Below are 96,237 nucleotides of genomic sequence, written 5' to 3'. Positions count from 1 at the left end.
CGACTCTATTCCTTATGGAGTTCCCTCTTCACGATAAAGAAGGAACTTAAATTAAAGTAGTTAAATCGATAAAAATCGATTATTTAGCGTTACGAGCTTCAATAACAGCTTGTGCAACGTTGTTTGGTGCTTCATTGTACTTCAGGAACTCCATAGAGTATGAAGCACGACCTTGTGTCTGGGAACGCAGGTCAGTAGCATAACCGAACATTTCAGACAATGGTACTTGTGCGCGAACGATTTTACCAGTAGGTAGATCGTCCATGCCTTCAATAATACCACGGCGGCGGTTAAGGTCACCAATTACATCGCCCATGTAGTCTTCTGGTGTTTCCACCTCAACTTTCATGATTGGCTCAAGCAGAACGGGTTTAGCTCTTTTGAAGCCATCTTTAAATGCCAGCGATGCTGCCAATTTAAATGCCAATTCAGAGGAGTCAACATCATGGTATGAACCGTAATGTAGGCGAACACCCAATTTAACAACAGGATAACCCGCTAATGGGCCTGATTTCAGTTGTTCTTGGATACCTTTGTCAACCGCAGGGATATATTCCGTAGGAATTACACCACCTTTGATTTCATTGATGAACTCATAGTTCATCTCGACACCGTCTTTGTCTTTTTTGTTCAGTGGGTACATATCAATTAAGACATGACCGAACTGACCACGACCACCAGACTGTTTGGCGTGTTTACCTTCAACATCCTTAACTTCAATCTGGATGGTTTCACGGTAAGCAACCTGAGGTTTACCAACGTTCGCTTCAACTTTAAATTCACGACGCATACGGTCAACCAGAACGTCTAAGTGCAACTCACCCATACCCGCGATGATAGTCTGATTAGTTTCTTCATCACTTGATACGCGGAAAGATGGATCTTCTTGAGCCAAACGGCCTAGAGCAATACCCATTCTTTCTTGGTCAGCTTTTGTTTTTGGTTCAATTGCAACAGAGATTACTGGCTCTGGGAATTCCATACGCTCAAGGATAATAGGTGCATCGATAGCACACAAAGTATCACCTGTCGTTACATCTTTCAGACCGATAGCAGCTGCGATGTCACCAGCGCGAACTTCTTTAATCTCTTCACGCTTGTTAGCATGCATCTGAACGATACGGCCAAAACGCTCTTTTTTAGATTTAACTGGGTTCAGTACGGTATCACCTGAATTAACAACACCGGAGTAAACACGGAAGAATGTCAGGTTACCCACGAACGGGTCAGTTGCAATTTTAAATGCTAGCGCTGAGAACGGCTCATCATCACTTGCATGACGTTCAGCTGGAGTATCTTTACCATCATCCAATATACCGTTAATTGCTGTTACATCGGTAGGTGCTGGTAAGAAATCAACAACTGCATCTAGCATCGCCTGAACACCTTTGTTCTTAAATGCAGAACCACAGGTGACTAGAATAATTTCGCTAGCAAGAACGCGCTGACGTAGAGCTGCTTTGATCTCTGCTTCAGTCAGTTCTTCTCCGCCCAGATATTTCTCCATCAGTTCTTCTGATGCTTCTGCTGCGGATTCAACTAGGTAGTTGTGCCACTCTTCTGACAGTTCTTGCAGATTTGCTGGGATGTCTTCGTATTCGAAAGTAACACCCTGATCTTCATCACTCCACTTGATCGCTTTCATTTTGATCAAGTCAACAACACCAGTGAATGATTCTTCTGCGCCAACTGGAATTTGCAGTGGAACTGGGTTTGCCGCTAAACGTGTTTTCAATTGCTCAACAACACGTAAGTAGTTCGCACCCATACGGTCCATTTTATTAACGAACGCGATACGTGGAACTTTATATTTATTAGCTTGACGCCATACAGTTTCAGACTGCGGCTGAACACCACCGACTGCACAGTAAACCATTACTGCGCCATCAAGAACACGCATTGAACGTTCTACTTCGATAGTGAAGTCAACGTGTCCTGGGGTGTCGATGATATTGATACGGTGTGGCTCATACTGTTTTGCCATGCCAGACCAGAATGCAGTAGTCGCAGCAGATGTGATAGTAATACCACGCTCTTGCTCCTGCTCCATCCAGTCCATTGTTGCAGCACCTTCGTGAGTTTCACCAATTTTATGGTTTACACCTGTATAAAACAGAATACGTTCAGAAGTTGTTGTCTTACCGGCGTCGATGTGAGCACTGATACCGATATTACGATAGCGTGCTATGGGCGTTTGACGGGCCATGTTTTCCTCTCTCGTGGGCGTTCAATTCATCATATAAAGGGCAGCAAATAGCTACCCTGAGATACATCACTAACCTATGGAACTTACCAGCGGTAGTGTGCGAACGCTTTGTTAGCTTCTGCCATACGGTGAACGTCTTCACGTTTCTTAACGGATGAACCTTTGTTCTCAGCTGCATCTGCTAGTTCATTTGCCAGGCGAAGTGCCATTGACTTATCACCGCGTTTACGAGCAGCATCAACGATCCAACGCATTGCTAGAGCATTACGACGAACCGGGCGAACTTCAACAGGAACCTGATAAGTTGAACCACCAACACGGCGAGATTTAACTTCCACAGTCGGACGCACGTTATCAAGTGCTAATTCGAATGCATCAAGCGCAACTTTACCAGAACGCTGAGCCAGAGTCTCAAGTGCGCTATATACGATTGCTTCAGCGGTAGATTTTTTCCCGTCTACCATCAGGATATTTACAAACTTGGCCAGTAATTCTGATCCGAACTTAGGATCTGGAAGAATTTTACGTTGACCTATTACGCGACGACGTGGCATGGATATGACTCCGTTGTTAATTCAGGTTTGTCCAAAACTCTACGAGTTTATTTTGACATTAAGATTAAAAATGTTTGGCCTTACTTAACGGGTATCCATTAAGCCTTAGGCTTTTTAGCGCCGTATTTAGAACGTGCTTGTTTGCGGTCTTTAACACCTGAACAGTCAAGTGCACCGCGAACGGTGTGATAACGCACACCTGGCAAGTCTTTAACACGACCACCACGGATAAGAATTACGGAGTGTTCCTGCAAGTTGTGGCCTTCACCACCAATGTAGGAAGAAACTTCATAACCGTTAGTTAAACGGACACGGCATACTTTACGTAATGCTGAGTTAGGTTTTTTTGGAGTGGTAGTATATACACGAGTACATACGCCACGTTTTTGCGGGCAAGCTTCCAGTGCTGGAACGTTGCTTTTCACAACTTTCGAGCTACGGGATTTGCGTACCAGCTGGTTAATAGTTGCCATTATTAAAAAAGCTCCTGATTTTTTGCTTCGTAAACACGGATTTCGACCTCGTTCGCCAGAATGACGATACACGAGGACGCGAAATTTTATTGCCGACTGGCTCAGGTGTCAAGAAATATACAACTTTTAGTGCTTTTAAAGCGAAAAATGTTGTTTATGGGCTTCTGTTAGCCGAACAAAACCCTGATAACTGATGAGAGAAACCGCCTCTGAGATTTTATTTTGCAATCCACGGGCAACAACATCGGCTTCCAAGACATAAATCTGAGCACCTGTATTTTGTAATTCATTAAGATATTTTGATTGCTCAATTGCCGCAATCACACCATCTTGAATCAGCAAAACAGCATCTTGATTGGTGATTAAACGCAGTAATGCCGAAAAATCACAATGAAAGGGGGACGTTGCTATAGTATAAAGCATAGGAGGGATCCTACTGAAGATCAATACTTAAATTATGTTGGGAATAGTTCAGAATCTAAGCACAACATCACATGTCGATATTTTATCTCGTATTTGAATTGCGTTTAATAATTGAGGCGAAACAACCCAATCACTTTGCTCACTAATACCTCTTTCGCCTAATGAGTCAGTACAAAGATAAATATTTTCAATGTCATACAATGGTAATATTTTAAATGTCGCAATATAGTCTCTGGCTAAAATTTCACTCGGTTTTTGATTAGCCAATATCTGGCAAACACCATCTGAAATAAAAAACACATAAATTTCGTCGGTCAATGCTGAAGTTGCGAGCAATGCATCTAACCCTTCTCGCCCACTCGAATTTCCATGGGGCATAGAGGTAAAGACAAAAGCGATTTTTTTCACACGTAGCCTTCGATTATACTTAATCTTAAAATTGTATCGTTCTATCTGTCGTCATAACAGCTTCAGCCAAGCTACCAAGCCCACTCATGATAAAACCATCGCATAAATTATTTGTCGATAATGATAATAATTTAGCTTGTTCGGTATCAACTACGCCTCGACGCAATGCGGCAGAAACACAGATATGCATTTCACAACCCGATTGCTTAGCGAGTTGTTGCCACGCTTGGACTAAATTGAATTCATCGGTTGCGGGTGAAGTCAGTTTGTTTGCATTCAAAACACCATCACTATAAAAAAATAATGTTTTTAAGCAATGCCCTTCTTCTACAAGGGCATTAGCAAACTGGTAGGCACTCGTTGCTTGCTGAGTGCCGTACGCGGGTCCTGTGACTAACAAACAGTATGTCAGAGGATTCGAATTATTCATTCTTAAACTGACGAATATACAAGTAAACCGTATGCTTAGAAATATTCAGACGATCTGCAACTTGGTTAATCGCGTCTTTAATGTCGAATATCCCTTTTTCATATAAATTCAAAACAACTTGCTTATTCTTGGCATTATTAGAAACGTTACGATCACCACCCACTTCTTCGATAGTGTATTCCAACGTTTGAGCAACCAGGTCATCCACTGAAGATGCAAAGTTAACATCTGAGGTAATCTCTTGTTTTTCTTCAGGTATAAATGATTTAATAATTTCTGAAAATGGGACATCCAAGTTCATATTGATACATAAAAGACCAATTACACGTTGCTTACGATTACGAATAGCAATTGTCACGGATTTCATCAAGTCGCCACTTTTGGCTTTAGTGAAATACGCTTTGGAGGCATTTGAATCTTCGTCGGCCATATCATGTAGCATTCTTAAGGCCAGATCGGTAATGGGTGAGCCTATTTGACGCCCCGTATGTTGCCCATTGGCTATTTTCACCGCTGAATGGTTTAAATCTTCCAACGAATGCAGAACAATTTCACAATGCTCGCCGATGAGCATAGCAAGGCCATCAACGGCCGCCTCGTAAGATTTTAATATTTCGTGGTCTGTCTCAGTGAAAGGCTGGTTATTTAATATATTGATATCGCTGAGATCATGTGACTGTAAAGAATCTGACATTTTAAACATCATCCTTCTAATGCTAAAAATTCATCAAGTTAACTAATGAGGCATTCATTATTCGACTAATTTGCCTTCATTTCATCGTGCGTAGTCAACAAATGTGATGATAAAAAATAAAATTGAATATATTGAAGTTAAAACTACGGGGCCTCGCCGTCAAGCGAATGAATGCAAGAGAGTATGTTTTATCACAAGTTTTAAACAAATTACGTTTTTTTTATACGATACTTCAATAAACTTCTTAGGAAATTAATCGTTTCTCTGAAATAAGTGTTTCTATTCTAAGTTGTGCTTACCAAGAGTATAAAACAAAAAAACCCAGATAGGCTCTGGGTTTTCGTACTAAGATAAGTTTAATGCGCTTATTTAGCTGCAGGTTTAATATCTAATAATTCAACATCGAATATTAATGTGGAGTTAGCAGGAATACCTGGAACACCATTTTCCCCATAAGCGAGGTCAGCTGGAATGACTAATTGAATTTTTCCACCTTTCTTCACGTTAGCTAAACCTTCAGTCCAACCTTTAATGACTGAATTTAATGGAATAGTTAGCGGTTCGTTACGTGAATATGAGCTATCAAATTCAGTACCATCAATTAATGAGCCTTTATAGTGTACGACAACCGTCTCATCGGCTTTAGGCTTAGCGCCTGTTCCTTCTTTCTCAATTTTATACAGAAGGCCAGATTTAGTTTTAACTACGCCTTTTTCTTTAGCATATTTTTCACGATACTCAGCGCTTTTTTTCTCATTAGCAACTGATTCAGTTTTCATTTTTTTCTCAGCAGCTTCTTTTACTTGACCTTCAAACTGACGAAGTGTTTCTTCAACTTCAGCATCGCTCATTTTGCTTTTGCCGCTAAATGCATCTTGAACACCTGCCAATAATTGGGCTTTGTCCAGATTGATGCCAATGGTTTTTTGCTCTTCTAGCGAGTTTTGCATGTAGCGGCCTAAAGAGGCACCAAGTGCATACGCATTACGTTCTTCTGCATTTTTAAATGCGCTGTTACTTTCCGCTTTGGTTTCTGCGGCCATAACTTGTGGAGCAGCAAAGGTAAATGCTAACGTAGTTGCGAGAAGACTTGCCTTAAACAGTGATTTCATCCTAATCTCCGATGACTTTTATTCGAGTAATTGTGTATTCAATTTTATTGATAGCGTTTTACTATATTAAGAAACCGCTATTCGTTAATAAATAAATATGAGAACTTCTTAGACAACATTAACAAAAAGAGGTTTCAACGCATATCTCTTTAACTAAAACTTATCTATTGATTTGTAATGTTCGGTGATTATGATAGTTTTTTTATGATAAGAAACCATCAGGAGCATCTTAAATGGATTTGTCTTCCTTTTTTGAACAGCGTTTAGAACTTTTAGAAAGCAAAGTTGCTTTCCAAGAATTGACTATCGAGCAACTTAACCAAGTTATTACTGAGCAGCAGATGCAATTGACTCGTATGCAAGAACATTTACGTATTGTGGCGGAAAGGCTGAAATCTTCACAAGATTCACATCTCGCTAGGCCTGAAGAAGAAACTCCACCACCCCATTATTAATAACTGTTTAAATATAGACCAAAATAATGTGGATACAAAAAAGGAAAGCCTAGGCTTTCCTTTTTTCTAAAACGCTAATACTCAGCTTATCGCTAAGAATTAGTGACAGCCGCAGCCGCCTTGTTTCTTGCCGTGACCTTCGCCACCGCCGCAACAACCGCCTTCTGAACCATGGCTATGACCATGTTCATGACCGCCACCGCCACAACAACCACCTTCGTGATCGTGGTCATGGTCGTGACCATCTGCACCATGAACGTGTCCATGTGCGATTTCTTCTTCAGTTGCTTCACGGATTGCCATGACTTCAACATTAAATTTCAGGTTTTGACCTGCTAACATGTGGTTACCGTCAACGATAACTTCATCACCTTCAATACCGGTGATTTCAACAGGTACTGGACCCATGTCAGTATCAGCTAAGAAACGCATACCAACTTCAAGTTCATCAACACCCATAAAAACATCTTTAGGAACACGTTGAACGAGGTTTTCGTCATATTGACCATATGCGTCATCTGAAGCAACTTCAACATCAAAATGATCACCAACTGCGCGGCCATCTAATGCTTTTTCCAAACCAGAAATTAAAGAACCACGACCATGTAGGTAGTCCATTGGCGCACTTGTTGGCGACTCATCAACTAAAACACCGTCTTCTGTTCTTACTTGATAAGCCAAGCTGATTACCAAGTCTTTTGCTACTTTCATGACATCTCCTACGACCCGAGAGGGGAAAATTTTTGCTATATTGTACCGGAAAACAATGGTGCTGTATTGAGAATTGACAAATTTCTCTTACTCTGGTGTAAAAATGCCAATCACTTTCTCTTGTTTTCTCACATGTTCAGTTGCCCCATCATCCGCTTGGCGCTGTTGGTCACCACAATTCACACATTCGACAACATCAATTTTATCTTCCCGCCACATCATTAGTGTATCTTGTGACCGACATTTCGGGCAGGTAGCACCTGCAATAAACCGTTTACGAGTTGAAGCCATTTTTATACCTTTACTGTTCTTTATTCCAGCTATGGGGCTGCCGGTGCTCTCTTTGCATTTCTTTCTCAAAAAGATCATTCAATTCACGGCGCGCCTCTTTAATACGCGAAATTTGCCCGCTATCACTGTTTTCATTTTCTGGGATCACATCTCTTAATACACGCATATCCAGTCGACGAAAGTGTTGCTTCGCACGATAAGCTTTATGGGGATGCATCCCAGTACTAATTAATGCTTTGCTTCCTAACTCTAATGCACTTGAGAATGTTTCACGGCTAAAATCTTTTACGCCACTTTGTAATAGCTCATGGGCTTCAAAACGCCCTTTGGCTCGTGCAATAATATGCAAATTAGGGAAATTTTCTTGGCAAATTCGTACAATTTCCATCACTTCTTCAGGAACATCACTGGTGATCACAATTGCTTTGGCTTTATCTGCCCCTGCCGAACGTAGTAGCTGCAATTCTCTCGCATCACCATAATAAACCGTGTAGCCATAACGTCGCATAGTACTAATTGCACTAACATCTTGTTCAAGCACCGTTATTTTAACTTTATTAGCCATTAACAAACGGCCGACAACTTGCCCCATTCGACCAAAACCGACTAATATCACATGTGGGTCGTTATCTTCCACAAACGGTTTTTCACTTGAAACTGGCTGTTGATTATAACGATAGTTAAGATAGGCATCTATCAACTGCATCACAAGTGGCGTAGTCATCATCGAAAGTGTGACCACCACCAGCAATAAATCCATCTGCATTTCGCTGATGACACTTGCACCGGATGCGGTGGCATAAATAACAAAGGCAAATTCCCCACCTTGACTCAGCACACCGGAAAATTGGGCTCTTGCCCCTCTTCTCAATTTGGCTATCAAACCAAGGCTATAGAGAACCAACGCTTTTACCGCGACAAGTGTCGCCACTGCAATTAATACTTGCGGTAAATAAGACCATAAAATTTGCAGGTTTAATGACATACCGACCGAGATAAAAAACAATCCCAATAGCAAGCCTTTAAAGGGTTCGATATTAATTTCAAGCTCATGGCGAAATTCGGTTTCTGCTAACATCACCCCCGCCATAAAGGTGCCTAAAGCCATGGAAAAACCCAGACTTTCCATTATCAACGCTGACCCTAAGACCACCAACAATGCCGCGGCGGTAAAAATTTCATGCACACCTGATTTTGCCACTAGCCGGAACAACGGACGCAATAAATAGCGTCCCACCACCCATAAACCCGCAAACGCAATTACTTTTAACCCAATTTTATACCAGTCACTACTTCCTGTGTCCCCCGCAAATAAAGGGATCAATGCCATAATTGGGATCACGGCCATATCTTGGAACAACAACACCGAGAACCCAAGTTGCCCACTTTCTTTATTGGACATGCCTTTTTCGTTCATCAGTTGTAATGCCATGGCTGTCGACGACATCGCCATGCCAAGACCACCCACAATCGCCGCCTGCCAAGAGAATTTAGCCAGATAAAGCAACCCTGACATAATTATTGCAGTAACAAGGACTTGAGCAGTACCGATACCAAAAATTGAACGTCTCAGTTCCCAAAGTTTAGACGGTTTAAGTTCTAAGCCGATTAAAAACATGAGAAAAACAACGCCCATCTCAGAGAAATGTAAGATGTCATCAACGTTATGAATAAATCCCAGTACAAATGGGCCTATTACAATACCCGCAAGCAAATAACCCAGTACCGCTCCCAAGCGAATTTTTTGGGCGATAGGTACCATCACCACGCCAGCACAAAGAAAAATAATGACGGATTCAAATAGACCCAACTCTGACATTAAGACTGTCCCTCAGCATTTAGTGGTTGTTCCATCCATTGCCTATAGCCATCAATCATCTGCTGGAAATGTGTGGGTGTTTGTCGACGGGCGGCATAAATAATATTAGGCTCTAACCATTGCATTTCACACATGGTGGCCGTCAGTTCGAATGGACGTAATATTTCAGCCAGCGGGTATTGATTGAGTCCATTATGTTGATAAGCCTCCTGCGTTTCCCCCGTGGTGATCACCGATCGCCAATATTTACCTTTTAATTTTTGATATCCCATCTCGGTAGCAAAGCGGCGGGTTAACACACGGTCGAACCACTCTTTCAATAATGCGGGGCAACTGTAAGTGTACAGCGGATGCTGAAACACAATCACATCATGCAGACAAAGTCGCTTTTGTTCTGCGGTGACATCGATAAAATAATCGGGATAAGTTGCGTATAAATCATGGACTGTTACATGTTCAAGATCATGTATAGCCCTTAGTAGCGCCTTATTGGCGACCGATTCATCAGGATCTGGATGAGCGTAGACCACTAATACTTTCGGTATATTTGACATCTTTCCCTCCTCAAAGGCGTGTCAGACGGATAATTTTCCGTTACCATGCTGCCTGATAAACGTATTTTACGCTCAATATACTTCAGCTATCACTTTATTTGCTGAATTTATATATCCTAAATAATTTAACATATTTTAAACGGTTTCTATGATTGTTTTCTCTTCGCTACAAATTCGCCGAGGTGTACGTGTTCTATTGGACAATGCAACTGCGACTATCAACCCAGGACAAAAAGTCGGGTTAGTTGGTAAAAACGGCTGTGGAAAATCGACATTACTTGCACTGTTAAAAGGTGAGTTACAGGCAGAGGCTGGCTCGGCGACTTTTCCCAGCACATGGTCACTTGCATGGGTTAACCAAGAAACACCGGCTCTTGACGTCCCCGCCCTCGAATATGTGATTGATGGCGATCGTGAATATCGTTTACTTGAACAAAAGCTTCTGCAAGCCAATGAACAAAATGATGGTCATGCTATCGCAACGGTTCATGGGCAACTTGATGCCATCGATGCCTGGACTATCCACTCTCGTGCGTCTAGCCTGCTACATGGTTTGGGCTTCAGCCAAGCACAACTGCAATCCCCAGTGAAATCATTCTCTGGCGGGTGGCGTATGCGTTTGAATCTTGCACAAGCACTGCTTTGCCGCTCAGATTTATTATTACTCGATGAACCGACTAACCACCTTGATTTAGATGCGGTTATTTGGCTCGAAAAATGGCTTAAAAGTTATACCGGCACACTGATTTTGATTTCCCATGATAGGGATTTCCTCGATCCAATTATTGATAAAGTGCTGCATATTGAGCAAGAAAGTATGTTCGAATATACGGGTAACTATTCTTCATTCGAACGCCAACGTGCCACTAAACTGTCACAGCAGCAGTCATTATATGAAAGCCAGCAAGTTAAAGCCGCGCATTTACAAAGCTATATTGACCGTTTTAGAGCCCAAGCGACCAAAGCAAAACAAGCGCAAAGTCGAATAAAAATGCTCGAAAAAATGGAAATGGTCGCTCCAGCTCATGTGGATAACCCATTCCATTTTTCATTCCGTAAGCCTGAAAGTTTACCGAATCCATTATTGAAAATGGAAAAAGTGAGTGCCGGTTATGGTGAAAAAACCATCCTCAATTCGATTAAATTAAATTTAGTCCCCGGTTCACGTATTGGCTTATTAGGCCGAAATGGGGCAGGTAAATCGACACTCATCAAGTTGCTAGCTGGCGATTTACAACCTTTACACGGGGATGTATCCCTAGCAAAAGGCATTAAATTAGGCTATTTCGCTCAGCACCAACTTGAATATTTACACGCTGAAGAGTCACCATTGCAGCACCTTGTTCGGCTAGCGCCACAAGAAACCGAGCAACAGCTTCGCGACTATTTAGGCGGTTTTGGCTTTAAAGGCGACCAAGTCACCGACCCTACAGGCCGCTTTTCGGGCGGGGAAAAAGCTCGTTTAGTTTTAGCTTTAGTGGTGTGGCAACGTCCAAACCTCTTGTTACTCGATGAACCCACTAACCACCTTGATTTAGACATGCGCCAAGCCCTAACCGAAGCTTTAATGGATTTCGAAGGCGCTTTGGTTGTGGTTTCCCATGATAGGCACTTACTGCGTTCAACGACGGATGAGTTTTATCTTGTTCACGGTGGTATGGTCGAGCAATTCGATGGTGATTTAGAAGATTACCAACAGTGGCTCGCCGAGCAAAATAAGCTGGAACTACAACAAGCGCGTGACATTCAAGAAAAGGATCGCCCCGCGAGTGTCTCTACTGTGACGGCACAAGACAGAAAAGATCAAAAACGTCGCGAAGCGGAATTCCGCCAAGCAACCCAGCCTATCCGTAAAAAAATCACCACGTTAGAAAAACAGATGGAGAAGTATTCCGCTTCTCTCGCTGAATTAGAAGCCAAGCTTTCCGACGCCGCTATTTATGAGCAAGATAAAAAAGCTGAGTTGACTGAGTGTTTGAAAAAACAAACTGAGCAAAAATCGGCACTGGAAGAAGTCGAAATGACGTGGATGGAGCTACAAGAGCAGTTGGAACAGATGACAACCGACCTCGATATTAACGTCTAAAATATTCGAATTAACTCGAATCGAAGAGAGCCAGCGAATAACTGGCTCTTTTTATTTGATTACTTCTGCGATTTCACACACATCACATAATACTGCCCATCAATGATTTCGGTACCTTCCGTTTCATGTTCAAAACCGGGGAATTCACTGTCCCAGGCTTGAAGACTACGTAAGTAACCGATATGCGGGCTATTTTTATCACCAAAGCTTTCCCCCGATAGCAACATCGGAATACCCGGCGGATAAGGAATAATCGAGTTTGCCGCTATTCTTCCCGCAAGATTATCTAACGGAACAGCTTCCACACGGTTAGCCACAATCTGTTGATAAGCGGCTCGAGGACTCATTATTACCGGTGGCAAGTGCTCATAAGCTTGATTGAGTTGGCTTCCCGGATTATTTTTCTGCAAATAAGCAAACATTTTATCGCCAAGATCTCGCAACCCTAGCTCCCCATAAACCGCAACGTCTTTTTCTACAACTTCAGGTAATACCTTTTTCAGTGAGGTGTTGTTATCGTAATGGCGTTTGAAAGAAAGTAATGCATTGACCAATGTGCCCCATTTGCCTTTGGTAATCCCCATAGAAAACAGGAACATAATCTGGAAATCGGTGGTTCTTGTTGGCACAATACCGTAATGATTCAACCACGCAGTAACCAGTGCGGCGGGCACTCCGCTATCTAATAAGCGCCCATCACTTCCCATTCCCGGCGATAGAATACTGACTTTAATCGGGTCAAGCATCGCCCAATTTTCAGGGATATCTTTGAACCCATGCCATTTATCTTCAGGATTCATCACCCAACAGCTTTGCTCTTTCATCAATAATTCAACAGGCGCATCTTCAAAGGCATAGCGCTTACCTGTTACCGGATCTTTGACCATTTCCTGATTCCATGGCTTAAAGAACCATTCGTCATCATTGAGAAATTCTTTGTACAGATAACCTAAAGATTGTCGGAAATCGATAGATTCACGGATAACTTCATCGGTTAATGAGCGCCCACTATTGCCATCCATCATATCGGCAGCAATATCATTTGAGGCGCAAATCGCATATAACGGCGAGGTTGTCGCATGCATATGATACGCTTGATTAAACCGATTAAAATCAATCGCGTTGCGCCCATTTCTCACATGAATAAATGAAGCCTGTGAGAGTGCATTTAATAATTTATGTGTAGAATGCGTGGCGAAAATCGTCGGCTCATTGTCGTGTCTAACTTCATCACGCATTGCAAAATGATCATGATAAATAGGATTAAAGCGAGCATAGCCGTACCATGCTTCATCAAAATGAATTCTATCTAACGATTTATCCAGTAAATCCTGCACCTTGCGAGCGTTATAGCAAACACCGTCATAGGTACAATTTGTCACCACACTATAAGCGGGTTGTTGCCCAGCTTTATCCGCGGTCAGTGGGTTTTGTGCAATTTTAGTGGCGATAGATTCTGGGGACATTTCTTGAGGATAAATCGGGCCGATAATGCCATACCGGTTGCGGCTTGGGATCATATAAACGGGTTTAGCCCCCGTTAAAATCAACCCTTGTTCGATAGATTTATGGCAGTTACGGTCAATCACGACGACATCTTCATCTGTCATACAGGCTTGCATAATAGTTCGGTTAGAGCCTGATGTTCCGACGACAACGGAATATGACTGGTCTGCACCAAAAATACGCGCGGCATTTTTTTCGCACTCACCAAATGCCCCTGTATGGTCAAGTAGCGAACCAATTGCAACACGTTCGATACCAATATCAGTACGGAATAAATTTTCACCAAAGAAATCGTGATAAATGCGCCCTGCGGGTGTTTTCGTAAACCCAACACCACCTTGATGCCCCGGCGCTGCCCATGAGTACTCATGCACATCGCTGTATTTCATCAAACTTTTCATCAACGGCGGTAATAACTGGGCACGATAGCGAATAATGGCAGCCAATACTCGGCCCGCAATGAAGTCGGCAGAATCTTCTAAAATCCAAGCAAATTCATCAACTTGTTCCATCATTTTTCGGTCAAAAGCCACCAGCGCTTCTTCCCTATCACTCAATAAAAAAACAGGCACATCTTCCTGCCGGCGATGTAACTGCGTAATTAACTGATGAGCCTGAACTTGTTCGCCTTTATCGGACATATCTCGCCCGTACAATAAGCAATCAATACTGGTATTTGAACGAATGTAAGCAAGTCCATCTTCAAAATCGCGAATAATGACCGTTTCAACATGTTCATCATTCAACTCACTCGCCAGCCTTGCCACTGCATGACTAATAACGGAATCATCATCGGTTAATTCCGTATAAACGATCAGTGCTCTCATCAATAATCCTCTATTTATCGCGGTTATCCTATATTAGTCTTAACGCAGATGAGCCAACTTTGCAAAGTTATCCCCTCTCAATAGTCTACTCATCTAAGCGGTTGATCATCACTCTCGCATTCATCACTAGCGACTTGGCTTTTGCTTCTCGCTTTTGCAGTAATGCCATGAATAACAAGTCCGTTAAGGTATTTTGAGCCGTTCTTGAAGAAATAGAAGAACTACGCCATTCGTTCTCTTCTGCGATACTTTCTAGCACGTAATCAGAAAGTTGCGCTAAAGGTGAATGCCGATCCCGAGTAATCGCAACAATTGTAGCCCCTTGCTTACGACCAATACTCGCTGCGGTTAACATATCTTTACGCTTACCCGAAAATGAAATAACAATCTGCGTATCATTAGAATTTAAGGTTAATGCCGCTGTAATCTGCACATGGTGATCGCTTTCAACTAAGGTTGTAATACCAATTTTTTGTAATTTATAACTTAAATCTTTTGCGGTTAATCCAGAACCGCCAATGCCAACAATTTGTACTCGCTGCGATTTATCAATGGTATTCACTATCTTTTCAAATAATTTAAAATCAATATGCTTTGTCGTTTCAGTAATGGAATAATTTTTTTCCATTGCCAATTTTTGAGCCACCACCATCAAATTATCTTCCTGTGCAATTCGATTGTGCAAAGCAATGTGTGGGTTCGCATCATCGAGTTGCTGACGCCCAATAATCTCGCTCAGCGCCAGCTTAAGCGCAGGGTATCCTTTCACGCCAATTTTTTGACTAAATTTAACAATAGCCGATTGGCTAACATCCAAAACTTCAGCTAACTGTTGTGATGATAAATTCAATACTTTTTCGGGGTTTTCGAGGATAAATTGCGCAATTTTACGCTGGTTTTCAGCTAAGCGTGGCAATAGGCAAGTGATGGCATCAAGTAGTGTCATATAAAACCTTTGGTTATCAAAAAACGTATATTTCGCAAAAATAATAAAATAAATTATTCCTTCAATAATATTCTCATGAATCAAGAATAATCATTAAAATTCAATGCACAATGAAAATTAAAAATCTAAATAATGATAAATTATTCTTCTATACTGACAATTTAGAATAGATAACACCGTGATCTCAATCACACTAAAGGAATAATTAATTCCTTAATATTGCCATATTAATTGATGCAGGAGTAATTTTTTATGACCATTGACTTAAGCAAGATGGTAACCGAAAGCCGTAACCCAGCGAGCATGAATATTGACCAACTTTCCACCCTTGAAATGCTTCAGGTGATCAACAACGAAGATAAACAGGTTCCACTCGCCGTTGAAAAAGCATTGCCTGAAATCGCGCAGCTTGTCGATAAAGTTGCAGAGGCTTTTCTGAATGGGGGACGGCTAATTTATTCAGGTGCAGGGACATCAGGACGCTTAGGTATATTGGATGCTAGTGAATGTCCACCAACTTACGGGACACCTCACGAACAAGTTATTGGCTTGATAGCCGGTGGTCACCAAGCCATCTTTCGCGCGGTCGAAAATGCGGAAGACAGACCTGAGATGGGCGAACAAGACCTAAAAGACATCCAATTTAACAATAAAGATGTTTTAGTGGGTATTGCAGCCAGTGGCAGAACGCCGTATGTACTTGGCGCGCTAGCGTACGCACGTTCTATCGGCGCAGTCACCGCTTCAATTAGCTGTAATCCTAACAGCCCAGTTTCTAATGCGGCAGATATTGCAATTACCCCGGTTGTCGGCGCTGAGGTAGTGACTGGTTCATCACGTATGAAAGCAGGTACAGCACAGAAGCTGGTTCTAAATATGATCACTACTGGCGCGATGATCCGTATTGGTAAAGTCTTTGGTAATTTAATGGTCGACGTAGAAGCCACAAATGCCAAGTTAATTGAAAGACAAACTAAGATTGTTATGGAGGCCACTGAATGTGATAGAGAAACAGCCGAATCTGCACTTTTACAATGTGATAGACACTGTAAGACGGCAATCTTAATGATTTTATCCGGCTTAAATGCGGATGAAGCTCGCCAATTGCTTTCTAATAACAAGGGTTTTATTCGTACTGCACTCAATATTGCGAAATCCACCGCTTAATCAGCGGACATTGACGAGATAAATAGCATGGCTAAAATAACAAAAGAAATGATGCAGCAAATCCTGCAACACGTGGGTGGCAGCAATAATATCAAGCAAGCGGGTAACTGTATGACCCGCTTACGCTTAACATTAAATAACGATCAACTTGTCAATAAAGCCGCAATTAAACAAATTCCCGGCGTACTTGGTGTGATTGAAAGTGATGAACAACTGCAAATCGTTCTAGGCCCCGGTAAAGCGCAGACTGCTTCAGATTTAATGAACCAAATATTAGAAAGTGGAGAAAGTATTGCTCCTAGCGCAGAAACAGCAGATCTCAGTACCCTTGCTTCCTCCAACAAACAACAAATGAAGCAAAAGCAAACCAGCGCAGTTCACCGCTTTTTATCAAAATTTGCGACAATTTTTACACCGCTTATCCCTGGCTTTATCGCCGCAGGCCTATTATTAGGGTTTGCGACACTCGCAACACAAACCTTCTTCCCTACTGGATTACCCAAAAACCCTGAAGAACAAACCTTTGGGGTGCATATGATTTTATATATGTCAGTGTTCAGTAAGGGCTTGTTCAGTTTTCTGAGTATTTTGATCGGTTACAACGCACAAAAAGCCTTTGGTGGTAGCGGGGTTAACGGTGCAATTATAGCCGCGCTATTTGTTTTGGGGTATGACCCTAGCGCAACCAGCGGCGTGTTCTCTGGAATGACCAATTTCTTTGGTTGGGAAATTGACCCTCGCGGCAGCATTATTGGCGTGTTAATCGCGTGTATTTTTGGTGCGTGGGTGGAAAAACAGGTTCGCAAAATTATTCCTGCAAACCTTGATATGATTTTAACCTCAACCATTACATTGCTCCTTGTGGGAGCGGCTGCTTATGTGGTAATCATGCCGCTAGGAAGCTGGCTATTCAGTGGAATGTCATGGTTATTCATGCACTTAAACGGAAATCCATTTGGTACCGCGATTTTAGCCGGCTTATTCTTGATTGCCGTTATGTTCGGTGTTCACCAAGGATTTGTTCCCGTTTACTTTGCATTGGTTGATGCACAAGGCTTCAATTCACTATTCCCAATTTTGGCAATGGCAGGTGCAGGGCAAGTCGGTGCGGCACTCGCCTTATATGTTAAGGCTAAAAAAGACTCTCTGCTACGCAACCAAATTCGCGGGGCAATCATTCCCGGGTTCTTGGGTATCGGAGAGCCATTGATTTACGGTGTGACACTGCCCCGCGTCAAACCGTTTGTCACTGCGTGTTTAGGCGGCTCTGCGGGTGGTTTCTTTATCGGCTTAGTTGCATGGATGGGCTTACCTATCGGCCTTAACACCGTATTTGGGCCATCTGGGTTGGTCGCTATTCCATTGATGACATCGGCTCAAGGTGTCTTTGCAGGCATGTCAGTTTACGTTGGCGGTATCGCAGTCGCCTATACCTGTGGATTTATCTTCACTTATTTCTTTGGCTGTAAAAATGTTGATTTAGATTAGCCTACGAGTGAGAATAATTGTTTGACGCAAAGCAGCTGAAAAGCTGCTTTTTTGTTGCTAATACACATCCAATCTTTTATTTACTCCAACCAAATCAATGGTACGCAAGCTGCAGTTAATAACCCCATCACTAAGTTAAAAATAAACCAAGCTTGGCGGCTGCGTAAAAAGAGGCTGATTAAAGAACCAAAGCCCATCCAAATTAATCCTGCAATTAAATTAACGATAATAAATGCAATACTCATGACAATAATGGATTCAGTGAAAAGCGCACCGGGTAAGCTGAAACTTCCCACCGCGCCTAATCCCATCATCCATGCTTTAGGGTTTAAAAACTGCAATAAACCCCCTTGATACCATGTCACACGTTTTACTGCTTCGCTATTTGTCTTAAGTGGTGCATAATTCGCCGTTGCTGTTTTCCATGCTAACCACAGTAAATACCCACTACCGATCACTTTTAATACAATATGAATAGCGGGATATAGCAATAAAAGCGCAGCAATACCAAATGCAGACAAGTAAAGTATGGATTGCATGCCTAACATAATACCTAGCAATAATCCGATACTGCGACGAAAACCATAGTTCGCTGCACTTGATGTTAGCAACATATTGTTAGGGCCGGGAGTTACTGCTGCAATGAATAGAAACGTAAAAAGAGAAAAAATAAGCCCCAGTGTCATTTATAATCTAATCCTCAATTAAAATTTGCGCACTTGCATCACAAAAAAATAACAGTATGTTATGTGCCTCACAAGAGTTCTAAGAAATTAAATAAGGCTATGTCAGAAAATTTCCGTCCTATTACTTGGGCTAAAAATCCACATCTCCAAACCTTATTGCCAAGGATCTTTCGTCGAACGCCGAAAATCAAACCAACTTGGCAACGACTTGAATTGCCTGATGGCGATTTTATCGACCTCGCTTGGAGTGAAGAACCTGAGCTAGCAAGTCACAAGCCTCGTTTAGTGATTTTTCATGGTTTAGAAGGTAATTTTAAAAGCCCCTATGCTCATGGCATGCTTGAAAGTGCTCAGAAGCAAGGCTGGCTTGGCGTTGTTATGCATTTTCGTGGCTGTAGCGGAGAACCTAACCGACAAAATCGTATTTATCATTCCGGTGAAACCAGTGATGCTCGCTATTTTCTACATTGGCTAAAGCAAACTTGGGGTGATGTACCGACAGCAGCCGTAGGCTACTCCCTCGGGGGAAATATGCTAGCCTGCTATCTGGCTGAAAGTGGTAAGAATGCGGATCTTGATGCTGGCGTGGTGGTATCCGCCCCATTGATGCTTGAGGCTTGTTCCCTACGCATGGAAAAAGGCGTATCGCAGTTCTATCAACGCTATCTATTAAATGGCTTAAAACGTAATGCAACACGTAAATTAGTGCGTTATCCAGGCTCTTTGCCACTGAATTTATTACAGCTCAAACAGCTCAAACGTATTCGCGAATTTGATGATGTCATCACCGCTCGAATTCATGGCTTTGATAACGCCGCAGACTATTATCAAAAATGTAGCGCGTTGCCTAAATTATCGCAAATCACTAAGCCAACACTGATTATTCACGCAAAAGATGACCCATTTATGGCGCCTGAAGTTGTCCCTGATTTAACCCATTTACCTAAAAATGTTGAGTATCAGATGACAGAACACGGTGGACATGTTGGCTTTGTGAGCGGCAGTTTTAGAAAACCTCAAATGTGGCTAGAAACCCGTATTCCTCAATGGTTATCCCCTTACTTAAATGAGCGAAAACAATGATTATTCCATGGCAAGATTTAGCCACTGATACTTTGGAAAGCCTAATTGAGAGCTATGTTTTACGGGAAGGGACAGACTACGGAACCTATGAAAAAAGCTTGCAAGACAAGGTCAATGATGTGAAACGGCAGTTAGTTTCTGGCGAAATTGTGCTAGTCTGGTCTGAATTACATGAATCGGTTAATTTCATGCCAAATAACCAGTTTCGCCCGTAAACCCGCTTCGTTCGCTGTTCATTGAAATAGTGGTCACAAGCGCAACACAGGGAGTCCACTATGTCAAAAAAGCATCCAATTATTGCCGTTACAGGTTCAAGTGGTGCCGGTACAACCTCAACTAGCCAAGCTTTTCGTAAAATATTTCATCAACTCAATATTCGACCCGCCACCCTTGAAGGGGATAGTTTCCATCGCTACACTCGCCCTGAAATGGATATGGCTATCCGCAAAGCCAGAGAACAAGGCCGGCACATTAGCTATTTCGGCCCTGAAGCTAATGACTTTGCTTTATTAGAACAAACCTTAGTTGATTACGCTAAAACCGGCTACGGGAAATCCCGAAAATACCTTCATACCTATGACGAAGCTGTGCCTTATGGCTTACAACCGGGGACATTTACGCCTTGGGAGTCATTATCTGAAAATACCGATGTTTTATTTTATGAGGGATTACACGGCGGAATAGTCACGCCTGAGCATAACGTTGCCCAACACGTCGATCTCCTGGTTGGTGTTGTCCCCATCGTTAACTTGGAATGGATCCAAAAATTAATCCGCGACACCACCGAGCGAGGCCATTCTCGAGAAGCCGTTATGGATTCAGTAGTCCGTTCAATGGGCGATTATATTAATTATATTACACCTCAATTTTCTCGAACTCATATCAATTTCCAGCGTGTTCCTACCGTGGATACCTCGAACCCTTTCTCAGCTAAATCTATCCCCTCACAGGATGAAAGCTTTATCGTGATCCGTTTTAGAGGGCTTTCACAAATCGATTTTCCTTATTTACTTTCCATGCTGAGTGGCTCATTTATTTCTGCAATCAATACGATTGTTGTACCCGGCGGGAAATTAGGGCTGGCGATGGAATTAATCATGACGCCATTAGTTGAGAAACTCATTAAACAAAAACAAGATTAAATCTCTGTGTTGTTAATCACTGATGATGCTTATCTTATTTAACGATAAGCATCATTTTTAAAAAATATTATAATAATTAAATTTATTTTGAATTTTTTATTTCAAAGCTATGCGTTACTTCAACCGCTTTTTCTAACATCAAAGCTACGGAACAATATTTTTCAGCCGAAAGCTGAACGGCACGTTCAACGACTTTTTCCGTTAATTCATTACCTGTTACAATAAAATGTAAATTGATATTCGTAAAATAACGCGGGGCTTCATCACGACGCTGTGAGGTTAATTTTACTTCACAGTCTGTAATATCATTACGTCCTTTTTGCAAAATAGAAACCACGTCAATCGCACTGCACCCACCAGCCGCCATTAATACCATTTCCATTGGGCTGGGCGCCTTATCACCCGCATTACCATCCATCATTATTTGATGGCCTGATGCCGATTCACCTAAAAAAGAGAGCCCTTCGACCCATTTAACTCTTGCTTCCATTTTTATTCCCCTTGAAAAAAAGAACGTTAAAGGCGACATTGTTCCATAGATATAATCAATGTTATATCAGCTTTATTAAGCTGAAGCGATACAGTAAAGACTTTCTGTATTGGATATGCTACAAACAATACTTAGTTGATAGGATTAAGATCAAAACTCAACGATTCAATTGATTATATTATAGTGTCGATATTAACTTGCTAGCGACCTGCTACTGGTATTATTTAAAGTAGATAAGGTAAATTAATATGCTAAGCTAGTGACTTTAAAGCCAGCCTTTGGGGGCATTTTTCCGAATGGCTGCAATAACAAACAGAGGATAACGCTAATGGTTCTCGGCAAGCCACAAACAGACCCTACTCTTGAATGGTTTTTGTCACACTGCCATATTCATAAGTATCCATCCAAGAGCACTCTGATCCATCAGGGTGAGAAAGCAGAGACCCTTTACTATATTGTTAAAGGTTCGGTGGCTGTTCTAATTAAAGATGAAGAAGGCAAAGAAATGATTCTCTCTTACCTAAATCAGGGAGATTTCATTGGTGAACTTGGGTTATTTGAAGAAGGTCAAGAGCGTTCTGCGTGGGTTCGAGCAAAAGTCGCCTGCGAAGTCGCTGAAATTTCTTATAAAAAATTCCGTCAGCTGATTCAGGTTAATCCTGATATCCTTATGCGCCTCTCTGCGCAAATGGCAAGTCGCCTACAAACAACTTCCGAAAAAGTCGGTAATCTCGCATTCCTTGATGTTACCGGACGCATTGCTCAAACACTGCTAAGTTTAGCTAAACAGCCTGATGCAATGACCCACCCAGACGGTATGCAAATCAAAATTACCCGTCAAGAAATTGGCCAGATTGTCGGTTGTTCACGTGAAACCGTAGGCCGTATTTTAAAAATGCTGGAAGATCAAAACCTGATCTCTGCACATGGTAAAACGATTGTCGTTTACGGCACTCGATAATTAACATTTCAGCCTAGCCTCTTTGCTGGGCTTTCATTTAGAAATAGCCTTATGTCAATGATATAAGGCTATTTTTATTCACGACTGTTTATATTATTTTCATACTACTCTCAGCCAAAATCGTTTCTTTATATTTTCCATATTAATTATTGCCCTAAGATAATAGTAATTAAACCATTACTAGGAAATTATTAATTATGCAAATACCAAAGCAAATTGCAGAAAATGTCACGCTAAAATCAAGTTATCCAGGGCACTCGATTAAAAATAATACCGCGACTTATTTTCCATTTAATATAGCTAAGGTTAATTATCATTCACCAAAAATGCCCTTATTAGATCCTGAAAAATTAGCTAAAGCTAAAAAAATATCAGATAGCATTGACCCGAACAAAAAATATCCTCTACCCTCCGATTTTTATATTCAACCCGATCAATTACCCAATAAAAAAACCAATAAATCAATAAGTTCACACCCAATTAAGGAAGAAGGCAAAATGCATGTAAATGATACAAGTAAAAATATAAATTTTCATAGCAAAGACTTCAAATTAAATAGAAGTTCGAGTACATTTTCAAATCTAATATATAATATTAAATCCACATGTGAAAAAACAAAACGATTTATTGGTAACAAAATAAACATGAATAAAGAAGAATGTTTTCACGTTAAATTCAAACAAAAAACGAACAGCAACTCCCCAGAAAATAACCATATTATTACTAATAATATAGAATCTAAAAAACAAAAAAAAGAAGTCATGGTTAATAATGATAAGTTAAATATTCATACTTCTAATCCCGACTTTAATAACGGGTATAACAACCAACTATTAACAGATTATAATAATATGGATTTCGAATGGGATAATGACCTACACTTGGATGCACGCCCTATTGTTTATACTGAGCAGCTTAAAAATTATATAACGCAGCGCTTTGTTGAATTAAGTACTCCTTCTACGCATGAACTTAATAAATTACTCATTGATTCTAATGATATGAAGCCAATAACGCGTCTTCTTGAAGAGATGGAACAATTAAACCAAAAAGAGAATGATTTTTTTTCTAGTCATGAAAGTTTAAATTCCAATTCTTCTGGATACAATTCAGATAACACGAGCGATTCTGGATATTATTCAGAAAATAATACTATTCAAGAATCAATTAATATAGATACCTTAGAATTAGCAAACACATCAAAAAAATTGGATAAATTAAGCTCACAAGATAAGAGCAGGCTCTATGTCAAAAATAAAATTAAGACCACTGATCAACAATTGCCAAAAAGAATAAATATAAAAGTCAAATCGACGAAAAAAACATATGAGTTCAATGGTGAAGTATATCAAACCAAAACGTCAAAATTAAGAGCTCAGCACAATAAAGAAAAATATCAACTGTCAAAAAACAGCATATTACCAACAATAAATCAGACAACGCCTGATACAAAAAAATTAGATGACATGCTCAAAACAGCCGCTATTATGGCTAGTGATGTTGAACAATTTGGACAAAAAATAATGATTGAGGAGTCACATCTATTTAATATTAAAAATAAATTATTGAGTTTAGAAAAATAAACTAAATCTTAATAAAAAATAAAGTTGCAGAGACACTCTGCAACTTTAAAATAAATTATTCACTAAGCAATTTTTTAATCGCAGCTTCTAATTTTGCCATTCCACTCTTAATTTCTTCTTCAGAAATAATCAGTGATGGTGTAAAGCGTAATACATTCATTCCTGCATTCAACATCATCAGTCCTTCAACAGCACAGGCTTGTAGTATATCTTTAGAGCGATTAACTAATTCCCCATTGAGTTCAGCGCCAATTAATAAGCCCTTCCCTCTGATTTCAGAAAATACATTATACTTTTCGTTAATCTTATTTAGATACGATACAAATAATTTATGACGTTTTTCTACACCACTTAATACCTCATCGGTATTGATAATATCGAATGCCGCATTACCTACTGCACAAGCTAGAGGATTCCCACCATAAGTGGTGCCATGAGCGCCAACTTCCATCGTTTCGGCGATCTCTTTCGTGGTTATCATTGCACTGATTGGAAACCCGCCCCCCAACGCTTTAGCTGTAGTTAAAATATCGGGAACCACATCGTAATGCATATAAGAAAATAACTTACCGGTGCGCCCCATACCACTTTGCACTTCATCAAAAATAAGCAACGCATTATTTTCATCACACAATTGGCGAACACCTTGCATAAATTCTGAAGTCGCAGTAGTAATACCGCCTTCACCTTGTACAGGTTCTAATACAACAGCACAGGTATTTTCGTCAATAACCGCTTTTACCGCCGCAAGGTCATTAAATGGCACATGAATAATATCAGCAGGCTTTGGCCCAAAACCATCTGCGTACTTGGCTTGTCCACCAACAGAAACAGTAAATAAAGTACGCCCATGAAATGCCTGCTTAAAGGCAATTATTTTGGTTTTATAAGGGTTATATTTCGTGATGGCATAACGGCGGGCAAGTTTAAATGCGGCTTCATTGGCCTCAGAGCCTGAGTTAACAAAAAAAACACGATCTGCGAATGTCGCATTAATTAATTTTTGCGCCAAGCGTAGCGCTTGTTCATTAGTAAAAATATTACTGACATGCCAAAGTTTTTCACTTTGTTCACGTACCGCAGCAACAAGGCTAGGGTGACAATGCCCTAATGCTAAGACCGCAATTCCTCCCGCAAAATCAATATACTCTTTGCCTTGCTGATCCCAAACACGACTTCCCTCGCCTTTGACTGGAATAAATTCTGCGGGAGAAAAAATAGGCAACATAACTTGGTCAAAAGTCTGCCGATTTACTGCTTGTTGTTCTGTCATACCCCTCACCTGCTCATATTTAATGCTTAAATGAAAATATAAGCATTAAATATGAATAAAAAATCACAAAAGAGCAAGGAATATGGCAAAAATACGCATAGTTATTTTTGTTAATGCAATTAAAAGCTAATATTTCAAGAAATTATTCAGTAGTTCATGCCCTTGTTCACTCAAAATGCTTTCAGGATGAAACTGAACGCCTTCAATAGGTAATGTTTTATGACGGATCCCCATAATTTCATCAACATCACCATTATTCAGTGACCATGCTGAAACATCAAAGGATACAGGAAGAGTTTCTGCCGCAATAACCAGAGAATGGTAGCGTGTAACGGTAAGTGGCCTGTGTAAGCCTTTAAACACACCTTGATGGTTATGGTGAATTGCTGATGTTTTGCCGTGCATGACTTCTCGCGCCTTAACAACAGACGCCCCAAAGGCTTGCCCAATGGCCTGATGACCAAGGCAAATACCCAATATGGGAAGTTTACCCGCAAAATGTTTTATTGCCTCAAGGGAGATCCCCGCCTCATCTGGCGTGCAAGGGCCTGGGGAAATCACAAGATGTGTAGGCGAAAGTAATTCGATCTCTTCGATCGTAATTTCATCATTACGTTTCACCACTACCTCTGCGCCCAATTCACAAAAGTATTGGTACAGGTTGTAAGTAAATGAATCGTAATTATCAATAAGTAGAAGCATAGTAGCCTATCCGACTGATTTTTATCATTATATATTATTTCCCAATGCACAATTTACCGACATTAGCAATCAGAACGATGATTAAAAACCGTAATTTTTTGCAAGGGGCGGCTATCATAGCACAGCCGAAGCAAGAAAATAGCCTATTTAGGTCAACTTACCTTTTTAATCTAATCAGTTTCCATATAAAAATCATGGGATTGTATTTACAACCTCATAACAAATAACGCTTTAGATATATGATTTTAAACGCAGAGGGGGAAGAACAGAGTAAAACAAGAAAAAATCAGGATAAACTTCATGTTTATTTAATCGGTAAGAAAAAAGGCATTAAATAGATAACAAAACGAGTAAACACATTAATGTTTACTCGCTTAATAATTAATTACGGTTTTTTAATTACTTCTGCGGAAATAATTGTAATTGGCTCAACAGGGACATTTTGGTATGGGCCGACATTCTCAGTTTTTACTTTAGAAATTTTATCAGCGACATCCATTCCTTTTACAACCTTACCAAAAACTGCATATCCAAAATCACGTTGCCCATGATCTAAAAAAGCATTATCCGCAATATTAATAAAGAATTGGCTTGTTGCACTGTCTTTATTCGCTGTGCGCGCCATAGAAATAGTTCCACGTAAATTACGTAAACCATTATCGGCTTCATTTTTAATTGGTGCACGAGTTTGTTTTTGCTGTAAATCTTTATTAAACCCGCCGCCTTGTATCATAAAACCAGGGATCACACGGTGAAAAGTTGTCCCATTATAATAACCTTCATTGATATATTGAACGAAATTTTCAGTCGTAACAGGGGCTTTTTTACTATTCAATTCTAATTCGATATCACCCGCGGAGGTGACTAATTTGACGTAAGTTTCACCCGCAGATAATGCAAGAGAAGATGCGCTCATTGCGCAGATAGCCAATAATGGCACAAAAATTCGTTTCAACATTCAAGATCCCTTTCGTTATTACTTAAATAACATATTAATTAATCAATTCTAGAGCGAAGCTTATCAGATTGCTTAAGATTTACCTTTATTTACGCCAAACTCACGGAAAACACAGAATACGTTATAGAATAGACTAATTTCGATAAAACACGCTGTTAATAACATACACCACAGAAAATATGGCGAGTAAAATTAAATGCTTTGTCTGACTGCCCCCTACTCGCTATAATCCCCCAGCCTTTTGAGGCTAACTCAGGGAGAACGACACATGGTCATTAAAAACCATAACTACCACATGGCAAAATTTGTCATTAGCGCACCAGATATCCGTCATCTGCCAAAAGATACGGGGATTGAAGTCGCCTTTGCAGGCCGATCAAATGCTGGAAAATCAAGCGCTTTAAATGCATTAACCCAGCAAAAAGGCTTGGCTCGAACCAGTAAGACGCCAGGAAGAACACAACTAATCAACTTATTTGAAGTTGAAGAAGGCATTCGCCTAGTTGACCTTCCAGGATATGGTTATGCCGAAGTCCCTGAAGAAATGAAACGCAAATGGCAGCATGCTCTAGGCGAATATCTTCAGAAAAGAGAATGTATTAAAGGGCTTGTTGTATTAATGGATATCCGTCATCCACTAAAAGACCTCGATATGCAGATGATTGAATGGTCTGTCGCGATGAGTGTCCCTGTTTTAGTGCTTCTAACTAAAGCAGATAAACTTTCTTCGGGTGCAAGAAAAAAACAGTTACTTGACGTCCGTCAGGCATTAGCGCCATTAGAAGGCGATATTGAAATTGAATATTTCTCGGCGTTGAAAAAAATCGGAGTGGATAAACTTCGTATCAAACTTGATAGCTGGTATAGCACGGCTGTTTGACATTAACCTTGTACGCCGAACGTGGCGTGCAACGGCCAAATTAGCTAATCTACTGAATTTTAGATAAAAAAATGCTCCAGTCAAAAACTTTGACTGGAGCAGCTAATATTCAGCTAAATCCGATTACGTGAAGTAAAAGGTCTGAAAGATAGAACATCTTACCTCTGTACCCTACGGAGACTACTTTACTTTATTTTCTACCCGAAAAAAAGCCTTTTTGTAATTTTTTTTCATTGCTTTCTACGATTCAGCTAGCTAAATATGATTAAAAAACTCAAAAAACGTATTTTTATTACATATTTATGAGATATATATCGCATAAATATGCCGACTTATTAGCGAGTAATAAGCCGGCATATATAATTTTTGTTCAGAAACTATTTTTAACTTTCTTGGCTTTGATTAATAACATCAACTATATCTGTTTTCTTTACAGGCGTTGCATGTCCTGCCATATCCCTAATATTTTTTTGCACAGCAATAGAACCAAATAAGCATAAGAAAAAAGCAATACCATAGAACCCTTTTTCACTCGGTAATAAAGCCGCATTAAATAGCCCTATTGCCATTAATGCAATTGAGGCAAAAAAAGCAAACATACAGGCAAAATAATAAGACTGCGTGGTAGGAATATTATCAAGCTTATCTCTAACTGTTTTTTGAACCGAAATTGAAGAAAATAACCCCAAAAGCAAGATAGCAAAATAATATCCTTTTTCATTCAACTCCATCTCTGAGCGCCATAATCCCGCTAAATAAACGATAATTCCACCAATTACTGCAATCCAAGATATTGCATTGAATGCATTAAACCCTGTAAATTCACGCTCAGAATTACTTTCACCCTTGACCATCATTAATCTCTCCTTAAGTAAAACTGGAATATAGCACAACCTAAATCTTTGACGTTACTATTTTCGTAAGAAATTAAATCAAATACAGTTTGATGCAGCTGTTTATAACAATAATTAGTATATTATTATTTTAAAGGTTTTAAATTGGCCATATTACATTGAAATATATTAGAATTAATAAAAGGTAAGGATAAATAATAATAAGATATCTGCTAGAAATGGTTACTATTATTTTTAGATATCATAAAATAATACCCTATTGATAGTACAATCAATAGGGTATTATTGAATTCTCACTCATTAAGTGAGTTAACCGTTGATAGTAAATGAAAATATTTAACCCTAGTGGGCTTCATCCCAATTATCACCCACCCCAACATCCACCTTCAATGGCACATCGAGAGTCATGCTTTGCTCCATCAATGCTTGTACTTTTTCCTGCACATGCTCAAGCTCAGATTCTTTAACCTCAAACACCAATTCATCGTGCACTTGCATGAGCATATCTGCATTAGGTTTTTCCGTTTGCAACCATTCGTCAACCGCAATCATGGCTTTCTTGATAATATCTGCGGCTGTGCCTTGCATTGGCGCATTAATCGCTTCACGTTCAGCGGCTTTTCGGCGCATCCCATTACTCGCATTAATATCTGCTAAGTAGAGTCGACGGCCTTCTAAGGTTTCAACATAGCCTTGCTCTGATGCTTGTAAACGGGTGTTTTCCATATAACGCAATACACCGGGATAGCGCTCAAAGTAGAGATCCATATAACGTTGTGCTTCACCTCGAGGAATGCCTAACTGACGCGCAAGACCAAAAGCGCTCATACCATATATCAAACCAAAGTTAATCGCTTTCGCACTACGACGTTGATCGTTGGTAACATCCTCAAGCGCAACACCAAATACCTCTGCCGCAGTCGCTTTATGAATATCTTTGCCTTCAGCAAAAGCGGTTAAAAGGCCTTTATCTTGTGATAAATGCGCCATAATGCGTAATTCGATTTGCGAGTAGTCCGCCGCCATCACTTTATAACCCTTACGAGCAATAAATGCCTGGCGAATTCGACGCCCTTCTTCGGTTCTTACTGGGATATTTTGTAAGTTAGGATCACGAGATGATAAACGCCCTGTCGCCGTTACCGCTTGATGATAAGAAGTATGAACACGCTGTGTTCTTGGGCTTATCATTAAGGGTAACTTATCCGTATAAGTCGATTTCAGTTTTGCTAGGCTGCGATGTTCAAGTAATAATTTCGGTAGCGCATGATTAAGCGCGAGTTCTTCCAACACTTCTTCATTGGTTGAAGCCGCACCACTTGGCGTTTTCTTAATAATAGGTAATTGCAGTTTCTCAAATAAAATGACCTGCAACTGTTTTGGCGAAGCAAGGTTAAATTCTTCTCCTGCCAGCTCAAACGCTTCTTTTTCAAGTTCAGCTAAACGTGCAGTAATGATCTTTGATTGTGCCGCTAAAACAGAGGCATCAATAAGCACCCCTTTACGTTCCATTCTGACCAATACGGGTACTAGCGGTATTTCAATATTATGAAATATATGCGCAAGCTTTGGTTCTGCTTCTAATTGAGGATAAAGTGCTTGATGCAAAAGTAACGTAACATCCGCATCTTCCGCGGCATAATTTGCCGCTTCTTCTAATGCGATTTGATTAAACGTTAGCTGCTTTTTACCTTTGCCTGCAATTTCTTCAAAACTGACTGTTTTATGGTTGAGATGGCGGTCTGCAAGGCTGTCCATATCATGGCGCCCCATGCCCGCAACGCTATTGAGCACATACGATTCCAACATGGTATCAAAGGCAATACCTTTCAGTTCAATACCATAATTTTCAAGTACTTCAGCATCATATTTTAAGTTTTGGCCTACTTTAAGGATTTTTTCATTCTCAAGAATAGGTTTCATCAATGCAATCACTTCATCGAGGGGCAATTGCACAGGCGCATCAAGATAATCATGGCCGAGTGGTAGGTAAGCAGCATGACCCGCTTCGATAGCAAAAGACATCCCGACAAGGCGAGCTTCCTGTGTATCTAAACTGTCTGTTTCTGTATCAAAAGCAAACAATGGCGCTGAAGTTAATTTTTCTATCCAATGCACTAAATCTGCTTTTTCTAGAATTGTTTGATAGTTTTCCGCACTCAATGTAGGTGCAGGTGCTACAGGTGTAGCTGCCGCAACGGGCTTAGTCGCTGTCGCACGATTTGTGGGGGCTTTACCTGCCTTGGCTTCCATCCAGCTACCATTTTCAACGTCGACTAACCACCGTTTGAATTCATAGCGACTAAACAGTTGATGAAGTTTGTCTGGATCAGGCTGTGCTACCTGTAATTCTTCACAGCACTTTTCGAGTTCTACATCTGTTTTTATCGTCGCTAGTTGGTAGGATAAAAACGCTAATTCACGATTTTCAGCCATTTTAGGCGCTAATGTCTTCGATCCTCGAAAACCTAATGGTGCAATGGCATCAAGATCATTATAAATAGATTCTAAACTGCCAATTCCTTGCAGTAACGCAAGTGCAGTTTTCTCACCGACCCCAGGGACTCCGGGAATGTTGTCAGATGAATCGCCCATTAATGCAAGGAAATCAATAATCAGTTCAGGTGGCACACCATATTTATCTTTGACCTCATCGGGTCCTAAAATGGTGTTAGTCATGGTATTGATTAGCGTGACATTCGGCTCCACCAGCTGAGCCATATCTTTATCGCCGGTGCTGATCAGAACAGACATCCCTTTTTGGCTAGCTTCGCGTGCTAAAGTACCAATAACGTCGTCTGCCTCTACCCCTGGAACAACCAATAATGGCAAGCCCATCGCTTCCACCATTTCATGCAGAGGCGCTATTTGTTCACGCAAGTCGTCAGGCATCGGAGGGCGGTGTGATTTATAACTTTCGAACAGTTCATCACGAAATGTTTTCCCTTTGGCATCAAAGACAACGGCCACATGACTTGGCTTATACTGCATAACCAAACTCCGTAGCATGTTAAGTACACCATACATGGCTCCAGTAGGCTCCCCTGCGCTATTGGTCAGTGGAGGAAATGCATGATATGCACGGTACAGGTAAGAGGAACCATCGACCAAAATAAGGGGATTTTCTGCAATCTGAGCCATAATCTGTCATCATCTTTTTTATCGGAAACGAATAGTAATAGGATGCCACAATGTGGCCTTAGATACACTCTGAGATTCAAATTCCTGTTTGTACTCCCCCCCAAAAAGTAAGCCTGAGTGAGTATTTCTCACCCAATTAATCACCCTTTGAAATCATATCGCTTATTAGTCAACCTGTGGATAACTATGTGGGTAATTTTATGTTACTTATTAGATTCAACAACTAAGAAAATATCAACAGGTAAAACAAGAAAATAAAATCAATGGGTTAGCTAAATAAATTTTGACTTAGCGCAAACTTACAAAAATGATTTTATTGTGGATATTGATAATAGATGGTAGGAAAAAGAAGTGATGGCGGTAGGGGATACCGCCATCAATAATAACTACTTTTTATTCACGAGGAAGTTCACGATGTTAGAGAACTCTTTGCCATAATCAGCTGCATCATCAACCGCAATACCATTGTTACGTACTTGGTATTTACCATCAATAAACATGGCTGGAACACCACGTAGTTTTAAATCTTGTGCTGCATTTTGTTGCTTAGCAACGACCGATTTAACCACAAAGCTATTTAGCGCAGCATCATACTCTTCACCAGAAATACCCGCTTTGATAAATGCATTACGGATATCTGCTGGGCTATTAATCGTTTGTGTTTTTTGGATGCCTTCAAATAAAATTGGGGTCACTTTATCTTCTGCATTAAGGACAATCGCAACTGCCCAAGCTTGAGTTAAATCCGCACCTAGAGGACCAAGGAAGTCAACATGGTAACGTTCCATTTTTACGCCTTCAGGTAGGTTTTTAGCAACGGTTTGTGGCACTTTATACACACTTTCGAACTGGTAGCAGTGTGGGCAGTAAAAAGAGAAGAATTCAAGAACTTGTGGTAAGTTTTGTACCGATGATTTCACATCAGTATATTCTTTACCTTCCGTGTAATTTGCCGCAGATACACCAAAAGACATGGCTATACCAATCAAAGCCAACATGATTTTTTTCATATACTACACTCTCCAAAAATAAGATCTTAATAATTAAAATTGAGGGTTCAACTGCAAAGGGGCTTCCTGCAATCGTGCAATTTGTTGAGCAAATTCCTTTGATTGCGTTTGCCAAAAATCATCAGCTTGTAGCCATGAAAACGCTCTTGGGAAAGCCGGATCTTGCCAGCGACGAATAATCCATCCAAGATAATGAACCATTCGCATGGCTCTTAGCGGCTCAATGAGCTTTAGCTCTTTTACATCAAAATCACAAAACTCATTATAAACATCTAATAACGTATCTAACTGTATAATTTGCTCTTGGCGTGAACCATTGAGCAGCATCCATAAATCCTGGATCGCCGGACCATTTCGTGCATCATCAAAATCCACTAACCATGCTTCATCACGCCATAAAATATTGCCCGGATGGCAATCACCTTGTAGACGCAAAATTGAGTGTGTGTCAGGCCAATGCCGTTTAACTTGCGCAATCAGTGAGTCTAACGATTCAATAAATTTATCTTTCCAGCGTGCTGTTATGAGTGGGCTCGTAACAATAATATTACGTGGTTGGTCAAGATATTCATCAACCCCCATCGTCGGTCGAAATGCAAAGTTTCTTTTTTTACCAATTTGGTGAACGCGCCCTAATAAGCTACCAACGCTTTCTAATTGAAATAAATTATCCGTTTCATATTGGCGTCCTCCAATACTCGGAAAAACAGCAAACATAAACCCGCCAAACTCTAAAACTGTCTGCCCTGCGAATTCTAATGGGGCCGCAACGAATAAATCTTCATCCTTCAATTCAAGCGTAAAATCATGTTCTTCTTGAATTTGCGAGCGGCTCCAGCGCTCTGGGCGATAAAATTTCACCACATAACGTTGACGATTTTCATCTTGAAATTGGTAAACGCGATTTTCATAGCTGTTTAATTCTGTCAGCCCTGACTCAGGATAGATCCCAACTTCCATCAGTGCATCTAAGATCAAATCAGGGGATATCCCGCTAAAATGAAAGTTTGATTGTTCTATTTTTTCCATTATGACTTAATCTTTAATAATGCCACGAGCCCGCAAAATTGCGGTTTTAAAATCATCTTCATAATCTTTTTTCAAGCCGGGAATCGCTTCATTGCTATCGGTTCCACGCATTTTTAAATGATAAATTAAAATATCATCAGTCAGCTCAGATAAACTGCCTTTAAAACCAGCTTCATCTGCAAGTTTCTGCAATAATTCAACTAAATTTAGCTCAGAATTGTCTTTCCAGACCGGTTGCAGAAGCTCAATGACTTCATTCAAGCGATGGCATTTCATGTTTATTCCTTTATCACGAATATTCGATACAAGTTATCAATAATCATACAAGAGAAAAAGCGAACTGTTGTCAATCTAAGTAAAGTTTAACGCCGAACTACGGGAATATTCATTGATTTTATAATAAAATAGAATAAATTTTAGCAATTACCCTACTTTAAATAATTTAAAATGCATGCAACTAGAAGAATGACGAGTATATACTCAAAATAATTCGACTATGTTGAAACATTTTATCGATAATATTCAGGGATTTTGAATATGTTATTTCGTCAGTCAATAACCGGCGTTATCCTTGCCGGTGGCCGAGGCACTCGAATGGGCGGGCAAGATAAAGGTTTAGTTCCCTTACTCGGTAAGCCACTATACCAATATATTATTGAGCGACTTCAACCACAAGTTGAGCAAATAATTATCAATGCGAATCGCAATCAAGATAGCTATCGCCAAAGTCTAGTACCTGTTATTTCGGATCTAAATAATGATTTTTCAGGACCATTGGCCGGGATGCAAGCAGCTTTGCATCAAGCTAAAACAGATTGGCTGCTATTTGTCCCTTGTGATGTACCGGATTTTCCACTCAATTTGGCAGAAAAAATGTTCAATGAGAAAGGGAAACACTTAGCTTGCTACGCATGTGATAGTGAACGAGAACATCCGACGTTCGCGTTACTTCACCGTTCATTACAACCGCAACTTGATGATTATCTCGCTCGTGGCGATCGCAAGCTGATGTTATTTATGCAACAAATTGATGCAAAAGGCATTATGTTTTCATCCCTATCCGGCTCATTTGCGAATTTAAACACACCTGAAGACAGCCGTAACTGGGAGTTAAAACAAAAATAATTATGGATCAGAATATGTTACCTCTTTTAGGCATAACCGCTTACAGTGGCACCGGCAAAACAACACTATTAAAAAAAGTCATCCCGCTACTCAAGCAACGTAATGTCCGCGTTGGGCTCATAAAACATACTCATCACGATATGGATGTAGATAAACCGGGTAAAGACAGTTATGAATTGCGTAAAGCTGGCGCATACCAAACTTTAGTCGCCAGTGAAAATCGCTGGGCATTGATGACAGAGACGCCTGAAAGTAATGAAATGGACTTACGCTACTTAGCGAGTCGATTTGATCCGACCTCACTTGATCTGATCTTAGTCGAAGGATTCAAACACGAAACGATCGATAAAATTGCCTTGTTTCGATCTGAGGTCGGTAAACCACTTAATGGCTTAGTTGATCAGTATGTTGTCGCTGTCGCCAGTAATCAAATTATTGATACCCATGTGCCTCAACTCGATATTAATAACCCAGAGCAAATCGCTGATTACATTGTTTCTTGGTGGCAGAAAAGCAAATAATAAGTAGATAAGCCATGACACGCACCCAGCGTTTATTAACGCTATTACAAATATTAAAAGAGAACCGTTATCCCATCACGGCAAATGCACTTGCGTCACAATTACAGGTTAGTGTGAGGTCAATCTACCGTGATATTGAATCATTACGTCATCAAGGTGCTGAAATCATAGGTGAAGCGGGTATTGGCTACCAATTAAAAACCGGGTTATTACTGCCACCTTTAATGTTTGATGACAATGAGCTTGAAGCATTAATTCTGGGTTTACGGTGGGTAAAAAGTAATGCAGATGAAGAATTAAAAAAGTCCGCATTACGGGCAATTAATAAAATAAATTCGATAGTGACGAGTAAATCGCAGAAAATCCTAAGTGATAATACCTTATTCGCCCCAACCACTCATTTCACACTTATTAATGATGCTATCGCTAAAGATTTACGACTCAGCTTACGTGAAGAGCGCAAAGCAGACATAACTTATTTGGATGGACAAAACCAACCCAGTAGCCGGATAATTTGGCCGATTGCTATCGGTTATATGAAAGAAAGCCAAGTTTTAGCGGCTTGGTGTGAATTGCGCCAAAGTTATCGCCATTTTCGGCTCGACCGAATTCAATCTTACCAAGTCCTCACTGATACATTACCTTATCCTAAAAATTATTTATTAGCGCGATGGCAAAAAGAGGTATTGTGCGTCTCTCCTGACAATTTCTGACACTCTATTCCCTTATAGTCAGTATTCAACTTCATATAAGGGAATAAACCATGAGCGAGCTTGTCCTTTTTACTAATTCAATGTCACGTGGTAATACTGTCGACCTGCTATTAAAAATTTTAGCTGTACCCTATAAACGCATTGAATTAGCTTACGGGGCAGATATGCATACCCCGGAATATCTTGCGATTAATCCAATGGCAAAAGTACCGGCTTTAGTCGATGGTGATGTGGTTGTCACTGAAACTTCGGCGATATGTATGTATTTGGCTGATAAATTCATTGAGAAAGGCTTTGCTCCAGCACTAAATAGCCCTGAGCGTGCAGCGTATTATCGCTGGTTCTTTTTTACAGCAGGGCCTATTGAGTCTGCGTTTACCATTCAAAATCTGGATATAACCTTAGATGAAGAACAACAAAAATCATCCGGTTTTGGTTCTTTTGAGCGTGCTTTTGCTTGCTTAGAAACGGGTCTAGCGAATGCAAAACCCTTTATCTGTGGGGAAAAAATGACCGCAGTAGATGTATATGTCGGTGCTTTTATTATGTTTTTAGTTAAATATAACATCATGAAAGCCACGCCAGTCATGAAAACCTATCTCAACAGCTTGTCTTCTAACTCTGAAATTGCTGCATTGCTGAATAGTTAACCTTATTGTATAAAAAAGGCGAATGCATTTTCGCATTCGCCGTTGATTTTGTTCTTAAAAGTTATCGCTCTGCTTAACGCATCGTCACAAACTCTTCTGCTGCTGTTGGGTGAATTGCCACGGTATTATCGAAGTCTTTCTTGGTTGCCCCCATTTTAAGCGCCACCGCAAAACCTTGTAGGATTTCATCCATACCAAAACCAATACCATGAATACCAACAATTTTCTCATCTTCACCTACGCAAACTAGTTTCATGCGGCAAGGCTGGCGATGAGACGTTACCGCCGTATACATCGCGGTAAATGATGATTTATATGACTTAACCTTGTCAGCACCATATTTTTCAATCGCTTCTGGTTCACTCAAACCTACCGTACCAATTGGAGGGTGGGAGAACACAACGGTAGGAATATTGCTGTAGTCCAAATACTCATCGGGCTTATTATTAAATAAACGTTCAGATAAACGACGGCCAGCCGCAACTGCAACAGGTGTCAGCTCAACCGCACCGGTGTTATCACCTACGGCGTAAACACCTGCCACATTGGTATTTTGGAATTTATCAACGTTAATATAGCCTTTTTCATTCAGCTCAACGCCAGCGGCTTCAATATTCAGGTTATCAGTCATTGGCTCACGCCCGATAGCCCAAATCAATGCATCAACCGTTTGTTCTTGGCCATTTTCCAATTTTAACGTCAGTGAGCCATCGGCATTTTTCACAACTTCTTTTGGCACTGATTCTGTGTGAAGTTTTGGACCTTCGGCATTCATCACTTCGACCAGCGTTTCCACAATCAGGGGATCAAAAGAACGCAGGGGGGCATGTTTACGCACAAATAAATGTGCTTCACTGCCTAGGCCATTTAGAACACCCGCCAGTTCAACGGCAATATAACCCGCGCCAACGACTGCAATACGTTTTGGTAAATCGTCCAGCTCAAAGAAACCATCAGAGGTAATACCATATTCAGCGCCAGGGATCGTCGGGATCACAGGACGTCCACCCGTCGCGATCAGAATATGATCGGCGGTATAGGTTTCACCATTGACTTCAACCGTATGGGCATCAACAAAACGAGCAAAACCACTGATCACATCAACCTTATTATTGCCCAAAACCCTATCGTAGGATTGGTGAATACGGTCAATATAAGCAGTGCGACTTTCAATCAGCTTTTTCCAATCAAAACGGTTGATTGTCGCGTCGAAGCCATAATCTGGGCCATAAGCACGGATCGCTTCAGAAATTTGTGCTGCATGCCACATCACTTTTTTAGGCACGCACCCTACATTCACGCAAGTTCCACCTAACGCTTTCGCTTCGATTAGGGCACATTTTTGCCCATACATTGCTGCACGGTTCATGGACGCAATACCGCCGCTACCGCCACCAATTGCAATATAGTCGTAATGTTTGCTCATAAGTTGGTTATTCCCATTTATTGAATGAATAATCAGTGGATCATCTCTTATTATGCTATCTCTCGTTATAATGAACACCGAAAAATAGCCATTTAAGATAGATTGCACCTATTAATATAATAGCTTACTCCTATTATTACCGATTTATTCAGGTACGATCCACTCAACCAATGTGTGTCCAGTGCCTTCTGGTACCAGTGTTTTATGTAACCATGGCAGTACATTTTTCATTTGTTGCTCAAGCTTCCAAGGTGGATTGATGACAATCATACCTGATGCTGTCATGCCACGCTGATCGCTATCAGGGCGTACCGCGAGTTCAATTTGTAAAATTCGACGGATCCCCGTAGCTTCTAATTGATTCACCATACGTTTAATTTGCTGGCGTAATACAACGGGGTACCATATAGCATAGGTACCTGTTGAGAAACGTTTATAGCCCTCAACGGTTGCTTTAATTACCGCCTCATAATCAGATTTCATCTCATAAGGTGGATCCATCAGCATAAAACCACGGCGGCTATAAGGTGGTAACTTCGACTTCAATTGTTGATAGCCATCTTCTTTAGAGACTTGGGTACGTCTATCACGTGAAAATTCAGCACGTAATAACGGGTAATCGCTTGAATGCAATTCAGTTAATACCAGTTTATCGTCTTCACGCAGTAGGTATTTCGCCAATAATGGCGAGCCAGGGTAATGGCGTAGTCGCCCATTTTCATTCATACGACGAACAATATTCATATAAGGTAGCAATTCTTCAGGTAAGTCAGGCTGCTCCCAAATACGTGCAATCCCTTGTAGATATTCACCTGTTTTTTCTGCATGTTCACCCGTTAGCTGGTAACGCCCGGCACCTGCGTGAGTATCCAAATACAGAAATGGTTTTTCTTTCTCTTTAAGAGATTCAATAATCAGACTTTGTACGGTGTGTTTTAGCACATCTGCATGGTTGCCTGCGTGAAAGCTGTGACGATAACTTAACATGTAACGTTTATTTCCTGAGGAAATTCAACACTAGCCAGTAATATGACTACTATCAAAGATGAATAAAAAATAGACCGAATTAATTCTTTCGCGCCATTATAGCGAAATTTAAACAGAATTGTCATAACTCAGCTAATTGCAAAATTTACATGACTTAAAGAAAACTTAACGCTATCCTAAACTCAAATTTCAAGATAACCAGAGGCAAATCATGAAAAAACTCGTCATTATAACTGCAGCATCAATTGCATTCTTCGCTAGCGCATCCGCAATGGCTGCTCAACCACAAAATGGTTGTGACATCAAAAAGCAGAAAATTGAAAAACAAATTGAGTATGCGAAAGCGCACGGTAATAGCCATCAAATGAATGGCCTACAACGAGCGCTTGATAACGTAAATGCCTATTGTACGCCTGAGTCCCTCTATCGTGATAGCCAAAAAGAAGTGGCTGAAAAAATGGAGAAGGTCAAAGAGCGTGAAGCTGAATTGTTAGAAGAAAAACAAAAAGGCGACGATAGCCAAAAAATAGCAAAACGTGAACGCAAACTGGCGGAAGCTCAAGAAGAATTGAACCAAGCACAGGCTGAATTAAAAACATATAAAGAGGCGCTTTAATCCTCAATTATTGCACTTTCTTCTGATTAATTAATCGCTTAATTTCACCTCAAAAGTCACACTTTAATACCCGTTTTTAATACAAAAATGGGTATTGAGGTGAAGTTATACCCTAATTTAAGCTATAGTAAGGTAAAAATGTAGCATGATGAAAAATCAGTAAATTTGATAAGTGGTATAAAAAGGGGAACGAATGTCGAATATGCCGGATGAAGAACAACAAGAAACAAACAAGCTGAAAGCGACACTCAATAAAAGTATTGATGGCAGTAAAAAAGCGCTCACCTTCTCGATGCGAGTGGTTAATTTTGTCTGTGCTATCCCATTTATTGCACATATTATTCGTACCGCGCAACGTTTCAATGACCGGATGGGAAACCAGTTTGGCGCAGCTATCACCTATTTCTCATTTTTATCATTAATTCCGGTATTGATGTTTAGTTTCGCCGCGGCCGGTTTCGTATTAGCCAGTAATCCCGAATTACTTGAGAAACTTATTCGAGGTATCTCCGCAAATATTACCGACCCAACCCTTGCGGGTACCTTAGAAGGAACGATTGATACCGCTATCCGTCAACGCACCACTGTTGGATTAACCGGTTTAGCCTTAGCTGTTTATTCAGGAGTCAATTGGGTGAATAACTTGCGCTTGGCTATTTTGGCGCAATCTCGCCCAGTTTGGGAACGCAACGAAGATGAACACGAGAATATTATTTTTCGCTATATTCGTGATTTTTTTGCGCTAATAGGCTTACTCATTGCTCTCGTTGTTACCATCACGTTGACCTCAGTTGCGGGTTCTGCACAAGCAACCATTGTCAGTCTCATTGGCTTAGGGGGAATCGAATGGCTAAAACCTGTTTGGACGCTAATTGGACTCACTATTTCCATTACCGCTAATTTTTTACTGTTTTTATGGATTTTTTGGATCCTTCCACGCATGCAACATCGTCGTACATCGTTGCTAAAAGGAACGTTACTTGCGGCGATTGGCTTTGAAATTATTAAATCCATAATGACATGGATTTTACCTAATTTGGCGTCATCCCCTTCCGGCGCTGCATTTGGTTCTGTCATCGGCTTAATGGCTTTTTTCTATTTCTTTGCTCGATTAACTCTTTTTTGTGCCGCTTGGATTGCCACTGATGAGCCAAAAGAACCTCAGCAAGAAATTCTAACGTCTTAAATATTTCAAGGGGGATGATGCATATTTCATCCCCCCAACTCTTTGCAACACATCTATTCCTTCATCTCTTGTACTAATGTTTCAACTAACGCTGTTGCCGTCATCTCACGGACTCGGGTAACACTTTGTCCTGCCCAATAGGCGGAGAAATCGTCTCGACCAAACCTTGTTGTGGCTGCATTTAGCTGCTTACCGAGATCATAAGCAATTGGGTAATCAGGTAATTTCCCTATATCATATCGCTGCCCAAGACAGATAAAAGTGTTAACGATCCCCCTAGCTGGACGTCCAGAAATGGCTGAAGTTAGTGCGGTATTATCGATAATTTGGTGCTTTAATTTATGTCGATATCCCTCATTGGCTGATGATTCTGGACACAAAATAAACGCTGTACCTAGTTGCGCCGCTACAGCCCCTTGTTTCATTACCGATTGAATATCATGCCCTGTCATTATGCCACCCGCGGCAATAATCGGTAATTCGCTATGCCGTGAAAATAACACCACAAGTTCATCAGTGCTTAGCTCATCATCTTTCACTTTTACGTCAAACATGCCTCGATGACCACCGGCTTCAATACCTTGTGCAATAATAGCCTCTATCCCAGCTTGCTCTATTAATCTCACCTCTTGCAAGTTGGTTGCGGTTGCCATGGTATAAATCCCTTTCTGTTTTAATTGGCTAACAACCTCAGAGGATGGCACATTGAAATGAAAACTGACGACTGCTGGTTTCATTTCAAGCAGCAACGCCAACATTTCAGGATTATCTATAAATGTCTGATAAATTTCATGAAGTTTTTTCGGTGGTGTGGTTTTAAATTCAGCAAACTGTGGTGCAAGATAATCAATCCAAGCTTGCTCATTCGTAATATTACGCTTTGGCGCTAAGTGGCAGAATAGATTCACATTAAAAGGCTTATTCGTTAGCGCTTGGGTTGCAGCAATCATTGCTTTAGCTTGCTCAACAGAGCTTGCACCTAACCCGAGTGAACCTAAACCACCAGCGTCACTCACTGCCGCTGCTAATGCGGGTGTTGAAACTCCCGCCATTGGTGCCTGAATGATTGGATAACGCAAACCTAATCGATGTAACAATATCTCAGAGTTGTTCATTATCTTTCCTTTATCGCCATACGACAAAACACCGCTATCATTTTTATATTAAAAATAACATTATATTCACATAATTATAAAGTTCCCACCTTTAGCCCATTTAAAGTGTTTATTAATTACGATAAAAATGATTAAGTGGTTGTATTCAATCTATAATAAAACGGTCATAAAAATGCCAATATCACAACTTGAATCCTTAACCTGCGGCGTCGTACTTTATTGTCACAATCAAGCCAAAGATAGCGTTACCACATTCTGTGCAAGGGGCAGTGACCTTGCCGGACATGCTTTAACTGTCGATACCCCATTACGTATAGCCAGCAATACAAAAACCTTTACAGCAGCGGCTATTTTACGCTTAGCCGAGCAGGGAAAACTGTCCATTGATGACAGTATTTCGTCTTATATTTCCGCAAATTACAATCAACTACTTAGTCCACGTTATGACACTAACGCGATAACCATTAGGCACTTACTCAATCACAGTAGCGGCTTATATGACCATGCAGATGCAGATTACCTCAAAGAAGTCCTAAAGCGTCCCGACTATGAATGGAGCCGCTTAGAACAAATAGAACTGTATAACCACAAGCAATTTCCATTAATTCCACCTTCAGAGTCATTTATTTATTCTGATACCGGGTATATTTTATTGGGTGATATTATTGAAAATGTGACAAAGCAATCCCTTGGTATCGCCGTTAGAGAGCTATTAAAATTCAATGAAATTGGACTGAAAAGTGCTTATTGGGAATATTTAGAGCCGCCCATAGCGGAAACACCTCGGGCTCGTCAGTATTTAGGGAAGGTAGAAGGTACTCATATTCATGCATCAATGGACACATACGGTGGTGGTGGCTTAATTATGTCTTCAAAACAAATGGCACTGTTCTTTGAGGCACTGTTTAATGGCAATATCTTCTCCGCCACTGAGACTTTAGACACTATGCTAAGTATCGGTTCCCATCATGGGGCAGAAGCCTATCGTTTAGGTATTATGGCGAGTAAAATCAATGGCGTTACCCTTTACTCTCACTTAGGTTTCTGGGGGTCTGTAGCATACTATGCCCCTGAAGCTAAAATCAGTGTGGCTGGATTTGTGGATAATCGAGAATCTAGGGAAACCTTGATTAAAACAATTGAAGTATTGCTGACATAAATAATTAGCCCCTGAAATATTAGGGGCTAATTTATTGTATCATTTGGCGTCTGGCGCACTCAGTTTAATTGAAGTATCTTGTTCTTTCGTCAAAACACCTGTTTCAGCAGGTAGTGCTGCCTGTGATTGTGGCCACAATGCTTTGCTAAATTTCTGACGAATTTGCTCGGCATCCATTGTTTGCTTTTCTTTCGGCTGAGCTAAAACAAAAGCGGCCTCTTGAGAAAGTAAACGTCTCACGTCCATATTCACTTGTTCAAGGTTTTGCGATGCCAAGAATGTTTGTCTTAGGCGTTGATATTGCTCTGGCGCGATATCAACAACACCATTTTGCTGCGATATCAAACGCTGACTAATCAATACATCTGTACTGGTACGCGCATATGCAGCGAACAGTTGTGAAAGCTGGATCTGCTTTTCTTTGAGCATGTCATCAAACAACTCAGGTGCAATACCATTTTGGTTAATTGTCACTAGCTCATTCATCACAACATCAGTTACCGCTGCCATTTTTTCAGGTGAAGCTGAAACAGTTAGAGTACAACTGGCTTTCTGATACTGCACTCGACAATCTAAGCCGGTCATCACTTCGTCTTGGCTAAATTTTTGGTTAAATGCCTTTTGCAAAGAACGGTAGACTGCTTCACGGGCGAGATCGCTTCCCCAATAACGCAATAACACATTAGAGTCGTTAATCGGCAGCCAATCAATATCCCAAATTAAAGACAGTGTGTCTTTGGTTTGTTGATCTTGCAAAATATCAATCGACTGAGGTTTTACTGCAGACAATACCGCCACAGACACAGGCTCTGAACGCTTACCTTCTAATGAAGAAAAAGTCTGAGAAATACTGTCTGATAACATCCGTGAATCAACATGACCTGCCACATATAGCGTCATGACATCCGGCGTATACCATTTTTGATAAAAAGACTGGACGTTCTCTAGGGAAATATCGTCATTTGGTTTTTGTCCGGGGTCATAACCCATCATGGCAGAGCCTTTCAAACGAGCACGCCAGACAGGGTCGCTTGCATCAAGAGGTAATGTTGCCACTGGAAGATTTTGAATAGTCAGCCCGTTATGTAATGCAGTTTCTGTATACGTCGCACCTGCAACAGAGGTTGCAAGCCAAGTTAGCGCTTGTTTGACTAACTCTGGTTTATTGTTAGGTAAACTTAAACTGTAAAGCGTGTAATCGTAAGAAACCACAGCGGGGGGAATTGGCATATCAGGATCGGTTGCCTGACGCCAAAAATCTTGTAAAACCGCAGCAGGAAATGCATCTGTTTGATGATACAACGCCATTTTAGGGATCAAATAACTGTAGCCCTTTTCACTCGCTTTTTCTGATAGTGAGCCAGTTTTGATTGCTAATCTGAGTTGAACGCGGTCATTCGGGCGCTGTGGTGTTTGTAATAATTGCCAGCTAAAGCCATTTTCTAGCTTTCCTTGCTGCCATGCTGGATCAGGTTGTAATGGTTCAGCACTGGCAAAGCCAGCCACTGACAATACAACAACACTGATGATATACCGAACTTTCAAGCCCTGCATGTAAACCCCTATGTGTTTTATATCTTTGTATTTAACCACAAATCACAGCTGACAAATTCACAAAAAACGTAAATTTATTGGGTTAAACGATATAGTCTGGCTTTATCAAATACCATTAAAATCAAATATACTCTTGATAATTTGAAGTTCTAATTAGAACACTCACTCATGCTATTGAGTATATAACGATATTAGACCACAAAGCTTAATACATGTTCATGGCTTAGTCTGAATTTTGTTTTTTATTTGACGATTATAGCCTTTTGCTAAGAGCCCTAACTCATCATCTTGATGATAATCGGATACTGTGAGGCTTTTTACATCATGATTTGTTTGTAATTCAATGGCAATTTTGCGCAGTGGCCTAATAATCATACGACTAACACACCATGTCATTGCGATGGTGATTATCAAGACTAACAATAAATAAGTTGTTGTCATGATTGCCAATGTATTCAGAGCAAATCGATAAACACGATTTGAGTCTACCTGTAAAGTTAAATACCCTTGTGGCTTGGCTAAAGGCGCTACATTGCCATATGCATACAATGGCACCGTCATCTCAACAGGAATATCAACAAATTTTACTGCCCATTCAGGGATAGGCCGCGGTGTTGCAAAGCTTAAATTCATCACGGTGGCATTATCGACCGTGATTATTGCTTTGCCCATAATTCCCGATGTTTTCAAGCTAATAAGTAACTTTTTAACTTCATTTAAGTCAGAGCTTAATAATGAGTCGGTTAATGGCTTTTGGATTTGCACCACTGCATTGCTTAGTTGATCCAAGTAATCTTGTTTACGTTGATCAAGTAAATAACTGAATTGAATCGCTAAAAAAAGTGCGAGAAAAAGCAGCGTAATCGCAAAGAATACGATCATACTTTTTAACGTTAGTGAGCGTTGGACTCGCGTGTTCATTTGGCCACAACCTTCCTAATCAAGCATCTTTTTAAAGAAAATGGAATACGGCAGTCAGTATACTTGATTTTATCGATAAAAGAGCGATTTAAAAAGAAAGATTGTATATTTAAGATAAGACGCGAATTAATAACTAGCAAATGCCAAAACAGAGCGGATAAACGGCAGAAACATCGAAATTTCTGCCGTTTTAGTTTGATTAACTCACTATTACTGTTTGTTTTTCGTCTTCATCAACAGCAAAACAAGCAATTAACTGCCCATCATACTCTTTCAATTCTGGTTGAAATTGCGTGCACTGACCAAAGGCTCTACGGCAACGAGCCGCAAATGCACACCCTGGTGGTGGGTTTAACGGACTCGGCAATTCTCCAGTAAGTTTGATCCTTTCTCGCCGAGAATCAGGGTTAAGTCTTGGCGTCGCCGATAAAAGTGCCTGTGTATAAGGATGCAGCGGGTTATTAAAAATCTGCTCTTTTGTCCCTTTTTCTACGCAACGGCCTAAATACATCACCATCACATCATCGGCAATATGCTCGACCACCGATAAATCATGGGAAATAAACACATATGAAAGCCCTAAATCTTGCTGTAAATCCATCATTAAATTAAGAACTTGGGCACGCACAGAAACATCCAATGCCGAAACTGGCTCATCGGCCACAACGATATCCGGGTCAAGCATCAAGCCTCGCGCAATCGCAATACGTTGACGCTGCCCCCCTGAAAACATGTGTGGATAACGACTATAGTGCTCCGTTTTTAATCCAACTTTTGCCATCATCGACAAAACACGTTCTTTACGCTCTGCTTTTGAAAGCGTCGTGTTAATCACTAAAGGTTCTTCAAGTATCTGCCCAACTTTTTTCCGTGGATTCAATGACCCATAGGGGTTTTGAAATACGATTTGAATTTTCTGACGACGTAGTTTTTCCGCTGACTTATCTTTGACTAACAAGTTTTGCTCTTGGTAATAAAGCTCACCTTCTGATGGCACTTCAATCATAGTCAAAAGACGACCTAATGTTGATTTACCACAACCAGACTCACCCACGACCGCTAACGTTTTACCTTTTTCCAATTCAAACGAAACGCCATCCAAAGCTTTTAGCGTTTTTTCACTCGAAAATAGCCCACCGCTAACAGAATAGTATTTTTTTAAATCCACCGCTTTGAGTAACGGCGCATGTTGTTTTTCACTCATAGTGTTGGCCTCCCCATATCATCTAACGGCATATGACATTTCACCTGACGATCGCCAATTGTTTGTAGTATTGGTTCTTCTTGTCGGCAACGGTCCGTCGCATACGGGCAGCGAGGGTTTAACAAACAGCCTAATGGCCTGTCATATTTACCGGGAACAACGCCGGGAAGTGAAGCCAATCGTGATTTGTTAGTCGCAAACTCAGGTAAGGCTCGTAAAAGTGCCTGCGTATAAGGATGGCGGGGATATTTAAATATATCCGTCGCTTTGGCTGATTCAACCACTTGCCCTGCATACATCACAATAATGTGATGGGCAGCTTCAGCAACCAAGGCAAGGTCATGAGTGATCAAAACTAATGCCATATTTTCTTGCTGCTGTAATTCAAGTAATAGCTCAATAATTTGAGCTTGAATAGTTACATCGAGCGCCGTTGTTGGCTCATCTGCTATCAATAATTTAGGACGACAAGCAATCGCCATCGCAATCATGACACGCTGGCTCATCCCTCCCGATAATTGATGTGGATAAACATCAAGGCGCGATTGTGGATCGGGGATCCCAACCATATCGAGTAAATCTATAGTACGCTGTTTTCGCGTACTTTTATTACCACCTTGATGAACTTTCAGCGCTTCCATGATCTGATAACCTACCGTAAAACACGGATTTAAACTGGTCATTGGGTCTTGGAATATCATTGCAACATCAGCGCCAACAATTTGCCTGCGCTCTTTTTCAGGGATAGAAAGTAAATCGCGACCATCAAACTTAAGTGATTCTGCCATCACTTTTCCAGGGTAATCAATCAGTCCCATGATAGCCAACGAACTCACTGATTTCCCTGAACCTGATTCACCGACAATACCAACGACCTGCCCTTTTTCAACTGAATAGCTGATGCGGTCAACGGCACGAAACGGTGTACCTTCGTCGCCGAAGTGTACCGAAAGTTGATTTACATTTAACAATGCCATTAGATTACCTCATCACTGCTTGAGTTTTGGATCAAATGCATCGCGTAACCCATCACCCATCAGGTTAAACGCTAATACAGTGAATAAAATTGCCAATCCTGGGAAAGTCACAACCCACCAAGCGCTCTGTGCAAATTGCAACACGTCAGAGAGCATGGTTCCCCACTCAGGAGTCGGTGGCTGTGCGCCCATACCAAGAAAACCCAAAGCAGCCATATCCAAAATGGCATTTGAAAAGCCTAATGAAGCCTGAACAATTAAAGGGGCAAGGCAGTTAGGGAGAATGTTAACGAACATTTGGCGCGCCGCACCTGCCCCTGCCACGCGTGATGCAGTGACGTAATCACGATTGACTTCCACAAGGACAGCGGCTCGCGTCAATCGAATGTAGTGAGGCAATGCCACAAATGTCAGTGCAATGGAAGCATTGACAATGGATGGGCCAAAGATAGCGACTAAAACTAATGCCAACAATAAGCTTGGTAATGCCAACATGATATCAACAACACGCATAATCAGCGCATCAACAACACCACCGAAATAACCCGCAATCACCCCAAGCGTTACGCCCATAATCAAAGAAAGTACAACTACGAGGCAACCCACTAATAATGATAAGCGAGCGCCATACATTAAGCGTGAAAGTAGATCACGCCCAATATCATCCGTTCCAAGAATAAATTGCCAGCTACCACCATCTTGCCAAACTGGCGGAACTAATAAAAACTCACGAAATTGCTCATCCGGTGCATGGGGCGCTAATATTCCCGCAAAAATAGCAATTAATACCATCAGGATGATATAAATCATCCCTACGACGGCACCTTTATTCCGTTTAAAATAGTGCCAAAATTCATGTAACGGTGTCATCGGCTGTGGGGCGCTGACAACAGTTGGCTCAGTAGATTGAGACATTTTAGCGCTCCTTATTTTTTATGACGAATGCGTGGATTGATGATGCCATAGAGGATATCGACCACTAAATTAACTAAAATGATTAGCGTCGCAACTAATAGAACGCCCCCTTGTACTACAGGGTAGTCACGGCGTTGTAATCCTTCTATCAACCAGCGCCCAAGCCCCGGCCATGAGAAAATAGTTTCCGTCAAAATAGCGCCCGCCAGCATCACGCCAACCTGTAACCCGATAACCGTCACAACAGGCAATAACGCATTACGCAATGCGTGAATTAAAATAACCCGAGCACGACTAACGCCTTTGGCTCTTGCCGTGCGGATATAGTCTTCACCCAAGACTTCAAGCATGGCTGAGCGCGTCATACGCACAATGACGGCTAAAGGTATAGTACCGAGTACAATCGACGGCAATATCAAATGCTCAACCGCATCTTTGAAATCACCAGCTTCACCCCAAATGAGGGTATCTATCAACATAAAGCCCGTTAGTGGATAGGAATCATCGAGGAAAACGGTATCACTCACCCTTCCCGACACAGGCGTAAGATCTAGCTGTACCGATACCAACATGATGAGCATAATACCCCACCAGAAAATTGGCATTGAATAACCGGTTAATGAGATACCAACCGCCGTGTGGTCAAAGATAGAGCCACGTTTTACCGCAGCCAGAACACCGACTGGAATTCCCACAGCAATGGCAAAAATCATTGCACAAGTTGCAAGTTCTACGGTGGCTAAAAAGCGGGGTAAGAATTCTTCCCACACCCCAATACGACTTTTCAGTGAGATACCTAAATCACCGTGGAATATTCCATTAATATAGTGGAGATATTGCTGCCAAAGCGGCTGATCTAGTCCTAACTCAGCCATTAAGTATGCGTGCCTTTCAGGCGAGAGCCCTCTTTCACCCGCCATAATCATGACCGGATCGCCCGGGATCATATGAACAAAAGCAAAAGTGAGTAATGTAATACCGATGAATGTGGGGATCACGAGCCCCAATCGTCGGAGGATAAATTGCAACATATCCTGAATCTCTTTAATAATGCCGTTGACGGCTCTTAGTCCGTTTGGCTACTCAGAAATAAAATTTCCGGGTGCTCACAAACAACTTAACTTCTCTGTTTCTTCTAAATGCTAGAGGAGAAAACGCCCTCCGCTGTAAAAGACAACGAAGGGCATCCACAGATTAGAAATGATTACTTCTCGATGTCTACATTTTCAAAGTGATGTTTACCCAGTGGATCAACCACATAGCCTTTCACTTCTTTACGTACAGGTTCAAACACCGTTGAGTGTGCGATGATTAATGCAGGCGCCTGCTCATTCATCACCACTTGGGCTTGCTTGTACAGTTCGACGCGTTTGTCATGATCTGCGGTCATACGTGCAGGCTGAATTAAGTTTTCAAAACTTTCATTACACCATTTCGAATAGTTAGAGCCTTGTCTTTTCGCCGCACAACTGAACAAGGTTGCAAAGAAATTATCTGGATCACCATTATCCCCCGTCCAACCCATCATGACGGTTTGAGGTTCGCCATCTTTAGCGCGTTTAAGGTATTCACCCCACTCGTAGCTAACCACTTTCGATTTAACGCCAATCTTCGACCAATCGGCTTGGATCATTTCCGCCATTCGACGCGCATTTGGGTTATATGGGCGCTGTACTGGCATTGCCCATAAATCAATCTCAAAACCTTCAGGGAAACCCGCTTCTGCCAATAACGCTTTTGCTTTTTCAGGATTATATTCGTAATCCTTAACTGCATCGTTATAACCCCACATTGTTGGTGGAATTAAATTTTTCGCTTTTTGACCCGCTCCCTGATAAACCGCATCAATAATGGCATCTTTATTGACAGCCATAGATAGAGCTTGACGAACTTTTTGGTTATCTAGTGGTTTTTTCTCAACGTTATAAGAGAGATAACCGACGTTCAGACCTGGTTGCTCCATCAATGTAATATCTTTATCTTGACGCATACGCTCTAAGTCTGCCGGATTTGGATATGGCATGACTTGGCATTCATTTTTTTGCAGTTTTGCGTAACGGACTGATGCATCCGGCGTGATAGAGAAGACTAAGCGGTCAAGTTTAGGCTTTGTACCCCAATAATCTTTATTGGCTTTGTACAAAATACGGGAGTCTTTTTGGTATTGCTGTAATTCAAAAGGACCGGTTCCGATTGGGTTAAGGTCAACTTTTTGAGGAGTTCCCGCTTTAAGCATTTGGTCAGCATATTCAGCTGAAAGAATAGACGCAAAGTCCATTGCCATATCAGCTAAGAATGGGGATTCAGGACGCGTCAGTGTAATTTTGACGGTGTTATCATCGACTTTTTCAACTTTATCAATGATTTTATCCATATCCATTCCCATGAAATATTCATAGCTACCACCTGAAACTTTATGGTATGGGTGGTTTGGATCTTTTTGGCGCATAAAGGTATAAATTATATCGTCTGCATTGAGGTCACGACTTGGTTTGAACTCTTTATTCGAGTGCCATTTAACCCCTTTACGTAAATGGAAAGTATACACTTTTCCATCTTCACTCACGTCCCAGCTTTCGGCTAAGCCAGGTTCAATTTCGGTTGTACCTAATTTAAATTCAACTAAGCGGTTATACAGCGGGATTGAGCTTGCATCATAGGTTGTTCCTGAGGTAAATAATTGAGGATTAAATCCTTCTGGAGAACCTTCTGAACAATAAACTAATGTTTTGGCTTGTACTGACGCAGAAACCGCCAACGCAGCAAGTGTTAAACCAACGGTTAATAGACCTGTCTTTTTAATAGAGCGCATCATCTATATGCTCCTGTGGTGTTCATGTTGTTTTTGCTTGATGACTACATTCATTCATCACATGAGTGACAGATGTAGTATCTGTATTTTTTGTTATTCATTGTGCAATTAATCAACTGTCGTCCACTTCGTCAATAGCATCACTCACTGGCACACTACAATTTTCGTAACATATTAGAAACAATTACCCCCATAACTTAGATTTATATATCAATGTTTAGACCAAAAAGCAGGCGTTATAACCATATAATTAGTAATGACTAGCGTTTTGTATTGTGGTTATTTATTTTTATATTTGTGATTAAGTGCTGAATTACTGAACGAAAATAGTGTTTTACCCGAACACAGGCAAGATAAAATTCTGAAGGATGGCTATATGGAAACTATTTTATGATGTTATTGTTTCGTTTATTTTTTATTCATATAGTGATAACCATTTCCCTCGAAACGGATCAAAATTTAACTAGTTGATAACTTCAGAAATAATGGAAAATCTATTGATTTCTATTGCTACCGATAAACGCTGTAGATGACCTTTTTATAAAAATCACTTTTTTTTGCACCACACGAAAAAAAATTGGCAATATGTACCCAAAATAATTTAATTTATGTGTAGGTACAGTGTGAAGATAGCCGATGAGCATAAATAAACGCTATAATTCGGATAGCTGAGCGGAGCCCCTATATTCATAACGACACCCGAGCAACTTGAAGCATGATGGGTATAACTCTTTAATAATCAAAACGTAAGCTAATGCCAGAACTTAGCTGGCTAGGCTGACTGCTCGTGGCATACCAAAGCGGGGTTTCCATAAAAAAATGATATGCCAGCGCCCCTAAATTACCTCGAACACCTATCCTTGTTCCAACCAGACTGTTTTCTTTCCAAAATGTTGCTCTATCGTTTGAGGTAGCCCCTAGATCTAGAGATGAATAAAGCTGTATCTCTTTCCATGGAGTGAACCAGCCAACTTCATTTTTTAGCGTTATGCTGTTGTCACCCATATTAAAATCACTACTCCCATTAACAAAACCACTAAGGCCTAACTTCCCATTAAACGCACTTTGCTCCAGTAAGTTATCCAGCTTTGAGCGACTTAATTGGATATCGAGTTGATGTTGATGATACATCGGTTGATTACTCCACAAAAAAGCGCGTTGAGCATCTATAGATAGCTGATATATTTGAGAGATATCTAACCCAGTGATCTGCCTTGTATTGGTGCCAAACCAGTCGATTCCTCGTTGGTAGTTTAATGATAATGCCAAACTACCTTGAGAATAATCACGTTGGTAAGTTAGCCCTACTAAAAAATAATTGGCTAGCCTTCGTTGGGTCATTAGCCGTCTATCCGATAAAAAAGTGTCAACAACTTGAGTTTGAGTTCCAACATTCAGATACGTCAGTGAGTTTTGCATTCGATACAACATATATTGAGCTTGGAGCAATAGTACCTTGCTACGTTGCTGTATCAATAAATCAATATCATAGATGGGTTTAACCTCTTGGCTTTCTTGATAGCCCGCGTAGGTAGAAAATAGCCAATACTGATAAGGTAATGAGTAAAAAAACGCGGCAGATTTTAATTTTTTATTCGGTTCGATACCAAGGTCACTTTTCATATCGACATAGAGAAGATCATTTAATAAGAATGGATTCGCTGATAACAATGTGTGGGAGACAATATGAGTAGGCTGACCACTTGAAGCTTGTGATTCTAATGATAGTAAACCTTTAACTGCCCTTTTCACCTTGCGTTCAACTACAAGCTGAATGTTATTTTCACCACCATCGTCGTCTCTAATTAAAGATATTTGATAAGGAATTAATGATGTATTTTGTAAATTAAATAACCCTTGCTCTACCTGACGTAGGTTAAAGGCTTGCCCTGCTATCTGAGGGAAAGCATTAGATAGCGAAATATGATCGCTAGAACCATCCTCATATCGGATATTTGATAACTCTCCGGCTAGTAGCCTCGCCTTTAAGATGCCAAATAAAAAATTTTGCTTTGGATAAAACAAATAAGAAGTTATATAGCCTTCTTGAGCCAAATCTGAGTTTACTCGCTCAGCGTAGCCTATCAATATACTGTCACTGACACATTGACCTTCAATTAGCTGTTTCCATTCCCTAACAAGCTTTGGCTTTATGCGATTAAATTGTTCGACGCCTTCAATATTAGCTTGATTGACGATAACGCAGGGAAATGAATTAGATTGAGCAGATAAATGACTGGGATTGAACGGAAATGAAAGCTTATCAGTGTCACCATATGCGACTAACCTGAATGGCTCGAAAAATAACATAAGAAGAAATATCAACGGTACACCGTATTTTGCTTTCATTAACGCATCCTTGTAATGAAAAATCCTTTCATTCGCACTGAAATAAATTTCAAAGCAAAAATTATATAATTCAATGAGCGATATTGGAGTGATGACCGTTATATCACCAGATGATAGCTATTCTATGCAAGGAAACTTAATCTGAAAAAGAGAGAGGAAAAAATGACTGGGAAGCTTAAACGAGAAAACCCACCTCAATGAGGTGGGTTTTGGAATTTGGTCGGCGAGAGAGGATTCGAACCTCCGACCCACTGGTCCCAAACCAGTTGCGCTACCAAGCTGCGCTACTCGCCGAAAACGGTGTGAATAATACTGCCGAGATGCAGGCTCGTCAACCCATTTTTGGTTAATTCAGTTCGTATGCTGATAAAACCATCAAAATGGTAAGGTTTATTCGCCAACCCGACTTTTTAGGCAAAAAATAAGCGCTAAAATACGTTTAGCGCTTATTCAAATAAACTCTCTTTTGTCTTAAAAAAGAGTCAAATAGTTAATTATTCAGTAGCGAGATATCAGCAACTTTTAAGAATAACTCACGGAGTTGGCTTAACAAAGTTAAACGATTCACTCGTACTGCTTGGTCTTCATCCATTACCATCACATTCGCGAAGAACTCATCAACAACTTCACGTAAAGATGCAAGTTCAACTAAAGCTTCTTGGTAATTTCTTTCTGCAAACATGGGTGCCAATTTGTCTTGCAGCACAACAACGTGAGTTGCTAGCTTCACTTCTTCTGGCATTTTGAGTACGGATGCTAAGACGCTGTCTGCTAGTCTTTCATCTGACTTGCTAAGAATATTAGATACACGTTTATTTGCCGCTGCAAGCGCCTGTGCTTCTTCTAAAGAGCGGAAATGCGTCACAGCCTTAACACGAGCGTCAAAGTCAGCAGGTTGAGTTGGGCGACGAGCAAGGACAGCTTGGATGGTATCAATGCTATAACCCAGCTCTTGATACCAAGAACGGAAGCGACCTAGCATAAACTCGACCACATCATTGACGACATTTTCATTCGTCAGCTTATCGCCATACAAACGAGCTGCTTCTTGTGTCATTTCAACAAGATCAAGCTGATAGCCTTTTTCAACGATAATACGTAAAACACCAAGTGCCGCACGACGCAACGCAAATGGGTCTTTATCCCCTTTAGGGTGCTGACCAATACCGAAAATACCCGCAAGGGTATCCATTTTTTCAGCTAACGCTAGCGCCGCAGAAACATCGGTAGAAGGCAATTCATCGCCAGCAAAGCGCGGTTGATACTGTTCTTTCAGTGCTAATGCAACATCTTCAGATTCACCGTCATGGCGTGCATAATGCATGCCCATAACACCTTGGGTGTCAGTAAATTCAAACACCATATTGGTCATTAAGTCACATTTTGCTAATAAGCCAGCACGCGTAGCATGATTGACATCCGCTCCGATTTTGCTAGCAATCCAACCCGAAAGTGCTTCTAAACGATTAGTTTTATCGCGCAGTGTGCCCAATTGTTTTTGAAATAACACGGTTTCAAGACGGGGTAAATTATCTTCCAAACGCTGCTTGCGGTCAGTTTTAAAGAAAAACTCAGCATCTGCTAAGCGAGGACGAACAACTTTTTCATTACCCGAAATAATTTGTTGAGGATCAGATGATTCAATATTCGTCACAAAGATAAAGTTTGGCATCAAATTGCCAGCATTATCATAAACCGGAAAATATTTTTGGTCGCCTTTCATCGTATAAACCAGTGCTTCTGAAGGAACTTCTAAGAATTTCTCTTCAAATTTAGCGGTTAATACAACTGGCCATTCAACCAATGACGCCACTTCTTCAAGTAAGCTATTCGTTAAATCAGCTATACCACCAAGCGCTTGGGCTGCTTTTTCAGCGCCAGCCTTAATAATAGCTTTACGCTCTTCATAATCCGCAACAACCTTGCCGCGTTCACGTAAGGTAGTTGGATACTGGTCTGCAGTATCGATAGTAAACTCAGCTTCACCCATAAAACGGTGACCACGAATGGTACGTCCACTCTTAATGCCAAGGATCTCACCTTCGATGACATCACTGCCAAGCAGTAAGGTTACGGTATGAACTGGACGAACAAATTGTGTTTCGTTATTGCCCCAGCGCATCAATTTTGGAATTGGTAGCTTAGAAAGTGAACGGCTAACCATATCAATCAATAGCTCGCTGACTGCTTGCCCTTTCATTTGGGCACGATAAAGCAACCATTCACCTTTATCGGTTGTTAAGCGTTCGGCTTGAGCAACGGTAATACCACAACCACGTGCCCAGCCTTCTGCCGCTTTAGTTGGTTGACCATCAGCACCAAAAGCAGCAGAAATTGCGGGACCACGTTTCTCGACCTCGCGATCTGGCTGAGAAGTCGCTAAGTTGGCAATTTTTAACGCTAAACGGCGCGGAGCGGCATACCAAGTTACTTCACCGTGGGCAATATTTGCACCATCGAGTTCTGCGGTAAAGCTTGCCGCAAATGATTCAGCTAATGAACGAAGAGCCTTCGGCGGTAACTCTTCGGTGCCGATTTCCACAAGGAAAGTCTGTTGAGTCATGACAGCCTCTTAGTTCTTATGACACATAGGGAATCCAAGCGCTTCGCGAGAAGCATAATAAGCTTCTGCAACCCCTTTCGTAAGGGTTCGAATACGTAAAATATAGCGCTGGCGTTCAGTTACTGAGATTGCCTTACGAGCATCCAGTAAATTAAAGGTATGAGCCGCTTTCAATATGCGTTCGTAGGCCGGGAGAGGCAAAGGTGACTCCAAGGACAACAGATATTGCGCTTCTTTCTCATACTCATCAAAGCAGGTGAATAGAAAGTCCACATTAGCATATTCGAAGTTATAGGTAGATTGCTCAACTTCATTTTGATGATAAATATCACCATAGGTGGTTTTGCCAAGTGGCCCATCACACCAAACGAGGTCATATACGCTATCTACGCCTTGGATATACATCGCCAAGCGCTCTAGGCCATAAGTGATCTCGCCAGTAACGGGTTTACATTCAAGGCCACCAACTTGTTGGAAGTAAGTAAATTGAGTCACTTCCATTCCGTTTAGCCAAACTTCCCATCCAAGTCCCCAAGCCCCTAGGGTTGGGTTTTCCCAGTTATCCTCAACAAAGCGAATATCGTGAATTGTTGGGTCAACGCCCAGCTCTTTTAATGAGCCAAGATACAGTTCTTGAATGTTGTCAGGAGACGGTTTGATGATCACCTGAAACTGATAATAATGTTGCAGACGGTTTGGGTTTTCACCATAACGACCATCGGTAGGTCGACGAGATGGCTGAACATAGGCTGCAGCTATAGGCTCAGGGCCTAATGCGCGTAAACACGTCATTGGGTGGGAGGTTCCTGCGCCGACTTCCATGTCCAATGGTTGAACAATGGTACAGCCTTGGCGCGCCCAGTAGTCCTGTAATGTCAGGATAAGACCTTGGAAGGTTTTGGTATCAAACTTTTGCATGTTAGATCCGCACGCGATACGTAAAATTTAAAGAAAGTACGCCAGTATACCCTTTGACCGCCAGATATACAGCACCCAATCCGCCTGTATTTATTCTAAAAATAAAAAAAAATTCTTTCATCTCTTTTAAACTGTTTATTTATACAGTATAAATATTATCTCTTTGTAGGAAAACATATTGTGATAAGAAAAAGGCTGAAAAAATGGATACATCACCAATTCGTTGTTCTTGGGTTAATCAAGATCCTGAATATATTGCTTATCATGATAATGAGTGGGGAAAACCAACTAAAGATAACCATCGACTCTTTGAGATGATCTGCTTAGAAGGGCAACAAGCTGGACTCTCTTGGTATACCATATTAAAAAAACGTCAAGGTTACCGTGACCTATTCTATCGTTTTGATCCTCAACACATTGCTACAATGAATGATGCCGATATTGAACGCCTTATGCTAGATGCCCGTATTGTCAGACATAAAGCCAAAATTAAGGCCATTATTGCGAATGCTCAGGCATACCTTGAAATGGCAGAAAAAGGTGAAGACTTTTCGACATTTATATGGGGCTTTGTTAATCATCAACCTATTGTTAACCATTGGAAACAATCATCTCAAGTTCCAGCAGAGACTGAACTATCTAAAGATTTATCGAAAGCACTCAAAAAACGTGGCTTTAAGTTTGTCGGCTCAATCACTTGTTATGCATTTATGCAGGCAACTGGCATGATTAATGACCATTTAGTTGATTGTTATCGATTTAAATAAATCAGTGTTTATCGGTGAAAGTAAACATATAATCAGATAAACAAACTATCAAATAATTAACAATTAAACTAAAACACCAAATAAATAACAATTAACCTTATTTTAATTCTATAAAGATTCACAAATGAGCTATTGAACTCTAGAGATGAGCAGAGTATGTTTAAAATTCTATTAACAACCCAATAAACATATGTGAATAAATGCGATGATATTTTCTAAATTTGGTAATAAATTCGCTCAAAATTCAGGGATTTCATTGTTGATGAAAGACTTGAATGAGGGCATACGAACACCTGGATCTATTATGCTCGGAGGTGGCAACCCTGCTCACATCCCAGAAATGGATAAATACTTCCAAGACCTTTTAACTGAAATGTGCGCTAATGGCCAGTTGACAGATACCTTATGTAACTATGATGGTCCTCAAGGTAAAGATGCCATGTTGAAAGCGCTAGCGGCAACTCTAAACGCAAAACTAGGTTGGAATATCAGTGCGAAAAACATCGCACTCGCCAATGGTAGCCAGAGTGCGTTTTTCTATCTATTTAACTTGCTTGCTGGTCGTTTTGAAGATGGTATCACGCGTAAAGTTCTCTTTCCTCTCGCCCCTGAATACGTAGGCTATGCAGATTCTGGGCTAGATGATGACCTTTTTGTTGCTAATAAACCTCAGATTGAGTTTTTACCTGACGGGCAATTTAAATACCGTGTTGATTTTAATACATTAGAAGTAACCGATGACATTGGTGTCATCTGCGTTTCTCGACCAACTAACCCTACAGGTAATGTGATCACAGACGAGGAAGTTGAACACCTCGATCAATTAGCGAAACAACATAATATTCCACTACTGATTGATAACGCCTATGGCGTACCGTTCCCTGGCATCATCTTTAGTGATGCAACCCCATTCTGGAACGAAAATGTCATTCTATGCATGAGTCTATCCAAACTTGGGTTACCTGGCACTCGCTGCGGTATCATCATTGCAAATGAAGAAATCATTGAAGCCGTTAGTAATATGAATGGCATCATTAGCCTTGCACCAGGTGGAATTGGTCCTGCATTAGCCCTTGAAATGCTTAAAAAAGATGATTTATTTGCGCTATCTAAAAATGTCATTGGACCTTTTTATAAACAGCGTGTTGAAGAGGCAATTCAAATTATTCGGCGCTATATACCTGAAGAAAAATGCCTTATTCATAAACCTGAAGGGGCAATTTTTTTATGGTTGTGGTTTCAAAACTTGCCAATCAGTTGTTTAGAGCTTTATCAGAGATTAAAAAAACGGGGTGTATTAATGGTTCCGGGACACTACTTTTTCCCTGGTATAGAAGAGGACTGGCCACATGCACACCAATGCATGCGTATGAATTATGTTCCAGAGCCTGAAAAAATTGAGCAGGGAATAAAAATACTTGCTGAAGAATTAGAGAAAGCATATCAAGAAGTCACAGCAATCCGCTAATTGACGAATTTTTTATTCGTAAGCAAAAAAAAAAGCCCTTTCATATGGAAGGGCTAAAAATTAGCGAGAACTCCGTAATTGAAATCAAATGTTTCTTTCAATACGAATATCATTCACAACCATTAAACCACCTTTTCCGCATGCTCATTGCTTGAACAACCGTACTTTTTACCTCTATATGTACGAATACTTTCCATTCACTCACAAGATAAATGTATTGCCAAACTCGAATATCAAATTGAAATTATTATACTTTAATTACAATAAATGGAATGTAAGGCGGCTAATACAATAAGCTCCCTACTTTTAGTAAAGAGCTTATTACTTTGATTAAATGGTCCAAAATAATATGGCAAGTAATTGAGGTGAGATTATCCGTAAGAACATCGCTAAAGGATAAACAGTTGCATAAGATAAAGCTGGCGCACCGCTTGATGGGTGAATATTATTAGCAAATGCAAGCGCTGGAGGATCCGTCATTGAACCCGCTAATACGCCACACAAGCTGAGATAATTCATCTTACCGAAAACCCGTGCAACAATAGCGGTAATGAATAATGGAACAAATGTAATTAGCAAGCCATAGCCAATCCAAGTTAACCCATCCCCTTTTATTAGCGTATCAATAAAGCCACCACCCGAGTTTAACCCAACAACGGCGAGGAACATCACAATTCCCAGCTCTCTAAGTGCAAGGTTAGCACTCGGAGGCATAAACCAATATAGCCGCCCTATAGTACCGATACGACCTAAAATTAAAGCCACAACCAGTGGGCCACCCGCAAGCCCCAGTTTTAATGCCGCAGGAAAACCTGGCACAAATACAGGGATCGAACCCAATACAACACCTAAACCAATACCAATAAAAACAGGTAACATTTGGACTTGTTGTAATTTTTGTTTCGCGTTCCCTAACAGCGCAGTAACTGCATCAATTGACTCAGGTCGCCCAACGATATTCAGAATATCCCCGAATTGTAGAACAGAATTATTGTTCGCAACCAGATCAATACCGGTACGGTTCAGACGAGTGACAACCACGTCATATTTTTGTTTAAGGTTTAATTCTTTAAGCCTTTTACTTAGCACTGCATCGTTAGTTACCACAACACGAACTGAATGCAATACTGAACTCGACGTAGATAAAGAGGCATCTACTTCTTCACCGAGTATCAACCGAACCTTATTTAAATCTTCTTTTTGACCAACGACATGAAGTAAATCACCTAACCGAATTTCAGTGGTCGGCTGAGGTACAACGAGCATCTCACCACGCTTTAATCTTGAACAAACAATTGCGTCACTGCCGAGTAGAGGAATATCTTGCATCATTAACCCATCAAGATTTCCATTGCGGATAGCAATATTCATGGTTTGCAACGTTTCCCGTTGCTGAAAATTGGAACTATTAAATGTGGCAGCTTCTTTATCTACTGCAATTCTAAAAATAATGCGGACTAGCCACATGACAAGTAAAATACCACAAATCCCCATCGGGTAAGCCATTGCATAGCCCATTCCCATTTGGCCAATAAGATTGGGGTCTGAACCGAGATCAGTGAGAATTTGTTGTCCTGCACCTAACGATGGCGTATTGGTAATTGCACCCGAAAAAATACCTAAAATAATAGGCAGTGGAATATCTGCAACTTTATAAATAATCGCAGTAACCGCAGCGCCGAGCACAACAATCATCAGAGCAAAACCATTAAGTTTTAGGCCTGATACGCGCAACGAGGAGAAAAAACCTGGACCAACTTGTATACCTATCGTGTAAACAAACAGGATCAAGCCAAATTCTTGGATAAAGTGCAGCATATCTTTATTAAGCTGCAAACCGTAACTTTGCGCAAAATGGCCAATGATTATGCCGCCAAAAAGCACCCCTCCGATCCCTAATCCAACATTACGGATTTTCCAATTACCAATCCATAAACCTAGTGCGGCAGCCAACGCCAACAAACTCACAGTAAGAGCTAATTCACTCATAAACCGCTATCCTTTTGACGACAAGTTACCAACAAAACGAAACTTAATAGACGATAAAACATACTACTGAATCGATTATGCCAAATAGAAATTGAGTAATATGTGCAATAGGCCACAGATCACAACTAATTAATTTTGCTATGACTATCTACTTTCAGACTGATAACAAATAAAGAGATAATTAGCCTCTATTCATTAACTTTGTTCACATCTAGCTGAACTTTTATAAAAAAGGAATAATTATTTATATTGTCTACTTAAATAATAGTACAACACTGCGATTGTGAATTTTTTGTTTTTCATTATGATGAAGCACTGCTTGGAATAACACTCAGAGTACAGGTTAAATTAATATGCCGAGTTTGATTTTTGTAAGGTTATTTGCATTTATAACACCATTAATGTTAAGTGGGTGCTCTAGTATTATGACCCATGCGGGCCCGTCAGAAGGGTACTACCCAGGTTCTAAAAATAGCATTACAATGATAAAAAATGAAGATACTGGCTGGGTTGTAAGGCCTTTATTAGCAATTGATTTGCCTTTCTCTATTATTATGGACACATTACTTATTCCCCTTGATTATGCAAAGTCGGGTGATGATTCGAAATTAGATTCCCCTAAGAAACGCATTGAAGATCTTGAGGAAAAAGATAAAAACAATCATCAAACATCTGCGAATAACTTAAAAAAATAATTTTCACATCTTTCCCTCCCAAACCTAACTTGAGTAAAATTATTGTATATTAGTAGATCGTGTAAATATCAACTTTATAAGCTCGATTATTTAATGACTATTTTTTCAAAATAAAATAAAGCATTCTCACAATAAATAAGTGAAGGATCGGCTATTAATTCATAATAATAGTAATTCCAAATTATACATTCATAATAAGTAAAGCTTTCACATTGCCTGTTAATACCACAAACAGGCAATACCAGGTCACTTTAAACAGTAAAGTATAAATTTAATTATCTAACCCCGTTTCTACCGTATAGAGTTGCCTAAAACTATCAATATCACGCATAAATGCCACTAAGCGATTATCAGGAGAAAAAACTACTGCATCCGCTACTGGAGCTATCTCTGTTTTTTCCGTTAATCTTTGCAATACTCCCGTTGCAATATGGCAAAGCGTTATGCTGTTATCATAGACGAAACAAATATGCTCACCTTTGCTATCCCAATTAAACGCTGACTGGATTGATGAAGTACCGTTGGTAATTTGTGTGAGCGCACTATTTTTTGTACTCACCAACCATAGCTGAACAATTCCCTCATCATCATGCATCAAACAAGCGATTGATTCACCATTAGGCGATGAACGCAGCCAATGCCTCGGTTGTTTTGCTAATCCCGGATATTTTCGTTGGTGAGTATATGTTAGACGCCTTTGCTGCACATATTTAGGCGGCGATGGCAAGTCAAACTCCGATCCTTGAAGCGGAGAACTTCCCGCTACTTTAAAACTTTCAGGCTCCGAAGGTAGGTCGATAATAAATACCTCTGGAATAATTTCCCCACTAACTGAATGAGTATCCCCAATAAATGCTAATGCTTTCTCTTGCCAATTATCACTCGCATTTAGATAGCCTTTTTGGCCTATCCAACCTTCTTCATAGGCACGACTAATTTCGTTGCTATCCGGTTTTGGTAATAACGTTGTTTTAGTGACCACACAACAAAAATAATCACCGCCATATTCTCTTTTATGCTTTTTAGGTTCGACGTTTACGGCTCCAGCAGGTACGGCAACTGCAACATTTCGCTGGTCACGTTGAATATCTAACTCATGCATAACATGGTCATTGTAGGTAAAACTTAACCATTTTCCATCGGGGCTAAATACATGCACATGGGTTCCACCTCGCAATGCTCCCGCCACATATGGCGGTGTAATGCTCATTGCATCAATAGGATGCGCCACATTTAATTGGTCGTCAGAAACATAAACACCTCGCCGATGATGAAAATCATATTGCCAATCCGCATCAGGGTATTCAGGACCATGAATAAAAGCATATCGAGGGGGTATTTCAGAACTCACAGTCACAACACCCACGTGAGCACCCTGCTTCGCATGATAAATTTCAATTTTTTGTTTGGTATTTACATGAATTTTTTCTATTAATTTCCCGGTAAATGAACTTCCACTTGGGCGAATATCATAAGCTAACCATTGGCTATCAGGTGTCCAAACATTAATATTAGTAAGTTGATGACTTCTGGAATCATGCGTTATACGCACTTCTTTATAAGGTAATTGACTCTTCAATCTGTTATCCTTTGATATCATTTAACACACGCTATCGGATTACTTTATCTAATCTATATCTGCGCTAATTTGCAAGAGACTAGAAAATTTCAGTCGAAAATTTGCACAGGTAATATTACCCTTTAGCAATAACTTTAGTATTGAATAAGACCATCATGTTATTAAGTGTTCTTTATATAATAGGTATTACCGCTGAGGCCATGACTGGCGCTCTCGCTGCGGGTCGCCGAAAAATGGATGTGTTCGGCGTCATTATTATTGCCTCTGCAACCGCTATTGGCGGTGGCTCTGTGCGTGATATTTTACTTGGACACTACCCGCTAGGCTGGGTTGCGCATCCTGAGTATATTCTCACTGTTGCAGGTGCTGCTGTTGTCACTATCTGGATTGCACCAATGATGAAGCACTTGCGTCGGCTCTTTCTTATACTCGATGCTATCGGCTTGATTGTTTTTTCCATTCTTGGTGCTCAAATCGCTTTGGACATGAATTATAGTCCAATAATTGCTGCGATTGCTGCAGTGATCACTGGTGTATTTGGTGGTGTTCTCCGAGATATGTTATGTAATACAATACCTTTGGTCTTCCAAAAAGAAGTTTATGCCGGCGTCTCTTTTGCCGCCGCATGGATTTATATCGGGTTATTGTATACCCCACTACCACAAGATGCCGTTATAATAATTACCTTAGTAACAGGCTTAAGCGCACGATTAATCGCAATTCGTTACCGCTTAGGACTTCCTATTTTCAATTACGAAAATCAAGATTAATCAAAACGGTAGCTTTCATTGAAAATTGACTTTCCGCTATAAACTCATACTGAGTGAATAGCGGATTTTTATATCTCGTCGTATCACATCGCGCTGATATCAATATCGTGGCGTAATTTTTAGATGTTATCTTCCATAAATACAGCTATTTGCGAAACGCTTCGCAAAACTAATGCGCTTTACATAGAAAAAAAGATAATTTCTGGAACGCGTTCACAAATTCCCAATGAATCAAATTTTTTATCCACAATTCATGGTTTATTGATATCGCTGCATGTTGGCTTAAGTACGTGTATACTATGAAGGGTTTATCGCCATCTTTTATATTTAACCCACGATTATTCAAGAAACCATCATGATACAAGGCACGTTATATATTGTTTCTGCGCCTAGCGGTGCAGGTAAATCAAGCCTGATCCAGGCTCTGTTGAAGACACAACCGCTGTATGATACGCAAGTTTCCGTTTCTCATACAACGAGGGCAGCACGCCCTGGAGAGGTTCATGGTGAGCACTATTTCTTTGTTTCTGAAACAGACTTTTTACAGATGGTCGAAAATGGTGAATTTTTAGAACACGCTTGTGTTTTTGGGAACTACTACGGAACGTCTAAGCCCATTATTGATGATGTCTTAAAAAGTGGTGTTGATGTTTTTCTTGATATTGACTGGCAAGGCGCGCAACAAATTCGTCAAAGAATGCCTGCTGCGCGAAGTATTTTCATACTCCCGCCATCAAAAGATGAGCTCTATCGTCGACTGCGAGGCCGTGGTCAAGATAGTGACGAAATCATTGAAAAACGAATGTCGCAAGCTGTAGGTGAAATTGAACATTTCGATGAGTATGATTACCTTATTGTTAATGATGATTTCAATACTGCATTAAGCGATCTACAATCAATCATCCGGACTGAGCGTTTGAAGTTAGAGCGTCAAATTCAGCGACATGATGCTTTAATCAGCAAATTACTAGCAGACTGAGAATAGTTTCAGTATCATATCAGGTCATTTTTTTATTTCTTTGGAGTAGCACACTTATGGCACGCGTAACTGTTCAAGACGCAGTAGAAAAAATTGGTAACCGCTTTGACCTCGTATTGGTCGCAGCACGTAGAGCTCGTCAGTTACAAACTGGCGGCAAAGACCCTCTCGTTCCTGAAGAAAACGATAAATATACTGTTATCGCGCTACGTGAAGTCGAAGAAGGCTTAATCAATGCCCACATTTTAGATGTGCGTGAGCGCCAAGAGCAGCAAGAACAAGAAGCGGCTGAAATGCAGGCAGTTTCTGCTATTGCGGAAGGTCGTCGCTAATCACTAAGGTGGGTCTGCCTTGTATCTGTTTGAAAGCCTAAATCTCGTTATTCAAAAGTACCTCCCTAAAGAGCAAATTGAATTACTGAGAAAAGCCTATGTTGTCGCACGGGATGCCCATGAAGGACAGACCCGTTCAAGTGGTGAGCCCTATATTACTCACCCAGTTGCTGTTGCTTGCATTCTAGCTGAAATGCGTTTGGATCATGAAACACTGATGGCCGCGCTACTTCATGATGTGATTGAAGATACTCCAGCGACATTTCAGGACATAGAGCAGTTGTTTGGTACTACCGTTGCCGGTCTCGTCGAAGGTGTATCCAAACTTGATAAGCTAAATTTTCGCGACAAAAAAGAAGCTCAGGCAGAAAACTTCCGTAAAATGATCATGGCGATGGTAAAAGACATCCGGGTCATTTTGATAAAACTGGCAGACCGCACTCACAATATGCGCACGCTTGGCTCACTAAGGCCAGATAAGCGTCGACGTATTGCGCGTGAAACATTAGAAATCTACAGTCCCCTCGCTCACCGATTGGGTATACACCATATTAAAACTGAGCTCGAAGAGTTGGGTTTTGAAGCTTTGTATCCAAACCGTTATCGCGTTATCAAAGAAGTAGTTAAAGCTGCTCGAGGTAACCGTAAAGAGATGATTCAAAAAATCCTTTCTGAAATTGACGGTCGGTTAACTGAGGCGGGCGTCCCATGTCGCGTCAGTGGGCGTGAAAAACATCTTTACTCCATCTACCGAAAGATGCACCAAAAAGAGCAACGATTTCATTCTATTATGGATATTTATGCTTTTAGGGTCATCGTCAAAGATGTCGATACTTGTTACCGTGTTTTAGGTCAAATGCACAGCCTTTATAAACCTCGTCCGGGGCGCATTAAAGACTATATCGCGATACCTAAAGCGAACGGATACCAATCCTTACATACCTCGCTTATTGGGCCCCACGGCGTACCTGTTGAAGTTCAAATCCGTACTGAAGATATGGATCAAATGGCTGAAATGGGGGTTGCTGCACATTGGGCTTATAAAGAGCAAGGTGAACAAGGAACAACCGCGCAAGTCAGAGCACAACGTTGGATGCAGAGTTTACTTGAGCTGCAACAAAGTGCTGGAAGCTCATTCGAATTTATTGAAAGTGTGAAATCAGACCTGTTCCCTGATGAAATTTATGTTTTCACACCAGAAGGCCGTATTGTCGAATTGCCAACCGGAGCTACACCGGTTGATTTCGCCTATGCAGTACACACGGATATAGGCCATGCTTGCGTTGGCGCCCGTGTTGATCGTCAACCATACCCACTTTCTCAGTCACTGACCAGTGGGCAAACTGTTGAAATTATTACGGCTCCTGGGGCAAGACCTAACGCAGCTTGGCTAAACTTTGTCGTAAGTTCTAAAGCTCGAGCCAAAATACGCCAATTACTGAAAAATTTAAAACGTGAAGACTCAATTAATTTGGGCCGTCGCTTGCTCAATCATGCTCTCGGCGCTGGCTATAAGCTTAACGATGTACCACAAGCAAATATCGATGCTGAATTGGCGCGTATGAAATTACACTCCATCGATGACCTACTCGCTGAAATAGGCTTAGGTAATGCGATGAGTATGGTGGTTGCCCGTAACTTACAAAATAACCCACAAACAACCCCTGAAGATCAGGTGATTGTCGAAAGCCATAATAAACTCTCCATTAAAGGTGCTGATGGCGTATTGATTACATTTGCAAAATGTTGTCGCCCAATTCCGGGAGACCCAATCATCGCACACATCAGTCCGGGGAAAGGTTTGGTTATCCACCATGAGTCATGTCGTAATATTCGAGGCTACCAAAAAGAGCCTGATAAATTTATGGCTGTTGAGTGGGATAACGAAACTGATACTGATTTTATTGCAGAAATCAAAGTCGATATGATCAACCATCAAGGCGCTCTTGCTAACTTGACTGCTGCTATCAATGATGCGAACTCAAGTATTCAAAGCATGAACACTGAAGAAAAAGATGGTCGAGTCTATTGCGCCTTTATTCGTTTGACCACCAAGAACCGTGTTCAATTGGCAAATGTAATGCGTAAAATACGTATTATGCCTGACGTTCTGCGTGTCAGCCGAAACCGTAATTAGCTGGATATTAATTAACAGATACCGTAACTGACTATGAATGAACGCCGCTATCGCCGCATTTGCCAAATGATGGCGATGCGGCAGCCCGACCTAACGATTTGCCTTGAAGAAATTCACAAACCCCATAATGTGTCTGCGATTGTTCGTAGTGCAGATGCCGTTGGTATACATCAAATTCACGCTATTTGGTCTGATCAACATGTCAAACTATCAGTCTCTTCTGCCGCAGGCAGCAATAGTTGGGTTAAAGTCATCCCCCATCAATCCACCCAACAAGCTATTTCACATCTAAAATCACAAAATATGCAAGTTCTGGTGACTAATTTATCAGAGCATGCCGTTGATTTTCGTGAAATTGATTATACCCGACCAACCTGTATTATGATGGGACAAGAAAAAAAAGGGATCTCACAAGAGGCCTTAGCCCTTGCTGACCAGCATATTATCATTCCTATGGTTGGCATGGTTCAGTCCCTTAATGTCTCAGTTGCCTCTGCACTCATTTTATACGAAGCTCAGCGCCAAAGGCAGATAGCGGGAATGTACACACGCGAATTCAGCCTTTTAACTGAACAAGAACAACAAGAGTGGCTTTTCGAGGGAGGTTACCCTGTTCTCTCTGAGGTTGCTAAACGCAAAGGTCTTCCTCGCCCCTACATTAATCAACAAGGGGAAATAGAAGCTGACGATGAATGGTGGGTACAAATGCAGCTAAAAAGACAAAAGCGACGTTAAGGAAAACATCATGAACAGTGGACTACTTGATACCATTTCACTGACTTCTTTGCATGGCATTGGTGCGAGCCAGTCGGAAAAAATGGGTAAAATAGGTTTGAACACCGTTCAAGACCTGCTTTTGCATTTTCCGCTTCGCTACGAAGATCATACTCGCCTTTATCAAATACGCGATCTCCAACCAGGTTCAACCGCAACCATTACAGGTGAAGTATTACAGACTAAAATTCTATTTGGTCGAAAAAGAATGATGACTTGCCTTATTAGCGATGGGACAGGGAACTTAACACTTCGTTTTTTCAATTTTTCAGCGGCAATGAAAAATAATTTAGCGGAAGGCCGCCATGTCATTGCCTACGGTGAAGTACGCCGAGGAAATACGGGCCCAGAAATTATTCATCCTGAATATAAGGTTTCACAAGACACCAGTGGAATTGCACTACAAGAAAATTTAACCCCTGTTTACCCAACAACTGAGGGCGTCCGCCAAATAACGCTCAGGAAAGTGATGGATCAAGCGCTCGCGATGCTTGAAAGTGGCAATATCAAAGAACTGCTCCCCGAAGAACTTAGCCGTGGTTTGATTAGTCTACCTGATGCCATTCGTTTATTGCATAATCCGCCCCCAAATGTTGCTTTAAGTGAACTTGAAACCGGTCATCATCCAGCACAAAAACGCTTGATACTGGAAGAGTTGCTCGCACATCATTTAAGTATGTTAGCGGTTCGGGCAGGCAATGAACGCCTGTATGCCAAATCGCTCACTGCCAGTGGCAAACTAAAATCGCAATTATTAGCACAACTACCGTTTACACCGACAAATGCACAAAGCCGCGTAGTGGCAGAAATCGAACAAGACCTTGCCAAAGATACCCCTATGATGCGGTTAATTCAGGGGGATGTAGGATCAGGAAAAACACTGGTTGCCGCACTAGCCGCAATCAGTGCCATTGAGAACGGGCAACAGGTTGCGTTAATGGCTCCTACGGAAATATTGGCGGAACAACATGCCAATACATTTAAGCAATGGTTAGAGCCTATGGGGATCCAAGTCGGCTGGCTTGCCGGCAAGCAAAAAGGAAAAGCTCGCCAGCAGCAGCAAGAGGCTATTGCCAATGGTGACGTTGCCATGGTAGTGGGAACTCACGCTATATTCCAAGAACAGGTAAGCTTTAAAGCCCTAGGCTTAATTATTATTGATGAACAACATCGCTTTGGCGTTCACCAGCGCCTCGCTCTGCGTGAGAAAGGCGAACAGCAAGGTTATCATCCTCATCAACTAATAATGACCGCTACGCCAATCCCACGAACGCTAGCGATGACATCTTATGCTGATTTAGATACTTCAGTGATTGATGAGCTTCCTCCAGGCCGAACGCCGGTGACAACAGTCGCAATCCCAGATACAAGACGTAACGATATTATCGAGCGTGTCAGGCAAGCGTGTATCGATGAAGGCCGTCAGGCTTATTGGGTTTGTACCTTGATCGAAGACTCCGAGCTATTAGAAGCTCAAGCGGCTCAAGTGACTAGTGAAGAACTTGCTCTCGCCCTTCCTGAACTCAAAGTCGGTTTAGTGCATGGTCGAATGAAGCCTGCGGAAAAACAAAGCATCATGGCGGCTTTCAAAAACAATGAAATTCAGCTTCTCGTCGCCACAACCGTGATTGAAGTCGGTGTCGACGTTCCTAACGCCAGTTTGATGATTATTGATAACCCAGAGCGATTAGGGCTTGCACAATTACACCAATTACGCGGCCGTGTTGGTCGCGGTGCTATCGCATCCCATTGCGTCCTGTTATACAAAACACCCTTAACCCATACGGCAAAACAACGTTTACAAGTATTACGCGACAGCAATGATGGCTTTGTGATTGCACAGAAAGACCTTGAAATCCGTGGCCCAGGTGAATTATTAGGAACAAGGCAAACGGGGAATGCCGATTTTAAAGTTGCTGATTTATTACGTGATCAGTACATGTTGCCAGAAGTGCAACGTATTGCTCGGCACATCCAACAAAACTATCCTGAGAATGCGCAACAAATCATTGAAAGATGGTTGCCTGAGCGCGAACAATATAGCCACGCCTAATCTTTATCCCGCTAAATGAAAATTGCCGTGAATAAATTCACGGCAATACCTGCTTAACTTTATATTATTAAAATGAATAACTAGCCTGCAATCGTGGGGAAAATAGGCAACATTAGATACAATTTAATGACTATGGCATTAACAATATCGATAAAGAATGCCCCAACCATTGGTACAACTAAGAATGCAAGGTGAGATGGACCTAACCGATCGGTTACCGCTTGCATATTGGCTATTGCCGTCGGTGTGGCGCCAAGGCCAAAACCACAATGACCTGCCGCTAAAATCGCCGCATCATAGTTTTTACCCATCACGCGGAAAGTGACGAAAATAGCATAACTCGCCATGACACATGCTTGTACAGCCAGGATAACAATCATCGGGATCGCTAACGAAGCTAACTCCCATAATTTCAAACTCATCAGTGCCATCGCAAGGAATAGAGAAAGACTGACGTTACCCATGACAGAAACCGCACGGTCGAACACGCGATAAAAACCAAGTAATGACAAGCTGTTACTTAAAATAACACCCACAAAAAGAACACAAACAAACTTAGGTAATGCGAAAGCCGTCTCCGCTAACAAGCCTGCGATAAAACTCCCGATAAGCAAACAAATTGCAATTAATGCAATTGTTTCAATTAACACCATCGAGGTGATCATACGTCCTGATTGCGGCTTTTCAAATGCCGTAGGAACATCTTTATCGTCATCTAAGGTGCCCGGCGTTGGGATATTGCGCGTTAAGAAACGTGCAACAGGGCCTCCGATTAGCCCACCAAGAACTAAACCAAATGTTGCACATGCCATTGCAACTTCGGTTGCACTTTTAAAACCGTAGCTTTCTGTGAAGATTTTACCCCATGCGGCGCCTGTACCATGGCCACCCGATAAGGTAATCGAGCCAGCAAGCAGTCCCATCAATGGATCTAAGCCAAGTAATTTTGCGAGCGCAATACCCACTGTATTTTGGACTAAGAGCAAGCCAACAACGACAAAGATAAAGATAAACAAGGCTTTACCACCAGCTTTCAAGCTGGCTAAGTTCGCATTCAAACCAATTGTGGCGAAGAATGCTAACATCATAGGTTCTTGCAGTGATAAGTCAAAAGAAAGGCTCCAATCAAAAACTTGCTTGATAACCAAAAGGCTAAAAGCAACCAACAAACCGCCCGCTACGGGTTCAGGAATGGTGTATTTTTCTAAAAAAGGAACCGATTTTACAAGTTTACGTCCAAGCAATAGCACAAGAGTGGCTGCCACCAGCGTACCGTAGACATCGAGATGATACATTTACGTACCTCATCTGTTGTTAATATTATATAAAACTAAATAAGACGTTAATTTCATCCTTAAAACGCCAAAGCAGGTGCTAGGATTAGAAAAAAAATTCGCAATAAATACAAGTTAAAACATATAAAAATGTGACGCCCTTAATCGAATGAGGGATAAAAAATATTTTGCGCAAACGATTGCTTTTAAAACCAATCACTTTACAATGCGTTTTTTGCCGGCGGGGATCCGATAATGAACACAACAGCATCTGAAAAACAGGACGTTGAAGCAGCAGTAAAAACGACAGCACAAACGCAAAGTGAATTGATTTATCGACTTGAAGACAGACCGCCACTACCACAAGCTCTTTTTGCGGCAGGTCAGCATCTTCTCGCAATGTTTGTCGCAGTCATCACTCCTGCTATGCTCATTTGTCAGTCTCTTGGATTACCTGCCCACGATACCCAACGCATCATCAGTATGTCTTTGTTTGCATCAGGAATCGCCTCACTGATTCAGATAAGAGCTTGGGGGCCGATTGGATCAGGGTTACTCTCGATTCAAGGGACTAGTTTCAACTTTGTTGCACCTTTAATTATGGGGGGTGTTGCACTGAAACAAGGTGGTGCGGATATCCCATCAATGATGGCAGCATTATTTGGCACATTACTGGTTGCTGCGCTGGCTGAAGTGATCCTTTCGCGTTTTTTACATTTAGCACGTCGTGTAATCACCCCTTTAGTCTCGGGGGTTGTCGTGATGATTATTGGTTTATCGCTCATTCAAGTTGGGCTCACGTCAATTGGCGGCGGCTACGGTGCAATCAGCGATAATACTTTTGGCTCCCCCAATAACTTAATTCTTGCAGGCGTTGTACTTGCGGTAATCATCTTACTTAATCGCCAAAAAAACCCTTACTTACGCGTCGCTTCATTAGTGATTGCCATGGCGGTCGGCTACCTTGTGGCTTGGTGGATGGATATGTTGCCTGCAGCCCAACCTACAGATGCCAAGCAATCCTTTATTACTGTGCCTGAGCCTTTCTACTATGGTTTATCATTTGATTGGAATTTACTGATCCCCTTAATTTTAATTTTTATGGTCACTTCCCTAGAAACTATCGGTGATATCACCGCAACCTCAGATGTTTCAGAGCAACCGGTTAGAGGCCCGCTGTATATGAAGCGAATTAAAGGCGGGGTGTTAGCCAACGGCTTGAACTCAATGGTTTCTGCGGTTTTCAATACCTTCCCAAATTCTTGCTTTGGGCAAAACAACGGCGTAATTCAGCTAACAGGGGTAGCAAGCCGCTATGTTGGCTATATTGTTGCCTTCATGCTAGTACTGCTTGGTTTATTCCCAGCTGTCGCCGGGTTTGTGCAACAAATCCCGGAGCCAGTACTCGGTGGTGCAACTATTGTGATGTTTGGTACTATCGCAGCGTCAGGTGTGCGTATTGTTTCTCGTGAGCCTCTTAACCGCCGTGCAATTATGATTATTGCGCTATCCCTTGCAGTAGGAATGGGCGTTTCCCAGCAACCTCTCATACTGCAATTCGCACCAGATTGGCTAAAAACGCTGTTTTCATCCGGTATCGCTGCCGGTGGTTTAACCGCAATTGTTCTGAATTTGATTTTTCCCCTCGAAAAATAATTCCTCTTTTTACCGCCAGAGTTGAATATTCTGGCGGTTCTTCTGTATGCTATTCTTTAAATTGCCGATAAATTAAACATCCGTGCGATATCAAACCTTAATGTTCTCATCACAAAGAGGCAAATCCCTTTGAAATGGCTGACTAAGTTAATCACCTACATCTTATTACTATTTTTATTAGTGATTATTTTTGCCTATATCGGCTTGCAAACCCGTTGGGGAGCATCTTATTCCAGCCAATTTTTGAGTAAGTTTACCGACTTTGATATCGATGTCGGCATAATGGGTCATCAATTTTCCACTCCTGGCGAATTTGTCTTCCAAGATGTCAAACTCGAATCGCAAAATAAAGATCTCTCTTTGAATGCACGTCAGGTTGTTATTGATATAAACTGGCAAAATCTCTTTAGTGGCAATGCCATCCGCCGCTTGGTGATTACACAAGGGGAACTTGCAGCAACCTCATCCGAATCCTCCACTAAGCTGCCTATTTCTGCGAGTATTTTGCAGTTTGAAAATAGCCAAATAAAATTCAAACAAGCTGATAAAACCGTAGAATTGACTGGTTTTACTGGCGGGATAACCCCTTGGATACCAACAACGAATCATCCTTTCGGTTATGGGGATTTCCGATTCACCACTAACCAAATGACAATTAACGACCTCCCCTTTAGAAATGTCGCGATTACTGGAAAATTACAGGAAAAAGTCACCGATATTAGTAAAGCAAGTGGTTACCTCAATAATGGCTATATTTCAGGTGAAGGTAAGGCTTTTACTGATGGTTCAATAATCATTGACTCCCTCACAATGAATAAAGTGGGCTGGCAAAATAATATTTCTTTTGATGCGCTATTTGATGCAATTAACAGCGATAAAACCTTACAGATCAAAAATCTTGAACTGACTAATATTGATATTCAAGGAAAAGATTGGGCGCTTTCAGGGCTAAGTACCGAAATCGATCAACTCAGTTTTGTAAGAGGTAGCTGGAATAGCCCGAAAAGTAAAATCAATTTCAATATGGGTCAATTAGTCATTCAAGAACAACAACTCGACACACTCATTGGTGAACTCGATATTAATGGTGATACCATTGATATTAATAAGCTGTCAGGCTACTACAACAAAGGGGTATTTAACTTAAGTGGCTCATGGCAACGTAATGATAAAGTACTGACGATTGATGATGCTAAACTCGCTGGCGTTCTATACACCTTGCCAGAAAAATGGCTTGAATTCTTTGTCGAACCTGCACCATCTTGGTTATCAGGGCTGTCTATTAAAAAATTCAATCTGTCGCAATCGCTGTTAATGAATATCCAACCGCAGTTCACATTTGAATTTACTGCGCTAAGTGCCAATATTGAAAACATGGATCTAATCAAACAAAGCCAATGGGGAATTTGGAGCGGTAAAGCGACGTTAACGGCAGATAGTGGCACAATCAACCAAGTTATTGTTCGTCGTCCTTTTGTAGAGATTCGACAAAGTGGGAAATCCTCTGCGGCAGCAAGTTTGACCGTCAGCACAGATAAAGGGATCAGTAAGCTTGGGCTATTAATCAAGCAAGAACCGAAAAAAATGCCATTCTTATTGCGTGCATCAGGGACAAATATTGATTTATCTAATTTAAATCAATGGGGATGGGCAGGTTTTCCTGCACAAATGATTGGCGATTTTGATGCAACGTTACAAGGGGATTTCCTATCATCTTCCCTGCAAAAAAGTCTTAATGGCGAACTCGTTGTAATACCATTACAAGGTAAACAAATGTACCGTACTGTCGTTAAAGGGGAAGTGACTTCATCGGTATCAGAGACACCGGAGCCACCCATCGTACCGTATGAGGCATCACCTGAACAACAAAGTACACAATCTATCGAGGCTCAGATTCCTTCGTTGATAACACCGTAATCTGTATCGTTAATGCCGCAATAAAAAAGTCGAGCATCTTGCATCGACTTTTTTATTGCTTAAATACATTTTAAGTTAGGGAAGTTTATGCATTTCTGTGCCAACGGGTAATACTAGATAAGTGCCACTAAATACCGCACCAACTTGGTTTCCAGTTCCGCTCACTTGCACTTCTAACTTAACCCTTGCTTTACTCCCCCTTGCTAAACGATCAAGGTCACCGCTCATATGGGATAAGTCAGCAACCGCTGTCGGCCTGCCGCTGACGGGCTTACCATAGCGAATACTTGCATCCACTAGCACAATATCACCACCTAATTGATGCTCTTGCATCAACAGCCAAATCAGCCCCCAACCGGTAAGGGTAGCAAGCGAAAATTGGCTACCCGCAAATATGGTTTCATGAGGATTTTGGTTTCCGGACTCCGGCATTGTCGTGATGAAGCGTTTACCCGTATATTGGTCGATACGCACGCCCATTTTTTCACTCAGGGGGATATATTTATACCAAGCTTGCTGCAATTCACCGCACCAATCAGGGCGATGAAGAATTTGGTCTAGGCTTTCAATCGGTTTGATCATCAGGTAATGACGAACGGGCATTTTTAATTCACCCGCAACAATGCCACGATTAGAAAATCCCATTTTATCAAAAAATTGAACCGCCTCTTCCCTGACACTGGATACAATGCGTTTAACATCTTCTTGTCTGGCGATAGACTCAAGCGCCATGATAATCAACTTCCCAAGCCCTTTTCCCCGCATAACTGGATTGACGGCCAAGAAGCGTATCGCCCCCTCATTATCAGCATTAATATATAACCGCCCTATCGCAAGGATACGGTTTTTATCATCCACAACCATTTGATGATGAGCGGTTAGGTCATAGCCATCTTTTTCCGATCCCAAGGGCTGATTAAAGGGCTTACGCAACATTTCCCAACGAAATTGGTAATAAGCGTCAAATTCAATATCATCTTTCGGTGTACGTAGATGGTACATTGTTTACCCCTTAAATAAATTGGATCACACTTGGAGCCAGAAGGTAACTGGACCATCATTAGTTAAACTCACTTGCATGTCGGCCGCAAATTTACCCGTTTCAGTCACAATGCCTTGTTGACGACTATGTTCAGCAAAATACGCGTAAAGCTTTTCCGCTCGTTCGGGCTCTGCGCCACCGGAAAAGCTAGGTCTCATGCCTTTTTTGGTATCTGCCGCTAAGGTAAATTGAGATACAACTAAAATGCCACCTCCTGCTTGTTGAACATTTAAGTTCATTTTTCCTTGTTCGTCACTAAAGATACGATAACCAAGCACTTTTTCGCATAGGCGTTTCGCTTTTTGTTCATCATCCTCTTTTTCTACGCCGAGCAAAACCAGCAAGCCGGTATCAATTTCTCCGACAATTTGTTTATCAACAACAACACTCGCGTGAGTGACTCTCTGAATTAATGCGATCATGATAACTCGATAAGAAGAGAGGGAGTCGCCAAGCGACTCCCTGATAAAAATTAAGTCTGTTATTCCACTTCAGCACTAAAATCATAAGTGCGGAAATATTCAGGAATGGTATCTTTATTTAGGACGTGGACGCTCTTAATGCCAAGGGCTTGTGCCGCTTTAACATTTGCTTCTAAGTCATCGAAGAAAATCGCGTCAGAGGCTTCAAATTCTTCTGATTGCAGAACATATTTATAAATTTCAGGATCAGGCTTACGCATCCCCAAATCTTGAGATAAATAAAGAAAGTCAGAGGAAGCGGCAATTTCGGGGTAATGCTGTGGCCAATAGTCTAAGTGCAGGCGATTTGTATTCGATAAGACGACAACACGGTGGCCTTGCTCACGCAAGCGCTCCATAATATCGATTACTTCAGGTCTTAGCGAAATAAAAATCGAGTGCCAACCTTCGGCAAAGTCTTCGAAGCTCAGAGTGATCCCCATTTCTTCACAAAGCAGCTCAGCAAACTCTATATCTGAAATTTTTCCACACTCATGTAATTGAAAGATATTACCAAAAGTAAATCGTGATTTGATTTCCTCACTCGGTGTACCACTAAGCTCAGACCATTTATCAAACACACGATTAAAGTCGATATCAATAATCACATTACCCATATCGAAGATATACAGCATACGTTTTCCTCTTTATTATTAACTAAATTTACTTTAATCATTATTGACACAGCTGAACAGCCCTAATTCGAGATTATTTATTGTTTTTTCTATTCGCCTCAAGTTGCTATTGATGTTTGCTGCTTATTTTTACAGCATAAAAATTGACCTTTAAAGATCAATTCAACAACCACCAGGGATATCATCCTTTTGATGACAATACATTCGGAACAATCGCGCCAAATGTTCTCCTGCCGGTGATAAAGTATGATCTCGACGTTGAACCAACGCAAATGTGGCATAAGGTAACTTGTTAGCCAGTTCTAAAGCGATAAACTGCTGTTCAAAGAATGGGTCATCAACGGTATCAATAGACACTATAGTCAAAAAATCACTCTGTGCGACAAGACTCATACACCCTATCAATGTTTCACAAGTTACACTAAAATTCATCGGCTTATCCATTAGTGAAAAGACCTCATACAGTTGTTTATAGTATGTCCCTCTTGGTGTTGGCATTGTCCAATCACAGTCAACTAATTGCTCTATTGAGGTTGCATTCCGCTTAGGGTGATCTTTACGCATAATCACTTTGTATTCTTTTTGCATTAAGCGCTCAAAATGAAATTCTGCATCTAAACTACCCGGATAATAAGTATTTACGGTGAAATCAAGTTCTCCTTGACGCAATTGAGGCAACATAGTCAGCAGTTGTCCTTCCATAATACGCAGTTTGATATTAGGAAAATCACGATGAAACTGTATAACCACTTTAGGCATCAATGAACGTGCGATACTTCCGGCAACACCAATATTAACGGTTCCCCCCGATAGCCCAATACGTTGTTGGATTTCTTCCTGCCCAACGCGTAACTCTTCAAGAATGATGCTCGAACGCCGCAAAAATCCCTCGCCACAATCTGTTAACTGGATCCCTTGATGGCTACGCACAAACAATTTCGCCCCTAATGAGATTTCGAGTTCACGAATTGATTTAGTCAATGCTGGTTGAGATAAATGCAAAACTCGGCTTGCAGCTCGAATGCTGCCATGACGACTGATCTCTACAAATGCTCTTAACTGATTTAATTTTATTGGCAAAGCCATATCTGCCTCATGATAACTATTAGTTATATAGATAAAGAAAATCGTATCTTTTTTGGTCTATTTTGATTGTGTACAGTCAAGCTGAAATAATAACAAATAATTAACATTAAAGCCTATAAAGCTTTTTTTAATTATTAAAATAATAAAATGCGTCATATAACATTAATTTAAAAACAACAAATAAAATTTAAATTCAGTAAATAAACGATCATGGGATATTTATATTCCATGTTCTTCCTCACTACGTGATAACTAAAAGAGATAACAATTATGGATGCATCTATAAACAAAGCGATTACCGCTATCGCACCTCAATTACAAATCTGGCGCCGTGACTTTCATCAATATGCGGAATCTGGGTGGTTCGAATTTCGTACTGCAACACTCGTTGCAGATGAGCTAAGTCGTCTTGGCTACCAATTGCAATTAGGTAAAGAAGTGATTAATGCAGACGATCGCATGGGACTTCCTTCTCCAGAGCAATTGGCAGAACAAGAAAAACGCGCGATTGCCCAAGGAGCACTCCCTCAATGGTTATCGCATTTTTCAGGCGGATTTACAGGTATAGTTGCCACCCTCGACACAGGCAAACCCGGCCCCACCCTTGCATTTCGTGTTGATATGGATGCGCTTGATCTCAATGAGGATCTCACCCAACAACATCGACCTCACGCTGAAGGATTCTCATCTTGCAATGCCCATATGATGCACGCCTGTGGGCACGATGGTCATACTGCTATAGGCCTCGGCTTAGCCCATATATTGAAACAATTTGAATCACAACTCATAGGCCGTATCAAAATTATCTTTCAACCCGCCGAAGAAGGAACTCGTGGGGCTAAATCAATGACAACAGCCGGTGTTGTCGATGATGTGGATTTTTTCGTTGCGATCCATATCGGAACAGGTGTGCCTAAAGGCGAATTAGTGTGTGGTAGCAAAAGCTTTCTTGCGACAACGAAGTTTGATGTGACTTATCGCGGTGTTGCTGCACATTCTGGCGCAAAGCCTGAAGAAGGTAAAAATGCACTGGTTGCCGCAGCTCAAGCGACTCTTGCCCTTTATGGGATCCCACATCATAGCGAAGGAAGTTCACGTATTAATGTGGGAGTGCTCAATGCCGGAATAGGCCGGAACGTTATTGCTGACCATGCCCTAATGAAAGTGGAAACACGAGGGGAAACCAATCAAATCAACGAATTTGTTTATCAACAAGCGATGAACATCATCGAAGGCGCTGCAAAAATGCAAGGTGTGGACGTGGATATTAAACTTATGGGCTCGGCTCAGAGTAGCCATCCTAGCCCTCAATGGGTCAACTTTATTTCTCACCTTGCACAAAACAAAATTCCAGAACTCACCTCAATTGTTGATGATAAAGGTCAAGCCGCAGGCTCTGAGGACGCGACCTATTTTATGGAGCGCACTAAAGCCCTTGGTGGGCAAGCAACTTATCTAATTTTTGGCACCGACCTGAGTGCAGGCCATCACAACGAGCGCTTTGATTTCGATGAAGATGTCATGTCGGTTGCGGTTAAAACACTCGCCACTATTGCGCTCTCTCTTCCTGAATTTGAACAAGGCCATCATGATGAATAAAATATTAACAACATTTATCAATGACTACATTGAACAAAATCGCTCTCGATTTACTCAACTTAGCGACGCAATTTGGGATCATCCAGAAACGCGATTTGAAGAAACTTTTTCAGCAGCGTTATTGGCAAATGCCCTTGAGCAAGAAGGGTTTCAAGTACAAAAAAGTGTTGGTGGCATTGATACCGCGTTTATCGCGAGTTTTGGCTCAGGGAAACCCATTATTGCACTACTTGGTGAGTTTGATGCGCTTGCAGGTTTAAGCCAGCATTCGGCCTGTTGTGAGCCTAGCCCTGTTATTGAAAACGGAAATGGACATGGTTGTGGTCATAACTTACTTGGCACTGCCGCGCTTTCTGCAGCCTTCGCAATAAAAACATGGTTACAAGAAAATCCACAATTGGGCACAATTCGCTTTTATGGATGTCCGGGTGAAGAAGGCGGCTCTGGGAAAACCTTTATGGTAAGAGAAGGCCTATTCGACGATGTTGATGCTGCTGTAACATGGCATCCCGAATCATTTAGCGGCGTTTTTAATGTTCAGTCTCTCGCAAATATTCAAACCGCTTTTCACTTTAAGGGTATTGCTTCCCACGCGGCCAACTCACCCCATTTAGGTCGTAGTGCCCTCGATGCGGTCAGCTTAATGAATGTGGGCATCCAATTCTTACGTGAGCATATTATTCAAGAAGCGCGCATCCATTATGCCGTCACCAATACAGGAGGAGCTTCACCCAATGTTGTCCAAGCCGATGCAGAGGTCTTATATTTAGTTAGAGCCCCCCAATTAGATCAAACTCACGATATTTACCAACGAGTTATTGATATCGCTAAAGGCGCCGCATTAATGACAGGCACTACCCTCAATATTCGGTTTGATAAAGCTTGTTCAAATTATGTGCCAAATCGTACCATCGAAAAAGCCATGTACCAACATCTTACCGCTTATGGTATTCCCGAGTATACCCAGCAAGAGTGTGAATTCGCAGAACAAATTCATGCCACGCTAACGAAAGATGATCTACGTAATGCGAAATTAAATGCCGCTCGCAGTGGTGGCGAAGAAGGCATTAAATGGGGTGAGCGCCAAGGAAATAAAGCCCTAACGAATGAGGTGTTACCTTATGTTGAATCGCAAGAGTTGATGTATGGCTCTACCGATGTGGGTGACGTGAGTTGGGTTACCCCTACCGCGCAATGTTTTAGTCCATGCTTTGCTTTCGGTACACCATTACATACATGGCAATTAGTGGCTCAAGGCCGCACCGCTATCGCTCATAAAGGCATGTTATTAGCGGGTAAAGTGATGGCAGCAACCGCATTAGAACTACTCATCACTCCCGAGTTACTATCACAAGCAAAACATGAATTTGATCAAAAAAGACATGAACAGCCTTATCAATGCCCGATCCCTCAAGGCATAACGCCCTCTAAATTAAAATGATTTTTGTAATGGTGAGGAAAATAACATAACAAGCTCGCCATTCTCGATCCTAAAAAATAACAATAATTGCAAACATATAGGAAAACATCATGAACGAAACATCTTCCTCAATGAGTAAGAGCCCAGGTGCTATTTTTCGCTGGATAGAACGTGTTGGGAATAAAATTCCTAACCCTTTTATTTTATTCGTTTATCTTCTTGCTATTTTGATGGTCTCTACCGCTGTTCTTTCATGGTTTGATTTATCCGTTAAAAATCCAGCGAATGGCGAGATGGTGAGTGTCAAAAATTTATTGAGCGTTGAAGGTATTCAATGGATTTTACCCAATATCGTCAAAAACTTTAGTGGCTTTGCACCTCTAGGTGCAATATTAGCGTTAGTCATCGGTGCTGGACTTGCTGAAAAAGTGGGATTATTGCAGGCACTCATGTACAAAATGGCTTCAGGGATCAATAAGCGTTATGCCAGCTATATGGTGCTGTTTATCGCCTTCTTTAGTCATATATCCTCAGATGCCGCCCTCGTTGTTATGCCCCCACTCGGTGCGCTCATTTTCATTGCCGTCGGTCGCCATCCTGTTGCGGGGTTACTTGCCGCAATCGCAGGGGTTGGCTCTGGTTTTACCGCAAATCTATTGATTGTCACAACCGATGTACTGCTATCGGGGATCAGTACTGAAGCAGCTATGATTATCGATCCAAACTTACATGTCAGCGTAATTGATAACTGGTACTTTATGGCAACTTCTGTGATTGTCTTAACTATCACGGGTGCCCTATTAACCGATAAATTTATTGAGCCTCGCCTTCCAAAGTGGGAAGGAACATCACATGACCGCCTCGAAGAACTCACTCCATTACAAAATCGCGGCCTTTTGATGAGTGGCTTATCAGCACTTATTTTTATTGGTCTTGTCGCTTTAATGGTTGTACCTGAAGGGGCACCACTTCGTGACCCTATCACAGGCTCAATAATCCCTTCTCCATTCATCAAAGGTATTGTTCCTGTTATTATTATTTTCTTCTTTGTCGTTTCAATTACTTATGGTGTTTCGACTAAGCAAATCAAAAAGCCGAATGATGTTCCTGACTTGCTTGTCGATCCAATGAAAAGCATGGCTGGCTTCATTGTGATGGTCTTCCCATTATCTCAGTTTGTTGCCTTTTTTAACTGGAGTAATATGGGAAAATTTATGGCGATAGGTTTAACCGATTTGCTTGAAAATTTAGGGATGACGGGTGTTCCAGCTTTTATTGGCTTAATGTTCTTATCGGCTTTTTTATGTATGTTTATCGCAAGTGGCTCCGCGATTTGGTCTATTCTTGCCCCAATATTTGTGCCAATGTTTGTTTTATTAGGCTTTCATCCCGCATTTGCACAAATCGTGTTTCGTATTGCGGATTCCGCAGTGTTACCTCTTGCACCAATGTCACCTTTCTTGCCACTATTTTTAGGTTTTCTCCAGCGATATTATAAAAATGCACAGCTAGGTACTTACTACACCTTAATTATGCCATATCCATTAGTTTTCTTTGCCGTATGGATACTGCTACTGGTGGGTTGGTACTACGCCGGATTGCCGATAGGTCCTGGGGTTTACCCACTATTGAACCCATAAAAAAATGCCCACATAAGTGGGCATTTCTAACTATTTTAGTGACTGAAATTATTCAGTAGCTAATATTATTCGTCTTTAGAACGGCTTGAACGACGACGGTCATTCTCAGTCAAATGACGCTTACGTAAGCGAATTGACAGTGGTGTCACTTCAACTAGTTCATCATCATCGATAAACTCAAGGGCTTGTTCCAGTGACATTTTGATTGGTGGTGACAATGTTGTTGCTTCATCAGTACCTGATGCACGCATGTTCGTCAGTTTTTTACCAGTCAAACAGTTAACAGTCAGGTCATTTGAACGTGAGTGAATACCGATGATTTGGCCTTCATACACTTCAGCACCATGGCCTAAGAATAATTTTCCGCGATCTTGCAGGCTGTACAGTGCATAAGCAACAGCTTTACCTTGACCATTAGAAATCAGAACACCATTTTGGCGACCACCGATTTCACCTGGGCGAACATCGTCATAGTGGCTGAATGTTGAATACAGCAAACCTGTACCTGAAGTCATTGTCATGAATTCAGTACGGAAGCCAATCAGGCCACGGCTAGGAATGATGTAATCAAGACGCACACGACCTTTACCATCTGGCATCATGTCACGCAGGTCACCTTTACGCTCACCCAATGCTTTCATGGTGTCGCCTTGGTGCTGCTCTTCAACGTCTAAAGTGACTTGCTCGAATGGCTCTTGTTTACGGCCATCGATTTCACGAATGATAACTTTAGGACGAGAAACCGCCAGCTCAAAGCCTTCACGACGCATGTTTTCGATCAGAACAGATAAGTGAAGCTCACCACGACCTGAAACACGGAATGCATCTGGATCTTGGGTTTCTTCAACGCGCAACGCCACGTTGTGAACTAATTCTTTATTCAGACGGTCAAGAATTTGACGTGAAGTCACGAACTTACCTTCACGGCCACAGAATGGTGAGGTGTTAACACAATAGAACATGCTAACGGTTGGCTCATCAACTGCCAGCGCAGGCAATGCTTCAACGTTACCAACATTACAGATGGTATCAGAGATATTCAGTTCACCCAAACCCGTCAGAGCAACAATGTCACCCGCTTCTGCTTGTTGTGAATCGATGCGCTCTAAACCTAAATGCGTCAGAACTTTACCGATTTTACCGTTACGTGTTTTACCTTCACTATCAATGACAGTGACTTGTTGGTTAGGTTTAACCACACCACGTTTAATACGGCCAATACCGATAACACCTAAGTAACTGTTGTAATCCAACTGCGAAACTTGCATCTGGAAAGGACCTTCCAGATCAACTTGAGGTGGCTCAACATACTTCACGATAGCTTCGTAAAGTGGCGTCATATCTTCAGCCATTTCAGTATGTTCATTACCCGCGATCCCCATTAATGCAGAAGCATAAACGATAGGGAAGTCGAGCTGCTCATCCGTTGCACCTAAGTTAACGAATAAGTCGAATACTTGGTCAACAACCCAGTCAGGACGAGCACCAGGGCGGTCAACTTTATTGATAACAACAATAGGTTTTAGACCATTATCAAACGCTTTTTGTGTCACAAAGCGAGTTTGCGGCATTGGACCATCAGTTGCATCAACAACTAATAGAACGCAGTCAACCATTGACATAACACGTTCAACTTCACCACCAAAGTCGGCGTGACCCGGGGTGTCTACGATGTTGATGTGATAACCATTCCATTGAATAGCTGTGTTTTTTGCAAGAATGGTGATACCACGCTCTTTCTCCAAGTCATTGGAGTCCATAACACGCTCGTCGACATTTTCACGTTCACCGAACGTGCCTGATTGCTGTAGTAGTTTACCAACCAGTGTAGTCTTGCCATGGTCAACGTGAGCGATGATGGCGATGTTTCTTAAGTTTTGAATTGACAAGGATTTTTACCGTTTAATTGACAGAAAAGGAATATGCCTTTTGAGTCGTTATTATAGCTCAAAGCATACTTTCTACGTTAATTTGCTGTTATTTTACACGTTTTTCCACACAAGTGGAATAAATGTGAAACCCATCACTATATAAAAAGTTTTTAACGAAAAAACATTCAGTTGCGTAACAATGCTGGAAGATTTTAGAAAATTGCTCATATCAGCACTGAGAAATCACAAAGTAGCAGAATAATACGCTAAAAAATAAATATTAGCAGCCCAAAAAAAGAATAAAAAATAAACTTTCTTTCTCTATTACCACTTTTAATGTCTTTCTGTGTCGTTTAGATATATCTAAATTGACACTTTCGATATATCTAAATATAGTAATTGGCATACTCTTTATCCAAAATATCCCAATATTATCACTTAACGGCATCACTATTTATTTTGAAAGACATACAAAAAAATATGTGGATCAAATTACTGGATACCGCCAATCACACAGTTTTAAGAGTATGACGGATATTTAGATATATCGAAAAAACAAAAAGAGGTTTATATGCTAATACATTCTTGCCGTCATGTATATCATTCACATCATGACGAAAATCAACGAGGCCACGGGGGGAGTTGCTGTCACGGCGAAGGCCGTCATAGTCACGAACAGGGTAAAGGCTGTCACGGCGAAGGTCATCATGGCCACGAACAGGGTGGAGGTTGTCACAACGAAGGCCGCCATGGTCACGGACGTGGTGAAGGTTGTCACGGCGAAGGCCGTCATGGTCACGGACGTGGTGAAGGTCGTCGAGGTAGAGGAAAAGGCTTACGCCGTCTCTTCGACCATGGGGATCTTCACATTATGGTGCTTTCACTTGTTGCCAAAAAACCGAGTTATGGCTATGAAATTATTAAAGACATTCAGGAAGCATCGAGTGGCCTTTATGTTCCTAGCCCTGGCGTTATCTATCCAACATTAACCTTACTCGAAGAACAAGGCTTCTTAGAGTCACAAATTGTTGAGCGTAATCGTAAAAGCTTCTCTATTACCCCCGAAGGTGCTGAGCATTTAGCGCAAAATAAAGAAACTGAAGCAGTTATAGTTCGCAAATTGGCGAAAGCGCGTGATCTACAACATGGCGGTAATCTAGCGGAAGATATTGAAACCGCAGTAAACCGCTTCAAAGCTTTATTACGTCATAAAATGGTTCTGAAGCAGTTAAACGAAGAACAAACTCGTCAAATTGCCTCAATCATCAATGATGCGGTCAAACAGATTGAAGAAGTGAATGCGTTATTAACCGATAATGATGATGAGTAGCTAGTACATTATTATTTACCCATTCTTTAAATCAGTTATATTTATTCAGCTTTACACTTAAACAAGATGTAAAGCTGATATTTATTTCCCCATCACCATCCTTCCTGAATGAGAAAGTCAAGAATGCACCTTAATGGCGCATAAAAACACTATGCGCACCATAATGGTGCATAATTGAACGGTTTTTTATTCACCACTCAAATATTTCCTCGTAACAATCAGTATTTGCTATGCTTTATAAAGTTGGCACGTTTTTCGCTTATATTAATTGCAGAGCCTATATAAGATTCAGGCTAGTCATAAAATAAATACTGACGCTGCAAAGCCAGACAAACCAACAAATGCATTAATCTGATATAGTCATTTGTTGATTAGACCCGACCAGGAGAGCCAGAATGTCCGCTGAACATGTTTTATCGTTAATTGAAGAGCACAATGTTAGATTTATTGATCTGCGTTTTACCGATACTAAAGGTAAAGAGCAGCACATCACTATCCCTGCTCATCAAGTTGACGAAGACTTCTTTGAAGAAGGCCAAATGTTTGATGGTTCATCAATCGGCGGCTGGAAAGGTATCAACGAGTCTGACATGGTATTAATGCCAGACCCAACGACTGCGATGTTAGACCCATTCTACGCTGACAGTACGTTAATTATTCGCTGTGATATTCTAGAGCCTGGCACAATGCAAGGCTACGATCGTGACCCTCGCTCAATTTCAAAACGCGCTGAAGATTTTCTACGTTCTAGCGGTATTGCTGACATTGTGCTGTTTGGGCCAGAACCTGAATTTTTTATCTTTGATGACATCCGTTTTGGTAACAGTATGCACAGCAGCTACTACCACATCGATGATATCGAAGGTGCATGGAACTCAGGAACTAAATATGAAGGTGGCAACAAAGGCCATCGTCCTGCTGTAAAAGGCGGTTATTTCCCAGTGCCTCCTGTCGATTCATCACAAGACTTGCGTTCTGCAATGTGTACCACCATGGAAGAGTTGGGCTTAGTTGTTGAAGCTCACCACCATGAAGTGGCGACTGCCGGTCAAAATGAAATCGCAACCCGCTTTAATACCATGACTAAAAAAGCGGATGAAACCCAAATTTATAAGTATGTTGTCCATAATGTCGCACACACTTACGGCAAAACAGCGACTTTTATGCCAAAACCATTGGTCGGCGATAACGGCTCTGGCATGCATTGCCATATGTCTTTATCAAAAGATGGTGTCAACTTATTTGCGGGTGATAAATATGGCGGTTTGTCTGAAATGGCGCTGTACTATATCGGCGGTATCATCAAACATGCCCGTGCACTAAACGCATTTACTAACCCAACCACGAACTCATACAAACGTTTAGTGCCTGGTTTTGAAGCCCCTGTCATGTTGGCTTATTCGGCACGTAACCGCTCTGCATCTATTCGTATTCCCGTAGTTGCAAGTACTAAAGCACGCCGTATTGAAGTCCGCTTCCCAGACCCAGCGGCTAACCCATATTTGGCGTTTGCTGCCCAGTTGATGGCTGGCCTTGATGGTATCATCAACAAAATTCATCCTGGTGATGCGATGGATAAAAACCTGTATGACTTACCGCCAGAAGAAGCAAAAGAGATCCCAACGGTTGCGGGTTCTTTAGAAGAAGCACTGGCTGAATTAGATAAAAACCGCGAGTTCTTGACCCGTGGTGGTGTGTTTACTGATGATGCGATTGATGCATACATTGAATTACAACGTGCTGACATTCAACGTGTCCGTATGACGCCGCACCCACTCGAATTTGAAATGTACTACAGTGTGTAACACGCCGTTCCACTGATAGTCTTTGTTGCCGTGAAACATTTGCCCCATCAATGATGGGGCCTTTTCTCTCTAAATTGGCGGTCAAAATTCAAATGTCGGTTGTTGGCTAAATCACGTATAATGCACCAAAATAGTGCAGGAGCAACATGACATGAAAGCCAAACACTTACCCGCACCAGAACATATCCTCGACTCCCTCATTAATAGTGTGCTGATATTGGATTATGATCTTGTCATTCATTACGCTAATCATGCTGCACTGGAAATTTTAACCCAAAGCCAACGTAAGCTATACGGTACTCCACTTCCCCTACTTTTTAGCTATTGTTCTCTCAATGATGAGCTGATGTTAAAAAGCTTAAAAGAGGGACACAGTTTTACTGAAAATGAAGTCACATTAGTATTTAATAATCATTCACATGTAATGTCATTCAGCGCCCAATCCTATTCCGAACAATTTATTTTAGTCGAGCTTTCTCAGCTAGATAGCCAGAGACGCCTTAGCCAAGAGCTTGCGCAAAATGTCCAGCAACTTGCTGCTCGCGAGCTTATCCGTGGACTTGCCCATGAAATCAAAAACCCACTAGGGGGATTACGTGGTGCAGCTCAATTATTGTCTAAGGCGCTTCCCGACCCACAATTGAACGAATACACTCAAGTGATTATCGAGCAAGCTGATCGCCTAAGAGCCCTTGTCGATAGGCTGCTTGGCCCACAATATCCAGGTCCTAAAACGCAGCAAAGTATTCACCATATTGTCGAAAACGTGACTCGATTGGTCTCACTAGAAAAATCCGCGGATATTACACTGATCCGCGACTATGACCCTAGTTTGCCTGATCTTGAGTATTATCCAGACCAAATCGAGCAAGTACTACTCAATGTCACACGCAACGCACTTCAAGCACTAGCTGGAACTGGGGGAACGATCACCCTACGTACTCGCACGGCTTTTCAAGTGACTTTACAAGGTGAGCGCTATCGACTGGCGGCACGGATTGATATTGAAGATAACGGCCCCGGCATTCCATTAGCTATTCAAGATACATTATTTTACCCGATGGTCAGTGGCCGCCCAGATGGTACGGGCTTAGGGCTATCAATTGCCCGTAGTTTAGTTGACCAGCACTCAGGAAAAATTGAATTTACCAGTTGGCCTGGGCACACCGAATTTTCTATTTATCTGCCAATCAAGAAATAGGGGATAACTATGCAGCAGGGAACAACTACGCAACAGGGAAAAATTTGGGTCGTTGATGACGACAGTTCCATTCGATGGGTATTAGATCGAGCACTTAGCAGTGCCGACTTTGCTTGTACCTGCTTTGATAGTGCAGATGCCATGCTATCCGCTTTAGAAAAGGAACTTCCTGATGTATTACTCTCTGATATTCGTATGCCGGGCATCGATGGTTTAGCACTGTTAAACCAACTCAAACAATCTCATCCGCTACTACCTGTTATTATTATGACGGCTCACTCTGACCTTGATGCGGCAGTTAATGCCTATCAATCAGGGGCATTTGATTATCTTCCAAAACCCTTTGATATTGATGAAACCGTCGCTTTAGTTGAGCGAGCACTTAATCACAGTCGAGAACAAAACCATACGAGCCGTGATGCCAAGCCGCAAAATCAGGTAGTTTCTTCAACAATGATTGGTGAGGCACCTGCGATGCAGGAGGTCTATAGGATCATTGGCCGGTTATCACGCTCATCAATTAGTGTGCTCATTAATGGTGAATCAGGTACAGGGAAAGAACTGGTTGCTCATGCCTTACATCAACATAGTCCTCGCGCCAATGAGCCTTTTATTGCCCTCAACATGGCCGCAATCCCCAAAGATTTAATTGAATCAGAACTTTTTGGCCACGAAAAAGGCGCCTTTACTGGAGCAACTCAAGTTCGTCAAGGTCGCTTCGAACAAGCCAATCGTGGCTCATTATTTTTAGATGAAATTGGCGATATGCCCCTTGATGTACAAACACGATTGCTGCGAGTTCTTGCTGAAGGGCAATTTTACCGTATTGGCGGTTATACCCCTGTAAAAGTGGATGTACGTATTATTGCGGCAACCCACCAAGATCTTGAGAAACGCGTAAAAGAAAACTTATTCCGTGAAGATTTATTTCACCGATTGAATGTCATTCGCGTTCAATTACCCCCGTTGCGCGAACGTCCAGAGGATATTCCACGCCTTGCTCACTTCTTTTTGCAAAATACCGCCAAAGAACTCGGAGTAGAAAGCAAAGTTCTCCACCCGGATAGTGAAAAAATTCTTCAACGCTACTATTGGTCAGGTAATGTTCGCCAGCTAGAAAACGTGTGTCGCTGGCTCACTGTGATGGCAGCCAGCCAAGAAATTCTCCCACAAGACTTACCGAATGATCTGCTCGAAGAACACACCACCGAAAATCAGTCATTAGATAAGCAATCGCCAGAAGCTGGGCAATTATTATCCCCCCCCCAACGCATCATAGGTAATGAACTTCCATGGTTCGAGCTATTAGGACAATGGACCGATAATGCGCTACAAGATGGCAAAGAAGATTTACTGGCTCAAGCAATCCCACTATTGGAACACACCATGCTAAATTGTGCGTTGAAATACACCAATGGCCATAAACAAGAAGCTGCCCGATTATTAGGCTGGGGTCGTAATACCTTAACGCGTAAATTAAAAGAGTTAGGAATAGAGTAATACCCATCAATGAAAGATAATTAGATTGATGATTAAGCATCAATCTAATTACTCTAATCGAATACTGAATAGTTCACCTATAAAAAACACTCATAAAAATAAAATAAAATATTTTTATGATGGTATATTCTTAATCACATCTTAAATACTATTAATTTAAGATAGTCTTTATTTGACGTTCTATAAAACCTCGAATAAACATTTAAAATTAAATATCAAAAAATCTCCATATACGTGATTAATTAATCTTAAAATACATATCAAAATTATTATTGGCATTATATCGTTATTTAACTAAAACAATACAAAAACAAACCAATCAATACTGTAATTTACATTACCTTCCATCCGAAATATAACTCATAATGTGTTTAACAGAATAAAATAATATCTATTTTATTTGTTTTTATAATATTACTCTTATTTAGCCATGACTTGTTTATTTATTAAAATAATCACAAAATACCCTCCAGTTGAGTAAGCGTTTATTTTATTCGCTCTCAATGTAATTAAATAAAAATATTCCTTTGGAGAGAACTGAATGAAAAAGAACTTACTTGCATCTTTAATTGCTGCGACTTCTATTTTTGCTATTAATAATGCATTAGCCGCAGATGGCACTATTGATTTTACCGGTGAAATCACTGACCAAGCCTGTGAATTAGCAGCAGGTTCAGATGCATTAAAAGTTAATTTAGGTAAAGTATCTAAGAAAGCATTACCAAGTGCAGGAAGCACAGCCGCTGCAACTAAATTTACTATAAAATTAATTAACTGCCCAACAACAGTCACTGCGGCCTCAGTTAAATTTGATGCAGAATCTTATTTAGGTGATGACAGTGTGATTAACCTAAAACAAGAGGCCAATGTTGCAACCGGTGTCGGCATCCAAATCACTGATGATGTAAATACCGTTGTGCCATTATTTACTGCCTCTAAAACTTATCCACTTAAAGATGGTGTAGAAAATAATTTAGATTTCAGAGCGCGTTATATTGCTAAATCAGATACGGTAACAACGGGCCCTGCAAACGGTACAGCAACATTTACAATTAATTATAACTAATTAACCCATAAGGTTTAAATGGAATTAAACCTTATTTAATTTACTTGATGGTGGTAGCATGAAATATATTATTGTTTTTTTAACCTCTTTATTTTTATTGATCAACACCGCCAATGCTGGCGTTATTATTGGAGGAACCCGCATTATTTATAATGAGGGTAATAAAGACGTCAGTATCAGTGTTGAAAATCCTGATAAAATACCATATTTAATTCAATCATGGATTGACAATAAAGAAGAAAAAAAACAATCAGACTTCACCATTACACCACCACTTTTTAGACTAAATGCAGATAAAACTAATGCGTTACGCATTTTTTTAACAGAGAATAAACTACCAAGCGATAAAGAATCATTATTTTGGCTAAATATAAAAACCATTCCAGCCACAGAGCGTACTGAAAATTCATTACAGATTGCATTTAAAACACAAATAAAATTAATTTATCGTCCGAAAGCATTAAAAGATATTAATTTTATCGAGGAACAGAAAAAATTAACTTGGTCAAAATCAGGTAATCATATTACGGTGCAAAATCCAACACCCTATTTTATGAATTTTCAAAGTATTACTTTTAATGGGAAAAAAGTTAATGACGTTTCATATGCTGCCCCGTTTTCCACTACGTCTTTTGAAATAAATGATACTACCGATAGAGGCTCTGTACAGTGGGAAATCATCAATGATTACGGTGCTGCATCAGAACCTGCCGAGATAAAAATATAGTCTTATATATAATTAGGTTTCCATAATGAAAATAAATAAAATATGCTTTAGCCTATTTTTATATTTAGGCTATACAACATCCTTGTATGCTGAAAATGATAAAATCTATTTTGACCCTGATTTTTTAGAGTTACCCAATAAAGAAGCAGTAGACTTATCACGATTTGAAAATAATGAACAATTAGCCGGCCAATATTATGTGGATATTTATGTTAACTCTAATTTAATTGGCGCTAAAAACATTAAATTTGATAAAATTAATAAGGGCGAGTTATTACCCTGCTTATCCCTTGCAGATTTAAAAGATTTTGGCGTAAAAACAGCTGAGTATCCCGAATTACAAGCGCAAGAGCAGAACTGTGTGAATTTATCGGCCATTCCTGATGCAAAAAGCACCTTTGAATTTGATTCCCAACGTCTGTACTTAAGTATTCCACAAATTGCGCTATCACGAAATCCGCGTGGCTTTGTCGACCTTGCGGATATTGATAATGGCATCACCGCTCTGATGCTCAATTATAGTTATAACGGTTCAAAAAATTATGATCGTAAAAAGAACGGGTCGGATACTACTTCGAATTACGTTAATTTAAGGCCGGGTTTAAATATTGGCGCTTGGCGTATACGAAATTATACCACTTGGTCAAACAGTGATGAGCAATCGGGTAAATGGGACACCATTTACACTTACGCTTCTCGTGGTATTAATAAAATTAAAAGTCAGTTAACTCTGGGGGATAGCGTATCACCCTCTTCTGTATTTGATAGTGTGCCCTTTCGTGGCGCTCAATTGGCGACCGATGATGATATGTATCCGGAAAGTTTACGTGGCTATGCACCTGTCGTCCGCGGAATAGCCCGTAGTAACGCACAAATTACTATTCGCCAAAATGGCTATACCATTTACCAAACTGAAGTGGCCGCAGGGCCATTTGAAATCACCGATTTATATCCAACGGGCGGTAGTGGTGATTTACACGTCACCATCAAAGAATCCAATGGCAGTGAACAGTATCAAATCGTGCCATTTGCCTCCCTACCGGTGTTACAGCGTGAAGGCTATATGTCTTACAGTGCTACCGCGGGGCAATATCGCTCTTATGATAGCCATGTGGACAAAACCAACTTTGGTCAATTCACGCTAATTTATGGGTTACCTTATGGCATCACCGCCTATGGGGGAAGCCAGCTCAGCGAAAATTATCAATCGTATTCCATTGGGTCAGGACAAAATCTTGGGCGTTTTGGTGCCATTTCTGTCGATATCACTCATGCAAATTCCAAACTGCGTGATGATTTAAAAGAGAGCGGACAATCCTATCGTTTTCGCTATAACAAAAACCTCAATGATATCGGTACTAACATTGCATTAGCGGGATATCGCTATTCCACAAAAGGATTTTACAGTTTATCGGAAGTATTTGACGGCTTCAGAGATACCCATTATACCCCTGAAATTGAGCGTCGCCGTAACCGTGGTGAAATTACCCTCAGCCAAAATTTAGGGGATAGCTACGGTTCGATTTCTGCTGGCTATGTGAATGAAGATTACTGGAACAGTGATCGAAAAACACAATCGGCTACCTTGGGCTACAACAACAGTTGGCAAGGTATTAGTTATGGGTTGAACTATACCTATAACAAAAATACTAATAACTATTCATATACTTCGGGTAGTAAAAAACAGAATGAAGACGACCATCAATTCGCCTTTTCCGTTAGCGTACCCTTCACTGTATTCGATGATACTTTCTACTATAACTTCAACAGTAATAGCAGTAGTAACAGTCCAAGCACCGGCAGTATGGGCGTTTCAGCTTCCCAATTAAATAATCGGCTAAATTGGAGTATGCAACAAGGGTTCACCACCAAAGATACCGGTACCTCAGGCAATATGAATGCCTCCTATAAGGGGCAATATGGTGAAGTTTCGGGTGGTAGTGGCTACAGCAAAGACAGTTACAACCTATATTACGGTGCCAATGGTAGCTTAGTTGCCCACTCGGGAGGCCTTGTTCTCGGTCAACAACTCGGGGAAACTGCCGCAATCGTCGAGATCCCCGATGCGGGAGATGTACCGATATTGAATCAAGCAGGTATTGTCACTAATAATCAAGGTTATGCATTAGTTCCATATATTAGTGCTTATCGTAAAAATACCATTGATATTGATACCTCCGCACTACCAAATGATACTGAAATGGAACTCACTAGCCAGAGTGTTTCTCCGAGTCGTGGCGCCCTGGCAAAAGCCAGCTTTGCTGCCAACGTGGGTTATCGCGCTATCATGATAATTAACTTTGCTGACGGCAAACCCGTTCCGTTTGGCGCACAAGCTATCTTTAAAGATAACGGTCAATTAAATGGTCTAGTGGGTAATGACGGTGAATTATATTTATCCGGTTTAGCGGAAAGTGGTCATTTTATTATTCAATATAATGATAAACAGCAGTGTCAGGTTAATTACAATCTAGCCGACGTTTCGAATTATATGGGTTTATATAAAATTACGACGACTTGCCAATAGTAGGGTTAACATGATGAAAAAATCAATTTATAACTTAGCTACTATAATAGGAATTTTATATTCCATAAATGTGAAAGCGGCTTGTATTCAAAACCCAAGCTTTAACAATATACAAGTAAATGTGCCGACAAGAACATATAATGTTCAATATGACGATGTATCTTCTCGAGATTTAGGTTCAATTGAGATTACCTATTTATCTGCTACATCAACGAAAACTTATTCAAATGCTGATGGTGTATGTGGTTCCTCATATTTAAATGGAAATTTCATTAACAGCTGGA

At 41.0% G+C, this 96,237-nt stretch carries 85 protein-coding genes and 1 tRNA gene (1 of these 86 cut by a window edge); 39 read left to right on the top strand and 47 right to left on the bottom strand.

The annotated features are described in order from the left end of the window. Positions 1 to 79: 79 nt before the first annotated feature. The 8 genes from fusA to fkpA all read right to left on the bottom strand — a co-directional run bounded on the left by fusA (position 80) and on the right by fkpA (position 6,300). Positions 80 to 2,206 (bottom strand): elongation factor G, encoded by a 2,127-nt coding sequence (fusA, locus tag M998_RS12430; RefSeq protein ID WP_068909120.1) that lies wholly within the window; start codon positions 2,204 to 2,206, stop codon positions 80 to 82. Positions 2,207 to 2,289: 83 nt separating this feature from the next. Further along, a complete protein-coding gene (gene rpsG, locus M998_RS12425; RefSeq protein ID WP_068438409.1) occupies positions 2,290 to 2,760 on the bottom strand; it encodes a 30S ribosomal protein S7 in 471 nt (156 codons plus the stop codon). Between the two features lie 98 nt (positions 2,761 to 2,858). Next, the gene (gene rpsL / locus M998_RS12420; protein ID WP_004923923.1) at positions 2,859 to 3,233 is read right to left on the bottom strand and encodes a 30S ribosomal protein S12; all 375 of its coding nucleotides are present in this window, start codon (positions 3,231 to 3,233) and stop codon (positions 2,859 to 2,861) included. 135 nt (positions 3,234 to 3,368) lie between these two features. Then, positions 3,369 to 3,656: a sulfurtransferase complex subunit TusB gene (gene tusB, locus M998_RS12415; RefSeq protein ID WP_068909118.1), complete on the bottom strand. Its 288-nt coding sequence runs from the start codon at positions 3,654 to 3,656 to the stop codon at positions 3,369 to 3,371. A gap of 48 nt (positions 3,657 to 3,704) precedes the next feature. Then, a complete protein-coding gene (gene tusC, locus M998_RS12410; protein ID WP_068438415.1) occupies positions 3,705 to 4,064 on the bottom strand; it encodes a sulfurtransferase complex subunit TusC in 360 nt (119 codons plus the stop codon). A 25-nt stretch (positions 4,065 to 4,089) separates the two neighbouring features. Continuing rightward, positions 4,090 to 4,494: a sulfurtransferase complex subunit TusD gene (gene tusD, locus M998_RS12405; protein ID WP_068438417.1), complete on the bottom strand. Its 405-nt coding sequence runs from the start codon at positions 4,492 to 4,494 to the stop codon at positions 4,090 to 4,092. Beyond that, a complete protein-coding gene (locus M998_RS12400) occupies positions 4,487 to 5,188 on the bottom strand; it encodes a helix-turn-helix transcriptional regulator (RefSeq protein ID WP_068438419.1) in 702 nt (233 codons plus the stop codon). The genes tusD and M998_RS12400 overlap by 8 nt, the downstream gene beginning before the upstream one ends. 365 nt (positions 5,189 to 5,553) lie before the next feature. Beyond that, the gene (gene fkpA, locus M998_RS12395; RefSeq protein WP_068909116.1) at positions 5,554 to 6,300 is read right to left on the bottom strand and encodes an FKBP-type peptidyl-prolyl cis-trans isomerase; all 747 of its coding nucleotides are present in this window, start codon (positions 6,298 to 6,300) and stop codon (positions 5,554 to 5,556) included. Positions 6,301 to 6,533: 233 nt separating this feature from the next. Between fkpA and M998_RS12390 the strand changes: the two genes are divergently transcribed. Next, the gene (locus M998_RS12390) at positions 6,534 to 6,755 is read left to right on the top strand and encodes a SlyX family protein (protein ID WP_068909115.1); all 222 of its coding nucleotides are present in this window, start codon (positions 6,534 to 6,536) and stop codon (positions 6,753 to 6,755) included. Between the two features lie 99 nt (positions 6,756 to 6,854). Here the strand turns inward: M998_RS12390 and slyD are convergent, their stop codons facing one another. From slyD to kefG, 4 genes are all read right to left on the bottom strand, one after another. Next, positions 6,855 to 7,466: a peptidylprolyl isomerase gene (gene slyD, locus M998_RS12385; protein WP_068438428.1), complete on the bottom strand. Its 612-nt coding sequence runs from the start codon at positions 7,464 to 7,466 to the stop codon at positions 6,855 to 6,857. A gap of 87 nt (positions 7,467 to 7,553) precedes the next feature. Beyond that, positions 7,554 to 7,757, bottom strand: coding sequence for a YheV family putative zinc ribbon protein (locus M998_RS12380; protein ID WP_068438431.1), 204 nt, complete (start codon positions 7,755 to 7,757; stop codon positions 7,554 to 7,556). A 10-nt stretch (positions 7,758 to 7,767) separates the two neighbouring features. Further along, positions 7,768 to 9,576, bottom strand: a complete 1,809-nt coding sequence (kefB, locus tag M998_RS12375; RefSeq protein ID WP_068438434.1) for a glutathione-regulated potassium-efflux system protein KefB — start codon at positions 9,574 to 9,576, stop codon at positions 7,768 to 7,770. Continuing rightward, positions 9,576 to 10,130, bottom strand: a complete 555-nt coding sequence (gene kefG, locus M998_RS12370) for a glutathione-regulated potassium-efflux system ancillary protein KefG (protein WP_068909113.1) — start codon at positions 10,128 to 10,130, stop codon at positions 9,576 to 9,578. Before kefG ends, kefB begins: the two co-directional genes overlap by 1 nt. Positions 10,131 to 10,278: 148 nt before the next feature. Between kefG and M998_RS12365 the strand changes: the two genes are divergently transcribed. Next, positions 10,279 to 12,216: an ABC transporter ATP-binding protein gene (locus M998_RS12365; RefSeq protein ID WP_068909112.1), complete on the top strand. Its 1,938-nt coding sequence runs from the start codon at positions 10,279 to 10,281 to the stop codon at positions 12,214 to 12,216. Positions 12,217 to 12,275: 59 nt separating this feature from the next. Here M998_RS12365 and adiA read toward each other — a convergent pair whose 3' ends face one another. Together adiA and M998_RS12355 are read right to left on the bottom strand one after the other, a co-directional pair. Continuing rightward, entirely contained in the window at positions 12,276 to 14,549 is a 2,274-nt protein-coding gene (adiA, locus tag M998_RS12360) for an arginine decarboxylase (protein ID WP_068909110.1), read from the bottom strand. Positions 14,550 to 14,634: 85 nt separating this feature from the next. Next, on the bottom strand, positions 14,635 to 15,495 hold the full coding sequence (locus tag M998_RS12355) for an SIS domain-containing protein (protein WP_068439021.1): 861 nt from the start codon (positions 15,493 to 15,495) through the stop codon (positions 14,635 to 14,637). Between the two features lie 252 nt (positions 15,496 to 15,747). Here M998_RS12355 and murQ point away from each other — a divergent pair, with 252 nt between their 5' ends. Further along, complete coding sequence (gene murQ, locus M998_RS12350) at positions 15,748 to 16,662, top strand: N-acetylmuramic acid 6-phosphate etherase (RefSeq protein WP_068438445.1); 915 nt, start codon at positions 15,748 to 15,750, stop codon at positions 16,660 to 16,662. Positions 16,663 to 16,689: 27 nt separating this feature from the next. Next, positions 16,690 to 18,150, top strand: coding sequence for a PTS N-acetylmuramic acid transporter subunit IIBC (gene murP / locus M998_RS12345; protein WP_068438448.1), 1,461 nt, complete (start codon positions 16,690 to 16,692; stop codon positions 18,148 to 18,150). 80 nt (positions 18,151 to 18,230) lie between these two features. Here murP and M998_RS12340 read toward each other — a convergent pair whose 3' ends face one another. Further along, on the bottom strand, positions 18,231 to 18,836 hold the full coding sequence (locus M998_RS12340; protein WP_068438450.1) for a LysE family translocator: 606 nt from the start codon (positions 18,834 to 18,836) through the stop codon (positions 18,231 to 18,233). Positions 18,837 to 18,935: 99 nt separating this feature from the next. Between M998_RS12340 and M998_RS12335 the strand changes: the two genes are divergently transcribed. From M998_RS12335 to M998_RS12325, 3 genes are read left to right on the top strand one after another with little or no spacing between them, the layout of a single operon-like run. Further along, positions 18,936 to 19,919: a hydrolase gene (locus tag M998_RS12335; protein WP_068909108.1), complete on the top strand. Its 984-nt coding sequence runs from the start codon at positions 18,936 to 18,938 to the stop codon at positions 19,917 to 19,919. After that, positions 19,916 to 20,134, top strand: a complete 219-nt coding sequence (locus M998_RS12330) for a YheU family protein (protein ID WP_068909106.1) — start codon at positions 19,916 to 19,918, stop codon at positions 20,132 to 20,134. The genes M998_RS12335 and M998_RS12330 overlap by 4 nt, the downstream gene beginning before the upstream one ends. A gap of 60 nt (positions 20,135 to 20,194) precedes the next feature. Beyond that, entirely contained in the window at positions 20,195 to 21,061 is an 867-nt protein-coding gene (locus M998_RS12325) for a phosphoribulokinase (protein WP_068438458.1), read from the top strand. 82 nt (positions 21,062 to 21,143) lie between these two features. On the opposite strand, the gene M998_RS12320 is transcribed toward M998_RS12325, so the two are convergent. Next, positions 21,144 to 21,551, bottom strand: a complete 408-nt coding sequence (locus tag M998_RS12320; RefSeq protein ID WP_068909104.1) for an OsmC family protein — start codon at positions 21,549 to 21,551, stop codon at positions 21,144 to 21,146. 328 nt (positions 21,552 to 21,879) lie between these two features. On the opposite strand from M998_RS12320, the gene crp reads away from it, so the two are divergent. Together crp and M998_RS12310 are read left to right on the top strand one after the other, a co-directional pair. Then, a complete protein-coding gene (gene crp, locus M998_RS12315; RefSeq protein WP_068438462.1) occupies positions 21,880 to 22,512 on the top strand; it encodes a cAMP-activated global transcriptional regulator CRP in 633 nt (210 codons plus the stop codon). Between the two features lie 197 nt (positions 22,513 to 22,709). Further along, the gene (locus tag M998_RS12310; protein ID WP_068909103.1) at positions 22,710 to 24,095 is read left to right on the top strand and encodes a hypothetical protein; all 1,386 of its coding nucleotides are present in this window, start codon (positions 22,710 to 22,712) and stop codon (positions 24,093 to 24,095) included. Positions 24,096 to 24,150: 55 nt separating this feature from the next. Here M998_RS12310 and M998_RS12305 read toward each other — a convergent pair whose 3' ends face one another. From M998_RS12305 to ppiA, 3 genes are all read right to left on the bottom strand, one after another. Beyond that, positions 24,151 to 25,368, bottom strand: coding sequence for an aspartate aminotransferase family protein (locus M998_RS12305; RefSeq protein WP_068438468.1), 1,218 nt, complete (start codon positions 25,366 to 25,368; stop codon positions 24,151 to 24,153). 126 nt (positions 25,369 to 25,494) lie between these two features. Then, positions 25,495 to 26,070 carry an aminodeoxychorismate synthase component II gene (locus M998_RS12300; protein WP_068438470.1) on the bottom strand — a complete coding sequence of 192 codons (576 nt, stop codon included), beginning with the start codon at positions 26,068 to 26,070 and terminating at the stop codon, positions 25,495 to 25,497. Between the two features lie 385 nt (positions 26,071 to 26,455). After that, positions 26,456 to 27,028 (bottom strand): peptidylprolyl isomerase A, encoded by a 573-nt coding sequence (gene ppiA / locus M998_RS12295; RefSeq protein WP_068438472.1) that lies wholly within the window; start codon positions 27,026 to 27,028, stop codon positions 26,456 to 26,458. Positions 27,029 to 27,296: 268 nt separating this feature from the next. Here ppiA and yihA point away from each other — a divergent pair, with 268 nt between their 5' ends. Continuing rightward, positions 27,297 to 27,908, top strand: coding sequence for a ribosome biogenesis GTP-binding protein YihA/YsxC (yihA, locus tag M998_RS12290; protein WP_068438475.1), 612 nt, complete (start codon positions 27,297 to 27,299; stop codon positions 27,906 to 27,908). Between the two features lie 109 nt (positions 27,909 to 28,017). Here yihA and spfP read toward each other — a convergent pair whose 3' ends face one another. From spfP to M998_RS12265, 6 genes are all read right to left on the bottom strand, one after another. Beyond that, a complete protein-coding gene (spfP, locus tag M998_RS20210; protein ID WP_438361642.1) occupies positions 28,018 to 28,065 on the bottom strand; it encodes a small protein SpfP in 48 nt (15 codons plus the stop codon). A gap of 226 nt (positions 28,066 to 28,291) precedes the next feature. Beyond that, a complete protein-coding gene (gene yiaA, locus M998_RS12285) occupies positions 28,292 to 28,762 on the bottom strand; it encodes an inner membrane protein YiaA (protein WP_111750983.1) in 471 nt (156 codons plus the stop codon). A gap of 342 nt (positions 28,763 to 29,104) precedes the next feature. Further along, positions 29,105 to 31,903, bottom strand: a complete 2,799-nt coding sequence (polA, locus tag M998_RS12280; protein ID WP_068909100.1) for a DNA polymerase I — start codon at positions 31,901 to 31,903, stop codon at positions 29,105 to 29,107. A 386-nt stretch (positions 31,904 to 32,289) separates the two neighbouring features. After that, a complete protein-coding gene (gene dsbA, locus M998_RS12275) occupies positions 32,290 to 32,913 on the bottom strand; it encodes a thiol:disulfide interchange protein DsbA (RefSeq protein ID WP_068438483.1) in 624 nt (207 codons plus the stop codon). Between the two features lie 33 nt (positions 32,914 to 32,946). Continuing rightward, entirely contained in the window at positions 32,947 to 33,942 is a 996-nt protein-coding gene (locus M998_RS12270; RefSeq protein ID WP_068438485.1) for a serine/threonine protein kinase, read from the bottom strand. 6 nt (positions 33,943 to 33,948) lie between these two features. Next, positions 33,949 to 34,218, bottom strand: coding sequence for a YihD family protein (locus M998_RS12265; protein WP_068909098.1), 270 nt, complete (start codon positions 34,216 to 34,218; stop codon positions 33,949 to 33,951). A gap of 261 nt (positions 34,219 to 34,479) precedes the next feature. On the opposite strand from M998_RS12265, the gene mobA reads away from it, so the two are divergent. From mobA to M998_RS12245, 4 genes are read left to right on the top strand one after another with little or no spacing between them, the layout of a single operon-like run. Continuing rightward, positions 34,480 to 35,067 carry a molybdenum cofactor guanylyltransferase MobA gene (gene mobA / locus M998_RS12260; RefSeq protein WP_068909096.1) on the top strand — a complete coding sequence of 196 codons (588 nt, stop codon included), beginning with the start codon at positions 34,480 to 34,482 and terminating at the stop codon, positions 35,065 to 35,067. Between the two features lie 2 nt (positions 35,068 to 35,069). Continuing rightward, the gene (gene mobB / locus M998_RS12255; RefSeq protein WP_068438494.1) at positions 35,070 to 35,588 is read left to right on the top strand and encodes a molybdopterin-guanine dinucleotide biosynthesis protein MobB; all 519 of its coding nucleotides are present in this window, start codon (positions 35,070 to 35,072) and stop codon (positions 35,586 to 35,588) included. A 14-nt stretch (positions 35,589 to 35,602) separates the two neighbouring features. Continuing rightward, positions 35,603 to 36,301, top strand: a complete 699-nt coding sequence (locus M998_RS12250) for a helix-turn-helix transcriptional regulator (protein ID WP_068438497.1) — start codon at positions 35,603 to 35,605, stop codon at positions 36,299 to 36,301. A gap of 50 nt (positions 36,302 to 36,351) precedes the next feature. After that, positions 36,352 to 36,951: a glutathione S-transferase family protein gene (locus tag M998_RS12245; protein WP_068438499.1), complete on the top strand. Its 600-nt coding sequence runs from the start codon at positions 36,352 to 36,354 to the stop codon at positions 36,949 to 36,951. Between the two features lie 73 nt (positions 36,952 to 37,024). Here M998_RS12245 and gorA read toward each other — a convergent pair whose 3' ends face one another. Next, entirely contained in the window at positions 37,025 to 38,377 is a 1,353-nt protein-coding gene (gene gorA / locus M998_RS12240) for a glutathione-disulfide reductase (protein ID WP_068438501.1), read from the bottom strand. 144 nt (positions 38,378 to 38,521) lie between these two features. Next, positions 38,522 to 39,364 (bottom strand): 23S rRNA (adenine(2030)-N(6))-methyltransferase RlmJ, encoded by an 843-nt coding sequence (locus M998_RS12235; RefSeq protein ID WP_068438505.1) that lies wholly within the window; start codon positions 39,362 to 39,364, stop codon positions 38,522 to 38,524. Between the two features lie 211 nt (positions 39,365 to 39,575). On the opposite strand from M998_RS12235, the gene M998_RS12230 reads away from it, so the two are divergent. Both M998_RS12230 and yhjD read left to right on the top strand, forming a co-directional pair. After that, complete coding sequence (locus M998_RS12230; protein ID WP_068909094.1) at positions 39,576 to 39,980, top strand: DUF1090 domain-containing protein; 405 nt, start codon at positions 39,576 to 39,578, stop codon at positions 39,978 to 39,980. A 193-nt stretch (positions 39,981 to 40,173) separates the two neighbouring features. Beyond that, positions 40,174 to 41,166, top strand: coding sequence for an inner membrane protein YhjD (gene yhjD / locus M998_RS12225; protein WP_111750918.1), 993 nt, complete (start codon positions 40,174 to 40,176; stop codon positions 41,164 to 41,166). Between the two features lie 53 nt (positions 41,167 to 41,219). Here yhjD and M998_RS12220 read toward each other — a convergent pair whose 3' ends face one another. After that, positions 41,220 to 42,281: an NAD(P)H-dependent flavin oxidoreductase gene (locus M998_RS12220; RefSeq protein ID WP_068909093.1), complete on the bottom strand. Its 1,062-nt coding sequence runs from the start codon at positions 42,279 to 42,281 to the stop codon at positions 41,220 to 41,222. Between the two features lie 172 nt (positions 42,282 to 42,453). Between M998_RS12220 and M998_RS12215 the strand changes: the two genes are divergently transcribed. After that, a complete protein-coding gene (locus M998_RS12215; protein ID WP_068909127.1) occupies positions 42,454 to 43,440 on the top strand; it encodes a serine hydrolase domain-containing protein in 987 nt (328 codons plus the stop codon). Between the two features lie 39 nt (positions 43,441 to 43,479). Here M998_RS12215 and M998_RS12210 read toward each other — a convergent pair whose 3' ends face one another. The 11 genes from M998_RS12210 to glyQ form a co-directional block, all read right to left on the bottom strand. Then, positions 43,480 to 44,994, bottom strand: a complete 1,515-nt coding sequence (locus M998_RS12210) for an insulinase family protein (protein WP_068909091.1) — start codon at positions 44,992 to 44,994, stop codon at positions 43,480 to 43,482. A gap of 216 nt (positions 44,995 to 45,210) precedes the next feature. Then, positions 45,211 to 45,915, bottom strand: coding sequence for a HAMP domain-containing protein (locus M998_RS12205; protein WP_068909089.1), 705 nt, complete (start codon positions 45,913 to 45,915; stop codon positions 45,211 to 45,213). Positions 45,916 to 46,114: 199 nt separating this feature from the next. Continuing rightward, a complete protein-coding gene (dppF, locus tag M998_RS12200) occupies positions 46,115 to 47,119 on the bottom strand; it encodes a dipeptide ABC transporter ATP-binding subunit DppF (RefSeq protein WP_068438522.1) in 1,005 nt (334 codons plus the stop codon). Continuing rightward, a complete protein-coding gene (gene dppD / locus M998_RS12195) occupies positions 47,116 to 48,096 on the bottom strand; it encodes a dipeptide ABC transporter ATP-binding protein (protein ID WP_068438524.1) in 981 nt (326 codons plus the stop codon). The genes dppF and dppD overlap by 4 nt, the downstream gene beginning before the upstream one ends. A 12-nt stretch (positions 48,097 to 48,108) precedes the next feature. Then, positions 48,109 to 49,011, bottom strand: a complete 903-nt coding sequence (dppC, locus tag M998_RS12190) for a dipeptide ABC transporter permease DppC (RefSeq protein WP_068438528.1) — start codon at positions 49,009 to 49,011, stop codon at positions 48,109 to 48,111. 11 nt (positions 49,012 to 49,022) lie between these two features. Further along, positions 49,023 to 50,042, bottom strand: coding sequence for a dipeptide ABC transporter permease DppB (gene dppB / locus M998_RS12185; RefSeq protein ID WP_068438530.1), 1,020 nt, complete (start codon positions 50,040 to 50,042; stop codon positions 49,023 to 49,025). A gap of 173 nt (positions 50,043 to 50,215) precedes the next feature. After that, positions 50,216 to 51,823, bottom strand: a complete 1,608-nt coding sequence (gene dppA, locus M998_RS12180; protein WP_068439026.1) for a dipeptide ABC transporter periplasmic-binding protein DppA — start codon at positions 51,821 to 51,823, stop codon at positions 50,216 to 50,218. A 732-nt stretch (positions 51,824 to 52,555) separates the two neighbouring features. Further along, positions 52,556 to 54,172 carry a ShlB/FhaC/HecB family hemolysin secretion/activation protein gene (locus tag M998_RS12175; protein ID WP_068909088.1) on the bottom strand — a complete coding sequence of 539 codons (1,617 nt, stop codon included), beginning with the start codon at positions 54,170 to 54,172 and terminating at the stop codon, positions 52,556 to 52,558. 217 nt (positions 54,173 to 54,389) lie between these two features. Then, a tRNA-Pro gene (locus M998_RS12170) sits at positions 54,390 to 54,466 on the bottom strand. 196 nt (positions 54,467 to 54,662) lie between these two features. Beyond that, positions 54,663 to 56,735: a glycine--tRNA ligase subunit beta gene (glyS, locus tag M998_RS12165; protein ID WP_068909086.1), complete on the bottom strand. Its 2,073-nt coding sequence runs from the start codon at positions 56,733 to 56,735 to the stop codon at positions 54,663 to 54,665. Between the two features lie 9 nt (positions 56,736 to 56,744). Beyond that, entirely contained in the window at positions 56,745 to 57,653 is a 909-nt protein-coding gene (gene glyQ, locus M998_RS12160; protein ID WP_068438542.1) for a glycine--tRNA ligase subunit alpha, read from the bottom strand. A 203-nt stretch (positions 57,654 to 57,856) separates the two neighbouring features. Here glyQ and M998_RS12155 point away from each other — a divergent pair, with 203 nt between their 5' ends. Continuing rightward, positions 57,857 to 58,420: a DNA-3-methyladenine glycosylase I gene (locus M998_RS12155; protein ID WP_068438545.1), complete on the top strand. Its 564-nt coding sequence runs from the start codon at positions 57,857 to 57,859 to the stop codon at positions 58,418 to 58,420. A gap of 205 nt (positions 58,421 to 58,625) precedes the next feature. Then, on the top strand, positions 58,626 to 59,888 hold the full coding sequence (locus M998_RS12150) for a valine--pyruvate transaminase (protein WP_068438547.1): 1,263 nt from the start codon (positions 58,626 to 58,628) through the stop codon (positions 59,886 to 59,888). Between the two features lie 330 nt (positions 59,889 to 60,218). Here M998_RS12150 and M998_RS12145 read toward each other — a convergent pair whose 3' ends face one another. Beyond that, the gene (locus M998_RS12145; protein WP_068909084.1) at positions 60,219 to 61,877 is read right to left on the bottom strand and encodes a putative transporter; all 1,659 of its coding nucleotides are present in this window, start codon (positions 61,875 to 61,877) and stop codon (positions 60,219 to 60,221) included. Positions 61,878 to 62,230: 353 nt separating this feature from the next. Here M998_RS12145 and M998_RS12140 point away from each other — a divergent pair, with 353 nt between their 5' ends. Continuing rightward, a complete protein-coding gene (locus M998_RS12140) occupies positions 62,231 to 62,572 on the top strand; it encodes a YceK/YidQ family lipoprotein (RefSeq protein WP_068909082.1) in 342 nt (113 codons plus the stop codon). Positions 62,573 to 62,843: 271 nt separating this feature from the next. Here M998_RS12140 and M998_RS12135 read toward each other — a convergent pair whose 3' ends face one another. After that, positions 62,844 to 64,172 carry a YidR family protein gene (locus tag M998_RS12135; protein WP_068909081.1) on the bottom strand — a complete coding sequence of 443 codons (1,329 nt, stop codon included), beginning with the start codon at positions 64,170 to 64,172 and terminating at the stop codon, positions 62,844 to 62,846. 134 nt (positions 64,173 to 64,306) lie between these two features. Between M998_RS12135 and M998_RS12130 the strand changes: the two genes are divergently transcribed. The 6 genes from M998_RS12130 (at position 64,307) to recG (ending at position 71,196) form a co-directional block, all read left to right on the top strand. Then, positions 64,307 to 64,921: a trimeric intracellular cation channel family protein gene (locus M998_RS12130; RefSeq protein WP_068438559.1), complete on the top strand. Its 615-nt coding sequence runs from the start codon at positions 64,307 to 64,309 to the stop codon at positions 64,919 to 64,921. A gap of 355 nt (positions 64,922 to 65,276) precedes the next feature. Continuing rightward, a complete protein-coding gene (gmk, locus tag M998_RS12125; RefSeq protein WP_068438562.1) occupies positions 65,277 to 65,900 on the top strand; it encodes a guanylate kinase in 624 nt (207 codons plus the stop codon). A 56-nt stretch (positions 65,901 to 65,956) separates the two neighbouring features. After that, positions 65,957 to 66,232 carry a DNA-directed RNA polymerase subunit omega gene (gene rpoZ / locus M998_RS12120; protein ID WP_068438564.1) on the top strand — a complete coding sequence of 92 codons (276 nt, stop codon included), beginning with the start codon at positions 65,957 to 65,959 and terminating at the stop codon, positions 66,230 to 66,232. Between the two features lie 19 nt (positions 66,233 to 66,251). Continuing rightward, on the top strand, positions 66,252 to 68,369 hold the full coding sequence (gene spoT / locus M998_RS12115) for a bifunctional GTP diphosphokinase/guanosine-3',5'-bis pyrophosphate 3'-pyrophosphohydrolase (protein ID WP_068438568.1): 2,118 nt from the start codon (positions 66,252 to 66,254) through the stop codon (positions 68,367 to 68,369). A gap of 33 nt (positions 68,370 to 68,402) precedes the next feature. After that, positions 68,403 to 69,104: a tRNA (guanosine(18)-2'-O)-methyltransferase TrmH gene (gene trmH / locus M998_RS12110; RefSeq protein ID WP_068909079.1), complete on the top strand. Its 702-nt coding sequence runs from the start codon at positions 68,403 to 68,405 to the stop codon at positions 69,102 to 69,104. Between the two features lie 10 nt (positions 69,105 to 69,114). After that, complete coding sequence (gene recG, locus M998_RS12105; RefSeq protein ID WP_068438574.1) at positions 69,115 to 71,196, top strand: ATP-dependent DNA helicase RecG; 2,082 nt, start codon at positions 69,115 to 69,117, stop codon at positions 71,194 to 71,196. Positions 71,197 to 71,276: 80 nt separating this feature from the next. Here recG and gltS read toward each other — a convergent pair whose 3' ends face one another. Further along, positions 71,277 to 72,491, bottom strand: coding sequence for a sodium/glutamate symporter (gltS, locus tag M998_RS12100; protein WP_068438577.1), 1,215 nt, complete (start codon positions 72,489 to 72,491; stop codon positions 71,277 to 71,279). Between the two features lie 234 nt (positions 72,492 to 72,725). Here gltS and M998_RS12095 point away from each other — a divergent pair, with 234 nt between their 5' ends. Further along, a complete protein-coding gene (locus M998_RS12095; protein WP_068438580.1) occupies positions 72,726 to 74,126 on the top strand; it encodes a uracil-xanthine permease family protein in 1,401 nt (466 codons plus the stop codon). A gap of 129 nt (positions 74,127 to 74,255) precedes the next feature. Next, positions 74,256 to 76,043, top strand: coding sequence for an AsmA family protein (locus M998_RS12090; protein ID WP_068909078.1), 1,788 nt, complete (start codon positions 74,256 to 74,258; stop codon positions 76,041 to 76,043). 75 nt (positions 76,044 to 76,118) lie between these two features. Here M998_RS12090 and fabY read toward each other — a convergent pair whose 3' ends face one another. The 4 genes from fabY to M998_RS12070 all read right to left on the bottom strand — a co-directional run bounded on the left by fabY (position 76,119) and on the right by M998_RS12070 (position 79,267). After that, the gene (gene fabY, locus M998_RS12085) at positions 76,119 to 77,045 is read right to left on the bottom strand and encodes a fatty acid biosynthesis protein FabY (RefSeq protein WP_068438585.1); all 927 of its coding nucleotides are present in this window, start codon (positions 77,043 to 77,045) and stop codon (positions 76,119 to 76,121) included. Between the two features lie 24 nt (positions 77,046 to 77,069). Next, on the bottom strand, positions 77,070 to 77,507 hold the full coding sequence (gene dtd / locus M998_RS12080) for a D-aminoacyl-tRNA deacylase (RefSeq protein ID WP_068438587.1): 438 nt from the start codon (positions 77,505 to 77,507) through the stop codon (positions 77,070 to 77,072). Positions 77,508 to 77,566: 59 nt separating this feature from the next. Next, positions 77,567 to 78,181 (bottom strand): glucose-1-phosphatase, encoded by a 615-nt coding sequence (gene yihX, locus M998_RS12075; protein ID WP_068438590.1) that lies wholly within the window; start codon positions 78,179 to 78,181, stop codon positions 77,567 to 77,569. Between the two features lie 162 nt (positions 78,182 to 78,343). Continuing rightward, a complete protein-coding gene (locus tag M998_RS12070) occupies positions 78,344 to 79,267 on the bottom strand; it encodes a LysR family transcriptional regulator (protein WP_068438593.1) in 924 nt (307 codons plus the stop codon). Between the two features lie 270 nt (positions 79,268 to 79,537). Here M998_RS12070 and M998_RS12065 point away from each other — a divergent pair, with 270 nt between their 5' ends. The 3 genes from M998_RS12065 (at position 79,538) to abgT (ending at position 83,926) form a co-directional block, all read left to right on the top strand. Continuing rightward, positions 79,538 to 80,866 carry a M20 family metallo-hydrolase gene (locus M998_RS12065; RefSeq protein WP_068438597.1) on the top strand — a complete coding sequence of 443 codons (1,329 nt, stop codon included), beginning with the start codon at positions 79,538 to 79,540 and terminating at the stop codon, positions 80,864 to 80,866. Then, a complete protein-coding gene (locus tag M998_RS12060) occupies positions 80,859 to 82,307 on the top strand; it encodes a M20 family metallopeptidase (RefSeq protein WP_068909076.1) in 1,449 nt (482 codons plus the stop codon). Before M998_RS12065 ends, M998_RS12060 begins: the two co-directional genes overlap by 8 nt. Before the next feature lie 89 nt (positions 82,308 to 82,396). Further along, positions 82,397 to 83,926, top strand: a complete 1,530-nt coding sequence (abgT, locus tag M998_RS12055) for a p-aminobenzoyl-glutamate transporter (protein ID WP_068438602.1) — start codon at positions 82,397 to 82,399, stop codon at positions 83,924 to 83,926. 65 nt (positions 83,927 to 83,991) lie between these two features. Here abgT and typA read toward each other — a convergent pair whose 3' ends face one another. Beyond that, a complete protein-coding gene (gene typA / locus M998_RS12050) occupies positions 83,992 to 85,815 on the bottom strand; it encodes a ribosome-dependent GTPase TypA (RefSeq protein WP_068438605.1) in 1,824 nt (607 codons plus the stop codon). Positions 85,816 to 86,368: 553 nt separating this feature from the next. On the opposite strand from typA, the gene M998_RS19815 reads away from it, so the two are divergent. The 8 genes from M998_RS19815 to M998_RS12010 form a co-directional block, all read left to right on the top strand. Then, positions 86,369 to 87,127, top strand: coding sequence for a PadR family transcriptional regulator (locus M998_RS19815; protein ID WP_232007527.1), 759 nt, complete (start codon positions 86,369 to 86,371; stop codon positions 87,125 to 87,127). A gap of 395 nt (positions 87,128 to 87,522) precedes the next feature. Next, the gene (glnA, locus tag M998_RS12040; RefSeq protein ID WP_068438608.1) at positions 87,523 to 88,932 is read left to right on the top strand and encodes a glutamate--ammonia ligase; all 1,410 of its coding nucleotides are present in this window, start codon (positions 87,523 to 87,525) and stop codon (positions 88,930 to 88,932) included. 151 nt (positions 88,933 to 89,083) lie between these two features. Beyond that, entirely contained in the window at positions 89,084 to 90,133 is a 1,050-nt protein-coding gene (gene glnL / locus M998_RS12035; RefSeq protein WP_068438611.1) for a nitrogen regulation protein NR(II), read from the top strand. A gap of 9 nt (positions 90,134 to 90,142) precedes the next feature. Further along, positions 90,143 to 91,633 (top strand): nitrogen regulation protein NR(I), encoded by a 1,491-nt coding sequence (glnG, locus tag M998_RS12030; protein ID WP_068438614.1) that lies wholly within the window; start codon positions 90,143 to 90,145, stop codon positions 91,631 to 91,633. Positions 91,634 to 92,174: 541 nt separating this feature from the next. Next, positions 92,175 to 92,699: a fimbrial protein gene (locus tag M998_RS12025; protein ID WP_068909074.1), complete on the top strand. Its 525-nt coding sequence runs from the start codon at positions 92,175 to 92,177 to the stop codon at positions 92,697 to 92,699. A gap of 58 nt (positions 92,700 to 92,757) precedes the next feature. Continuing rightward, positions 92,758 to 93,426, top strand: coding sequence for a fimbrial biogenesis chaperone (locus M998_RS12020; RefSeq protein ID WP_068909072.1), 669 nt, complete (start codon positions 92,758 to 92,760; stop codon positions 93,424 to 93,426). 25 nt (positions 93,427 to 93,451) lie between these two features. Next, positions 93,452 to 95,953, top strand: a complete 2,502-nt coding sequence (locus tag M998_RS12015; RefSeq protein WP_068909070.1) for a fimbria/pilus outer membrane usher protein — start codon at positions 93,452 to 93,454, stop codon at positions 95,951 to 95,953. 13 nt (positions 95,954 to 95,966) lie between these two features. Then, on the top strand, positions 95,967 to 96,237 hold the 5' portion of the coding sequence (locus M998_RS12010) for a fimbrial protein (protein WP_068909068.1). It continues 716 nt past the right edge of the window; only the first 271 of its 987 coding nucleotides appear in the window; the start codon lies at positions 95,967 to 95,969; its stop codon lies off the right edge, out of view.

The sequence above is a fragment of the Providencia heimbachae ATCC 35613 genome (genome assembly GCF_001655055.1).
In the GTDB taxonomy this organism is placed as follows: domain Bacteria; phylum Pseudomonadota; class Gammaproteobacteria; order Enterobacterales; family Enterobacteriaceae; genus Providencia; species Providencia heimbachae.
This window is presented reverse-complemented; position numbering and strand designations above follow the sequence as displayed.

Excerpts from the sequence above, each read along its gene's own strand:
- gmk (WP_068438562.1), top strand. The coding sequence starts at position 65,277 with ATGATACAAGGCACGTTATATATTGTTTCTGCGCCTAGCGGTGCAGGT.
- M998_RS12310 (WP_068909103.1), top strand. The coding sequence starts at position 22,710 with ATGCAAATACCAAAGCAAATTGCAGAAAATGTCACGCTAAAATCAAGT.
- M998_RS12380 (WP_068438431.1), bottom strand. The coding sequence starts at position 7,757 with ATGGCTTCAACTCGTAAACGGTTTATTGCAGGTGCTACCTGCCCGAAA.
- abgT (WP_068438602.1), top strand. The coding sequence starts at position 82,397 with ATGAACGAAACATCTTCCTCAATGAGTAAGAGCCCAGGTGCTATTTTT.
- kefB (WP_068438434.1), bottom strand. The coding sequence starts at position 9,576 with ATGTCAGAGTTGGGTCTATTTGAATCCGTCATTATTTTTCTTTGTGCT.
- yihA (WP_068438475.1), top strand. The coding sequence starts at position 27,297 with ATGGTCATTAAAAACCATAACTACCACATGGCAAAATTTGTCATTAGC.
- glyS (WP_068909086.1), bottom strand. The coding sequence starts at position 56,735 with ATGACTCAACAGACTTTCCTTGTGGAAATCGGCACCGAAGAGTTACCG.
- M998_RS12230 (WP_068909094.1), top strand. The coding sequence starts at position 39,576 with ATGAAAAAACTCGTCATTATAACTGCAGCATCAATTGCATTCTTCGCT.
- M998_RS12150 (WP_068438547.1), top strand. The coding sequence starts at position 58,626 with ATGATATTTTCTAAATTTGGTAATAAATTCGCTCAAAATTCAGGGATT.
- tusB (WP_068909118.1), bottom strand. The coding sequence starts at position 3,656 with ATGCTTTATACTATAGCAACGTCCCCCTTTCATTGTGATTTTTCGGCA.
- M998_RS19815 (WP_232007527.1), top strand. The coding sequence starts at position 86,369 with ATGCTAATACATTCTTGCCGTCATGTATATCATTCACATCATGACGAA.
- glnA (WP_068438608.1), top strand. The coding sequence starts at position 87,523 with ATGTCCGCTGAACATGTTTTATCGTTAATTGAAGAGCACAATGTTAGA.
- M998_RS12365 (WP_068909112.1), top strand. The coding sequence starts at position 10,279 with ATGATTGTTTTCTCTTCGCTACAAATTCGCCGAGGTGTACGTGTTCTA.
- recG (WP_068438574.1), top strand. The coding sequence starts at position 69,115 with ATGAACAGTGGACTACTTGATACCATTTCACTGACTTCTTTGCATGGC.
- dsbA (WP_068438483.1), bottom strand. The coding sequence starts at position 32,913 with ATGAAAAAAATCATGTTGGCTTTGATTGGTATAGCCATGTCTTTTGGT.
- M998_RS12205 (WP_068909089.1), bottom strand. The coding sequence starts at position 45,915 with ATGAACACGCGAGTCCAACGCTCACTAACGTTAAAAAGTATGATCGTA.
- M998_RS12135 (WP_068909081.1), bottom strand. The coding sequence starts at position 64,172 with ATGATATCAAAGGATAACAGATTGAAGAGTCAATTACCTTATAAAGAA.
- dppA (WP_068439026.1), bottom strand. The coding sequence starts at position 51,823 with ATGCGCTCTATTAAAAAGACAGGTCTATTAACCGTTGGTTTAACACTT.
- dppF (WP_068438522.1), bottom strand. The coding sequence starts at position 47,119 with ATGAGTGAAAAACAACATGCGCCGTTACTCAAAGCGGTGGATTTAAAA.
- M998_RS12025 (WP_068909074.1), top strand. The coding sequence starts at position 92,175 with ATGAAAAAGAACTTACTTGCATCTTTAATTGCTGCGACTTCTATTTTT.
- yihX (WP_068438590.1), bottom strand. The coding sequence starts at position 78,181 with ATGCTGTATATCTTCGATATGGGTAATGTGATTATTGATATCGACTTT.
- glnG (WP_068438614.1), top strand. The coding sequence starts at position 90,143 with ATGCAGCAGGGAACAACTACGCAACAGGGAAAAATTTGGGTCGTTGAT.
- mobB (WP_068438494.1), top strand. The coding sequence starts at position 35,070 with ATGGATCAGAATATGTTACCTCTTTTAGGCATAACCGCTTACAGTGGC.
- M998_RS12130 (WP_068438559.1), top strand. The coding sequence starts at position 64,307 with ATGTTATTAAGTGTTCTTTATATAATAGGTATTACCGCTGAGGCCATG.
- gltS (WP_068438577.1), bottom strand. The coding sequence starts at position 72,491 with ATGTATCATCTCGATGTCTACGGTACGCTGGTGGCAGCCACTCTTGTG.
- M998_RS12065 (WP_068438597.1), top strand. The coding sequence starts at position 79,538 with ATGGATGCATCTATAAACAAAGCGATTACCGCTATCGCACCTCAATTA.
- M998_RS12060 (WP_068909076.1), top strand. The coding sequence starts at position 80,859 with ATGAATAAAATATTAACAACATTTATCAATGACTACATTGAACAAAAT.
- tusD (WP_068438417.1), bottom strand. The coding sequence starts at position 4,494 with ATGAATAATTCGAATCCTCTGACATACTGTTTGTTAGTCACAGGACCC.
- dppD (WP_068438524.1), bottom strand. The coding sequence starts at position 48,096 with ATGGCATTGTTAAATGTAAATCAACTTTCGGTACACTTCGGCGACGAA.
- murQ (WP_068438445.1), top strand. The coding sequence starts at position 15,748 with ATGACCATTGACTTAAGCAAGATGGTAACCGAAAGCCGTAACCCAGCG.
- M998_RS12390 (WP_068909115.1), top strand. The coding sequence starts at position 6,534 with ATGGATTTGTCTTCCTTTTTTGAACAGCGTTTAGAACTTTTAGAAAGC.
- murP (WP_068438448.1), top strand. The coding sequence starts at position 16,690 with ATGGCTAAAATAACAAAAGAAATGATGCAGCAAATCCTGCAACACGTG.
- adiA (WP_068909110.1), bottom strand. The coding sequence starts at position 14,549 with ATGAGAGCACTGATCGTTTATACGGAATTAACCGATGATGATTCCGTT.
- M998_RS12155 (WP_068438545.1), top strand. The coding sequence starts at position 57,857 with ATGGATACATCACCAATTCGTTGTTCTTGGGTTAATCAAGATCCTGAA.
- fabY (WP_068438585.1), bottom strand. The coding sequence starts at position 77,045 with ATGTACCATCTACGTACACCGAAAGATGATATTGAATTTGACGCTTAT.
- kefG (WP_068909113.1), bottom strand. The coding sequence starts at position 10,130 with ATGTCAAATATACCGAAAGTATTAGTGGTCTACGCTCATCCAGATCCT.
- M998_RS12215 (WP_068909127.1), top strand. The coding sequence starts at position 42,454 with ATGCCAATATCACAACTTGAATCCTTAACCTGCGGCGTCGTACTTTAT.
- fusA (WP_068909120.1), bottom strand. The coding sequence starts at position 2,206 with ATGGCCCGTCAAACGCCCATAGCACGCTATCGTAATATCGGTATCAGT.
- fkpA (WP_068909116.1), bottom strand. The coding sequence starts at position 6,300 with ATGAAATCACTGTTTAAGGCAAGTCTTCTCGCAACTACGTTAGCATTT.
- mobA (WP_068909096.1), top strand. The coding sequence starts at position 34,480 with ATGTTATTTCGTCAGTCAATAACCGGCGTTATCCTTGCCGGTGGCCGA.
- M998_RS12220 (WP_068909093.1), bottom strand. The coding sequence starts at position 42,281 with ATGAACAACTCTGAGATATTGTTACATCGATTAGGTTTGCGTTATCCA.
- M998_RS12265 (WP_068909098.1), bottom strand. The coding sequence starts at position 34,218 with ATGAAATGCCATCGCTTGAATGAAGTCATTGAGCTTCTGCAACCGGTC.
- dtd (WP_068438587.1), bottom strand. The coding sequence starts at position 77,507 with ATGATCGCATTAATTCAGAGAGTCACTCACGCGAGTGTTGTTGTTGAT.
- rpoZ (WP_068438564.1), top strand. The coding sequence starts at position 65,957 with ATGGCACGCGTAACTGTTCAAGACGCAGTAGAAAAAATTGGTAACCGC.
- rpsL (WP_004923923.1), bottom strand. The coding sequence starts at position 3,233 with ATGGCAACTATTAACCAGCTGGTACGCAAATCCCGTAGCTCGAAAGTT.
- M998_RS12095 (WP_068438580.1), top strand. The coding sequence starts at position 72,726 with ATGAACACAACAGCATCTGAAAAACAGGACGTTGAAGCAGCAGTAAAA.
- ppiA (WP_068438472.1), bottom strand. The coding sequence starts at position 27,028 with ATGTTGAAACGAATTTTTGTGCCATTATTGGCTATCTGCGCAATGAGC.
- M998_RS12355 (WP_068439021.1), bottom strand. The coding sequence starts at position 15,495 with ATGACACTACTTGATGCCATCACTTGCCTATTGCCACGCTTAGCTGAA.
- M998_RS12335 (WP_068909108.1), top strand. The coding sequence starts at position 18,936 with ATGTCAGAAAATTTCCGTCCTATTACTTGGGCTAAAAATCCACATCTC.
- polA (WP_068909100.1), bottom strand. The coding sequence starts at position 31,903 with ATGGCTCAGATTGCAGAAAATCCCCTTATTTTGGTCGATGGTTCCTCT.
- M998_RS12270 (WP_068438485.1), bottom strand. The coding sequence starts at position 33,942 with ATGGAAAAAATAGAACAATCAAACTTTCATTTTAGCGGGATATCCCCT.
- M998_RS12140 (WP_068909082.1), top strand. The coding sequence starts at position 62,231 with ATGCCGAGTTTGATTTTTGTAAGGTTATTTGCATTTATAACACCATTA.
- M998_RS12020 (WP_068909072.1), top strand. The coding sequence starts at position 92,758 with ATGAAATATATTATTGTTTTTTTAACCTCTTTATTTTTATTGATCAAC.
- gorA (WP_068438501.1), bottom strand. The coding sequence starts at position 38,377 with ATGAGCAAACATTACGACTATATTGCAATTGGTGGCGGTAGCGGCGGT.
- M998_RS12305 (WP_068438468.1), bottom strand. The coding sequence starts at position 25,368 with ATGACAGAACAACAAGCAGTAAATCGGCAGACTTTTGACCAAGTTATG.
- dppC (WP_068438528.1), bottom strand. The coding sequence starts at position 49,011 with ATGTCTCAATCTACTGAGCCAACTGTTGTCAGCGCCCCACAGCCGATG.
- rpsG (WP_068438409.1), bottom strand. The coding sequence starts at position 2,760 with ATGCCACGTCGTCGCGTAATAGGTCAACGTAAAATTCTTCCAGATCCT.
- trmH (WP_068909079.1), top strand. The coding sequence starts at position 68,403 with ATGAATGAACGCCGCTATCGCCGCATTTGCCAAATGATGGCGATGCGG.
- dppB (WP_068438530.1), bottom strand. The coding sequence starts at position 50,042 with ATGTTGCAATTTATCCTCCGACGATTGGGGCTCGTGATCCCCACATTC.
- M998_RS12145 (WP_068909084.1), bottom strand. The coding sequence starts at position 61,877 with ATGAGTGAATTAGCTCTTACTGTGAGTTTGTTGGCGTTGGCTGCCGCA.
- crp (WP_068438462.1), top strand. The coding sequence starts at position 21,880 with ATGGTTCTCGGCAAGCCACAAACAGACCCTACTCTTGAATGGTTTTTG.
- M998_RS12400 (WP_068438419.1), bottom strand. The coding sequence starts at position 5,188 with ATGTCAGATTCTTTACAGTCACATGATCTCAGCGATATCAATATATTA.
- M998_RS12300 (WP_068438470.1), bottom strand. The coding sequence starts at position 26,070 with ATGCTTCTACTTATTGATAATTACGATTCATTTACTTACAACCTGTAC.
- M998_RS12250 (WP_068438497.1), top strand. The coding sequence starts at position 35,603 with ATGACACGCACCCAGCGTTTATTAACGCTATTACAAATATTAAAAGAG.
- M998_RS12320 (WP_068909104.1), bottom strand. The coding sequence starts at position 21,551 with ATGGAAGCAAGAGTTAAATGGGTCGAAGGGCTCTCTTTTTTAGGTGAA.
- yhjD (WP_111750918.1), top strand. The coding sequence starts at position 40,174 with ATGTCGAATATGCCGGATGAAGAACAACAAGAAACAAACAAGCTGAAA.
- M998_RS12330 (WP_068909106.1), top strand. The coding sequence starts at position 19,916 with ATGATTATTCCATGGCAAGATTTAGCCACTGATACTTTGGAAAGCCTA.
- M998_RS12235 (WP_068438505.1), bottom strand. The coding sequence starts at position 39,364 with ATGTTAAGTTATCGTCACAGCTTTCACGCAGGCAACCATGCAGATGTG.
- yiaA (WP_111750983.1), bottom strand. The coding sequence starts at position 28,762 with ATGGTCAAGGGTGAAAGTAATTCTGAGCGTGAATTTACAGGGTTTAAT.
- M998_RS12245 (WP_068438499.1), top strand. The coding sequence starts at position 36,352 with ATGAGCGAGCTTGTCCTTTTTACTAATTCAATGTCACGTGGTAATACT.
- M998_RS12340 (WP_068438450.1), bottom strand. The coding sequence starts at position 18,836 with ATGACACTGGGGCTTATTTTTTCTCTTTTTACGTTTCTATTCATTGCA.
- M998_RS12210 (WP_068909091.1), bottom strand. The coding sequence starts at position 44,994 with ATGCAGGGCTTGAAAGTTCGGTATATCATCAGTGTTGTTGTATTGTCA.
- M998_RS12325 (WP_068438458.1), top strand. The coding sequence starts at position 20,195 with ATGTCAAAAAAGCATCCAATTATTGCCGTTACAGGTTCAAGTGGTGCC.
- glyQ (WP_068438542.1), bottom strand. The coding sequence starts at position 57,653 with ATGCAAAAGTTTGATACCAAAACCTTCCAAGGTCTTATCCTGACATTA.
- slyD (WP_068438428.1), bottom strand. The coding sequence starts at position 7,466 with ATGAAAGTAGCAAAAGACTTGGTAATCAGCTTGGCTTATCAAGTAAGA.
- M998_RS12015 (WP_068909070.1), top strand. The coding sequence starts at position 93,452 with ATGAAAATAAATAAAATATGCTTTAGCCTATTTTTATATTTAGGCTAT.
- glnL (WP_068438611.1), top strand. The coding sequence starts at position 89,084 with ATGAAAGCCAAACACTTACCCGCACCAGAACATATCCTCGACTCCCTC.
- M998_RS12070 (WP_068438593.1), bottom strand. The coding sequence starts at position 79,267 with ATGGCTTTGCCAATAAAATTAAATCAGTTAAGAGCATTTGTAGAGATC.
- M998_RS12175 (WP_068909088.1), bottom strand. The coding sequence starts at position 54,172 with ATGAAAGCAAAATACGGTGTACCGTTGATATTTCTTCTTATGTTATTT.